General features: G+C 71.7%; 108 protein-coding genes, 1 tRNA gene and 2 riboswitches (1 of these 111 cut by a window edge). Of the genes, 49 read left to right on the top strand and 60 right to left on the bottom strand.

Annotated features, from left to right (window positions below; translation table 11 throughout):
• Positions 1–378 (bottom strand): DUF222 domain-containing protein (locus AWQ70_RS11305; RefSeq protein WP_157530007.1); only part of this gene is annotated, 378 nt, incomplete at its 3' end.
• Between the two features lie 303 nt (positions 379–681).
• On the opposite strand from AWQ70_RS11305, the gene AWQ70_RS38755 reads away from it, so the two are divergent.
• Entirely contained in the window at positions 682–1095 is a 414-nt protein-coding gene (locus AWQ70_RS38755) for a hypothetical protein (RefSeq protein ID WP_157530008.1), read from the top strand.
• Positions 1096–2178: 1083 nt separating this feature from the next.
• Here AWQ70_RS38755 and AWQ70_RS11315 read toward each other — a convergent pair.
• The 4 genes from AWQ70_RS11315 to AWQ70_RS11330 all read right to left on the bottom strand — a co-directional run bounded on the left by AWQ70_RS11315 (position 2179) and on the right by AWQ70_RS11330 (position 6852).
• Positions 2179–3405, bottom strand: coding sequence for an MFS transporter (locus AWQ70_RS11315; protein ID WP_067174044.1), 1227 nt, complete (start codon positions 3403–3405; stop codon positions 2179–2181).
• Positions 3406–3911: 506 nt separating this feature from the next.
• On the bottom strand, positions 3912–4850 hold the full coding sequence (locus tag AWQ70_RS11320) for a hypothetical protein (RefSeq protein WP_067174047.1): 939 nt from the start codon (positions 4848–4850) through the stop codon (positions 3912–3914).
• A 271-nt stretch (positions 4851–5121) separates the two neighbouring features.
• Entirely contained in the window at positions 5122–5946 is an 825-nt protein-coding gene (locus tag AWQ70_RS11325) for a hypothetical protein (protein WP_157530009.1), read from the bottom strand.
• A 198-nt stretch (positions 5947–6144) separates the two neighbouring features.
• Positions 6145–6852 carry a FadR/GntR family transcriptional regulator gene (locus AWQ70_RS11330; RefSeq protein WP_067174444.1) on the bottom strand — a complete coding sequence of 236 codons (708 nt, stop codon included), beginning with the start codon at positions 6850–6852 and terminating at the stop codon, positions 6145–6147.
• Between the two features lie 269 nt (positions 6853–7121).
• Here AWQ70_RS11330 and AWQ70_RS11335 point away from each other — a divergent pair, with 269 nt between their 5' ends.
• The 4 genes from AWQ70_RS11335 to AWQ70_RS11350 all read left to right on the top strand — a co-directional run bounded on the left by AWQ70_RS11335 (position 7122) and on the right by AWQ70_RS11350 (position 11551).
• Positions 7122–8525, top strand: a complete 1404-nt coding sequence (locus AWQ70_RS11335) for a glutamine synthetase family protein (RefSeq protein WP_067174050.1) — start codon at positions 7122–7124, stop codon at positions 8523–8525.
• Positions 8526–8569: 44 nt separating this feature from the next.
• Positions 8570–9907, top strand: a complete 1338-nt coding sequence (locus AWQ70_RS11340) for an aldehyde dehydrogenase family protein (protein ID WP_067174448.1) — start codon at positions 8570–8572, stop codon at positions 9905–9907.
• A 4-nt stretch (positions 9908–9911) separates the two neighbouring features.
• Positions 9912–10676, top strand: coding sequence for a 3-oxoacyl-ACP reductase (locus AWQ70_RS11345; RefSeq protein ID WP_067174054.1), 765 nt, complete (start codon positions 9912–9914; stop codon positions 10674–10676).
• Positions 10677–10849: 173 nt separating this feature from the next.
• On the top strand, positions 10850–11551 hold the full coding sequence (locus AWQ70_RS11350) for a gamma-glutamyl-gamma-aminobutyrate hydrolase family protein (protein ID WP_067174057.1): 702 nt from the start codon (positions 10850–10852) through the stop codon (positions 11549–11551).
• Between the two features lie 173 nt (positions 11552–11724).
• Here AWQ70_RS11350 and AWQ70_RS11355 read toward each other — a convergent pair whose 3' ends face one another.
• From AWQ70_RS11355 to AWQ70_RS11370, 4 genes are read right to left on the bottom strand one after another with little or no spacing between them, the layout of a single operon-like run.
• Entirely contained in the window at positions 11725–12483 is a 759-nt protein-coding gene (locus tag AWQ70_RS11355; protein WP_218004496.1) for an ABC transporter ATP-binding protein, read from the bottom strand.
• Positions 12480–14327: a branched-chain amino acid ABC transporter ATP-binding protein/permease gene (locus AWQ70_RS11360; protein ID WP_084516837.1), complete on the bottom strand. Its 1848-nt coding sequence runs from the start codon at positions 14325–14327 to the stop codon at positions 12480–12482. Before AWQ70_RS11360 ends, AWQ70_RS11355 begins: the two co-directional genes overlap by 4 nt.
• Positions 14328–14329: 2 nt before the next feature.
• The gene (locus AWQ70_RS11365; protein WP_067174060.1) at positions 14330–15187 is read right to left on the bottom strand and encodes a branched-chain amino acid ABC transporter permease; all 858 of its coding nucleotides are present in this window, start codon (positions 15185–15187) and stop codon (positions 14330–14332) included.
• 45 nt (positions 15188–15232) lie between these two features.
• Positions 15233–16456, bottom strand: a complete 1224-nt coding sequence (locus AWQ70_RS11370) for an ABC transporter substrate-binding protein (RefSeq protein ID WP_067174063.1) — start codon at positions 16454–16456, stop codon at positions 15233–15235.
• 259 nt (positions 16457–16715) lie between these two features.
• Here AWQ70_RS11370 and AWQ70_RS11375 point away from each other — a divergent pair, with 259 nt between their 5' ends.
• Together AWQ70_RS11375 and AWQ70_RS11380 are read left to right on the top strand one after the other, a co-directional pair.
• The gene (locus AWQ70_RS11375; RefSeq protein ID WP_067174066.1) at positions 16716–17528 is read left to right on the top strand and encodes an SDR family NAD(P)-dependent oxidoreductase; all 813 of its coding nucleotides are present in this window, start codon (positions 16716–16718) and stop codon (positions 17526–17528) included.
• A gap of 32 nt (positions 17529–17560) precedes the next feature.
• Entirely contained in the window at positions 17561–18304 is a 744-nt protein-coding gene (locus AWQ70_RS11380; protein ID WP_067174455.1) for an SDR family NAD(P)-dependent oxidoreductase, read from the top strand.
• 27 nt (positions 18305–18331) lie between these two features.
• Here AWQ70_RS11380 and AWQ70_RS11385 read toward each other — a convergent pair whose 3' ends face one another.
• Positions 18332–18922, bottom strand: a complete 591-nt coding sequence (locus AWQ70_RS11385; protein ID WP_218004497.1) for a TetR/AcrR family transcriptional regulator — start codon at positions 18920–18922, stop codon at positions 18332–18334.
• Positions 18923–18972: 50 nt separating this feature from the next.
• On the opposite strand from AWQ70_RS11385, the gene AWQ70_RS11390 reads away from it, so the two are divergent.
• The 4 genes from AWQ70_RS11390 (at position 18973) to AWQ70_RS11405 (ending at position 22756) form a co-directional block, all read left to right on the top strand.
• Positions 18973–19536 (top strand): GNAT family N-acetyltransferase, encoded by a 564-nt coding sequence (locus AWQ70_RS11390; RefSeq protein ID WP_067174074.1) that lies wholly within the window; start codon positions 18973–18975, stop codon positions 19534–19536.
• A 110-nt stretch (positions 19537–19646) separates the two neighbouring features.
• Positions 19647–19744, top strand: a riboswitch (glycine riboswitch).
• Positions 19745–19845, top strand: a riboswitch (glycine riboswitch).
• A gap of 30 nt (positions 19846–19875) precedes the next feature.
• Positions 19876–20961 (top strand): glycine cleavage system aminomethyltransferase GcvT, encoded by a 1086-nt coding sequence (gcvT, locus tag AWQ70_RS11395; RefSeq protein WP_067174077.1) that lies wholly within the window; start codon positions 19876–19878, stop codon positions 20959–20961.
• Positions 20958–21347 carry a glycine cleavage system protein GcvH gene (gcvH, locus tag AWQ70_RS11400; RefSeq protein WP_067174081.1) on the top strand — a complete coding sequence of 130 codons (390 nt, stop codon included), beginning with the start codon at positions 20958–20960 and terminating at the stop codon, positions 21345–21347. The genes gcvT and gcvH overlap by 4 nt, the downstream gene beginning before the upstream one ends.
• Positions 21348–21382: 35 nt before the next feature.
• Entirely contained in the window at positions 21383–22756 is a 1374-nt protein-coding gene (locus AWQ70_RS11405) for an L-serine ammonia-lyase (protein ID WP_067174084.1), read from the top strand.
• Here the strand turns inward: AWQ70_RS11405 and AWQ70_RS40475 are convergent.
• From AWQ70_RS40475 to AWQ70_RS11415, 3 genes are all read right to left on the bottom strand, one after another.
• The gene (locus tag AWQ70_RS40475; RefSeq protein WP_218004498.1) at positions 22743–23285 is read right to left on the bottom strand and encodes a mannitol dehydrogenase family protein; all 543 of its coding nucleotides are present in this window, start codon (positions 23283–23285) and stop codon (positions 22743–22745) included. The genes AWQ70_RS11405 and AWQ70_RS40475 overlap by 14 nt on opposite strands.
• Positions 23200–23904, bottom strand: a complete 705-nt coding sequence (locus tag AWQ70_RS40480; protein WP_218004499.1) for a mannitol dehydrogenase family protein — start codon at positions 23902–23904, stop codon at positions 23200–23202. Before AWQ70_RS40480 ends, AWQ70_RS40475 begins: the two co-directional genes overlap by 86 nt.
• Before the next feature lie 63 nt (positions 23905–23967).
• Positions 23968–24900: an enolase-like domain-containing protein gene (locus AWQ70_RS11415; RefSeq protein ID WP_281196894.1), complete on the bottom strand. Its 933-nt coding sequence runs from the start codon at positions 24898–24900 to the stop codon at positions 23968–23970.
• Between the two features lie 403 nt (positions 24901–25303).
• Between AWQ70_RS11415 and AWQ70_RS11420 the strand changes: the two genes are divergently transcribed.
• The 3 genes from AWQ70_RS11420 (at position 25304) to AWQ70_RS11430 (ending at position 28674) form a co-directional block, all read left to right on the top strand.
• Entirely contained in the window at positions 25304–26077 is a 774-nt protein-coding gene (locus AWQ70_RS11420; RefSeq protein WP_067174087.1) for a GntR family transcriptional regulator, read from the top strand.
• On the top strand, positions 26070–27029 hold the full coding sequence (locus AWQ70_RS11425; RefSeq protein WP_067174089.1) for a sugar kinase: 960 nt from the start codon (positions 26070–26072) through the stop codon (positions 27027–27029). Before AWQ70_RS11420 ends, AWQ70_RS11425 begins: the two co-directional genes overlap by 8 nt.
• A gap of 247 nt (positions 27030–27276) precedes the next feature.
• Positions 27277–28674 (top strand): hypothetical protein, encoded by a 1398-nt coding sequence (locus AWQ70_RS11430; protein ID WP_067174092.1) that lies wholly within the window; start codon positions 27277–27279, stop codon positions 28672–28674.
• On the opposite strand, the gene AWQ70_RS11435 is transcribed toward AWQ70_RS11430, so the two are convergent.
• The gene (locus AWQ70_RS11435; RefSeq protein ID WP_067174095.1) at positions 28603–29079 is read right to left on the bottom strand and encodes a hypothetical protein; all 477 of its coding nucleotides are present in this window, start codon (positions 29077–29079) and stop codon (positions 28603–28605) included. The two genes, AWQ70_RS11430 and AWQ70_RS11435, sit on opposite strands and share 72 nt — an antisense overlap.
• Before the next feature lie 2 nt (positions 29080–29081).
• A complete protein-coding gene (locus AWQ70_RS11440; protein ID WP_157530010.1) occupies positions 29082–29684 on the bottom strand; it encodes a DUF6286 domain-containing protein in 603 nt (200 codons plus the stop codon).
• Between the two features lie 185 nt (positions 29685–29869).
• Here AWQ70_RS11440 and AWQ70_RS11445 point away from each other — a divergent pair, with 185 nt between their 5' ends.
• A complete protein-coding gene (locus tag AWQ70_RS11445) occupies positions 29870–31039 on the top strand; it encodes an amino acid deaminase/aldolase (RefSeq protein ID WP_067174101.1) in 1170 nt (389 codons plus the stop codon).
• 109 nt (positions 31040–31148) lie between these two features.
• Here the strand turns inward: AWQ70_RS11445 and AWQ70_RS11450 are convergent, their stop codons facing one another.
• Positions 31149–31463: a DUF3618 domain-containing protein gene (locus AWQ70_RS11450; RefSeq protein ID WP_067174104.1), complete on the bottom strand. Its 315-nt coding sequence runs from the start codon at positions 31461–31463 to the stop codon at positions 31149–31151.
• Between the two features lie 168 nt (positions 31464–31631).
• Between AWQ70_RS11450 and bcp the strand changes: the two genes are divergently transcribed.
• From bcp to AWQ70_RS11485, 7 genes are all read left to right on the top strand, one after another.
• Positions 31632–32099 carry a thioredoxin-dependent thiol peroxidase gene (gene bcp, locus AWQ70_RS11455; RefSeq protein ID WP_084516843.1) on the top strand — a complete coding sequence of 156 codons (468 nt, stop codon included), beginning with the start codon at positions 31632–31634 and terminating at the stop codon, positions 32097–32099.
• A gap of 231 nt (positions 32100–32330) precedes the next feature.
• On the top strand, positions 32331–33692 hold the full coding sequence (locus AWQ70_RS11460) for an extracellular catalytic domain type 1 short-chain-length polyhydroxyalkanoate depolymerase (protein WP_084516907.1): 1362 nt from the start codon (positions 32331–32333) through the stop codon (positions 33690–33692).
• A gap of 348 nt (positions 33693–34040) precedes the next feature.
• Positions 34041–35243 (top strand): substrate-binding domain-containing protein, encoded by a 1203-nt coding sequence (locus AWQ70_RS11465; protein ID WP_067174110.1) that lies wholly within the window; start codon positions 34041–34043, stop codon positions 35241–35243.
• A gap of 8 nt (positions 35244–35251) precedes the next feature.
• The gene (locus AWQ70_RS11470) at positions 35252–36016 is read left to right on the top strand and encodes an ABC transporter ATP-binding protein (protein ID WP_067174460.1); all 765 of its coding nucleotides are present in this window, start codon (positions 35252–35254) and stop codon (positions 36014–36016) included.
• Positions 36013–36708: an ABC transporter ATP-binding protein gene (locus AWQ70_RS11475; protein WP_067174113.1), complete on the top strand. Its 696-nt coding sequence runs from the start codon at positions 36013–36015 to the stop codon at positions 36706–36708. Before AWQ70_RS11470 ends, AWQ70_RS11475 begins: the two co-directional genes overlap by 4 nt.
• Before the next feature lie 64 nt (positions 36709–36772).
• Positions 36773–37639, top strand: coding sequence for a branched-chain amino acid ABC transporter permease (locus AWQ70_RS11480; protein WP_067174116.1), 867 nt, complete (start codon positions 36773–36775; stop codon positions 37637–37639).
• Positions 37636–38730, top strand: a complete 1095-nt coding sequence (locus tag AWQ70_RS11485; RefSeq protein WP_084516847.1) for a branched-chain amino acid ABC transporter permease — start codon at positions 37636–37638, stop codon at positions 38728–38730. Before AWQ70_RS11480 ends, AWQ70_RS11485 begins: the two co-directional genes overlap by 4 nt.
• 129 nt (positions 38731–38859) lie before the next feature.
• On the opposite strand, the gene AWQ70_RS41115 is transcribed toward AWQ70_RS11485, so the two are convergent.
• On the bottom strand, positions 38860–39375 hold the full coding sequence (locus tag AWQ70_RS41115; protein ID WP_245646908.1) for a hypothetical protein: 516 nt from the start codon (positions 39373–39375) through the stop codon (positions 38860–38862).
• 37 nt (positions 39376–39412) lie between these two features.
• Between AWQ70_RS41115 and AWQ70_RS11490 the strand changes: the two genes are divergently transcribed.
• Both AWQ70_RS11490 and AWQ70_RS41965 read left to right on the top strand, forming a co-directional pair.
• Positions 39413–39485: transfer RNA gene (locus tag AWQ70_RS11490), tRNA-Leu, on the top strand.
• Positions 39486–39567: 82 nt separating this feature from the next.
• Entirely contained in the window at positions 39568–39690 is a 123-nt protein-coding gene (locus AWQ70_RS41965) for a hypothetical protein (RefSeq protein ID WP_281196895.1), read from the top strand.
• Between the two features lie 103 nt (positions 39691–39793).
• On the opposite strand, the gene AWQ70_RS11495 is transcribed toward AWQ70_RS41965, so the two are convergent.
• Entirely contained in the window at positions 39794–40246 is a 453-nt protein-coding gene (locus AWQ70_RS11495; RefSeq protein WP_067174118.1) for a MarR family winged helix-turn-helix transcriptional regulator, read from the bottom strand.
• Between the two features lie 62 nt (positions 40247–40308).
• On the opposite strand from AWQ70_RS11495, the gene AWQ70_RS11500 reads away from it, so the two are divergent.
• Positions 40309–41433 carry an FAD-dependent oxidoreductase gene (locus AWQ70_RS11500; protein ID WP_084516851.1) on the top strand — a complete coding sequence of 375 codons (1125 nt, stop codon included), beginning with the start codon at positions 40309–40311 and terminating at the stop codon, positions 41431–41433.
• A 63-nt stretch (positions 41434–41496) separates the two neighbouring features.
• Here AWQ70_RS11500 and AWQ70_RS41970 read toward each other — a convergent pair whose 3' ends face one another.
• Positions 41497–42291 carry a hypothetical protein gene (locus tag AWQ70_RS41970; RefSeq protein WP_067174122.1) on the bottom strand — a complete coding sequence of 265 codons (795 nt, stop codon included), beginning with the start codon at positions 42289–42291 and terminating at the stop codon, positions 41497–41499.
• Between the two features lie 169 nt (positions 42292–42460).
• On the opposite strand from AWQ70_RS41970, the gene AWQ70_RS11510 reads away from it, so the two are divergent.
• From AWQ70_RS11510 to AWQ70_RS11525, 4 genes are all read left to right on the top strand, one after another.
• Positions 42461–43636, top strand: a complete 1176-nt coding sequence (locus AWQ70_RS11510) for a sensor histidine kinase (protein WP_067174124.1) — start codon at positions 42461–42463, stop codon at positions 43634–43636.
• An 88-nt stretch (positions 43637–43724) separates the two neighbouring features.
• Positions 43725–44390: a response regulator gene (locus AWQ70_RS11515; protein WP_218004500.1), complete on the top strand. Its 666-nt coding sequence runs from the start codon at positions 43725–43727 to the stop codon at positions 44388–44390.
• A 116-nt stretch (positions 44391–44506) separates the two neighbouring features.
• Positions 44507–45250, top strand: coding sequence for an ABC transporter ATP-binding protein (locus AWQ70_RS11520; RefSeq protein ID WP_067174128.1), 744 nt, complete (start codon positions 44507–44509; stop codon positions 45248–45250).
• 3 nt (positions 45251–45253) lie between these two features.
• Positions 45254–47755, top strand: a complete 2502-nt coding sequence (locus AWQ70_RS11525) for an ABC transporter permease (protein WP_067174130.1) — start codon at positions 45254–45256, stop codon at positions 47753–47755.
• A gap of 66 nt (positions 47756–47821) precedes the next feature.
• On the opposite strand, the gene AWQ70_RS11530 is transcribed toward AWQ70_RS11525, so the two are convergent.
• The 7 genes from AWQ70_RS11530 to AWQ70_RS11560 all read right to left on the bottom strand — a co-directional run bounded on the left by AWQ70_RS11530 (position 47822) and on the right by AWQ70_RS11560 (position 53046).
• A complete protein-coding gene (locus AWQ70_RS11530) occupies positions 47822–48070 on the bottom strand; it encodes an SUKH-4 family immunity protein (protein WP_067174132.1) in 249 nt (82 codons plus the stop codon).
• On the bottom strand, positions 48067–48885 hold the full coding sequence (locus tag AWQ70_RS11535; protein ID WP_245646910.1) for a toxin glutamine deamidase domain-containing protein: 819 nt from the start codon (positions 48883–48885) through the stop codon (positions 48067–48069). Before AWQ70_RS11535 ends, AWQ70_RS11530 begins: the two co-directional genes overlap by 4 nt.
• A gap of 197 nt (positions 48886–49082) precedes the next feature.
• The gene (locus AWQ70_RS11540) at positions 49083–49694 is read right to left on the bottom strand and encodes an XTP/dITP diphosphatase (protein ID WP_067174134.1); all 612 of its coding nucleotides are present in this window, start codon (positions 49692–49694) and stop codon (positions 49083–49085) included.
• A 48-nt stretch (positions 49695–49742) separates the two neighbouring features.
• Entirely contained in the window at positions 49743–50459 is a 717-nt protein-coding gene (gene rph / locus AWQ70_RS11545) for a ribonuclease PH (RefSeq protein WP_067174471.1), read from the bottom strand.
• 5 nt (positions 50460–50464) lie between these two features.
• Positions 50465–51217 (bottom strand): MBL fold metallo-hydrolase, encoded by a 753-nt coding sequence (locus tag AWQ70_RS11550; protein ID WP_067174137.1) that lies wholly within the window; start codon positions 51215–51217, stop codon positions 50465–50467.
• Complete coding sequence (murI, locus tag AWQ70_RS11555; RefSeq protein WP_067174140.1) at positions 51214–52122, bottom strand: glutamate racemase; 909 nt, start codon at positions 52120–52122, stop codon at positions 51214–51216. Before murI ends, AWQ70_RS11550 begins: the two co-directional genes overlap by 4 nt.
• Before the next feature lie 129 nt (positions 52123–52251).
• Positions 52252–53046, bottom strand: coding sequence for a thioesterase family protein (locus AWQ70_RS11560; protein ID WP_067174142.1), 795 nt, complete (start codon positions 53044–53046; stop codon positions 52252–52254).
• Between the two features lie 153 nt (positions 53047–53199).
• Between AWQ70_RS11560 and AWQ70_RS11565 the strand changes: the two genes are divergently transcribed.
• The gene (locus AWQ70_RS11565; protein ID WP_067174145.1) at positions 53200–54804 is read left to right on the top strand and encodes a DUF3352 domain-containing protein; all 1605 of its coding nucleotides are present in this window, start codon (positions 53200–53202) and stop codon (positions 54802–54804) included.
• A 109-nt stretch (positions 54805–54913) separates the two neighbouring features.
• On the opposite strand, the gene AWQ70_RS11570 is transcribed toward AWQ70_RS11565, so the two are convergent.
• The 5 genes from AWQ70_RS11570 to clpS form a co-directional block, all read right to left on the bottom strand.
• On the bottom strand, positions 54914–55861 hold the full coding sequence (locus AWQ70_RS11570; protein WP_067174147.1) for a PLP-dependent cysteine synthase family protein: 948 nt from the start codon (positions 55859–55861) through the stop codon (positions 54914–54916).
• A gap of 18 nt (positions 55862–55879) precedes the next feature.
• Positions 55880–56158, bottom strand: coding sequence for a MoaD/ThiS family protein (locus tag AWQ70_RS11575; RefSeq protein ID WP_067174150.1), 279 nt, complete (start codon positions 56156–56158; stop codon positions 55880–55882).
• 234 nt (positions 56159–56392) lie between these two features.
• The gene (locus AWQ70_RS11580) at positions 56393–56809 is read right to left on the bottom strand and encodes a M67 family metallopeptidase (protein ID WP_067174153.1); all 417 of its coding nucleotides are present in this window, start codon (positions 56807–56809) and stop codon (positions 56393–56395) included.
• Between the two features lie 4 nt (positions 56810–56813).
• Positions 56814–57338 (bottom strand): DUF2017 domain-containing protein, encoded by a 525-nt coding sequence (locus AWQ70_RS11585; RefSeq protein WP_067174155.1) that lies wholly within the window; start codon positions 57336–57338, stop codon positions 56814–56816.
• A 58-nt stretch (positions 57339–57396) separates the two neighbouring features.
• Positions 57397–57666 (bottom strand): ATP-dependent Clp protease adapter ClpS, encoded by a 270-nt coding sequence (clpS, locus tag AWQ70_RS11590; protein WP_373282317.1) that lies wholly within the window; start codon positions 57664–57666, stop codon positions 57397–57399.
• Between the two features lie 56 nt (positions 57667–57722).
• On the opposite strand from clpS, the gene AWQ70_RS11595 reads away from it, so the two are divergent.
• The 3 genes from AWQ70_RS11595 to AWQ70_RS38760 all read left to right on the top strand — a co-directional run bounded on the left by AWQ70_RS11595 (position 57723) and on the right by AWQ70_RS38760 (position 60411).
• Positions 57723–59006, top strand: coding sequence for a nicotinate phosphoribosyltransferase (locus tag AWQ70_RS11595; RefSeq protein WP_373282315.1), 1284 nt, complete (start codon positions 57723–57725; stop codon positions 59004–59006).
• 63 nt (positions 59007–59069) lie between these two features.
• On the top strand, positions 59070–59642 hold the full coding sequence (locus AWQ70_RS11600) for an isochorismatase family protein (protein ID WP_067174164.1): 573 nt from the start codon (positions 59070–59072) through the stop codon (positions 59640–59642).
• A gap of 154 nt (positions 59643–59796) precedes the next feature.
• A complete protein-coding gene (locus AWQ70_RS38760; RefSeq protein WP_157530011.1) occupies positions 59797–60411 on the top strand; it encodes a hypothetical protein in 615 nt (204 codons plus the stop codon).
• Between the two features lie 54 nt (positions 60412–60465).
• Here the strand turns inward: AWQ70_RS38760 and AWQ70_RS11610 are convergent, their stop codons facing one another.
• Positions 60466–61806, bottom strand: a complete 1341-nt coding sequence (locus tag AWQ70_RS11610; protein WP_067174170.1) for an FAD-binding oxidoreductase — start codon at positions 61804–61806, stop codon at positions 60466–60468.
• A gap of 313 nt (positions 61807–62119) precedes the next feature.
• Here AWQ70_RS11610 and AWQ70_RS11615 point away from each other — a divergent pair, with 313 nt between their 5' ends.
• Complete coding sequence (locus tag AWQ70_RS11615; protein WP_245646925.1) at positions 62120–62923, top strand: RNA polymerase sigma-70 factor; 804 nt, start codon at positions 62120–62122, stop codon at positions 62921–62923.
• Positions 62924–63041: 118 nt separating this feature from the next.
• On the opposite strand, the gene AWQ70_RS11620 is transcribed toward AWQ70_RS11615, so the two are convergent.
• From AWQ70_RS11620 to AWQ70_RS11645, 5 genes are all read right to left on the bottom strand, one after another.
• Entirely contained in the window at positions 63042–64793 is a 1752-nt protein-coding gene (locus tag AWQ70_RS11620; RefSeq protein ID WP_245646911.1) for a DEAD/DEAH box helicase, read from the bottom strand.
• Between the two features lie 260 nt (positions 64794–65053).
• The gene (locus AWQ70_RS11625; RefSeq protein ID WP_157530013.1) at positions 65054–65869 is read right to left on the bottom strand and encodes a hypothetical protein; all 816 of its coding nucleotides are present in this window, start codon (positions 65867–65869) and stop codon (positions 65054–65056) included.
• Positions 65870–66213: 344 nt separating this feature from the next.
• Positions 66214–66960: a zinc metalloprotease gene (locus AWQ70_RS11635; protein WP_245646912.1), complete on the bottom strand. Its 747-nt coding sequence runs from the start codon at positions 66958–66960 to the stop codon at positions 66214–66216.
• A 348-nt stretch (positions 66961–67308) separates the two neighbouring features.
• Positions 67309–67560 (bottom strand): DUF3039 domain-containing protein, encoded by a 252-nt coding sequence (locus tag AWQ70_RS11640; protein ID WP_067174182.1) that lies wholly within the window; start codon positions 67558–67560, stop codon positions 67309–67311.
• Between the two features lie 79 nt (positions 67561–67639).
• Positions 67640–69205, bottom strand: a complete 1566-nt coding sequence (locus AWQ70_RS11645) for a DHA2 family efflux MFS transporter permease subunit (RefSeq protein WP_067174484.1) — start codon at positions 69203–69205, stop codon at positions 67640–67642.
• 123 nt (positions 69206–69328) lie between these two features.
• Here AWQ70_RS11645 and AWQ70_RS11650 point away from each other — a divergent pair, with 123 nt between their 5' ends.
• Together AWQ70_RS11650 and AWQ70_RS11655 are read left to right on the top strand one after the other, a co-directional pair.
• The gene (locus AWQ70_RS11650) at positions 69329–69937 is read left to right on the top strand and encodes a TetR family transcriptional regulator (RefSeq protein ID WP_067174488.1); all 609 of its coding nucleotides are present in this window, start codon (positions 69329–69331) and stop codon (positions 69935–69937) included.
• A gap of 446 nt (positions 69938–70383) precedes the next feature.
• Entirely contained in the window at positions 70384–71760 is a 1377-nt protein-coding gene (locus AWQ70_RS11655; protein WP_067174183.1) for a cellulase family glycosylhydrolase, read from the top strand.
• Between the two features lie 122 nt (positions 71761–71882).
• Here AWQ70_RS11655 and AWQ70_RS11660 read toward each other — a convergent pair whose 3' ends face one another.
• The 4 genes from AWQ70_RS11660 to icmA all read right to left on the bottom strand — a co-directional run bounded on the left by AWQ70_RS11660 (position 71883) and on the right by icmA (position 76934).
• On the bottom strand, positions 71883–72461 hold the full coding sequence (locus AWQ70_RS11660) for a YqgE/AlgH family protein (protein WP_067174493.1): 579 nt from the start codon (positions 72459–72461) through the stop codon (positions 71883–71885).
• A gap of 94 nt (positions 72462–72555) precedes the next feature.
• Positions 72556–73965, bottom strand: coding sequence for an NAD-dependent malic enzyme (locus AWQ70_RS11665; RefSeq protein ID WP_067174187.1), 1410 nt, complete (start codon positions 73963–73965; stop codon positions 72556–72558).
• A gap of 246 nt (positions 73966–74211) precedes the next feature.
• The gene (locus tag AWQ70_RS11670; protein WP_067174190.1) at positions 74212–75135 is read right to left on the bottom strand and encodes a tetratricopeptide repeat protein; all 924 of its coding nucleotides are present in this window, start codon (positions 75133–75135) and stop codon (positions 74212–74214) included.
• A gap of 125 nt (positions 75136–75260) precedes the next feature.
• Positions 75261–76934, bottom strand: a complete 1674-nt coding sequence (icmA, locus tag AWQ70_RS11675; RefSeq protein ID WP_067174192.1) for a coenzyme B12-dependent isobutyryl-CoA mutase large subunit — start codon at positions 76932–76934, stop codon at positions 75261–75263.
• Between the two features lie 190 nt (positions 76935–77124).
• On the opposite strand from icmA, the gene AWQ70_RS11680 reads away from it, so the two are divergent.
• On the top strand, positions 77125–78840 hold the full coding sequence (locus tag AWQ70_RS11680; RefSeq protein WP_245646914.1) for a S8 family serine peptidase: 1716 nt from the start codon (positions 77125–77127) through the stop codon (positions 78838–78840).
• A gap of 60 nt (positions 78841–78900) precedes the next feature.
• Here the strand turns inward: AWQ70_RS11680 and AWQ70_RS11685 are convergent, their stop codons facing one another.
• Entirely contained in the window at positions 78901–79407 is a 507-nt protein-coding gene (locus AWQ70_RS11685) for a MarR family winged helix-turn-helix transcriptional regulator (RefSeq protein ID WP_067174495.1), read from the bottom strand.
• A gap of 427 nt (positions 79408–79834) precedes the next feature.
• Between AWQ70_RS11685 and AWQ70_RS11690 the strand changes: the two genes are divergently transcribed.
• Both AWQ70_RS11690 and AWQ70_RS11695 read left to right on the top strand, forming a co-directional pair.
• Complete coding sequence (locus tag AWQ70_RS11690) at positions 79835–81253, top strand: hypothetical protein (RefSeq protein ID WP_157530014.1); 1419 nt, start codon at positions 79835–79837, stop codon at positions 81251–81253.
• Between the two features lie 63 nt (positions 81254–81316).
• A complete protein-coding gene (locus AWQ70_RS11695) occupies positions 81317–82006 on the top strand; it encodes a DUF4230 domain-containing protein (RefSeq protein WP_067174198.1) in 690 nt (229 codons plus the stop codon).
• Between the two features lie 10 nt (positions 82007–82016).
• Here the strand turns inward: AWQ70_RS11695 and meaB are convergent, their stop codons facing one another.
• Complete coding sequence (gene meaB, locus AWQ70_RS11700) at positions 82017–83003, bottom strand: methylmalonyl Co-A mutase-associated GTPase MeaB (protein ID WP_067174200.1); 987 nt, start codon at positions 83001–83003, stop codon at positions 82017–82019.
• Between the two features lie 89 nt (positions 83004–83092).
• Positions 83093–84286: an acetyl-CoA C-acetyltransferase gene (locus tag AWQ70_RS11705; RefSeq protein ID WP_067174202.1), complete on the bottom strand. Its 1194-nt coding sequence runs from the start codon at positions 84284–84286 to the stop codon at positions 83093–83095.
• A 160-nt stretch (positions 84287–84446) separates the two neighbouring features.
• Here AWQ70_RS11705 and mce point away from each other — a divergent pair, with 160 nt between their 5' ends.
• Complete coding sequence (mce, locus tag AWQ70_RS11710) at positions 84447–84869, top strand: methylmalonyl-CoA epimerase (RefSeq protein WP_067174205.1); 423 nt, start codon at positions 84447–84449, stop codon at positions 84867–84869.
• Between the two features lie 189 nt (positions 84870–85058).
• Positions 85059–86351, top strand: coding sequence for a DivIVA domain-containing protein (locus AWQ70_RS11715; RefSeq protein ID WP_067174207.1), 1293 nt, complete (start codon positions 85059–85061; stop codon positions 86349–86351).
• Between the two features lie 265 nt (positions 86352–86616).
• Here AWQ70_RS11715 and AWQ70_RS11720 read toward each other — a convergent pair whose 3' ends face one another.
• The 6 genes from AWQ70_RS11720 to AWQ70_RS11745 all read right to left on the bottom strand — a co-directional run bounded on the left by AWQ70_RS11720 (position 86617) and on the right by AWQ70_RS11745 (position 92609).
• Positions 86617–87579 (bottom strand): winged helix-turn-helix transcriptional regulator, encoded by a 963-nt coding sequence (locus AWQ70_RS11720; protein WP_084516864.1) that lies wholly within the window; start codon positions 87577–87579, stop codon positions 86617–86619.
• A gap of 461 nt (positions 87580–88040) precedes the next feature.
• Positions 88041–88811 (bottom strand): alpha/beta fold hydrolase, encoded by a 771-nt coding sequence (locus AWQ70_RS11725; RefSeq protein WP_067174209.1) that lies wholly within the window; start codon positions 88809–88811, stop codon positions 88041–88043.
• A 138-nt stretch (positions 88812–88949) separates the two neighbouring features.
• Entirely contained in the window at positions 88950–89711 is a 762-nt protein-coding gene (locus tag AWQ70_RS11730; RefSeq protein ID WP_067174211.1) for an SDR family NAD(P)-dependent oxidoreductase, read from the bottom strand.
• 108 nt (positions 89712–89819) lie between these two features.
• The gene (locus AWQ70_RS11735) at positions 89820–90530 is read right to left on the bottom strand and encodes an alpha/beta hydrolase (protein WP_067174213.1); all 711 of its coding nucleotides are present in this window, start codon (positions 90528–90530) and stop codon (positions 89820–89822) included.
• A gap of 106 nt (positions 90531–90636) precedes the next feature.
• Positions 90637–90987 carry an Rv1322 family protein gene (locus AWQ70_RS11740; RefSeq protein WP_218004501.1) on the bottom strand — a complete coding sequence of 117 codons (351 nt, stop codon included), beginning with the start codon at positions 90985–90987 and terminating at the stop codon, positions 90637–90639.
• 113 nt (positions 90988–91100) lie between these two features.
• The gene (locus AWQ70_RS11745) at positions 91101–92609 is read right to left on the bottom strand and encodes a 3-hydroxyacyl-CoA dehydrogenase family protein (RefSeq protein WP_067174215.1); all 1509 of its coding nucleotides are present in this window, start codon (positions 92607–92609) and stop codon (positions 91101–91103) included.
• Positions 92610–92677: 68 nt separating this feature from the next.
• Here AWQ70_RS11745 and nucS point away from each other — a divergent pair, with 68 nt between their 5' ends.
• The 6 genes from nucS (at position 92678) to AWQ70_RS11775 (ending at position 97835) form a co-directional block, all read left to right on the top strand.
• A complete protein-coding gene (gene nucS / locus AWQ70_RS11750; protein WP_067174218.1) occupies positions 92678–93340 on the top strand; it encodes an endonuclease NucS in 663 nt (220 codons plus the stop codon).
• 133 nt (positions 93341–93473) lie between these two features.
• Positions 93474–94307, top strand: a complete 834-nt coding sequence (locus tag AWQ70_RS11755; RefSeq protein ID WP_067174221.1) for an ABC transporter ATP-binding protein — start codon at positions 93474–93476, stop codon at positions 94305–94307.
• Positions 94300–95151: an ABC transporter permease gene (locus AWQ70_RS11760; RefSeq protein ID WP_245646915.1), complete on the top strand. Its 852-nt coding sequence runs from the start codon at positions 94300–94302 to the stop codon at positions 95149–95151. Before AWQ70_RS11755 ends, AWQ70_RS11760 begins: the two co-directional genes overlap by 8 nt.
• Positions 95148–96419, top strand: a complete 1272-nt coding sequence (locus AWQ70_RS11765) for an ATP-binding protein (protein ID WP_084516868.1) — start codon at positions 95148–95150, stop codon at positions 96417–96419. The genes AWQ70_RS11760 and AWQ70_RS11765 overlap by 4 nt, the downstream gene beginning before the upstream one ends.
• A 7-nt stretch (positions 96420–96426) precedes the next feature.
• Positions 96427–97044, top strand: a complete 618-nt coding sequence (locus AWQ70_RS11770; protein WP_067174223.1) for a response regulator — start codon at positions 96427–96429, stop codon at positions 97042–97044.
• Positions 97045–97229: 185 nt separating this feature from the next.
• Complete coding sequence (locus AWQ70_RS11775) at positions 97230–97835, top strand: TetR/AcrR family transcriptional regulator (protein WP_245646916.1); 606 nt, start codon at positions 97230–97232, stop codon at positions 97833–97835.
• 69 nt (positions 97836–97904) lie between these two features.
• Here AWQ70_RS11775 and AWQ70_RS11780 read toward each other — a convergent pair whose 3' ends face one another.
• From AWQ70_RS11780 to AWQ70_RS11795, 4 genes are read right to left on the bottom strand one after another with little or no spacing between them, the layout of a single operon-like run.
• The gene (locus tag AWQ70_RS11780) at positions 97905–98498 is read right to left on the bottom strand and encodes a response regulator transcription factor (protein WP_067174228.1); all 594 of its coding nucleotides are present in this window, start codon (positions 98496–98498) and stop codon (positions 97905–97907) included.
• A complete protein-coding gene (locus AWQ70_RS11785) occupies positions 98495–99679 on the bottom strand; it encodes a sensor histidine kinase (RefSeq protein WP_084516871.1) in 1185 nt (394 codons plus the stop codon). The genes AWQ70_RS11780 and AWQ70_RS11785 overlap by 4 nt, the downstream gene beginning before the upstream one ends.
• Before the next feature lie 10 nt (positions 99680–99689).
• On the bottom strand, positions 99690–100790 hold the full coding sequence (locus tag AWQ70_RS11790; protein ID WP_067174232.1) for an ABC transporter permease: 1101 nt from the start codon (positions 100788–100790) through the stop codon (positions 99690–99692).
• Positions 100787–101665, bottom strand: coding sequence for an ABC transporter ATP-binding protein (locus AWQ70_RS11795; protein ID WP_157530016.1), 879 nt, complete (start codon positions 101663–101665; stop codon positions 100787–100789). The genes AWQ70_RS11790 and AWQ70_RS11795 overlap by 4 nt, the downstream gene beginning before the upstream one ends.
• Before the next feature lie 204 nt (positions 101666–101869).
• Between AWQ70_RS11795 and AWQ70_RS11800 the strand changes: the two genes are divergently transcribed.
• Positions 101870–104782 (top strand): helix-turn-helix transcriptional regulator, encoded by a 2913-nt coding sequence (locus tag AWQ70_RS11800; RefSeq protein ID WP_067174236.1) that lies wholly within the window; start codon positions 101870–101872, stop codon positions 104780–104782.
• Between the two features lie 6 nt (positions 104783–104788).
• On the opposite strand, the gene AWQ70_RS11805 is transcribed toward AWQ70_RS11800, so the two are convergent.
• Complete coding sequence (locus AWQ70_RS11805; RefSeq protein WP_067174239.1) at positions 104789–108223, bottom strand: M28 family peptidase; 3435 nt, start codon at positions 108221–108223, stop codon at positions 104789–104791.
• Positions 108224–108582: 359 nt separating this feature from the next.
• Between AWQ70_RS11805 and AWQ70_RS11810 the strand changes: the two genes are divergently transcribed.
• Positions 108583–109176, top strand: a complete 594-nt coding sequence (locus tag AWQ70_RS11810) for a cob(I)yrinic acid a,c-diamide adenosyltransferase (RefSeq protein ID WP_067174242.1) — start codon at positions 108583–108585, stop codon at positions 109174–109176.
• 259 nt (positions 109177–109435) lie between these two features.
• Here AWQ70_RS11810 and AWQ70_RS11815 read toward each other — a convergent pair whose 3' ends face one another.
• The 5 genes from AWQ70_RS11815 to atpA form a co-directional block, all read right to left on the bottom strand.
• Entirely contained in the window at positions 109436–109834 is a 399-nt protein-coding gene (locus AWQ70_RS11815) for a DUF2550 domain-containing protein (RefSeq protein ID WP_067174244.1), read from the bottom strand.
• A 23-nt stretch (positions 109835–109857) separates the two neighbouring features.
• Positions 109858–110259 (bottom strand): F0F1 ATP synthase subunit epsilon, encoded by a 402-nt coding sequence (locus AWQ70_RS11820; protein ID WP_067174247.1) that lies wholly within the window; start codon positions 110257–110259, stop codon positions 109858–109860.
• 68 nt (positions 110260–110327) lie between these two features.
• Positions 110328–111755, bottom strand: a complete 1428-nt coding sequence (gene atpD / locus AWQ70_RS11825) for a F0F1 ATP synthase subunit beta (RefSeq protein WP_067174250.1) — start codon at positions 111753–111755, stop codon at positions 110328–110330.
• A 9-nt stretch (positions 111756–111764) separates the two neighbouring features.
• Positions 111765–112667, bottom strand: coding sequence for a F0F1 ATP synthase subunit gamma (locus AWQ70_RS11830; protein WP_067174253.1), 903 nt, complete (start codon positions 112665–112667; stop codon positions 111765–111767).
• Between the two features lie 3 nt (positions 112668–112670).
• Positions 112671–114073, bottom strand: partial view of a F0F1 ATP synthase subunit alpha gene (gene atpA / locus AWQ70_RS11835; protein ID WP_067174256.1) — the 3' portion only. Its footprint extends 247 nt past the window's final position; the window shows 1403 of its 1650 coding nt (coding positions 248–1650); the start codon falls outside the window, past its right edge — the gene reads right to left on this strand; the stop codon is at positions 112671–112673.

Here is a 114073-nt window from a genome sequence, read left to right on the forward strand (position 1 = left end):
GGTCTGACCGGCGCGTGCGACGTCCTCCACGGTCGAGGCGGGGGCGTCCACCAGGTTGAGGAGGATCGGCTCCGCCAGCGCGGTCTCGGCGTCGTCCAGATGACGGGCGGCGGAGGTGATCGCCGTCGCGTACCCGTAGGAGAGGCTGCCCTCGGCGAGCCGGGCGGCCACCTGCGGCAGACGCGACAACTGCCGCGACAGAGTGACGCGCTCCCCGGCCCGCGCGGAGCGGGTACCGGTCGCCGCCGCCAGCCATGACCCGATCGAACGCCGTCCGAACAGTTGGTGGCCTTTGCCGGCCTCGGCTATCCGCAGCCGCGCTGCCAGTGCTGCTTCGGCGAGATCGATCACCCGGGCCAGCGCGACGATCTCCGCCATCGCCACCTCAACATCGACCTCGGTCTCGGCCTCGCCCGGAGAGCCTCCCGACACAGCCCCCGGCGCGCCCCCTGACCCAGCAGCGGCTATCCCCTCGACGCAGGCGAGCAGGTCTCGGACGGCAGGCCCGGCCAACGCCGGGTCGGGCCAGTCACCCGCCCGGGCATCCACATCCCTACCGTCACCATCAGACGCAGCCTCCCGGCTCGCACCGGTCTGAGCGTCTCGGTCGCCGCCGGACTGAGCCACCCCGGGCTGAGTCTTCTGACCCTCACCCGCCTGACCCCGACCCCGATCCCGCCCGTGATCATCACGCCAGCCCTCAACACGGTCCCGCCGTCCGCCGCCGCAGCGCTCGCTGTCCTGCTGCCCATCAACCCGCTGCCCCCGGTCCCCGCCCCGTCGCCCGCCGTCCCACTGGCCACGGTCCCGGCCGCCGCGCCCGGCAGGGGCAACCGCCGATCGCTGGTCGGAGGCAGGGCGACGCCCCTGCCAGATGCCATCCCAGGCCGAAAGACCACCATCGTCATCTTGCGGACACCGGCGCTCGTCCCGGCGCTCGTCCCGGCCGTCGGTTCCCGCCCCCGCCCCCGTCCCCGGATCGGCCGTCCCGCCATCGAGCACTGCGGCACCGGCTCCCCGCTCTGGAGCACCGGACCCAACGGCATCCAGCCCCGAGAAACCGAGCGCGGCGGTAACGGGGCCCGTCGGTGCTGACGGCCACACTCCACGAGACGGCCCCCGGCCTTCTACAGGCTCAGCGACGCCCATCAGCCGCCGCGCCCAGGACAACGCATCATCCCGCTCGCCACCATCAGACCTGGCAGTGCCATCCGAGGCCGAATCGAACAAGGACCAACCCTGTGACGGCACACCGCCGCCCTGCCTACCGCTCTGCCTCCCATCCGGCCGGGCCACGGTGGATTGCATGGGCTCGAAACGGCCGACATCCGGAGAAGCAGTCTCAGCGGGAGTGCGGGCGGGCCGAGCCGGAACAGGCGTGCCGGCGCGGGCACGGATGCGGGCGCGATCGAGCAGTACAGCACCGTAGGAGTCACCAGCGAAGCGACCAGATCCAGTGAACGGCGCATGCCTCCAGGGGCCACGCCGTCGCGGGGACGCGGCGGGCACATCGGACGAACCAGTTGAAGACGCGCCCTCCAGTCGGTGTGACAGCAGCACGCCGCCCGAAATCATCATCCGGATGCGCCTCCTTCCCTGCTCCGACAACTCCACCCTGCGCAAATATATCGCTCACATGTTCTATTCACAACTCACAGTAGTCACTTGTGTACTGTTTGTTGCAATTGTGCTCGCAATTCCGTTCGGGGTCGGTTCACAAGCGGTGCGGCGACGGCAAACGGCAGCGCGGTAACGGGCAACGCTGGCGCGGTTCGAAACGCAGCATGGGCAAGCGGGGTATTGAGAAAGGACGTCACCGCCAACGCCGCGCCCGGTGCGGCGTTGGCGTAAACGTTCAGCAGGTTGCGTCCACGGAAGTGGTGTAAGAGTTTCCGCTGGTAGAGGCGTGGCGTCCTGGGAGCGCCGCCGCGGACACATCCGCCGACACCTTGGATGAAGCAGCGGGCACGCCCTGAAGCCCGGCACTATCAGCCGCAGTGCTCGGAGACTGCCTCCGGCACCCAATCGTCCTGAGGGGCGGCAGATCGGGCCCAATGTCCGGCGCCCCTCCCCTGCCAGGGCGTACGCGGTTATCTCAAGGGCCTGTTCCGCGGAGACTCTCTGAAAGACCGACTGCTGCCGGATGCCGACCTCGTGGCCGCACGGATTCCCAGCCGACTACGAGGCGGCCACCTTCAGGGGTGACTGGTCCGAGCGGTACGCGCGGAACGCGGGCACGGACAGGCCCACGACGAGGACGACGACAGCGCAGACCAGGCCGCCTCCCACCCAGGCGGGCACCAGGCCGAACGTCGCGGCCGTCGCTCCCGCGCGCATGTCGCCCAGCCTCGGGCCGCCGGCCACCACGACGTAGAAGACGCCCTGGAGGCGGCCGCGCATCTCGTCGGGCGCGTACGTCTGGAGGATCGTCTGCCGCCACACCGCCGAGACGAGGTCGGCGAAACCGCCCGCGGCGAGCAGCGCGACGGCCAGCCACAGTTGCTGGGCCAGCCCGGCGGCGGCCACCGTGACGCCCCACACCGCGATCACGAAGGTCAGGGCCACGCCCTGCCTGCGGACCCGGCCAACCCAGCCGGAGAACACGCCGCCGACGACCGCGCCGATCGCCACGCTCGCGGACAACCAGCCGAACGCCATCTCCGAGCCCTCGAACCGTACGGCGGTGAGCTCGGGATAGAGGGCGCGTGGCAGCGCGAAGGCCATGGCGATGATGTCCACGACGAACGACATCAGCACGATCGGGCTGCCCATGATGTAACGGAGCCCGTCGACCACCGCACGCACACCGGGCGCGGTGGACTCCCCGAGCGGTTCGAGCCGCGGCAGCCGTATGGCCGCGTAGAGGCTGGCACTGAACAGGAGCGCGTCGATGAGGTACGCCATGGCGTAACCGCCTCCGGCGAGCACGACGCCGCCGAGCAACGGTCCGAGCACCGAGGCGAGGCTGCCGAGCGTGTAGTTCAGCGTGTTGGCCGACGGCACCAGGTCGGCCGGGACCAGCCTCGGGATGATCGCGACCCGTGTGGGTGAAGCCACGGCGACCCCGGTCGCCTGGACGGCGACGGCCGCCATCAGCAGCCAGATGTTCGACAGGAGCATCGCATTGAGGAGCAGCGCCAGTGTCGCCCCCCACGTCACCAGCGAGCAGACGAGCACGAGCTTGCGGCGGTCCACGGCGTCGGCGATCGCGCCGCCCCACAGACCGAAGACGACCAGCGGCACCAGCGCGACCGGGCCGAGGAGTCCCACCCACAGCGACGACTTGGTGAGCGCGTAGACCTGGGCACTGACCGCCACCGCGGTGAGCTGGAAGCCGATGAGCGAGAGCCCCTGGCCGATCAGCAGACGGCGAAAGGACGCTGTCGCGAGTGGCCGGGTGTCCATCAGATGCCGACGTATGAACCCTTGGACGCCCACCTCTTGATCGCTCACGGACAATTACCATCCCACGCCGTGAAGATTTCCGGCGCTGGAGGGTGGCATTACGGACACCGTTCCGAGGCGCAAACCGCGCCTCTCCTTCAGGGCGCACACCGCCAGATCGGTCCACGCCGTACTTGGATCGACGAGCTGCCGCCCACCCGGCGGAACGGCTACTGGCGGCGCGGGACGACGTCATGAACGGGTGCCCCGAAGCCGTCCGAGCGTCCGATTCCGGGGAACGGGCGGGCCACGGCGCGATGGCCCCGCCGGGGAGCGGTCCCGGCGGGGCCTCGGGCTCTTCGGCGGCTACTCGAGCCGCGCCGGGCAGCCGAGCCGCTCCCCGATGCCGCCGAGTGTTCTCCGAAGAACGTGATGTAGTCGGCGTCCTCGGCGAACTGTTCGGCGTGCGCGCCGGCGTCCCCGGCGTTCCAGACGTCCACCATGCGGGGGACCGGGAGCCGGGCCTCTCAGTCCACGTCTGGGATGTCGAGCATGTCCTGGTCGAAGGTGTCCTCGTCGATGTCGCCGTCCTCGACCCGGCGCAGCCGGATGTCCTCGGCCCAGGCGTACGCGAACCGCCGTACGGCGTCGGCGCCGTCGTCGTCCAGTCCGCACGCCGCGAACGCCTCGTCGGCGAGCAGATCGACGGTCTCCAGCCGCCGGAGCAGGTCGTCCAGCCGCCAGTCGTCGGTGTGGAGGGCTCCCAGCCGCTCCATTTCACGGAAGGGGTGCAGCTCGGAGACCGCGACGAGGGCGGCGAAGTCCCCCGGCAGGCCCCTGTCGTGCAGCGCCCGCACCTGGAGCCCCACCGCGTCGTCGAGTCCGACCGCCGGGCACGGGTCGAGCATCGCGGGCCGGTCACGCAACGCCTCCCGCCTGAGCCCGACCTCGCACCTCTGGCCGCCGATCTCATCGGTGACCACCAGCCGCCCCATGCGCCCGTCGATCTCGGCCACCTCGGCGGCGAGACCGTGCCGCCCGAGCTCGGCGATCACCCCGTCGGCCACCTCCGCGAGCGGGGTCTCCCCGGCGGTCACGAAGTCGATGGCCGTGTCCGCGCCGACGCCCGCGCCCCTGCCCAGGTCAGTGCCCACGCCCGTGCCCACGCCTGTGCCCGGGTCCGTGCCCATGCCGGCGCGCCGATCGCCGCCGGGATCCGCGTGCCGGTCGGAGTCGAGGTCAGTGTCCGCGCCCGCGGCGGCGTCCACACCGGCGCCCGCTCCCGTTCCGGAGCACGTGCGCAGGCGCTGATCGGCGGCCACACCCTGGACGCCCTCGGGCGAGCCGGGTCGGCGCGCGAAACCGTGCGCGCTCAGCGCGTACGGGCCGGCCAGGAGCAGGCCGAAACGCGCGCGGGCGGCATGGAGGTCCTCGATCAGGCGGAGGTGAAACGGCGGCGGCTCCACTGTCCAACGCCCTCCTTGTCGGCGGTCATCGTGTTCACACTATTGCGGCGAGCCCTGCACCCGGCCGCACCGGCGTTCCTGCCGCTTACGGTCCCCCGCGTGCCCCGGCTCGGCCTCTTGCTCTCCCCCGCGTCTCCCGGCTCGGCCTCTTGCTCTCCCCCGCGTGTCCCGGCTCGAACCTTCCGGCCGCCGGTCTCCCCTGTCCCCCTGCCTCGGCCTTCCCCCCGGATATGCCGCGGCTCTTCCGGTCCGCTGACTCACGGCCCCGGCCTCAGCCCCGGCGGTCGGAGCGCCGGGACGCGGCCGGGAGATCGCGGCGGCGGGCCTGACGGTACGGCGTGGGCAGGTCGTGGCGGCCGGAGACGAACTCCTGGACGGCGATCTTCATCCGGATGGCCGGTCTCCGCCATCGCTCCTCCCGGTGTACGGCGCGGGCCATGCGCCTGGGCTTGGGCCGCCTGGCCCCTTCGCCGTAGAACCAGCGGGCCCACGGCGACCCGGGCCTGGCCAGCCGCACCGCGCCGACGTAGACGATCGGCGGGAGGAAGAGCCCGAGCAGGCCGCTCCAGATCTTGCCCTTGAGCAGTGTGATCACGGCGAAGAGGAGGTTGACGACGAGGAAGCCCGCCGCGAGCCACCTGCCCTCGGGGGTGTCGTCCGACCCGCCCCACCCCAGCGGGCGCAGCCCGAGCAGCAGCAGGCCCGTCGCGGCGACCGCCACGAAGACCGCGTCCACCGACGTGCGGCCCTCCTGCGACCAGTAGACGTCCCTGACGTGCAGGATCAGGGCGAACTCGTCCAGTACGAGGGCGGAGCCGACCCCGAAGACCGCCGCGGTGAAGGCGTACCACCCGGTGGAGATGCCCGAGACGATGAGGCCGGAGACGCCGCCGAGCAGCATGAGCACCACGCCGAAGACGACGTGGTGGATGTGCATCTCGCCGACGCTGACGTTCCCGAACCACCATCGCACCCGCGACCTGATCAGCCGCACATTGATCCGGGTGAACACGAACGCCACGATCAGCGCCACGAAGAAGCAGAACAGCGGCAGCCGGTGGGTCTCCACCACGCGCTCGTGAAACCAGTCAGCCATCTCGTAATGTCCCCAGGCGATGTTCCCGCTCCTTACGCAATCTTCGCCCCACCCGTCCCTGGGGCCGTCCCACAGCAGCGTCCTCCGGCAGTGTCGTCCGCGCAGCAGGACCCGCCGCTCCGTGAACGCTCCGGCCCCCCGGATTCCCAGCCGCCGCCCCTCGTGAGCGCCCGTACCCCGCGACGGCGCGGGCCCCGGTCAGGAGAGGAAACCGCGCAGCAGCGCCGCCGTACCCTCCAGGTGCTCGGCGACGGCCCGGCGCGCCGCCTCCGGGTCGCGGGCGAGGATCGCGTCCACGATGGCGGCGTGCTGGACGGAGGCGTGCTCGATGTTGGGCAGCAGCACCGGGATCGCGTTGAGCAGGTCGGTCACCCGCAACCGGGCGTCCGCGCAGGCGGCGGTGAGCAGCGACGAGCCGGTCAGCTCGGCGATCGACAGGTGGAACGCCGTGTCGAGCCGTCGATATTCGGAGGGGGCGGCCTCGTTCACGTCCGCCAGCCTGCGGGTGAGCGTCCCGCGCTGCGCAGGGGTCAGCTCGGCGCTCGCCAGGACCTCGGCGGCGCCGCATTCGACCGCCATCCGGAAGGTCAGCGCGTCCTCCAGGTCGCCCTGCCCCATCGCCTTGACCGCCCGGCGCAGGTCGCCGGTGCCGGGGCTCGGTGGCTCGTAGACGACGAACGCGCCGCCGTACCGGCCGCGCCGTACGTCGAGGAAGGAGGCGTCCTGCAACGCGCGGATCGCCTCCCGCAGGGTCACCCTGCTGATGCCGAGCTGGGCGGCGAGCTCGCGCTCCGGCGGCAGCTTCTCTCCGTGGGCGACGACTCCGAGCTTGATCGCCTGGAGCAGCCGCTCGACGGTCTCCTCGAAGGCGTTGCCCGACCTGACCGGGCGGAGCAGCGGGAGCATCGGGGGCGCGTCCACGGCGACTCCTTCCCTCGCACCTTTCCTTACGGCTTTCCCGCGGCTCGTCCCCGCGGCCCGTTCTCGTTCCCGCCCGCCGGGACGCGGTCTTCTCCGGTCTCCCGTCCGGCGCGCCGAGGGCGTCCCCCACGCGCCGCAAACGGGTACGCCGGGGCTCCTCCGGGGAACACCTCTGATCGTCCCCCGTCCCATCCTCACAGGGCGTTTCGGCCCGAGATTAGCCCACGACGATGGTTGACGCGGGGGCGGGCCGGATGCTTGCATCCATCCATTGGTCTGTTTCCAGACTTTTAACGCCCCGAGGAGGCGGTGTGCTGACCGTCGAGCAGCTTCGCGTGGACATCGAGGCGGGCCGGGTTGACACCGTCCTGCTGGGGATCACCGACATGCAGGGCCGGTTGCAGGGCAAGCGCCTGTCCGCCAGATATTTCCTCGACGAGGTGCTCGAACACGCCGCCGAGGGCTGCAACTACCTGCTCGCCGTGGACGTGGACATGAACACGGTGGACGGCTACGCCATGTCCTCCTGGGACCGGGGCTACGGCGACTTCGTGATGAGGCCCGACCTCGCGACCCTGCGGCGGGTGCCGTGGCAGGAGGGCACCGCCCTGCTCCTGGCCGACCTGGTCTGGGAGGACGGCTCCGACGTGGCGCCGTCCCCCCGGCAGGTCCTGCGCCAGCAGATCGACCGGCTCTCCGCGTACGGCTGGACCGCCTTCGTGGGCACCGAGCTGGAGTTCTGCGTCTACGACGACACGTACGAGGAGGCGTGGCGGCGCGGCTACCGCGACCTGTCCCCCGCCAACGTCTACAACGTGGACTACTCGCTGCTCGGCACGGCGCGCATCGAGCCGCTCCTGCGGAAGATCCGGCTCGGCATGGAGGGCGCCGGGCTGTACGTCGAGTCGGCGAAGGGCGAGTGCAACCTCGGCCAGCACGAGATCGCCTTCCGGTTCGCCGACGCGCTGACGACCTGCGACAACCACGTCTTCTACAAGAACGGCGCCAAGGAGATCGCCGCCCAGGAGGGCAGGTCGATCACCTTCATGGCCAAGCCGAACCAGCGCGAGGGGAACTCCTGCCACGTGCACATCTCGCTGCGCGACGCCGACGGGACGCCGGTGATGGCCGGGCGGGAGCCGTACGGGTTGTCGAAGGTGGGCGAGCACTTCATCGCGGGCCAGCTCGCCGCGCTGCGCGAGCTGACCCTCTTCTACGCGCCGAACATCAACTCCTACAAGCGGTTCGTCCCGGGCAGCTTCGCCCCGACGGCCGTGAAGTGGGGCGTCGACAACCGCACCTGCTCGCTGCGCCTGGTCGGGCACGGCCCCTCGCTCCGCATCGAGAACCGGGTGCCGGGCGGGGACGTCAACCCCTATCTCGCGGTGGCCGCGCTGATCGCCGCCGGGCTGCGCGGCATCGAGCACGAGCTGCCCCTCGACGAGCCGTACGGCGGCAACGCGTACACGTCGGGGGCCGAGTCGGTGCCGGGCACGCTGCGCGACGCGCTCGCGATGTGGGAGGGCTCGGCACTCGCCGAGGAGGCGTTCGGAAAGGACGTCGTGGACCACTACGCCAACAACGCCCGGGTCGAGATCGCCGCGTTCGACGCGGCGGTGACGGACTGGGAGCTCTTCCGGGGGTTCGAGAGACTGTGAAGATCATCAATCCGGCGACCGAGGCCGTACTCGCCGAGGTCGAGATGGCCGACGCGGCCGAGGTGGACCGCGCGGTGGAGCGTGCCAGGACCGCGTTCCGGTCCTGGCGGGCGACCGCGCCGGGCGACCGGGCCCGGCTGTTGCGGCGGTTCGCCCGGGTGGTGGACGAGCACGCCGACGAGCTGGCCCGGCTGGAGATCGCGAACGCCGGGCACACGATCGGCAACGCCCGCTGGGAGGCGGGGAACGTGCGCGACGTGCTCGACTTCTACGCGGGGGCGCCCGAGCGCCACCACGGCGCGCAGATCCCGGTCCCCGGCGGCGTGGACGTCACCTTCCACGAGCCGCTGGGCGTGGTGGGGGTGATCGTGCCGTGGAACTTCCCCATGGTGATCATGATGTGGGGTGTCGCTCCGGCGCTGGCCGCCGGGAACGCGGTGATCGTGAAACCCGCCGAGTGGACCCCGCTCACCGCGCTGCGCCTGGCCGAGCTGGCCCTGGAGGCCGGCCTGCCCGAGGGGGTGCTCCAGGTCCTCCCCGGGGCGGGCGAGGTCGCGGGCGCCCGGCTGGTCGAGCACCCGGACGTGCCCAAGATCGTGTTCACCGGCTCGACCGAGGTCGGCCGGCGGATCGCCGCCACCGCCGCCGCCCGGGTGAAGCGGGTGACGCTGGAGCTCGGCGGCAAGAGCGCCAACATCGTCTTCGCCGACGCCGACCTGGACCGGGCCGTCGCCTCCGCGCCGATGGCCGTCTTCGACAACTCCGGGCAGGACTGCTGCGCCCGCTCCCGGCTGCTCGTGCAGCGCGAGATCTACGACGACTTCCTGGAGCGGCTCGCGGCGGCCGTGCGCGAGGTCCGCGTCGGCGACCCGCTCGACCCCGCCACCCAGATGGGGCCGCTGGTCAGCGCCGAGCATCTCGCCCGGGTCGCGTCGTTCGCCGGTCCCGGGCTCACGCCGTACGCGCGGGGCGCCCGCCCGGAGGGGCCCGGCTTCTGGTTCGCGCCGACGGTCCTCGCCGCCCCGCCCGGGTTCGACCCCCTGTCCGGGGACGGCGATCCGGCGTTCCGGCGGGCCTACGAGGAGGAGATCTTCGGGCCGGTCGTGACGGTGGTCCCGTTCGACGGCGAGGAGCGCGCGGTGCGCCTGGCCAATGCCACGCCGTACGGGCTGAGCGGGTCGATCTGGACGTCCGACGTGGGCCGGGCGCTGCGCGTGGCCCGCGCGGTCGAGGCCGGGAACCTGTCGGTCAACTCGCATTCGAGCGTGCGCTACTGGACGCCGTTCGGCGGGTTCAAGCAGTCGGGCCTGGGCCGGGAGCTGGGCCCGGACGCCCTCGCCGCCTTCACCGAGACCAAGAACGTCTTCATCGCAACGGAGTAGACCTATGCAACGTTTGCAGGATCGTGTGGCCGTCATCACGGGGGCGGGCAGCGGCATCGGGCTCGCCACCGCCCGGCGGTTCGCGCAGGAGGGCGCGAAGGTGGTCGCGGTGGACCTCGACGAGGTGGCGGGCGCCAAGGCGGCCGACGAGGTCGGCGGCCTGTTCGTCCAGGCGGACGTCTCGGTCGAGGACGACGTCGTACGGATGTTCCGGACGGCGCACGACACCTTCGGCAGCGTGGACATCGCGTTCAACAACGCCGGCATCTCACCGCCGGAGGACGACTCGATCCTCACGACCGGCGTCGACGCGTGGCGCAGGGTGCAGGAGGTCAACCTGACCTCGGTGTACTACTGCTGCAAGCACGTGATCCCGTACATGCGGCGCCAGGGCAAGGGGTCGATCATCAACACGGCGTCGTTCGTGGCGGTGATGGGGTCGGCCACCTCGCAGATCTCGTACACGGCGTCCAAGGGCGGCGTTCTGGCGATGACGCGGGAGCTGGGCGTGCAGTTCGCCCGCGAGGGCATCCGGGTGAACGCCCTCTGCCCGGGGCCGGTGGACACCCCGCTGCTGCAGGAGTTGTTCGCCAAGGACCCCGAGCGGGCGCAGCGCCGTCTCGTGCACATCCCGATCGGCCGTTTCGCGCGGGCGGAGGAGATGGCGGCGGCGGTCGCGTTCCTCGCCTCCGACGACGCCTCGTTCATCACGGCGTCGGAGTTCCTGGTCGACGGCGGCATCTCCAGCGCGTACGTCACACCGCTGTAGCCGGGGAGCACCGCATCGCCAGGGAGCACTGCCTTGCCGCGTGGCGGGGTATTCCGGGGTGGCGGCGTCCGGGACCGCGCATCGTCCGTCGCCGGAACGCGGTGCGGTGAACATCGGAGCCCGCGCGTTCCGGCGGCGGGCGCATCGGGGGAGTCACGAGGAAAGGCGGCGGCATGGCCCGTCCGGTCATCGGGATCACGTGTTACGTCGAACCGGCGAAGTTCACCGTCTGGGAGATGACGGCGGCGCTGCTGCCGTACATGTACGTCGAGCGGGTGGCGGCGGCGGGCGGGCAGCCGGTCGTCCTGCCCCCGGCCGGGGACCCGTCCGCCCTGGCCGGGCGGCTCGACGGGCTGGTCCTCGCCGGGGGCGGCGACGTGGACCCGGCCCGGTACGGCTCCCCGCCCCACCACAAGACCGGCTACATCCGGAAATTTCGTGATGAGGCGGAGTTCCGGGTGCTGCGAGGCGCCCTCGACACCGGACTGCCGTTCCTCGGCGTCTGCCGCGGGATGCAGGTGCTGAACGTGGCCAGGGGCGGGACCCTCCACCAGCACCTTCCCGACGTCGTCGGCCACCTCGGCCACTCCCCCGCGCCCGGCGCCTTCGGCCGGCTCCCGGTGCGGCTCTCGCCCGCCCTGGCCAAGGTGTACGAGGCCGAGGAGGTGACGCCCGCGCACTACCACCACCAGGCCGTCGACCGGCTCGGCGACGGTCTGGCGGTCACCGCCGAGGCGGACGACGGCACGATCGAGGCGGTCGAGCTGGAGGGCCACCCCTTCGGCCACGCCGTGCAGTGGCATCCGGAGGCCGACGAGCACGCGCCCCTCTTCGACGCCCTGGTCCGGGCCGCCGCCCGCCACGCCGCGCACTAGGCACGCGCGCCCCACGGCACGCGGCGGCGAGAGCCGAACGCGGCGCACGGCGGCGATCCCGTCGCCCGCCGCGCGCCACGCGCCGCCCGCTCCCGGCAGCCGTTCTCGACAGCCGTTCTCGACAGCCGTTCTCGCCGGCCGTTCTCGCCGGCCGTTCTCGCCGGCCGTTCTCGTCAGCCGGAGGCCGCCTCGCGGCCGCCTCTGCCGAAGTACGCGTCCCGGAGGACGCCGAGGTCGTCCACCTCGTCCGCGCTCGCGGAGACGACCACCCGGCCCATGTCGATGACGGCCACCTGGTCGGCCACCCGCACCGACGCCTCGACCGCCTGCTCGACCAGCAGGATGCCGAGCCCGGTCTCCTTGAGCTGCCCGATCCGCTCCATGACCTCGGACACGATCGCCGGGGCGAGCCCGCCCGACGGCTCGTCCAGGAGCAGCAGCTTGGGCCGGGCCATCAGGGCCTGCCCGATCGCGAGCATCTGCTGCTGCCCGCCGGACATGCTGCCCGCGAGCAGCCCGCGCTTCTCCCCGAGCACCGGGAACAGCTCGTAGATCCGCTGGATCTCCTCGCGCAGCGCCGCCCTTCTCATCTTGAGCGTGTAGCCGCCCAGCAGCAGGTTCTGCTCGACCGTCTGCCGGTGGAAGACCCGCTTCCCCTCCTGGACGTACGCCATGCCGAGCCGCACGCGCTGGTGCGGCGCCAGGCGGGTGACGTCCCGGCCGTCGAGCTCCACGGTGCCGGCGACGGCCTTGTTGAGGCCGGAGACGGCCCGCAGCGTGGTCGTCTTGCCCGCGCCGTTGCGTCCGAGCAGGACGGTGAGCCGTCCCGGCCGCACGTCGAGGGAGACGTCCCACACGACCCGCAGGTCGCCGTAGCCGGTCCCCAGGTTCCGCACCCGGAGCAGCGGCGTCCCGTTCTCCTCGCTCATCATGCGCTCTCCCCAGTGCCCGTGATCTCCCCGCCGCCGGTGAGCTCGGCGACCTTCGCCCGCCCCTCGGCCGACTCGCCGTCGATGCCGAGGTACTCGCTGAGCACCCGGGGGTTCCTCTCGATGACCTCGGGCGGCCCGGTGGCGATCACCGAGCCGTGGGCCAGCACGACGATCTCGTCCGCGAGGTCGAGGACGAGGCGGAAGTTGTGCTCGACCAGGACGATCGTGCCGCCCGCCTCCCTGATCCGCCGGACGAGCCCGGCGAGCCGTTCGACCTCGTCCTCGTCCAGGCCGGACGCGACCTCGTCCAGGAGCAGCACCCCGGGACGCGCGGCCAGCGCCCGCGCCACCTCGAGAAGCCGCCGCATCCCGAGAGGGAGGGACGTGGCCTCCGCGTCGCGCAGGTCGGACATGCCGACGAGCGCGAGCGCCCGCTCGGCCTCGACCAGGTCGTCCGTACGGACCCGGCGGAAGCCGGGCAGCCGCAGGATCGCGGAGAACACCGAGGCGCGGTGGCCGCTGTACCGGCCGGACGAGACCGCTTCCAGCACCGTCACGCCCTCGGGGATGTTCGGCGTCTGGAAGGTGCGGGCGACCCCGGCCCTGGCCACCCGGTGCGGGGGAAGGCCCTGCAGCGCGGTGTCGCCGATCGTGATCGTGCCGGAGTCGGTCCGGTAGAAGCCGCACACCATGTTCAGCAGCGTGGTCTTGCCCGAGCCGTTGGGGCCGATCAGGGCGGTGACCTTCCCCGGGCGCGCCGCGAGCGAGACGCCCTTGAGCGCCTGGTTCCCGCCGAACGTCTTGGAGACGCCGTCGATCGCGAGCGTCGCGCCCGCGATGTCCGGCACGTCGGCGGAGACGTTCCGCGCCGCCGTCGTCACCCCGGCCGCCCGGTCGAGCCGGCTCACCAGGCGTCGGCACAGACCGGCCAGCCCGCCCTTCAGCAGCACGCCGCCGGCGATCAGGAAGACGCCGGTGAACACCAGCGCGTACTCCTGGAACTCGCTGGCCTGGTTCGGCCCGAACTGCATGATCGCCGCGCCGAGCAGCGCGCCGTACACGCTGGCGGAGCCGCCGAGGATCGAGGCCGCCAGCACGGTGACCGCGGTGACGAACCCGAAGGCCTCGGGCGAGACGTACAGGTCGAGGTTGACGAACAGCGCCCCGGCCAGGCCCGCCGGCACCGCCCCCACCGCGTACGCGAGGAGCTTCATGCGGAACACCGAGATGCCCATGGAGGAGGCGAGCACGGGGCTCTTCTTGAGCACCCGGAAGGCGACGCCGTGCCGGGAGACGATCAGGTTGCGCATGATCGCGAACCAGGCGAGCGTGACGCCCGCCACGACCCAGTAGTACGCGTCGCCGGCGAGGTCGGCGCCGAGGAGGGTGGGCGGCATGACGCCGCTCAGCCCGTTGCGCCCGCCCGTCCACTCGGCGAAGACCGCGAGGATGTCCGGGACGAGGAGCACGAGGAAGAACGACGTCATCGCCAGCGACCAGCCGCCCAGCCGCAGCCCGGGAATGCCGGAGACGAGCCCCACCACCAGCGCGACCGCGGCCGCGAGCACGAACTGCAGCAGGATGTCGGTGTGCCCGGCCTTGGACAGCAGCCCCGCCGTGTACGCGCCGGCGGCGTACATCGCGGCCTGCCCGAGCGCGAGCTCGCCCGCGTACCCGTGACTCAGGTTCAGGCCGCTCACGAGGAGGGCCAGGATGCACGCGAGCTGGATCTGCCTGCCGGTGGAGAAGTCCAGGCCCAGCACGGGCAGCAGCAGTACGACGACCCCGGCGCACAGCGGGACGATCCACGACGGGATCGAGCGCAGGCTTCGCCACAGCGTCACGGTCAGACCGTCCTCTCCTGGGTCCGCACGAACAGGCCGGACGGACGGGCCATCAGGATCACGACGAGCACCGCGAACACCGAGATGTTGGCGTACTCGCTGCCGAGGTAGCGCGCGGCGAGCGCCTCGACGAGGCCGACGATGACGCCGCCGACCAGGGTGCCCGGGATGGACCCGAACCCGCCGATGGCCACGACCACGAAGCCCTTGAGCGCGAGCGAGGCGCCGAGCGTGGCCACCGCGAACGTCTTCGGCCCCACGAACAGCCCGAGGAGCCCGGCCAGCGCGCCGGTGAAGGCGAACGCGCCGAAGGCGAGCCGCCGCACGTTCACGCCGCGCAACATCGCCGCCTCCCGGTCCTCGGCCATCCCGAGGAGCGCCAGGCCGAGGAGCGTACGCCGCGCGAGCAGGGACAGCGCCACCACGATGACGACCGTCAGCAGGATGAGCGCGATCTCCACCGGGTAGACCTGGCCGCCGAAAAGGCTCATCACGTCGTCGGAGCCGAAGAAGGGCACCGTCAGCGGTTGCGGCCCCCAGATGAGCTGCGTCACGCCGTCGAGGAGCATCGACGCGCCGAGCGTGGTGACCAGCACGGCCTCCGGCTCCTTGACGGGGCGGATGGCGACGCGCTCCTCGATGGCCGCCACCAGGAAGACCGCGGCGACCGCCATCAACGCCACCACGAAAACGGGCAGCCGGAGGGTGACCAGCCCTGTGTACGCGACGAACGTGCCGACCATCATCAACTGCGCCTGGGCGAAGTTGAACGTCTTCGACGAGATGAAGACGATGTTGTAGCCGATCGCGACGAGCGCGTACACCGCGCCGAGGGCCAGACCTCCCCAGATCAGTGTCATGGGAACCTCTTTTACGTATCTCGCCTTCGGTGAATTGCCGTCGGCCTACTTCTGGTACTGGCCGTTCTTGATGGTGGACGGCGCGATGAAGACGAACGCGTTCTCGTCCACGTTCGGCGAGTGCGACTGGGCGGTGAAGTTGTAGCGGGGCAGCATCGCCGTCACGGCCTTCTCGTGGACCGCCGGGTCCTCGAGCGCCTGGGCGAGCGCCTTCGCGTCGACCGCCCCGGCCTTCTGCGCCGCCGCGGCCACGAGCGGGAGCGCGTCGTAGTTGTAGGCCATGACGAGCGTCGCCGGGATCGCGTCGATCGCCGCCATCGTGTCCACCGCCTCCTTCACCCGCGTGTTCGCGGGGTCGTAGACGGTGCTGCCGTACGCCTCCATCACGAGGTTCTTGACCTGGTCGGTGCCGAGGACGCCGTTCGGCGGGGGCGAGGAGATCAGGCCGGTCGTGGCGACCGAGATGTCCGCGACGACCGGGACGTCCCACTGGAGCTTCTGGAGGCTCTTCAGCAGGTAGCCGACCGGGCTGCCGTAGGCGTTCATCATGAGCGCGTCGGGCTTCTTGGCCTGCAGCGACTGGAGCTGCGGCGTCATGTCCAGGGCGGCGACGTCGTACTCCTCGGTGCCGACCACACTGATCCCGGCGCCGGTCAGCGCCTTCTCGATCTCCTTGCCGAACGTCACGCCGAACGCGCTGCTGCCGTGGATGATGCCGACGGTCTTGTAGCCCTTCTCCTTGACGTGGGCGACGAAGCCCTTCGCGTAGTCGGCGGCCGACGGCGACAGGTCGAAGTTCAGCGGGAACGCCGACGGGTTGAACGAGTCCTCGGTGGGGCCGATGTTCATGGACAGGATGTTGTTCTGCTTCAGGATCGGCAGGGTGGCCGCGGCGACGGTCGAGGGGCCGGAGTTGAGCACCAGGTCGGGCTTGCCGTCCTTGGCGAGCGCCTCGCGCAGCTTGGTGACCGCGACCGTGGGCTTGCCCCCGTCGTCGACGACGGTGACCTCGACCTTCTTGCCGAGGACGCCGCCGTTCTTGTTGACGCTCTCGGCGCCGGCCTTCGCCGCGACGATGGAGGTCTTGGCGTTGTCGGCGAGGACGCCCTCGGCGCTCACGCCGCCCAGGACCAGGACGCGGTAGGAGGAACCTCCCTCCTCCCCGCCCGAGGAGCCGGACGAGCCGGACGATCCCGACGATCCGCATCCGGCGAGCGTCAGCGCCGTGCCCGCCACGACCGCCGCCACCAGGGAAAGACGACCCTTCATTCCACAGCCTCCGGAGAACCCAGAAAACGATCGACCGTGCTCAGAGGCGGGGTGCGGGCAGCCGTCCGCACGGCACCGCCGAGCCACGCGATCGATGATCATTCGATCAAACGTTTGTTAGACTAGTGGTCCCGAAGGCCGGTTGCCTATAGGCCGGTCGCATCCGGGCGGTGGGGCCGCCCGTTGACGGGCCGCCGGCGAGTCCCTAATGTGACCAAACGCTTGTTTGTATTCGTACGGTCGACGGGATGGCTCACGGGTGAGGGACTTCGAAGGCAGGCCGGGAGTGGCCCTGGTCACCGGCGGGTCGGGCGGCATCGGCGCCGCCGTCTGCCGCCACCTCGCGCGGCGCGGCTCGGCGGTCGCGTTCACGTACCGGTCGAACAAGGAGGCCGCGGACACGCTGGTCGCCGAGCTGTCGCGGCTCGCGCCCCCCGGCGGAAGCCCGGCGCCCGCCACTGCGGAGCCGGTGCCCGCCGTGACCGCCGAGCGCCTGGAGGTGACCGACGCCGACGCCGTCGGCGCGTACGTCGAGTCGCTCGTCTCGCGGTTCGGCGCGATCCACACCCTCGTCCACGCCGCGGGCCCGCACGTCCCGATGATCCATCTCTCCAAGATCAGCCCGGCGGTGCTCGCCGAGCAGCTCAACGCCGACGTCACCGGCTTCTTCACCGTCGTCCAGCGCGCGCTGCCCGCCCTGCGCGCCTCCCGCGGATCGGTCGTCGCCGTCACCACCGCCGCGACCCGCCGCTATCCCGTACGCGACGGTCTGTCGGCCGGGCCGAAGGGCGCGGTGGAGGCGCTGGCGCGCGGCCTGGCCGCCGAGGAGGGGCGCTTCGGCGTCAGGGTGAACTGCGTCGGCCCCGGCATGCTCACCGACGGCATGTCCGCCCGCCTCCAGGCCTCGGGCGACCTGGACCAGCGGGCGCTCGACGCCGCCATGGCCAACATCCCGCTCCGGAGCTTCGGCTCCGCGGACGACATCGCGGAGGCGGTCTGCTTCCTCGCCTCCGACCGGGCCCGGTTCATCACGGGTCAGAAGCTGGACGTCGACGGCGGCTACGGCGTATGACCCCTTCGCCCCGACAGGACACAGGAGTGACCATGCCGACGATCCATTTCGGGTTCACCGCCGGAGACGTCGTCCTCGTCACCGGAGCCGGCAGCGGCATCGGCCGGGCCACCGCCCTGCGCGCCGCCGAGCTCGGCCTGCGCGTCGCCGCCTGGGACCTCGACGGGGACGCCGCGGCCGCCACGGTCGCGCGCGTGGGCGAGGCCGGCGGCACGGCGCTCGCCGTGCGGGCCGACGTGTCGGCGGCGGCGGACATCGCGGCGGGCTTCGCCGAGACCCGGTCCCGGCTGGGCGCCGTCCGCTACCTGGTCAACAACGCCGGCCCCGCGTCGTCCGGCGAGTACGAGTTCGACGAGGCGGTGCGGATCTCACTGGGCAGCGTGCGCCGGATGACCGGCACCTGGCTCTCCGGCGGGGTCCCCGAGGGCGCCGCCCTGGTCAACGTCGCCTCGGTCGCCGGCAACATCGTCGGCACCGCCTCGGACTGGTACTGCGCGGTCAAGGCCGGGATCGCCGGATACACCCGCCATCTGGCGGCGTACCGCAGCCAGGAGGTACGCGCCAACGCCGTGGCCCCCGGGATGGTGGACACGCCGCGGCTGGCGGGCTTCGCCCAGAGCGACATCGGACAGCGCACGCTGCAGCGGATCCCGCTGGGCAGGATGGCCGAGCCCGACGACATCGCGTACGCCATCCTGTTCCTGCTCTCGCCCCTCGCCTCCTACGTCAACGGCACCGTCCTCCCCATCGACGGCGGCTGGACCGTCACCCAGTGACCGGGCCCGCCGTCGCGGCCTGAACGGTCACTCCCGGGCGGTCAGGCCGGCCAGGTAGTCGTCCAGGAGCTCGACCTGCCGCCGCGGCGGGAACGCCGCCGGGTCGAACAGGGCCTGGACCACCAGGCCGAGGATGAAGGCCTGGGCGCCGGCCGCGATGCGCGCGGGGTCGCCAGGGGGCAGTTCGCCGAGCTCCTGGGCCGCGGCCACCCGCTCGCTCAGCCTGTCGCGGCTTTGCGCGTACTTGCCGGCGTAGTCGGCGCTCAGGGCGGGGCCGGAGAGTGCGGCGTCCCAGGAGGAGACCCAGATCCGGTTGCTGTCGGCGGCGTCGGGGGTCAGCGGCAGGATGTCCAGCAGCGCGTCCCTGAGGGCGGCCAGACCTTCGCCCGTGTGGCGGCGGGGGCGGGAGACGGTGCGCTGTTCGAGCAGGTCGAGGGCGTACGCCACCAAGGCCTGTTTGGTGGGGAAGTAGTGCGTGAGCAGGCCGGTGGTCGCGCCGAGTTCGGCGGCGACGGCGCGCAGGGTCAGGCCGGCGAAGCCGCGTGTGGCCATGACCTGCCAGACCGCTTCGGAGACATCGCGTCGGCGGGCCTCGTGATCTCCCTTGGTGCGTGGCACACTGCCACGGTACATTGCCGTAACGCTTGTTATGTGAATGGGAGGCCCTCATGTTCTCGCTGCCGCTGCGCGACGGTGCTCACCTCGGCGGGCTGGAGGTCTGGCATGCCGAGGAGTTCGCCGACCATCTGGATCGGGCTCGCGAGCACATTCGTCCGTGGGTCGGGTCCGCGTTCGTCACCGACGACGTGGACGGGGCGCGGGCCACGCTCAAGCGGTATGCCGAACGCCAGGCCGGCGACGGTGCCCGCCTGTACGGCATCTGGCGGGATGGAGTGCTGGTCGGCGGTGTGATGTTCACCGATTTCGATGCCGCTCTCGGTGTGTGTGAGATCGGTTGCTGGCTGGAGCCGTCCGCCGAGGGCCATGGCCTGATCACACAGGCGTGCGGCGCGTTGCTGGACTGGGCGTTCACGTCCCGGGGGCTGCACCGGGCCGAGTGGCATTGCCGGGCCGACAACGACCGCAGCTCAGCGGTGGCCAAGAGGCTCGGCATGACGCTGGAGGGCGTGCGCCGCGAGGCATGGCCGTACCGGGGCGTGCGCTACGACAAGCAGATCTGGGCGGTCCTCGCTCCCGAATGGTCGGCCACGCGCGCCGCCTCGCCCCGGTAGGCGCCGGGCCCGAGAGCTCTTCGGACGCGGTTGAGCGGCCGTGCGGCGGATTGTCGCCGAGGACCGGTTTCACACGGCCGCGTCCGACCACTAGGCTGGCGGGGCACCGTTGAACCCGTGCGGGAGAGCGTCCTGACAGCCGGTCAGGTCCCCTGAAGGAGCAAGCCCTCCCCGCGAACCTCTCAAGGCAAAGGACCGCTCGGGCCAGGTGACCTCTGGAAAGCAGGCCGTGGACCGGCCTCGCCGAAGGTGAAAGTCCGGGTAAGGAAACGGACGAAGCTCTCAGGCACCGATGACAGAGGGGGAGGATGCTCTCATCCGTCTTCCTGAGGTGCGATCATGTCCCGATCTACCCCGTTGCGTGAGGTCCACGAAAGCCTCGGCGCCACGCTCACCGACTTCGCGGGATGGCAGATGCCCCTGCGGTACGGCAGCGAGTCGGCCGAGCACAACGCGGTGCGCACCGCGGCCGGGCTGTTCGACCTGTCCCACATGGGCGAGATCCATGTCACCGGCCCGCAGGCGGGAGAGGCGCTCGACTACGCCCTCGTCGGCCACCTGAGCGTCCTGGAGCCGGGCCGGGCCCGATACACCATGATCGTCACCGAGGACGGCGGCGTGTTGGACGACCTCATCGTCTACCGGCTCGCGCCGGAGGACTTCCTGGTCGTCGCCAACGCGTCCAACTACGCCAGGGTCGCGCAGGAGCTGGCCGAGCGGGCCAAGCCGTACGACGCCCGGGTCGAGGACCGGTCGGACGCGTACGCGCTGATCGCGATCCAGGGGCCGAACAGCACGGCGATCCTCGGCAGGCTGACCGACGCCGACCTGGACGGGCTCAAGTACTACGCGGGTCTCCCCGGCGAGGTCGCCGGGTTCGAGGTCCTGCTCGCGCGCACCGGCTACACGGGCGAGGACGGGTTCGAGCTGTTCGTCCGGCCCGAGGACGCGGTCCCGCTCTGGAACGCCCTGTCGGAGGCGGGCGCGGATCTCGGACTGCGGCCCTGCGGCCTGTCCGCGCGGGACACGCTCCGGCTGGAGGCGGGCATGCCGCTGTACGGCAACGAGCTGACCGCGGAGATGACGCCCTTCGACGCCGGGCTCGGCCGGATCGTGAAGTTCGACAAGCCGGGCGACTTCGTCGGGAAGGCCGCGCTGTCCGGGCGCCCGGCCCCCGACCGGCGCCTGGTCGGCCTGGTGGCGCGCGGCCGCCGGGTCCCCCGCCACGGATACCCGGTCACGCGTGAGGGCGAGGTCGTGGGCGAGGTGACCAGCGGCGCGCCCTCGCAGACCCTCGGCAAGCCCATCGCCATGGCGTACGTCTCGGCCGACGCCCTCGAAAAGGGAGGTCTGACCGTGGACATCCGTGGTAGCCAAGAACCCGTTGACGTCGTCGATCTGCCTTTCTACAGGAGGAGCAAGTGAGCAGCATTCCCGACGAGCTGAGCTACACCAAGGAGCACGAGTGGGTGGCCGGTCTGGACGACGGCCTCACCGTGACGGTGGGCGTGACCGCGTTCGCCGCGGAGCAGCTCGGCGATGTGGTCTTCGTGCAGGTGCCGGAGGTCGGCACCAACGTGGAGGCCGGTGACGCGGTCGGCGAGGTGGAGTCCACCAAGTCGGTGAGCGACATCTACGCCCCGGTCGGCGGCGAGATCGTGGAGACCAACCAGGCGGTGGTGGACGACCCCTCCCTGGTCAACTCCGACCCGTACGGCGAGGGCTGGTTGTTCCGCGTGCGCGTCGAGGGCGAGCCGGAGGACCTGCTCTCGGCCGCCGAGTACACCACCCTCACCTCGGGCGAGTCCTGACTTTTCCCGACATTCCCAGATAAGGGCATGGATCAGTGGCGATCAGTGTCTTCGATCTGTTCAAGGTGGGCATCGGGCCGTCCAGCTCGCACACGGGCGGCCCGATGGCGGCGGCGCACAAGTTCGCCCGCGGCCTTCACCACGACGGTCTGCTTGAGAAGACCTCGCGCGTCGAGGTCATCCTGTACGGCTCGCTCGGTCTGACCGGCAAGGGCCACGGCAGCGACAAGGCGGTCCTGCTCGGCCTCTCGGGCGAGAAGCCCGAGCTGGTCGACGTGGACACCGTCGACGAGCGGCTCGCCGCCATGCGGGAGACGGGCACGGTCACCCTGTACGGCCTGCGCGAGATCCCCTTCGTCGTCGGCGACGACCTCGTCTTCGAGCGGAAGATCTCCCTCCCCCACCATCCGAACGGGATGCGGTTCACCGCCTTCGCCGACTCCGGCGAGATCCTGCGCGAGAAGATCTACTACTCGGTCGGCGGCGGGTTCGTCGTGGACGAGAACGCCACCGGCGCCGACCGCATCAAACCGGACGACACGGTGCTCCCCCACCCGTTCACCACGGGGACGGAGCTGCTCGCCCGGTGCGCGGAGACGGGCCTGTCGATCTCCGCGCTCATGCTGGAGAACGAGCGCGCCTTCGGCCGCACCACCGCCGAGATCCGCGAGGGCCTGCTGCACCTGTGGTCGGTCATGGCCGAGTCGGTACGGCGGGGCAGCACCAAGGAGGGCGTGCTCCCCGGCGGGCTCAAGGTCAGGCGGCGGGCGAACCAACTCCTGCGCAGGTTGCAGACCGAGGCCGACCGCGACCCGCTGCGCGCGATGGACTGGGTGACCCAGTTCGCGCTCGCGGTCAACGAGGAGAACGCGGCGGGCGGCCGGATCGTCACCGCCCCGACGAACGGCGCGGCCGGCATCATCCCGGCCGTGCTCTCGTACTCCACCCGCTTCGTGGACGGAGTGGACGACGACGGCGTCGTGCGCTTCCTGCTCACCGCCGGGGCCATCGGGGTGCTCTTCAAGGAGAACGCCTCGATCTCCGGCGCCGAGGTGGGCTGTCAGGGCGAGGTGGGGTCGGCCTGCTCGATGGCGGCGGCCGGGCTCACCGAGGTCCTCGGCGGCACCCCCGAGCAGGTCGAGAACGCCGCCGAGATCGGCATCGAGCACAACCTCGGCCTGACCTGCGACCCGATCGGGGGCCTGGTCCAGATCCCGTGCATCGAGCGGAACGCGGTGGCGTCGATCAAGGCGATCGCCGCCGCCCGCATCGCACTGCGCGGCGACGGCCGCCACTTCGTGTCGCTCGACAAGGCCATCAAGACCATGCGCGACACCGGCAGGGACATGCTCGACAAGTACAAGGAGACCAGCCGGGGCGGCCTGGCCGTCAACGTCATCGAGTGCTGACCAGGCGCCCGGCCACGGCGGTGACCAGGGCCGTGTCGTCCGCGAGGTCGGAGGCGCCGAGGACGAGGAGGAGCTCCCGCACGGCCTCCGCGTCCCGCCGCCCAGGCCAGGCCGCCCGCAGGCGGTCCGCCGCCGGGTCGTCCGGCACGTCGTCGCGGGTGTGCCCGGCCCATGCCGCCAGCGTCGCCTCCAGCACCGGGGCGTCCCGGCCGGCGGCGCGCAGCTCGCGCAGCGCGGCCAGCCACCGCTCCGGCAGCTTCAGCGAGCCGTCCATGGCGATCTGCCGCAGCCGGTGCCGCATGGCGTGGTTGGCGAACCGCCGCACCAGCGTGTCGGTGTACCACCCGGGGTCCGGGCCGTCCGGGACGGTGGCCGCCACCTCCGCCGCGTACTCCCGGACGATCCGCTCGCCCCACGGCCGGTCCATGACGTCCGCGACGGTCTCACACCCGGCCGCCAGGCCCAGGTACGCGATGAGCGAGTGCGCCCCGTTGAGCAGCCGGAGCTTGGTGAGCTGGTAGGGCCGCACGTCGGGCACCAGCTCGGCGCCCGTGCTCTCCCAGCGCGGTCACCTCTCCGTTCCCGGCCATGTTGTCGCAGCACACGACGGAGATCGGCGCGCCCGAGCGCATCCGGTCCCGCAGCCCGGCGGCGAGCCGCCCGGCGACCGTGGCCGGCACGGGCGCCCCGGCCAGGTCGCGTACGACCAGCGGGTCGCGCAGGTCGAGCCCGCCGGTGGCCGGATCGCGCCGGTAGCCCTTCTCGGTCACGGTCAGGGTGACCACGGTGACGCCGGGGTCGGACAGCAGCGCGGTCAGCCGGTCCCCGTCGTCGGGGGCGTGCAGCACCTCGGCCACCGAGCCGACGACCCGGGTGACCGGGCCGTCCGGCTCCCGCAGCGTCACCGAGTACAGCCCGTCCTGCGGGCGCAGCGCGTCGGCGACGGCGCGGCCGCGCTGGGTGGTGCCCACGATGCCCCAGCCGCCGCCGTGCAGGGCCTCGGCCCGCTCGGTGTACACGGCCTGGTGCGCCCGGTGGAACGCCCCGATGCCGAGGTGGACGACGCGCGGCCGCAACGACGCGGGGTCCACGGCCGGCCGCAGCGGCTCGGGCACGAGGGGCAGGGTGGCGCGGGACAGCCTCTTCACCGCTTCTTCACGACCTCTCCGACCTCTTCACGACCTTCACGACCTTCACGACCTTCACGACCTTCACGACGCCGACGGCACCTCGCTCGTCGGGGACCGCGCGGCGCGGCTCACCAGTCGTGCACCGAGCCGTCGGCCCGGCGGTTGACCGGCAGGTACCTCGGCTCGTACGGGAAGCGCGCGGCGGCCTCCTCGTCCAGCTCCACGCCCAGGCCGGGCGCGTCGGACGGGTACAGCGCCCCCTCGCGCTGCTCGTACGACGGCCGGAAGACCTCGTGCGTGAGCGGCGAGTGTCCCATGTACTCCTGGATGCCGAAGTCGCCGCCCGAGCCGTCCCGCCTCGGTGGGGGTGAGCCGGTGGTGGACGTCGTGCAACAGGTGGAAGTCGAACCCGAACCGCTCCCGCACCGCGCCGAGACAGGCGGGCGCGAAGTCCAGGTACGCCTCGGTCGACCAGGTCTGCTCCTCGGGCAGAGTGGCGTTGGCGGGCTCGTAGAACTGACCGTGCCGCACGCCGTAGCTTCCCGGGGCGCCGGGGACGGCGGCCTGGGCCCGGACGGCCTGGTACCCCAGCTCCCTGAACCGGGCCACGTCGTCCAGCAGCTCGGCCACGTCACCGCCGCTGGCGTGGCCGTAGACCATGGCGCCCTCGCGGGCCTTGCCGCCGAGCAGGTCGTACACAGGCAGGCCGGCGACCTTGCCCTTGACGTCCCACAGGGCCGTGTCGACGGCGGCGATCGCGGTCATCGTCACCGGCCCGCGCCGCCAGTACGCGCCCTTGTAGAGGTACTGCCAGGTGTCCTCGATCCTGGCCGGGTCCCGGCCGATGAGCAGCGGCGCGACATGGTCGCGCAGGTAGCTCGCCACGGCCAGCTCCCGGCCGTTCAGGGTCGCGTCGCCCAGCCCGGTCACGCCGTCCGAGGTGGTGATCTTCAGTGTCACGAAGTTGCGCCCCGGCGAGGTGACGATGATCTTCGCGTCGGTGATGGTGGCCATGGCTCCCCCGTGTCTCCCCGTGTCTCTCCGCGTCTCTTCGTGTCTCTCCGCGTCTCTCCGCGTCTCTCCGCGTCTCTCCGCGTCTCTCCGCGTCTCTCCGCGTCTCTCCGCGTCTCTCCGCGTCTCTCCGCGTCTCTCCGCGATCTCGTCAGGCGTTCTCGGTCCGGGCGGCCTGCGCCCGGTCGGTCAGCCGCCCGAAGACCGGGATCATGACCAGCTCGGCGATGATCGCGAGTCCGCCGTGCTGCCCGCCCTGCTGCCCGAACTGTCGCTCATGGGCGGTCTCCTCGCATGGTTCAAACCGCGGTGACGAAGCGGTGCGGCGCCGTTCATGGCACCGTAATCGCGTCGGCTACCATACAAGTACTCCAGCCGCCTTTGTCCAGTGGTAGAAATGTGTCCCATGAGACCGAAGGAAGGGCTGCACGCGGCCCGGGCGCGCGGCGGGAACACCCGCCAGCTCGTGCACGAGCTGCTGCGCACGCGGATCATCGGCCTCCGGCTCGCGCCCGGCACGGCCCTGTCGGAGAACGACCTCGCCGCCGAGCTCGGCGTGAGCAGGACCCCCGTGCGCGAGAGCCTGATCCTGCTGGCCGACGAGGGCCTGGTCGACGTCTATCCCCAGATGGGCACGTTCGTCTCGCGGATCAGGTTCGCCGACATCGCCTCGGCGCAGTTCATCCGCGAGGCGCTGGAGACGGCCGCGCTGCGCGACGCCGTGGAGCGGGCGACCGAGCGCGACGTGGCCGACCTGCGCGCCCTGCTCGACGCCCAGCGCGACGCCGAACGGCGCGCCGACGCCGAGGCGTTCTTCCAGCTCGACGAGGAGTTCCACGCCCGGCTCATGGCGGCGAGCGGCCACGGCGACGCGTGGCCGGTGGTCAGCCAGGCCAAGGCGCAGCTCGACCGGGCCAGACGGCTGTCCCTGCCGCTCACCCAGCAGCTCCACCTGCTGATCGGCCAGCACCGCGAGGTGGTCGACCGGCTGGAGCGCCGCGACCTGGAGAGCGCGGACGAGGCGCTGCGCCGGCACCTGCGGCTGGTGCTGAGCGACGTGGAGAAGATCAGGGCCCGGCATCCCGAGCTGTTCAGCGAGGACGACGCCCCGGTCCGCCCGCGGCGTGAGCCCCGGGAAGGCCGGCAGACCGCCGGGAACGGAGGGGGTCTCCATGGCTGAGCGGCAGCGGAACGGCGTGGTCACGCTCGGGGAGACCATGGCCCTGCTCACCGCGGAGCGCACCGGCCCGCTGCGGCACGCGCCCTCGATGGCCGTCGGCATCGGCGGCGCGGAGAGCAACGTCGCCATCGCGCTGCGGCGGCTCGGCGTCCCCGCCACCTGGATCGGCCGTGTCGGCGCCGACGGTTTCGGCGACCTCGTGCTGCGCGAGCTGCGCGCCGAGGACCTCGACGTACGCGGCATCGTCGACGACGGCGCGCCGACCGGCCTGATGGTGAAGGAACGGCGCACCAACCGGTCGCTGAACGTCTGGTACTACCGCGCCGGCAGCGCGGGTTCGCGGCTGCGGCCCGCCGACGTGCCCGAGGAGGACGTCGCCGGGGCGGCGCTGCTGCACGTCACCGGCATCACCCCCGCGCTTTCCGACTCGGCGGCCGAGGCGGTGCGCCACGCGGTCGGGCTGGCCCGCCGCCACGGCGTGACCGTCTCGTTCGACGTCAACTACCGCGCGCGGCTCTGGGGAGGGGACCGGGCGGCCGAGCGGCTGTCGGACATCCTGCGCGGCTGCGACGTGCTCTTCGCCGGGGTCGAGGAGGCCGAGCTGTTCGTCCCCGCCGAGAACGACCCGCTGGACCTCGCGGCCGCCCTCGCCGACCTCGGCCCGTCCCAGGTGGTCGTCAAGCTGGGCGCCGAGGGGTGCGCGGCGCTCGTCGACGGCCGCCCGCTGGTCCGCCCGGCCGTACCCGTGGACGTGCTCGACCCGGTCGGCGCGGGGGACGCGTTCGTCGGCGGATACCTCGCCGAGCTGCTGGCCGGGGCGCCGCCCGAGACCCGGCTGGACACCGCCGTCACCGCCGGGGCGTTCGCCTGCACGGTCTCCGGCGACTGGGAGGGCCTGCCCACCCGCGCCGAGCTGGGGCTGCTCGCCCAGCGGGAGGACGTCGCCCGCTGACCGTGTTTATGGCGCTCGCTTCGCTCGCGCGGCTCGGGGCGCCCTCAGGCGATGTCTTCCCTCGTCACTCGGGACTCGTTCCTCAGTCCAGACACCGCCGCGCCCCTCGCGGGATGGCCGGCCGCCCTATTGATAGGTGATGCTCGCGCGGGCTCAGTCCAGGCGTCGTCGCGCCTCGCGATCAGATGATGCTTTATCCTGGCGGTTCCTGATTTGTCGGTCGGTTAGGGCAACCGCAGGGGGGAAGTTGGCCTCGTTCCTGCGGTCGCACCTGGCGTTCTTCGCCGTGCTCGTCCTCGGTGTGGCGTTGCGGGCGCTGGCCGTGCTCGGCTACCGCCCCGCCCTCTGGTTCTGGGCCGACTCCTTCGCCTACCTCAGCTCGGGTCTCGACCTGCGCCCGCTGGCGTCCCGCCCGTCGGGCTACTCGCTGTTCCTGTGGCTGCTCAGCCCGCTGCGCGACATCCAGGCCGTGGTGGTCGTCCAGCACCTGCTCGGGATCGGCATCGCCGTCCTCGTCTACGCCGTGCTGCGACGCCGTACGGCGCTCCGGGGATGGATCGCGGCGCTCGTCGCCGCTCCGGTGCTGCTGGACGTCCACCAGATCCAGCTCGAACACCTGATGATGGCCGACCTGCTGTTCACCTTCCTGGCCGTCGCCGGGGTGGCGATCCTGGTGTGGCGGCCGAAACCCTCGATCACGACCGCCTCCGCCGCGCTGTTCCTGCTGGGGCTCGCGACCGTCACCCGGACCATCGGGCTGCCGCTGATCGTCATCGCCGCCGTGTGGCTGCTGCTGTCCCGCGCGGGCCTGCGGGCGCTGCTCTCGGGGGTCGTCGCGGCGGCCGCCGTCCTCGGCGGCTACGCCGTGTGGTTCCACAGCGCCCACGGCTCGTACGGCATGGGCGGCAGCAGCACCTGGTTGTGGTCCCGGACCATGACCTTCGCCGACTGCGACCGGATGCGGCCGGCCCCGCGCCTCGCCCCGCTCTGCCCCACCGAGCCGAGGCTCGCCGCGCCCGCCTACATCTGGGACGCCGCCTCCCCGCTCCAGCGCGTCGGCGCGGGCCGGGAGGAGCTCGCCGGCGAGTTCGCGTCGCTGGCGATCCGCAGCCAGCCGCTCGACTTCCTGCTCACCGGGCTGAAGGACGCGCTCTGGGCGTTCGAGTGGGAGCGCCGGGTGTACCCCTCCCCCGGCCCGCAGAGCGCGTACGTCTTCCCCGGCACGGTGAAGCCGTTCACCGACAAGATCGCGTCGGCGGGACGCACCGCGCCCCAGCTCACCACCGCCTACCAGGGCTCCTCGGGCGAGACCCGGGTGGTCGAGCCGTGGGCGGGATGGCTGCGCGCCTACCAGGAGCAGGGCTATCTGCGCGGCCCGTTCCTCGCGGTGGTCCTGCTGATCGGGCTGGGCGGCCTGATCGTGCGGCGGTGGGCCGTCGTCCCGCCGCTGGCCGCCGCCGCGGCCCTGCTCTTCGCGCCGCCGATGATCGCGGCCTTCGACCACCGCTACGTCGTGCCGGTGGTGCCGCTCGCCTGCCTCGCCGCCGGGCTGGCGCTGGGCGCGCGGCGGGCGTCAGCGGCGGCGGATGTGCAGCCGGACAAGCGTCGGAAGGTCGCCGCGTCCGACCACTCCGCGCACGCGTGACACGGCCTCGGCGTTGAGCCGCCCGATCACCTCGGCCGGGTCCGCGTCCGGCATGAGGTCGATCCGGATCCGGAGCTTGCGGTCGCCGACCAGCCGCACGTACAGCCTGCCGATGCCCTGGACACCCTTGAGCGCGACGCCCAGCATGGCGATCCCCGAGCCGGTGCGCGTGCCGATGCGCCCCCAGCCGAGCGCGGCCAGCAGCCAGCGCGTCGCGACGACGCCGATCACCAGGGGAACGAGGACGCCGAACGGTCGCGCCCAGGCGTTCTCGGTGAAGAAGCTCAGGTCGAGGACGGGGTCCTCGGGCCGATCCCCGGCGGCGAGCAGCACGGCGGCGCCGCCCGCCAGCAGGGCGAGACCCACGACGAGGATGCCGATGCGGTTTCCCAGATACGCGCGCATCGTCAGCCCCTCGTCCTGCGCAGCCGTACGACGACGTCCTGGCGGCTCTGCACGCCGAGGCCGGCGAGCCGGTCCCCGACCGCGGTGCCGACGGCCCGGAGCAGCTCGCCCGTGCCGTGCGCCCGGGTGACGACCGTCACCTCGATCCGGCGTGGGTGGATGCGCACGCGGGCCGCCTCCACGCCCTCGACGCCGCGTGCCGCGCCCGCGAGCGTGCGGCGCAGGCCGCTGCGGGTGAGGCCGATCACGAGTTGCGGGTCGGTGGACTCGACGGCGACGAGCCGGGGCCGCCCGGGGGTCAGCGCGAGGGCGACCAGCAGCGCTCCGACGACGACCATCGCGCTCGCGACGCCGCGTACCAGCGGGTCGCCGAGCGTGATCGAGAGCAGGTGGCCCATCCGGGGGCCCGCGGGGGCGCCGAACAGGCCACCGATGATCACGGCGAGCACCGTCCACGCGGACGTGGCGACCGTGGCGGAGACCACGACGCCGGCGGGAGTGCGCCCGGGGCGCAGCGCGCGGACGGCGTTGCGCCGCAGCGTGCGCCGTTCGGTCCGCACCGACGCGGCCGGGGAGGCCGCGAGGATGTCCTCGACGATGCTCATCGGGCCGATCACCACTTCCCGTGTACAGGCATGCTCACGTGAATATGGGTACACCGCAAAAGATCGGCGGGGGTGGCGCACCACTCCATCGACTGGATCTTGAAGGTGCGGCGCCGCAAACTTTGCCCCGCGATTAATATGAACCCGACTCATATATTCTGGCCGAGCGGTATTAAGCTGCCGTTATGGACGATCGACAGCGCCTGGACCGGGCCACCGCACACCTGGAGGCGCCGTTCGCGGTGCTCGATCTCGACGCGCTGCGGCTGAACGCGGAGAGCATGGTCCGGCGGGCGGCCGGCAAGCCGATCCGGGTGGCCAGCAAGTCGATCCGCAGCCGCCCGATCCTCGAACGCATCCTCGCGATGGACGGCTTCGCCGGGATCATGGCGTTCACGCTCCCCGAGGCGCTCTGGCTGGTGTCGACAGGGATGCGCGACGTGCTCGTCGCCTATCCCACCGCCGACCGTCAGGCCATCCGCGCCCTGGGTTCCGACCCGGTCGCCGCCCGGGAGATCACGTTGATGGTCGACTCCCCCGAGCACCTGGACCTGCTGCAGAACCAGCCCCACGAGATCCGGATATGTCTGGACATCGATGCGGCGTTCGTCGCGTTCGCCGGCAAGCTCCGGGCCGGAGCACTGCGCTCCCCCCTGCGCGAGCCCGAGCAGGCCGCCGAGATCGCGGCCGAGATCGCCAAGCGTCCCGGCCTCCGACTCGCCGGGCTCATGTCGTACGAGGCGCAGATCGCCGGCGTCGGCGACAAGATCCCCGGCCTGTACGGCAGGGCGGTCCGCTGGATGCAGGCCCGCTCCCGCCGCGAGCTGATCGTCCGCAGAGGCCGCATCGTGCGGGCCGTACGGCAGGTCGCCGATCTGGAGTTCGTGAACGGCGGCGGCACCGGCAGCATCGAGAAGACCGTGCGCGAGAAGGCGATCACCGAGGTGGCGGCCGGGTCCGGCTTCTTCCACCCCAGGCTGTTCGACTTCTATCGCAACTTCGAGGGGCACCCGGCGGCGCTGTTCGCCCTTCCGGTGGTGCGCAAGCCCGCGCCCGGCGTCGCCACCGTGCTCGGTGGCGGCTATCACGCCTCCGGAGCCCCCGGCCCGACCCGGCTGCCCCAGCCGTACCTGCCGGCCGGGCTGCGCTACGACCACAACGAGGGCGCCGGCGAGGTGCAGACGCCGCTGCTCGGCGACGCCGCCTCCGACCTGCGCGTCGGCGACCGGGTGTGGTTCCGGCACGCCAAGGCGGGCGAGATGTGCGAGCGGTTCGCGAGCCTGCACCTGGTCGAGGGCGATCGTGTGGTCGAGGAGGTCCCCACTTATCGAGGCGAGGGCAAGACCTTCCTCTGACCTTCGCCGACCCCTGTCTTCCCCGGCTCCTGAGCGTCGCCGCCGGGTGTCTCGGCCCTCCCGCGTCCACCGCGTCCGGGCCGGGACGACCCGCTCCGCGCGGCGCCGGTCAGATCCGCTTGCGGCGGCGCATCAGGAGAACGGCGGCGCCGACGACGAGCGCCGCGCCTATGACCATCAAGGCGGGGCTGATGTCCCTGGGCGTGTACTCCTCCCAGACTCCGGCCTGCCCCTCCTCACCCGGCTTGGCGTGCCGGTGCTGGCCGCCCACCAGGCGCTCCGCGTTCGCCTTGACCTTCGCCACGCTCCGCTCGGCGACGCGCTTCGGGCTCACCCGGTCGGCTATGGCGTCGACGGTACGAGCCAGCTCAACCCGCGTACGCTCGATCTCCCGCTCAAGCGCATCGGGATCGGTGTCCGCCATGGTGACCCCCTCCTGTGCTACTCATGTCCGATCAGTCTGCCAGTTCGCGTGGCCGCGTCGCGCGGCGGCCGACCCCCGGTAGTTTGATAAGCGCCTACCCGCATCCTGGCGCGCCACCCGCGTGCCGCGCGATCCATGGGCTTTTCCGGCCAATTGCAGGAGGACTCGATGAGCAGGCTCGAACCCGGCGACGCCGCGCCGGACTTCACCCTTCGCGACGCCGACGGGAACGAGGTCTCCCTCGACTCGTTCCGCGGCAGGAGGGTGATCCTCTACTTCTACCCGGCCGCGATGACCCCCGGCTGCACCAAGCAGGCGTGCGACTTCCGCGACAACCTGAACTCCCTGACCGGCCACGGCTTCGCCGTCCTCGGCGTGTCCAAGGACACGCCGGCCAAGCTCCAGCGGTTCCGCGAGCACGACTCGCTGACCTTCCCGCTGCTGTCCGACGCCGGCCTCGACGTCCACAAGGCGTACGGCGCGTACGGCGAGAAGCAGAACTACGGCAAGACCATCATGGGGGTCATCCGGTCCACCTTCGTGATCGACGCCGACGGCAAGATCGAGAAGGCTCTCTACAACGTGAAGGCCACCGGCCACGTCGCCCGGCTCCTGAAGGAGCTCGGCGTCTCCTGACCCCGCCGGGGCATGGGGGCGGCGTCGGGGTGTTCCCGCGTCCGTCCCCGCTGACGGGCCGCGCGGCCCCTGTGGGGGCTGTGGGGGTGTAGCGGGGCCGGTGTGGCCGGCGCACACGTCGGGGGCCCATACCCTCGCGGCCCTCGAAGGAGGGACGCGCCACATATCACGAGGCCATGGCCGTATATACCGTCGCGGGCAGATGTCGGGCCCGTGAACGAGGAGCCGCTCGTGAACCCACTCGCCGACGGCGGAGCCCCGCCGTCCCGCCCCCCGAAACGCCCGCCCGTACGCGCCCGTCGCCCGGCCGCGACCGGGTCCCGATCCGGCGCGGCGGTCGTCGCCGCCCTCACCGCGCTCGCGCTGCTCGCCGTCCTGTTCCCTGGGGCGCGGCCGGCGCGGGCGGCCAGTCTGGAGAAGGTCACCGGGTTCGGGTCCAACCCCGGCGGCCTCACCATGTGGGTGTACCGCCCGGACGGGATGCCGCAGGGCGCTCCCGCCGTGGTGGCCCTGCACGGCTGCACGCAGACCGCGAACGACTACTTCGCCAACTCGGGCTGGCGGAAGTTCGCCGACCTCCACCGCTTCGCGCTGATCCTGCCGGAGCGGATCGACTCCACCGCCTTCCCCTCCAACTGCTTCCAGTGGTACCAGGAGGCCCACATCAGGCGGGGCCAGGGCGCGGCGCTGTCCATCGCGCAGATGGTCGGCCACGCCGTCGGCGCGTACGGCCTCGACCCCGCGCGGATCTCCGTCACCGGCCTGTCCGCGGGCGGGGCGATGGCGGCGGTCATGCTCGCCACCTATCCCGACCTGTTCCAGGCGGGTTCCGTCGTGGCCGGCCTGCCGTACCGGTGCTCTCCCCCCGCCTTGTCGAGCACCTGCATGAGCGGGCCCGTCAGCAAGACCCCCGCCCAGTGGGGCGACCTCGTCCGGGCCGCCCATCCCGGGTATGCCGGGCCGCGCCCGAGGGTCGCCGTCTGGCACGGGCAGGCCGACTACGTCGTCAACACGGCCAACGGCACCGAGCTGCGCGACCAGTTCACCGACGTGCTGGGGACCGGCCAGACGCCCACGTCCACGGAGAGCCTTCCCGCCGGCACCACCCTGGAGCGGTACGGCGGCGACGCGGTGCGGTTCTACAAGGTCGCCGGCATGGGACACGGCACCCCGGTGGATCCGGGCGGCGCGGCCGACCAGTGCGGCACGGCAGGGGCCTACTTCCTCGACACCATCTGCTCGGCGTACCACGACACCCGGTTCTTCGGCCTCGACGGCGCCGCCACCCCGAGCCCGTCGCCCAGCGCCACGCCGAGCCCGTCGCCCAGCGCGTCACCCAGCCCTTCACCGAGTCCATCGGCGAGTCCATCACCGAGCCCGTCGCCGACCGGGTCGCCGGATCCCACGCCCGGGACGGTCTGCGTGACCGCCAGCAACTACGCCCACACGACGGCGGGCCGGGCCCACCAGTCGGGCGGATACACCTACGCCAACGGATCCAACGACGCCATGGGCCTGTGGAACGTCTTCGTCACCCACACCCTCCGGCAGACGGGCCCGAACCACTGGGTGCTGGCCGACGGCCAGTGCTGACACCCTCGGTGCGGGCGCCCGCGCCCGCCTGACCGCTCTTCACACGGGTCGCCCACCACCGCCACGTGGCGTACCGACACATGCCGCCCGCACCACGTATGGGCGGGACACGCAGGCCCGCCGGATCGTGTGCCGGCGGGCCGGTCCGCCGGTACCGGGGGCCGCGGAGCGGATCGGGGACGTGCGGCGAGGCCGGGAGATGGCGGGACCTAACACCACATCCCCGCCGGTTGTGGGGACACGGCACATGGAACCGCCATCGCCCTTTGCCTAGCCTTGCCGCCAATCCGGCCAGGTCCTTCACCTGCGTCCCCCCGATCCCCCGATGCCTGCAGAAAAGAGTTGACCATGGGTCGAAAGAGTCACCCGGTCCGGTTGCCCGCGGTGCTGACCGCCGCGAGCGCCCTGCTCCTGGCCGCGGCGTGCGGCAGCCCCGGCACCGCCGGCTCGGGGACCGGAGGCGGCGCGGAACCCGTCAAGATCGGTCTCGTCTACTCCAAGTCCGGCCCGCTCGCCTCGTACGGCAAGCAGTACATCGAGGGCTTCCAGGCCGGGCTCGACTACGCCACGAACGGCAGCAAGAAGATCGGCGACCGGGCCGTCGAGGTCACCGAGGTGGACGACGCCGGAGACCCCGCGAAGGCGGTCTCGGCGGCGAAGGACCTGATCGGCAAGGGATACAAGATCCTCGCCGGCTCCACGTCCTCCGGCGTCGCGACCCAGGTCGCGCCCATCGCGGAGCAGAACAAGGTGCTCTTCGTCTCCGGCCCGGCCGCCACCGACGCGGTCACCGGCGCGGGCACGTACACCTTCAGGTCCGGCCGCCAGACCGCGCAGGACATCAACACCGCCGCCGCCTTCATCGGGGACGTCCAGGGCAAGAAGGTCGTCGTCTTCGCGCAGGACAGCGCGTTCGGCCAGGCCAACGTGGCCGGCGTGCAGGCCGTTCTCGGCGCCAAGGGCGCGAAGGTCGAGCCGCTGCTCGTCCCGGCGAGCGCGACGGACTTCACGCCGTTCGCCACCCAGGCCAAGGAGGCCAAGGCCGACCTGCTGTTCGTCGCGTGGGCGGGCACGACCGCGCAGGCCATGTGGACCGCGCTCGGCCAGCAGGGCGTCTTCGAGGCGACGACCGTCGTGACCGGCCTCGACATCAGCGCCACCTGGCCCGCGTACGGACCGGTCTCGGACAAGGTCAACTTCCTGTCGCACTACTTCGCCGGCGCGGCGGGCACCGACGTGGAGAAGGCGATGACGGAGCGCGTCACCAAGGCGGGCGGCGCCGTGGACCTGTTCACCGGCGACGGCTTCACCGCCGCCCAGATGATCGTCCACGCCGCCGAGCAGGGCGACGACGCGGACGCGATGGCCAAGAGCCTCGCCGGGTGGAGCTTCGAGGGCTACAAGGGCACGATGACCGTGCGGGCCGAGGACCACGCCCTCCTCCAGCCGATGTTCCAGGCCAAGCTGACCGGCGGCGCGACGCCCACCGCCGAACTCGTCAAGAAGCTCGACGCGGACGCCGCCGCGCCCGCTCCGGCCGCGCAGAAGTGACCGGCGACGTGACCGCCCCCGCCCGCCCGGTCCTGCGCGTACGCGGACTGAGCTGGGCGGTGGGCGGGGCCCGGATCGTCTCCGACGTCGGCTTCGAGGTGGCCGAGGGCGAGTTCGTCGCCGTCATCGGCCCCAACGGGGCGGGCAAGACCTCCCTGTTCAACCTGATCTCCGGGCTGACCAGGCCGACCTCGGGCACGATCGAACTGGACCGGCTCGACATCACCCACGCCCCGCCGGACCGGCGCGCCCGGCACGGCCTCGGCCGCACCTTCCAGTCCTCCAGCGTCTTCCCGGCCCTCACGGTCGCGGAGAACGTCCGGCTGGCCGCGGCCGCGCACCGCGGCGCCTGCCTGCGTATCTGGCGGCGGGCCGAGTCGGACCGGTCGGCGTGGCTCGCCACCGCCGAGGCCCTCGAACGTGTGGGGCTCGCGCACCGGGCCCGCGAGACCGCCGGGTCGCTGTCCCACGGCGACAAGCGCAAGCTGGAGATCGCCATCCTGCTGGCCACCGACCCGCGCATCATCCTGCTGGACGAGCCCATGGCCGGGGTCGGCGTCGCGGACGTGCCCGCGCTCACGGAGGTCATCCGGGCCGTGCACCGGGAGCAGGGCCGCACCGTGCTGATGGTGGAGCACCACATGGACGTCCTGCTCGGCCTCGCCGACCGGGTCGCCGTCATGCACCACGGCAGCCTGCTCGCGCTGGACGCGCCGGACGCGGTCATGGCCGACCCGGTCGTGCAGGAGGCCTACCTCGGGGAGGCGCTGTGACACCGCTGCTGGAGATCGCCGACCTGCACGTGCGGATCGGCAGCTCGCACATCCTGCAGGGCGTCGGCTTCGCCGTGCCGCCCACGGGGGTCACCGCCGTGCTCGGGCGCAACGGCGCGGGCAAGACCACCACGTTGAAGGCCGTGCTCGGCATCGTCCCCAAGACCGGGACCGTACGCCTGGACGGCGAGGACATCGCCGGCCTGCCCACCCACGCGATCGTGCGGCGCGGCCTCGGCTACGCGCCCGAGGACCGCGGCGTCTTCGCCGGACTGACCGTCACCGAGAACCTCCGGCTCGCCGAGCGCGGGCGCGGCCCGCACAGGTACGACCTGGTGTACGAGATGTTCCCCGAGCTGAGGCAGCGGGGCGCGCAGCGCGCGGGCACCCTGTCCGGAGGCCAGCAGCAGATGGTCGCGATCGGCCGCACGCTGCTCAACGACAACCGGATGCTCCTGGTGGACGAGCCCACCAAGGGGCTCGCGCCAAAGATCGTCACCGAGGTGGCCGACGTGCTCGAACGCGCCGCCCGCGAGGTGCCCATCCTTCTCGTGGAGCAGAACCTCGCGCTGGTGCGGCGGATCGCCGACCACGTCGTGGTCATCGAGCAGGGAGCCGTCGTCCACACCGGCGAGGCCGCCGGCCTGCTCTCCGACCCCGACCTCACCCGCGAGCTCCTGGGGGTGGCGTGACCTCCCCCTCGTCCTCACTCTTCTCACGGCCGCGGGCCGGCGATTCCACACTTGAGGAGATCCGATGAGCAACGTCGTGCTCCTCGCGCTCACCGGCCTCGGCCTGGGCGCGCTCTACTTCCTCATCGCCTCGGGGCTGTCCCTGATCTTCGGCCTGGCCGACGTGCTGAACTTCGCCCACGGCCTGTTCCTCGCCGTCGGCGCGTACGGCACCTGGTGGTCGTCGGCGCACCTGGGGTTCGGCTTCGTGCCCGCCGTCGTGTTCGGCGTCGTGGCCGGCACGGCGACCGCCGTACTGGTCGAGATGCTGCTGATCCGGCCGCTCTACCGCCGGACGATCGAGCAGGTGCTCGTCACCGTCGGCCTCAGCCTCGCCGGGGTGGCGCTGCTGCAGGCCGCGTTCGGCGCCGACCCGCTGACGTTCCCCCGGCCGGAGTGGGCCACCGGGACCACGCGCATCTTCGGCGCGATCGTGCCCAACGACCGGTTCCTGCTGATCGGCGCCGCCGTGGTGGTGCTGGCCGCGATCCAGGTGTTCCTGCGCCGGACCCGCTTCGGGCTGATCGTCCGGGCCGGGGTCGAGGACCGGACCATGGTCACCGCTCTGGGCATCAACGTGCGCACCGCCTTCACGCTGGTGTTCGCGATCGGCGGCGCGGCGGCGGCGCTGGCCGGAGCGCTCGCCGGGGTCTACTTCGGCAACGTCTCCCCCGGGCAGGGCACCTCCCTGCTCATCTTCGCCTTCATCGTCGTCGTCATCGGCGGCATGGGATCGGTCACCGGCTCGGCCGTCGCCGCCGTGCTGGTCGGCCTGGTCCAGCAGTTCACCAGCTTCTACGCCGCCGCCGGCGTCGGGGAGGCCTCGGTCGTGCTCCTGCTCGCCGTGGTCCTGCTGGCCCGGCCCGGCGGCCTGGCAGGGAGGGCAACGTGACCACGACAACCGACGCCTCCGGGACCGTGACCGCGGACGACGTCCGGCCGCGCCCCGCCTCGCCCCGCCGCCGATGGCTACGGCGCGGCCTGCCGGTGGCCGCCTTCGCCGTGCTCGCGATCCTGCCGTTCTCGACGGTGGACCTGCCCGCGCTGCTGCCCGGCCAGGTCAACAGCCCCGGGTCGTTGCAGTTGCTCGCGATCTGCCTGGTCTTCGCCGGGCTCGCGGCGACGTACGACCTGCTGTTCGGCCGTACGGGACTGCTGTCCTTCGGGCACGCGCTGTACGTGGCGCTGGGCAGCTACACGGTCAACGTGGCCGTGACGAAGCTCGGCCTCGCGCTCCCGGCCGCCCTGCTGCTCGCCGTACTCGTGGGCCTGGTGGTGCCGGCGCTGCTCGGCGCGGTGGCGCTGCGCGTGAACGGCATCGCGTTCGCGATGGTGACCCTCGCAACCGCGCAGCTCGGCTCCATCGTGGTGATGAGCGACCCGGGCCGGCTCACCGGCGGCGAGGAGGGGCTGCCGCTCTCGCCGGACGCGATCCCCGGCTTCCTCTCCGGCGTGGCCAACACCGCGAACCTGTACTGGCTCGCCCTCGGCTATCTGGTCGTCGTGCTGGCCGTGATCGCGTGGGTGGTGGAGTCGGAGCCCGGCCGCGTCTGGCAGGCGATCCGCGAGAACGAGCGCAGGATGTCCGTCCTCGGCCTCCCGCCGTACCGTTTCCGGCTGCTGGCCTTCGTGATCGCGTCCTTCCTGGCGACGCTCGGCGGGGTCGTCCACCTCTTCCTGGTGGGCGGGTCGAGCCCGCAGATCACCACGTCGAACTTCACCCTCGCCTTCCTGGTCATGGTGGTGCTCGGCGGCACCGGAAGCCGCTGGGGGGCCATGCTCGGCGGGGTGCTCTACACCTACCTCGACCACCGGCTCGCCGCGCTCGGCACCTCCGACGCGGTCGCGGGCCTGCCCGAGGTGCTGCGCGCGCCGCTGTCGGAGCCGCTTTTCGTGCTCGGCGTGCTGTTCATCGTGATGGTGTACTTCCTGCCGGGCGGCCTGGCCAGCCTCACCGCCCGCCTGCGCGGCCGGACGAAGTAGCCCGCGCCGTCGTCCCATTCCGCCGCGGGCCGCCTCGGCCGTCCGGCGCGGAACGGGACGACGGCGTCCGCGCGGAACGACGCGCGTGATCTTTTTTCCGCGCACCCTCACGACCCGGCCGAAACAGCTTCATATTGTCGACATTTCCGGATTTTCGACGCAGGTCGCCGCAGCGAAATCGTCGGTGCCGCTGAATAAGCTCAGGCCATGGCGAACCCGAAACACAAATACACCGCCGAGTTGCTCGCCGAGGCGGCCGCCAACTCCCTCAGCATCGCCGACGTGCTGCGCTACCTCAACGTCAAGTGGACCGGCGGATCCCATGCCCACATCAGCCGCCGCCTCAAACACTTCGGCATCGACATCTCGCACTTCCGGCGCATCGCGCCCAACAAGGGAAAGCAGTCGCCTCGACGGCGCTTTCCAGAAGAAGTCCTGGTGATGATGCCACCCGGGTCTCCCCGGCAGAAGCCCCCGACACTGCGCCGCGCCCTCCGCGAATCCGGTGTTCCTTACCGGTGCGCAGGCTGTAAGATGGGCGGGACTTGGCTGGGTCGGCCACTCACCCTGCATATCGACCACGTCAACGGGAATTGGCTCGACAACAGAATAGAAAATCTGCGTTTCCTCTGCCCGAACTGCCATTCACAGACAGATAATTTCGCGGGCAAAGGAAAAACGAGGGGCCGTAGTCCAACGGCAGAGACAGCGGCTTTAGGTGCCGTACAGCGTGGGTTCGAATCCCACCGGCCCCACTCGGAATTCGACGAAGAAAACGTCGTCCAAAGTTCACCACCGAAGCGCATCGACCTCTCCAAGGTCAATGTCAGCCTCACCGTGGACGACGCGCGCTTTCTGGAAAACTACGTCTCCGGTCAGCGCGCGCCATCACGATCGGCAGCGGTTCGGAAGGCGATCGCCCTGCTGCGCGCCGAAACCGCTCGGGACCAGGACCTCTGATCAGGGCCACGGCCATGCGAGATCGTGCCGAGTCACCACCGAGACACGGCGGCGGACACCGCCGGGTCGCCTGAATGCCGGTCCGGCGGGCCGCCAGGGCGGTTCAGGTGGCGCCTTCTCGCAACTCCTCGGTGGCCGATCGATAGGCCTCGCCGACGCGGGTCAGCAGACCCAGCAGCAACGGCACCTGTTCCGGCGCGTAGTGTGCGCTGATCGCGTCCAGGTGCCGCCTGGACGCGTCGCGGGCGGCCTCGTAGTCACCCATGCCGCCGGCGACCAGTTCCACGGTGACCGTGCGCCGATCGCGTTCGCCGCGCACCCGCCGCACGTAGCCCGCCTTCTCCAGCCTGTCGACCAACCGGGTCGTCGAGGCGGACGGGAGCCCGAGCTCCTCGGAGATCGCCCCCACGGCGAGCGGCCCGCGCATCTCCAGCAGGATGACGGCGGCGACGTCGACCGGTTGCAGGCCGAGCCGGTCGGCGACGACCTCGTTGTGCAGAAGGACCGCGATCAGGAACCCACGGAAGACGTCCTCTGCTGGGTGATTGTCGGCCACCTTCCCAATCTACTCCCATCCGATATATCTTCACATCGGAGATACTCCGATATGGAGGCACTATGGAGATACTTGTCATAGGCGCCGGGGTGGGCGGTCTGGCGGTCGCGAGGAGCCTGCTGGCCGCCGGTCACCGGGTGCGGGTTTTCGAGCGGGCGGCCGCCCGGCGGACGGGCGGCGCGGGGTTGACCATCTTCAGCAACGGCAACGCCGTGCTGAACGACCTCGGCGTCAGCCTGGACGGCATCGGCGGGCGCATCGACAGGATCGACGCGCTCACCTCCGACGGCCGGCTGCGCACCACCATGAACCTCGCGCACACGGCTGATCGTTTCGGCTTCGAGAACGCGTCGGTCTCCCGCCGTGAGCTGCTGGAACGCCTCGCGGACGGGCTGCCCGACGACCTCGTTCGCTACGGCATGGGCTGCCGGAGCGTGACCCAGGACCACGACCGGGTCACGGCGACCTTCGACGACGGGACGACGGCCACGGGAGACCTGCTCATCGGAGCCGACGGCCATCACTCGGTGGTACGGCGCCAGTTGTGGGGCGAGGACGCCGTGCGGCCGGCGTCCTTCGGCACGTGGCAGAGCCTCAGCCGGATCGACATCGATCTCACCCACACGCACCTCCACCTCATGATCACCGGACGCGAAGGGGCGTGCGGGCTCATACCTGCCGGGAACGGCCTGCTGCAGTGGTGGTTCGACGTGCGCTGGTCACCCGCCGACCCGCGGCCGGCCGCACCGCTGGCCGAGCTGAGGCGCCGGTTCGGGCACTGGGCGTCGCCCGTCCCCGAGGTGCTCGCCGCCGCGGACGAGGACGACCTCGGCTTCTTCGGACACCACTGGAACAAGGTCCGCCGGGTGTGGGGAGAGGGCCGCGTCACCCTGCTCGGCGACGCCGCGCACACCATGCCGCCCACCCTGGGGCAGGGCGCCAACCAGACCCTCGAGGACGTGTGGGCGCTCGGGCGCGAGCTCGCCAAGGGCGGCGATCCGGCGGCACGGCTGCGCGCCTACGAGAAGACCCGTTACCCGCAGGTGTCCCTGGTTTCCCGGCTGGCCAGGCGCAGTCCCGCCAACTGGCGCATCCCGCCGCTGATCGGGCGGCTGTTCCCCGAAACGTCCCAGACCACCATGCTCACCCGCTACAGCAACCGCCTTACCGCGGCGGCGGCCGGCTGACCCCTCCGCCCACTGCTCAGCGAGCGCGCCGGGGTCGACGGCCGGCGCCGAGCAGGCCGGGTTCTAGCGGGAGCCACCGGAGCGGGGCAGCTCGCACCGGAACCCGCCCTCGGTCGGCCGGCAGAGCTGCGACAACTGGTCCTGCAGGTCTTTCAGGCGCTGTCCCCCGCCGTAGGGCCGGTTCCACGGGCCGTCCTGGTAGCCGTTGTCCAGCGTCGCGCCGTACCCGCCGTCCCGGTTCCACAGGGCGGTGCCGACGCCGACGGTGCCACCGCCGATGACGGCCCCGATCAGCCCCGCGACGATGAGCTGGCCGCCTCGCCCCCGGGCGAACGCGCCGAATCTACTGGCGGCCGATCGTGCGCCGTTCCCGGGACGCGCCCCGGCTCCCCCGGCCGCGGTCCCCCACCCCGGAGCGGTCCAGCCGGTGCCGCCGGGGCCGTACGCGTGACCGCCGAGAGCCGGTCCGGCGTCGAAGGGAGGCTGGCCGTACATCCGCGTGGCCGCGGGGCCGTACGCGGGCCCGGAAGCCGCCTGGGCGGGGCCGAAGGCGGGTGCGGCGCCGAAGGCACCGGAAGCGGATCCGAGGGGACGGGCGCCGGGAAAACCGGCGGGGCCGGGAACGGGCCCAGGTCCGGCGGGGCCGGGAACGGGTCCGTACACGATGGGGCCGGCGCCTCCCGGCCGCGGCGTGCCGGGCGCTCCGCTCGGCGCGGTGAAGGGTTTGAGCGGGGGCATGGGGTCGACGGGCGCCGCCGCCGCGGGCGGTCCGGGCTCGTGGTGCTCCCCGGCTTCCCGGCCCTCTGGGTCGCGCGGCTCGTCCTCTTCGCCGCGCGACCCGGCGTCGCGATCCGCCATCACACAGATCTCCCTTTACTGGCCCCCCAAGGGCATCCCAAGTAAAGGATGCCCGACGAACCGTAAGAGTGGTGTAAACGAGGGCAAGTCGCACTGCGACCGGGGTCGTAGACAGGGATCCACCGGAGGGGGGAACCCCGCCTACCTGCGCATTACCTATCTTTGATGTGTGTTCGGCAGACTGCGCGCCTGGAAGCGACGCCACTCCCTCCTCGTTGACACGCTCGCGCTCACGCCGCTCGTGCTGCTGGGGCTGCTGTCCGTCCTGGCCGCCCGCTCCTACTCGGGCGGAAGCCTCGCCGGCGTGCCCGGCACCGGCCTGCTGCTCCTGATCTCCGCCATGGTCGTGGTGCCGCTGATCTGGCGGCGCAGATATCCCCTCGCGGCCTTCGCGATCGTGGCCCTGGTGAGCTTCGCCCAGTGGGCGGCGGGCATCCCGACCCTGCCGGTCAACCTGACGGTCCTCGTGGCGATGTACGGCGTGGCCGCGCGGCGCCCCCTGAAGTGGGCGATAGCGGCGGCCGTGGTCACCGAGTTCGGCATGTTCCTCTCGCTGGTCCGCGATGACACCCTCGATCCCCTGCCGGCGTCGTCCGTCTTCATCATGGCGATCTGGATCACCGGCATCTACGTCAACATGCGGCAGCGGTACGTCGAGAGCCTGGTGGAGCGCGCGGAGCGCGCGGAGCGCGAAAGGGACCAGCAGGCGCGGATCGCGGCCGCCGCCGAGCGCACCCGCATCGCGCGCGAGCTGCACGACGTGGTCGCGCACAACGTCAGCGTCATGGTCGTCCAGGCCGACGGCGCCGGATACGCCATCGACACCGACCCCGAGCAGGCCCGCCGCGCCGTACAGGCGGTGTCCTCGACCGGGCGGCAGGCGCTGGCGGAGATGCGGCGGCTGGTGGGGGTGCTGCGCGACGACCACACCGCGGGCGGGGAGTACGCTCCGCAGCCGGGCCTGGAGCAGCTCGCCGACCTGGTCGACCAGGTGCGCGCGTCGGGGCTGCCGGTGGAGTTCAGCGTGTCGGGCGATCGGCAGTCGGTGCCGGAGGGAGAGCAACTGGTGATCTACCGGATCATCCAGGAGGCACTGACGAACACGCTCAAGCACGGTGGGCCCGGTGTGCGCGCGTCGGTCCAGGTGCAGTTCGGCGCGCACGACGTCACGTTGTCCGTGTCCGACGACGGGCGGGGCGCCTCGGCGGCCCGCGCCGACGACGGGCACGGCCTGATCGGCATGCGGGAGCGGGTCGCGATGTACGGCGGCACCGTCCACGCGGCGCCGCGGCCGGGCGGCGGGTTTCGCGTGACCGCGCGCCTCCCGGTCGGCCAGACGGCATGACCGGGCATGAACCGGCGCCGGCCCTGACCGGCCCCCTGAACGCGACCGCCGGCCCCGACCGGCCCGCCCCCGGAGGAGACGAGGAACAGTGATACGCGTGATGCTGGTCGACGACCAGGTGCTGGTGCGGACGGGCTTCCGGATGGTGCTGGGGGCCCAGCCGGACATCGAGGTCGTCGGCGAGGCCGCGGACGGCGCGGCGGCGGTGGAGGCGCTGGGCTCGATCGAGGCCGACGTGGTGCTGATGGACGTGCGCATGCCCCGCATGGACGGCGTCGAGGCGACCCGCCGGATCTGCGCGGCGCCGACGGGCCCCCGGGTGCTCATCCTCACGACGTTCGACCTGGACGAGTACGCCTTCGCCGCGATAAAGGCGGGCGCGTCGGGCTTCCTGCTGAAGGACGTGCCGCCCGCCGACCTGCTGAGCGCCATCCGGTCGGTGCACGCCGGGGACTCGGTGGTCGCCCCGAGCACGACCCGGCGGCTGCTTGAGCGGTTCGCCGTCCACCTGCCGGAGGAGGGGAACGCGCCGCGTGACCTGGACGGGCTGACCGCCCGGGAGCGGGAGGTGCTCTTCCACGTGGCCCAGGGCCTGTCGAACACGGAGATCGCCGCCCGGTTGCACCTGGCCGAGGCGACGGTGAAGACCCACCTCGGCCGGGTCCTCGCCAAGCTGCGGCTCCGCGACCGTGCCCAGGCCGTCGTCTACGCGTACGAGACCGGGCTGGTCGTACCGAACGGTGGACCGCGGTAGCAACCGGATGTACTCCGAAAGTCGCACATCGGGCATCGCGCGTGCGCGGAGAGCGCAGGTCAGGTCCGTCCCGCAAGCCGAGAGAACCGGGAGATCACGCCCATAGCGTTGGTCCCATGACGATGACTACGGACGTCCGGCAGGCCCTGACGGCAAGGGGACTCACGAAGGTTTACGGCCAGGGCGACGCCGCGGTGCACGCTCTGCGCGGGGTGGAGGTCGGGTTCGCCACGGGGGCGTTCACCGCGATCATGGGCCCGTCGGGCTCGGGCAAGTCGACACTGATGCACTGCCTGGCCGGGCTCGACACGGTCTCCGCGGGTGAGATCCACGTCGGTGACGTGGAGATCACGAAGTTGAACGACAAGCAGCTCACGCTGCTGCGCCGGGAGCGCATCGGGTTCGTGTTCCAGGCGTTCAACCTGCTGCCGACGCTGACCGCTGAGCAGAACATCCGGCTCCCCTTGGAGATCGCGGGGCGACAGGCCGACCAGGTCCTGTTCGACCGGGTGATCGAGACGGTGGGGTTGCGCGAGCGGCTGGGGCACCGGCCGACCCAGCTCTCCGGCGGCCAGCAGCAGCGGGTCGCGGTGGCACGCGCGCTGATCAGCAAGCCGCAGGTGATCTTCGCGGACGAGCCGACGGGCAACCTGGACTCGCGCAGCGGCGCGGAGGTGTTGTCCTTCCTGCGCCGCTCGGTGCGCGAGCTGGGCCAGACGATCGTGATGGTGACCCACGACCCGGTCGCGGCGTCGTACGCCGACCGGGTGATCTTCCTGCGGGACGGGCTGCTGGTGACCGAGCTGCACCAGCCGACCGCCCAGACCGTCCTCGACACGCTGCTGAAGCTGGAGGCCTGAGCCGTGTTCAAGACGACTCTGGCCGGGCTGCTGGCGCACAAGCTGCGCCTGCTGCTCACGTCCCTCGCGATCACGCTGGGCGTCGGGTTCATCGCGGGCACGTTCGTGCTGACCGACACCATCGACGCGGGGTTCGCACAGAAGTTCACCGCGGACGCCCAGAAGATCTCCGTCGCGGTGCTCCCCAACGGGGACGACGCCGACCGGCGGCAGGAGCCGATCCTCACCACCGGCGACCTGGCCAAGGTACGCGGGGTGAAGGGCGTCGCCGACGCGCAGGGCATCGTGCAGGGCACCGCCCCACTCATCGGCAAGAACGGCAAGGTCGCGGGGAGCAGGGCGACGTCGGGGATCTCCATCCTCAAGGGCACGCTCAACCGCACGGCGATCACCGAGGGCGCGGCGCCCGCCGCCGCCACAGAGGCGGTGCTCGACAAGGACACCGCCAAGACGCGCCAGTTCACCGTGGGCGACACCATCACGGTGCTCGACTCCAAGCAGGTCAAGCACCAGTTCACCCTGGTCGGGCTGTTCGACGTCGGCGTCAACCAGCAATTGTCCTTCACGGGGGCGGTCGGCTTCACGACCGACACCGCGCTGCGGATGACGGGGGCGAAGGGCTTCCGGGAGATCGACGTCCGCGGGGGCGACGGCGTCTCCCCCGAGGACCTGCGCGCCTCGGTCGCCGCCGCGCTCGGCTCGGGCTACACGGTCAAGACGGGCACGCAGCTCGCCGACGACCTGGCGTCCGCGAACAACATGGACACCGAGTTCATCAGGATGGGTCTCCTGCTGTTCGGCCTGATCGCGATGCTCGTGGCGGCGCTGGTCATCTACAACACCTTCAACATCCTGGTGGCGCAGCGCGCCCGCGAGATGGCGCTGCTGCGCTGCATCGGCGCGACGAAGAAGCAGATCTTCGGCTCGATCCTGCTGGAGTCGGTCGTGGTCGGCGTGCTCTCCTCGGTGCTCGGCCTGCTCATCGGGCTCGGTCTCGGCGCGGCGGCACTGGCGGTGCTGGGTGCGGTGGACGCCCCCATTCCGACGGGGACCGGTGTCTCCCTCTCCAGCCGGACGATCGTCGTGGGCCTGCTCATCGGCATCATCGTGACGGTCGCGGCGGCCCTGCTGCCCGCCCGGGCGGCGACCCGGGTGGCGCCGATCGCGGCGCTGCGGAGCCAGGTCGAGGAGAGCACCTTCCGCGCCGGCGTGCTGCGGACCGTCTTCGGGGCGCTCTTCCTGCTGGCCGGTACGGGCGTCACAGTGCTGGGAGTGGCACAGGACCCCGGACAGGACGCCCTGCTGATCGTCATGGCGGGCGGCTGCGTCTTCTTCCTCGGCGTGCTGATCGTCGCGCCGATGATCGTCAAGCCGTTGGGCGCGTTCGTCGGGTGGCTGCCCAGGCGGCTCTTCGGAGTCCCGGGCAAGCTGGCGGTGGACAACTCGCGGCGCAACCCCAAGCGGGCGGCGACGACCACGGTCGCGCTCACCATCGGCGTGACCCTGATGTCGCTCATCTCCGTGATCACCACCACGACCCGTGCGACCGTCTCCGAGCAGCTCAACGAGCAGTTCCCGGTGGACTACATGATCGGCACGCAGCAGCGCGACTCGACGATCCCGCGCGCCGTGGCCGGGGAGCTGCGGTCCAGGCCCGAGTTCGGGTCCGTGATCACGGTCCGGGAGACCGAGGCCAGGATCAAGGGGCAGTCGGTGAACATCGGCGCCTTCACCGTCGATCCGCTGTTCAAGGTCACCCCGGTCAAGGGGTCGATGAAGGACTTCGGACCGGGCACCGCGGCGGTGACGAGCTGGACCGCCAAGGAGCTCGGCGTCACGGTCGGCGACACCGTGAAGGCGGCCGGCAGGGACTACCGCGTCGTCGCGCTTCTCTCCGACCAGTCCACGCCCGTGTACGGCGTGAACCTGACCGAGCGGGACTTCGACGCCGCTTTCCCGAGGGTCATGGACAAGCAGATCCTGATCAAGGTCAAGGACGGCGTGGCCGCCGACACGTCCCGCAGGATCGTCGAGGCGGTGACCGACCCGTACCCGACCGTGCTGGTGGAGAGCGCGCGTGAGACCCGGGGCGCGTTCGACGAGGCGCTGGACATGATCACTATGATCATCACCGGCCTGCTGGGGCTGGCGGTCCTCATCTCCCTGCTGGGCATCGCCAACACGCTGTCGCTGTCGGTCCACGAGCGGACCCGGGAGTCGGCGCTGCTGCGCGCGCTCGGCCTCACCCGGCCCCAGCTCCGCCGGATGCTCTCGATCGAGGCGCTCGTGCTCGGCCTCATCGGAGCGCTCGTGGGCGTCGCCCTCGGTGTCGGCTTCGGCTGGGCGGCGACGCAGACCATGGTGGACGACGTCATCTTCCGGGCGCCGGTCCTCCAGATCCTGGGCTTCGTCGCCCTCTCGGGCGTGGCCGGCGTGGTCGCCGCCCTCCTCCCCGCCCGGCGCGCGGCGAAGGCGTCCATCGTCGGCTCGCTCGCCAGCAGCTGATGGCCGCGCGGACACGCCTCCCGGGGACGACCCCCGGGAGGCGTTCCCGTATCGTCCGGAGGCCGCTCAGCGGGGGAACTGGTCGGCGACGGCCTGCGGGGCGAGCAGGGGGCGGACGGCGATCTCGCCGGTGTCCTTGTCGATGACGAGGCAGCCGCCCCCGACCGTCTCCGGCAGCGACCGCGGATCGTCCGGGTCGCCGCCCCGCACCCAGGCCACGTAAATGCGGCCGAAGGTGAAGATCTCCACTTTGGCGGACCGGCCGGCGAAGTACCCCTCCGCCAGCTCGCGCGCCCTCTGCGGCGAGACCTTCAAAGGCGCCGCCCCTCACGGTCGATGATCACCGAGAAGACGCCCGTCACGTCGGCGTACGGCGGCTCGACCGCCATGTGGCCCCGCTGGGCGTCGATCCAGAGGATCTCCCCGTGGCTGTTGACGGCGTTCCACGCGTGGCTGCCGCCGCTCGGCCAGCGGGTGATGAGGACGGCGGCGGCGCCGTGGCCTCCGGTGAGGAGCCGCCGGCCGATGACGGTGTACGCCCGGCGGCCGTGCCCCACGTACTCGAAGCGGTGCCCGATCCAGCGTTCGGCGCGGGACACCCCCTTCGCCTCGCCGGTCAGCACGGGCGTGCCGCTCGCGTCGTACTCGGGGATCCGGGGAGCCGCCACCAAGGGCTCGCCGTGCCAGGTGGACAACACGGAGAGCGCGCAGTCCACGGCGTTGGTGGACCGGAACGGGTCCTCCGACGGCCCCTCGGCGTTGATGAGCCGGATCCACGTGCCGCGCGGGTCGGGGAAACGTCCGCGCACGGCCTGGTCGAGGTCCCGCTGGGCCTGCGGGTCCGGCTCGGCGAGCCCGCCCGGCGTGCCGTACGGCCTGGCGAGGTCGAGGCGGGGCGGGCGCACGGGCCGGTCGAACCAGTCCCGTCCTCCGAGGGGCGCGACGGGCACCCGGACTCTCAGGGGATGCTCGTCGAGCGAGGGCGCCGGAATCTCGGCCGCCTTCTCGTAGTCCCGCCATCGGCGGCCGTCGGGCGTGACGACGGGGTTGTACACGCCGGTCGGCAACCGCCACCGGGACGTGCCGCGCGACTGCCGGCGGGACTGACGATGGGTGATCTCCTGAGACACGTGCCGCGGCTCCCCTCCACTCACGCGCGTATCAGGATGCCGATGCTAGAGGGGCACGGGCCCGAGGAGGTCCCATTCCGGCACACGCCCGGGCGGGTCGCACCGGTTCGCCGGTTAGATCCCGATCGACCGGGCAGGCGCCGTACGGAAGCGGCACGCGGCGGCCGGCGCGACGTGCGCGCCGGGCCGGCCCGGGGTCAGGCGGACGGGCCGAGCAGCGCGGGCAGGTCGGCGGCGAGCGCGCGGAAGGCCCGGCCGCGGTGGCTGATCGCGTCCTTCTCCTCGGGTGACAGCTCGGCGGTCGTCCGGGTCTCGCCCTCGGGCACGAAGATCGGGTCGTAGCCGAAGCCGCCGGTGCCGCGCGGCTCCCTCGTCAGGTGGCCGGAGATCACACCCTCGACGACGTGCTCCTGGCCGGACGGCAGCGCGATCGCGGCGGTGCAGGCGAACTGCGCCTGGCGGCGCCCGTCCGGCACGTCGGACACCTGGGCGAGCAGGAGGTCGAGGTTGGCCTTGTCGTCTCCGTGGGCGCCCGCCCACCGGGCCGAGAAGATGCCCGGCATGCCGTTCAGGGCGTCCACGCAGATGCCCGAGTCGTCCGCGACCGCGGGCAGGCCGGTGCGCGAGGCGACGGCGTGCGCCTTGAGCAGGGCGTTCTCCGCGAAGGTGAGGCCGGTCTCGGCGACGTCCGGGATCTCGGGGAAGGAGTCCATCCCCAGGAGCTCGATCTCCGCGCCGGACTCGGCGAGGATCCGGCGGAGCTCGGCGACCTTGCCGTTGTTCCGGGTGGCCAGGACGACCTTGTGCATTCTTTCTCCCTTGCTACCGGCCGCGTCGGGCCGGGCCGTACCGGCGGGTCAGGCGAGCGCCTCGGTCTGCAGGCGGGTGAGCTCGGCGCAACCGAGGGCGGCGAGGTCGAGCAGCCCGTCCAGCGCGGCGCGGTCGAAGGGCGCGCCCTCGGCGGTGCCCTGGACCTCCACGAAGTCGCCCTTGCCGGTCATCACCACGTTCATGTCGGTCTCGGCCTTGACGTCCTCGACGTAGCAGAGGTCGAGCATCGGCTCGGAGCCGACGACCCCGACCGAGACGGCGGCGACCGAGTCGACCAGCGGGTTGCCCGGGCACATCTTCTTGCCGCGCATCCACGCGATCGCGTCGGCCAGCGCGACGTACGCGCCCGTGATGGCGGCGGTGCGGGTGCCGCCGTCCGCCTGCAGCACGTCGCAGTCGAGCAGCACGGAGTTCTCCCCGAGCGCCTTGTAGTCCACGCAGGCGCGCAGCGAGCGGCCGATCAGACGGGAGATCTCGTGCGTCCGCCCGCCGATCTTGCCCCGGACGGACTCGCGATCGCTGCGGGTGTTGGTCGAGCGCGGCAACATGGCGTACTCGGCGGTGACCCAGCCGAGGCCGCTGCCCTTGCGCCAGCGGGGCACCCCCGCCTCCACCGTCGCGGCGCACAGCACCTTGGTGCCGCCGAACTCGACGAGCACGGAACCCTCGGCATGGGCGAGCCAGTTCCTGGTGATCGTCACGGGGCGAAGCTGATCGGGTCGACGTCCGTCTGCACGAGCCATGACGCTCACCCTAGGTCATATACCGCACCGCTTCGGGCCAACTCGGTCCGCCCGTGGAAGCCTCCGGCGGCCGCGTCGCCGAGCACCCGCTCCGGGTCGTACCACGGAACGAGATGGGTGAGCACGAGGGTCCGCGCCTCCGCCCTGGCCGCGTGCTCGGCCGCCTGCCGCCCGGTGAGGTGGATGTCGGGCCGTTCTCCCGGGCCTTCGACGAAGGACGCCTCGCACAGCAGCACGTCCGCCTCGCGGGCCAGCGTGACCAGCTCCGCCGACTCGCCGGTGTCCCCCGAGTACGCCACCGAGCGCCCGCCGTGCGAGACGCGGAAGCCGTACGTCTCGACGGGGTGGTTCATCGGCGCGGCGACCACCTCGAACGGGCCGATCCGCCGGGTGCCGGGCCGGAGCCGTAAGAAGTCGAAGGAGTTCTCCATGACGGGCTCGTCCGGCATCGCGTACGCGGCGTTGAGCCGGCGCGACGCGTCGGCGGGCGCGTACACCGGCACCTTGGGCAGCGGTCCGTCCGGGGAGTACGTCCGCACGACGTGGTACGCGCACATGTCGAGGCAGTGGTCGGCGTGCAGGTGGGACAGGCAGACGGCGTCCACGTCGTAGAGGCCGGAGTACCGTTGCAACGCGCCGAGCGCCCCGCTGCCGAAGTCGAGGAGCAGGCGGAACCCCTCCGCCTCCAAGAGGTAGCAGGAGGCGGGGCTGTCCGGCCCGGGGAAGCTGCCCGAGCAGCCGATGACCGTGAGCTTCACCGGGCCCTCCCCTCGGCCGAGCCGTTGCCGCCGGCCGCGACGGAAGCGCCCGGCCCGCTGGATCCGTCGCCGGACCCATCGCCGGACCCATCGCCGGAGCCGTCGCCCACCGGGGCCAGCTCCACCGCCTGGATCTCCGGCCCGAGGAAACGCCGTCCGAGCTGCTCGAACAGGGCGGTCTCGCCCGTCGCGCGGAAGACGTGCCGGGGCGGCTCCCCCGCCGCGCACGCGAGCCCCCGGTCGTGCAGGACGCGGAAGACGTCCTTGGCCGTCTCCTCGGCGCTGGACACGAGCGTGACGCCGTCCCCGGCGACGTACGAGACCGCGCCGGTGAGCAGGGGATAGTGGGTGCAGCCGAGGATCAGCGTGTCGCAGCCCGCGTGCTGGATCGGTTTCAGATAGCCGCGGATCACCTCGATGAGCTCGTCGCTCATCGTCTCGCCGCGCTCGACGAAGTCGACGAGGAGGGGCGCGGCCACCCCGGTCAGCTCGACGTCGGGAGCGGCGGCGAACGCGTCCTGGTAGGCCATCGACGCGATCGTGGCCCGGGTGCCGATCACCCCGACCCTGCCGTTCCTGGTGGCGCGCACGGCCCGCCGGGTGGCCGGCTGGATCACCTCGACCACGGGGACGTCGTACCGCTCGCGCGCGTCGCGCAGCACGGCGGCGCTGGCGCTGTTGCAGGCGATGACGAGCATCTTGACGTCGTGCTCGACCAGGTGGTCCATGACCTCCAGCGCGTACCTGCGGACCTCGGCGATCGCCTTCGGCCCGTACGGCTGGCGCGCGGTGTCCGCCACGTACACGATGGGCTCGTGCGGGAGCTGATCGATGATCGCGCGGGCGACCGTGAGACCCCCCACACCGCTGTCGAAGATCCCGATCGGCCTGCTGTTCTCCGGCATGAGTCCCAAGGTTAGGGGACCGGGGGCGATTCACTGAGGGTAAGAATGCTCACACCGCCGACGGGTTTCCCGACCGCTCCCCGGGGCCGCTCACCGTGCCCCGGGGCTCCCGTACTCCGGCCCGCGGGCTCAGCCGCGGCCGACGCGGGCGAGCTGGCGGGACTGGGCGACCAGGCGGCCGGCGGAGTCCCACACCTCGACCTCCTCGTCGAACCACCCGTCGCTGACCAGCCGGCCGCTGCCGAGCAGGGTCAGCCAGCCGGGCGCGGGCAGCGCGCGCAGGTACCAGGTCAGCTCGACGGTCGGCGCCCATCCCCTGCCTCCCGCGGAGAACACCACGGGCGGCAGCGCGTCCACGGCGAGCGCGATGACGTACGGGTCCGGGTCCTGCGGCTCGACCATCCGGAAGTACGCGCGCGACTCGGGCCGCCCGCTGGGGGCGCCGCGCAGCCACCCGATCGAGTCCGGGTCGAACCGCAGCTCGATCTGCGCGCCGAGCGTCATGTTCGACTCCGGCTTGGGCGTCGGGAGCCGTACGCAGTCGTCGAGGCCGGGCATGGCGGTCTGCGGGACACCCGACCAGTGGGGCGCCGCCTCCGGGTCCAGGGTCGCGGTGGTGACCTGCATGTCGATGAACCGCTCGCCGTCCCTCATGAGGGTCGCGCGCGTCATGGCGGCGGTGCGGCCCGTCTTGAGCCGTTCGAGCCGCACCGTGGCCGGTCCCGGCGGGATGGGCTTGAGGAACTGGGCGGAGGTCGAGACGGGGTGCGGGTGCTCGGACGCGTCGGTCACCGCGCGCAGCATCGCCGCCATCAGGTATCCGCCGTTCAGGGGTCCGCCGATCGCGTACCCGTCGTCCAGACAGACGTCGTAGGTCGTGTCGTCCACCTTGATCGCCTGGGTGGCCTCGTCGAACTTGGTCACCGCACCCCGCTTCCCGAATGTTGTTCTGGTAACGGTCAGTTTATCGGCTCCTCGGTAACCGTCATGTTTCGGGTCAAGTGAAGTGCAAGCGTTTCGCTAACTTCGCGGCTTACGTTGAGAATCACCTACTGTCACCCGACATGTGAGAGAGACATGCCTGCCGACATCCCGCCGTTCCCCCAAGGGCAGGATCCCGATCGGACGATCGCGTATCGGACGCCTCAGCCGCCTTCACAGCCGCAGCCCCACGACGACGGACGCACCCGGCAGTGGCCGTACCCGGAGGAGCTCGGGCCGCCCGCGCCGCCGGGCCCGCCCGCGACCGGGAAGCGGGGCGGCGGGCGCGGCTGGATCATCGCGCTGGTCGCGGCGGTGCTCGTGGGCGTCGTCGGCGGAGGCGGCGTGTGGGCCGCGAGCGTGCTCAGCGGCGGCGGGACGCAGCCCCACGAGGTGCTGCCCGGCAACGCCGCCGCGTACCTGCGGCTCGACCTCGACCCCGCGGCCAACCAGAAGCTGGCGCTGCTCGGCATCGCGCGCAAGTTCTCCGCCACCAAGGAGAGCTTCGCCGGGGACGACCCGCGCGCGGCCGTGTTCGAGACGCTGCGCGAGGAAGCCGACGACCTCGCCGAGGTCGACTACGCCAGGGACGTCGAGCCCTGGCTGGGCGACCGCATCGGCATCGCCGTGTTCCGCTCCCAGTCCGAGTACCCCCTCATCCCCCAGACGGCGATCGCCGTACAGGTGAAGGACGAGGCGGCGGCCCGCGCGGGCCTGGCGAAGCTGCTCGGCGACAGCGGCCCGCTGACGCCCCGCGGCATCGCGTTCCGCGACGGATACGCCATCCTCGGGCACACGCAGGCGGACGCCGACGGGTACGCCAAGGCCGCCCCGCTGTCGGAGAACGAGCGGTTCGCCGGGGACATGGACGCGCTGGGCGAGCCCGGGGTGCTGTCCTTCTGGGCGGACCTGAGCGCGACCACCCTGAACTCGGGCGACGCCGAGGACCGGGCCGCGACCGAGCTCGTACGCGACGCCCGGCTCGCCGGGGCCCTCAGGTTCGGCGACGACTACGCCGAGCTGACCGGGGTCGTCCGCGGCATGGACCTCAAGCAGGCCGAGACCGCGCCCGTCAAGCTGGGCGAGCTGCCCGCGAGCACCGCGGCCGCGTTCGGGGTCTCCGGCCTGGGCGACCTGCTCCGCGACCAGTGGGCGAAGCTCCAGAAGGCCGCCGAGGGCACCTCCGACGGCCGGGCGCTCACCCAGACGGGCGAGCGGTACGGCCTCACGTTGCCGGACGACCTGGTGACACTCTTCGGCGAGAGCGTCACCATGGCCGTGGACCGCGAGGGCCTGGACGGCGACCAGCCGAAGGGCGGCGTGGTGCTGCGGACCGACCCGGCCAAGGCGCGGGAGGTCCTGGCCAAGCTCGAGGGCTCCGCCGCCGAGGGCGGGGTGGCGCCCCAGCTCGTCAAGGTCGACGGGGACGGCATGCTGGTCGTGGCGACCTCGGAGGACTACGCGAAGACGCTGTCCGCTCCCGGCACGCTCGGCGACGACGAGACGTTCCAGCGGGCGGTGCCGGGCGCCGACGACGCCACCTTCGGCCTGTACGCCGACCTCGACCGGTTCGAGGATTTCTACCTCGGCGACCTGAAGGGCGAGGACCGGGCCGACCTCGAGGTGCTGCGGGCGGTCGGCCTCAGCGGCCGGCTCGCCGGCGAGAACGCGGGGTTCACGCTCCGCGTCCTGTTCGACTGACACCGTCCGGCGCGGGACCCGCTTGACCGGCCTCCCGGAAAACGCCGAGGGCCGGTTCCGATCTGTTCGGAACCGGCCCTCGTCACAACTACACGGTCCAGACGGACGGCTAGGCCCAGAGCTGGCCTTCGAGACGCTCCTCCGCCTGGTCGAGGGTGCCCTCGTAGGCGCCGGTGGAGAGGTACTTCCAGCCGCCGTCGGCGACGACGAACACGATGTCGGCCCGCTCCCCCTCCTGTACGGCCTTGCGGGCCATGCCGAGGGCGGCGTGCAGGGCGCACCCGGTGGAGATGCCGGCGAAGATGCCCTCGGTCGCGAGCAGTTCCCGCGTACGGCGCAGGGCGTCGGCCGACGTCACGGAGAACCGGGTGGTCAGCACCGAGGCGTCGTACAACTCGGGGACGAAGCCCTCGTCCACGTTGCGCAGGCCGTAGACGAGCTCGCCGTACCGCGGCTCGGCCGCGACGATCTTGACGTCGGGGACCTTCTCCCGCAGGTAGCGCCCGACACCCATGAGCGTGCCGGTCGTGCCCAGGCCCGCCACGAAGTGCGTGACCGTCGGCAGGTCCTCGTAGATCTCCGGCCCGGTCGACTCGTAGTGGGACCGCCAGTTGGCGTCGTTGCCGTACTGGTAGAGCATCACCCAGTCGGGATGCTCTGCGGCGAGCCCCTTGGCGACCCGGACCGCCTCGTTGGACCCGCCCGCCGCGGGCGAGGAGATGATCTCGGCGCCCCACATCCGCAACAACTGGCGGCGTTCCTCGGAGGTGTTCTCCGGCATGACGCAGATCAGCCGGTATCCCTTGAGCCGGGCGGACATCGCCAGCGAGATGCCGGTGTTGCCCGAGGTCGGTTCGAGGATGGTGCAGCCGGGCGTGAGCAGGCCGTCCTTCTCCGCCTGGGCGATCATCCACAGCGCGGGGCGGTCCTTGATCGACCCGGTCGGGTTGCGGTCCTCCAGCTTGGCCCAGACGCGCACGTCACCCGACGGGGACAGGCGCGGCAGGCCGACCAGAGGCGTGCGACCGACCGAGTCGATCAGAGAGTCGAAACGCATGGTGTGTACGGCTCTCGCCTAGCGGGCGCCGCCGGCGACGGCCGGCAGCACCGTGACCGTGTCGCCGTCGGCGACCGGCGTGCCCAGGCCGCCCAGGAACCGGACGTCCTCGTCGTTGAGGTACACGTTGACGAAGCGGCGCAGCCCGGAGTCGTCCACCAGGCGGTCACGCAGGCCCGGGTGGCGCGACTCAAGGTCGCCGATCAGCTCTTCCAGGGTGGCGCCGGTGGCGTCCACGGCCTTGGCGCCGTCGGTGTAGGTGCGGAGGATGGTCGGAATGCGGACCTCGATGGCCATCGCGGGTCAGTCTCCTTGATCAGTGGTCGTCATGGTGAACGGCCCACCTCATTGAAACGGAGGCGGGCAGGCGGCGATTCCGATGCGGAACGGAACTCAGCGACAGTCGTAGACGACGACAGAAGGGGTGTGCGCGAAGAGGAACTTCTGCACGGGAGATCCGGGGCAAACACGGCCCGGGAGGACAGCCGACGACAGCCCGGGGCGGACGTCATCGAAAGGCATGACGCCAGTCTAGCCGTACGACTCCACGATCTTGACTGGCTCCTCCGTTATGACGCCCTCCACGATCCGGTAGGAGCGGAACTCCACGTCGTCCTCGGAGGCGGTCGAGACGAGGACGTAGTGCGCGTTCGGCTCCGACGCGTACGACACGTCCGTGCGGGACGGGTACGCCTCCGTCGCGGTGTGGGAGTGGTAGATGACGACCGGCTCCTCGTCCCTGTCGTCCATCTCCCGCCACACGCGGAACTGCTCCATCGAGTCGAAACGGTAGAACGTCGGGGAACGCTCGGCGTTCTCCATCGGGACGAACCGCTCGGGCCGGTCGGAACCCGCCGGACCTGCGACGACGCCGCACGCCTCGTCCGGGTGGTCCGCCCGCGCGTGGGCCACGATCTTGTCCACCAGTTCCCGTGCGATGGTCAGCATGGCCTCACCATAGGGCACGGACGAGGGTGTCCTGGAGATAGGTCAGCCACTCGTAGATCGCGAGGGCGGGATAGCGCGGATCCTCCTCCGACATCTCCGCCATCTCGTCGTGGATCTGCTCCGTGACGCCCAGCCGGACGCCGAGCGCGAGCCGCACGTCGTTGAGCGCGCGCAACCACGCCTGCGCCTGCTCGGCGGTGAGCTCCACCACCCCCGGCTCGGCCGTCTCCAGCAGCGTCCGCGCGTCGGCCCGCTTGCCCTCGCGCAGCGTCGCCTCCGTGTAGCGCCGGAACTCTCCCGCCGCCTCGTCGTCCTCCGCGTACGCCGAGGGGAACAGCCGGGCGAGCACCGGGTCGGAGGGGACCTCGCCGGAGCCGATGCCGAGCGCCCGCTCCAGCGGGTCCTCGCCGGTCACCCCCGGCTCGACCAGACTGAGGATCTGGGCCACCAGGGACGTGAGGACGGACACCTCCCCGACGTCGAGCGTGATCGACACACCCTCGCCCGCGGCCGTGAAGCCGGTGCTCACACCTCACCCCGTTCTCCGAGCGGCGTACGGCCGCCGAGCCCCCACCGCAGGGTCGACATCAGCGGTCCTGCTGGACGGTGGCCCACAGGCCGTACGAGTGCAGGATCTGGACGTCGCGCTCCATCTCCTCGCGGCTGCCGCTGGCGACCACCGCCTTGCCCTTGTGGTGAACGTCCATCATCAGCTTCTCCGCCTTCTCCCGGGGATAGCCGAAGACCGTCTGGAAGACATATGTGACGTACGACATGAGATTGACCGGGTCGTTCCAGACAATCGTCAGCCACGGCAGATCGGGCCGCACGTCCATCTCCGGACGCTGGACCTCCATCGGAGCGGTAGCACCCACGTAACCATCCTGCACCACGCCCGCCGTAGTCTCGACACGTGCAGATGACCATGAGCAGCGCCTTGCTCACCGACCACTACGAACTGACCATGCTGCAGGCGGCCCTCGCCGGGGGAGCCGCGCACCGCCGGGCGGTCTTCGAGGTGTTCGCCCGCCGCCTCCCCGGAGGCCGGCGATACGGAGTGGTCGCGGGGACGGCCCGCGTCCTCGACGCGCTGGAGGACTTCCGGTTCGGCGAGGAGGAGCTGGAGTTCCTGCGCGCCGCCCGCGTCGTGGACGAGCCCACGCTGGAGTTCCTCGCCGGCTACCGGTTCACCGGCCAGGTGTACGGCTACCGCGAGGGCGAGTCCTACTTCCCCGGGTCACCGGTCCTGGTGGTCGAGGGCACGTTCGCCGAGGCGGTCCTCCTGGAGACCGTGATCCTTTCGATCCTCAACCACGACTGCGCGGTGGCCTCGGCCGCCTCCCGCATGGTCCAGGCGGCCGGCCGGCGCCCGATCATCGAGATGGGCTCACGCCGCACCCACGAGTCCGCCGCCGTCGCCGCCGCCCGCGCCGCCTACCTGTGCGGCTTCGGCTCCACCTCCAACCTGATGGCCGGGCACCTGTACGGCGTGCCCACCGCGGGCACCGCCGCGCACGCGTTCACGCTGCTGCACGACTCCGAGGAGGCCGCCTTCCGCGCCCAGCTCGACTCGCTCGGCCTCGGCACGACCCTCCTCGTCGACACGTACGACGTGGCGAAGGCGGTGCGCACGGCGGTCGAGCTGGCCGGCCCCGAGCTCGGCGCGGTGCGGATCGACTCCGGCGACCTGGCCGAGGTCGCCCTGGACGTGCGCCGGATCCTCGACGCCTTCGGCGCGAACCGGACGCGCATCGTCGTGACCGGCGACCTCGACGAGTTCGCCATCGCGGCGCTCGCCGCCGCCCCCGTCGACGGGTACGGCGTCGGCACCTCCGTGGTCACCGGGTCGGGCCACCCGACGGCGAACTTCGTCTACAAGCTGGTCGCCCGCGAGGACGCCGGCGGAGTGCTGCGGCCGGTCGCCAAGCAGTCCGTGGGCAAGCCGAGCAGGGGCGGCCGCAAGTGGGCCTACCGCGCGGTCGAGGACGGCACCGCCGTCGCCGAGATCGTCACGGGCGAGCCGGCGGAGGGCGCGCACCGGCCGCTGCTCGCCGAGCTGGTCAGGGACGGCGTGGTCGTGGGCCGCGAGCCGCTGGAGGACGCGCGGGCGCGGCACCGGGCCACGGTGGCGGAGCTGCCGACGATGGCGCACAGCCTCTCCCCCGGAGACGCCGCGATCCCTACTATCTTCAGTTGATCGCGGGGGACCGGCGCATGAGGACGACGTCGGTCCCTTCGCGGTCGTTTTACTCTGTTTCGCATGAAATCCGCGCTCATCATCGTGGACGTGCAGAACGACTTCTGCGAGGGCGGCAGCCTCGCGGTGGGGGGCGGCGCCGAGGTGGCCGCCGCGATCGGCCCGCACGCGCGGCGGCACGGCTACGACCATGTCGTGGCCACCCGCGACTACCACATCGACCCGGGGACGCACTTCGCCGAGCGGCCCGACTACGTGGGCACCTGGCCCGCACACTGTGTGGCGGGCACCGCGGGCGCCGCGTTCCACCCGGCGCTCGACGTCGCCCCCATCGAGGAGGTGTTCAGCAAGGGCGCCCACGCGGCGGCCTACAGCGGCTTCGAGGGCGTCGCGGAGGACGGCACCGGCCTCGCGGACTGGCTCCGCGACCGGGGCGTGGTGTCCTTGGACGTCGTCGGCATCGCCACCGACCACTGCGTACGGGCCACGGCGGTGGACGGCGCCCGCGAGGGCTTCGCCGTACAGGTGCTGCTCGACCTCACCGCCGGGGTGGCGGCGGCGACGACCGAGGCCGCGCTCGCCGAGCTGGCCGAGGCCGGCGTGCGGCTCACCGGAACGCCGACCGTGCGCGCCTGAGGCCCCCGGGTACGCGGGCTCTCCCCCGCTGCCTCAGGGCCTTTCGCCGCCGTGCCCAGGGGGCGGCGGCGGCGAGTGAATGTTCAATATGGCCCGCACGGTGCGCGAGAGATGTGTTACGTAGAGTGACAACTCCTCGCGATTGGCGGCGTCGATGTTCGCGTTCCTGCTCGGCCTGTCCTGGCTCGTCCTCACCCCCATCTGCATCTGGCGGCTCTTCGGCCGCGAGCAGTCCAGGCCGGCCCGCGTGTCCGGGGTGGTCACGCTGGCGATGCTGGAGGCGGCCACGCTGACGGTCGCCTGGGCGGAGCAGCCTCCGCACGACACGGACGGCCGGAGTGTGGCCGGAGCCTCCGCGCACGTCGCGGCGCACGCCCCCACCCCCTCCACCTCGACCCCGTCGGCCGCCCCGTCCCCCGCCTGCCCGACCCGCACCCCCGCACCCGAGTCCGTACAGCCGGCCCGCCGGAGCCGCGACGGCGTGCGTGGCCTGACCATCTACTGGACGGCGGCGCCCCAGCAGTGCCGAACCGCGACGGTGACGTTCCGCCGTACCGGCAGGAAGGTGCGGATCTGGCTGGACGAGGGCGCGGTGCACGGCGCCGACGTGCAGGGACGGGAGTCCCGGACGCTACCCGTCCGGGTCGCCGAGGGACGGGCGGCGCTCGATCTGACGCTCATGCCGCCGCTGCGTCCGGGGGCGCGGTACGTGGCGGTCGACGGCCGCACCGGCGACCGGATCCCGGAGAAGCGGCGGCCGAACAAGTGACCCCGCCCTCTTCGAACGCTCGTCGTCCGAACGGGCCGGGCCTGTCCCCACGGCCTACCTCGGCCGGATGTTGTGGTTGTGGGCGAACAGGTTGCCGGGGTCGTACTGGCGCTTCACCGCCGCGAGCCGCTCATAGGTCCGCGTGGGATAGATCGCGGCGACGTCCTCCTCGGTGGCGGAGGCGAGGAAGTTCGCGTAGGCGCCGCCGACGTGAGGTGCGAGCCTCGCCCAGATCGCGTCCAGAGCCGGACGAGCGGCCTCGACGACCGGCTCCGGACCCGCGACGGTGGTCACGAACATCAGCTCCGCCTGACGATGCGCGTAGGCGGTGGCGTCGCCGGGGACTCGGGACACCGCGCCGCCGACGCTGCGAACGGCGATGAACGGTGCCCCCTCCGACGCCGATGCCTCGACCAGGATCCGGAGGACGTCGGGCACCGATTCCCTGTCGGCGAACGCGCTCCGGGTCACGAGCCGGATGCCGGGCGGCGGGGTCAGGCCCTCCACGAGGGTGTCCGCGTAGGGCTTCAGCGCGACATCGTCGGCGATCACCGTGCCGAGCCGGCGGACCGGATCGACGGCCCGGGCCGCGAGCTCCGGATCATCGCCGTCGAAGGCGACCTGGATCTCGACCGGCGCTTCGGGTCCGCCGGCGAAGGGATTGGCGAAGCTCGCGATGGATGTGAGCTCTTCGGGGGCGGTGCGGAGGTGGTCCGCCCATCCCTGGAGCACGCCGGCCGCCTCCGACGCCGGGAAGGCGATCGTGCCGTGGAAGACGTCCGTCGTCGGGTGTGCCGCGAACTCGAAGGCGGTCACGATCCCGAAATTGCCGCCGCCTCCGCGAATCGCCCAGAACAGATCCGGGTTCTCGTCCGTGCCCGCACGCACGACCTCTCCGTCGGCGGTGACCACCTCGGCGGCGACCACGTTGTCCGACGCGAGGCCGTACTTCCTGACCTTCCAGCCGATGCCGCCGCTCAGGGTCAGCCCGCCGACGCCCACGCCCTTGGTGTCGCCCGAAGAGATCGCCAGGCCGTGCGGGGCCAGGGCGGCCGCGACCTGACCCCAGGTGGCGCCGCCGCCGATCCGCACGAGGTGACGTTCCTTGTCGGTGATCTCCACGCTCGCGAGCCCGCCGAGGTCGATCACGACGCCGCCGTCGTTGGTGCCGAAGCCAGCGAAGCCGTGGCCGCCGCCTCGTACGGACAGCGGAAGCGCCGCGCCGGCGGCGAACCTGACAGCCGCTCGCACGTCCTCGACGCTCTCGGGCCGCAGAACGCAGGCCGGGCTGCCCGAAGCCAGTACCGAGCGCCTGGCCGACTCGTACTCCGCTCCGCCCGGTTCGATGATGTCGCCGCCGAAGTCGCGGCGAAGGGTTTCAAGCGCTGAGCTCATGACGTGACGTTCCTTCCACACGGGAGTGTTGGCCGAACGAACACGAGATGCCGGCGACCCGACCCCTGTGACAGCACGGTCATGTGACGTGCGTCATGGATCGCGGATGTCACACGGCGGCCGGGACCGGCATCTTATGCGTGTGACAGGGTCGATAACGAGCAGGCGGGAGCCGGCCATGAACGAGCGCGGCGAGCCGACGACGGACACAGCCGAGCCGCTCGCCCGAAGCGACCGCACGGGCTCCGCCGCGGACCTGACCACCGAGGCGTTCGTCGCCCACCGCAACCTGCTGTTCACCGTCGCCTACGAGATGCTCGGCTCCGCCGCCGACGCCGAGGACGTCCTGCAGGAGACCTGGCTGCGGTGGGCGGGCGTCGATCTCGGCACGGTGCTGGACCGGCGCGCGTACCTGGTCAAGATCACCACCCGGCAGGCCCTCATGCGGCTGCGCACACTCGGCCGGCGCAAGGAGTCCTACGTCGGCCCCTGGTTGCCCGAGCCGCTGCTCACCGCGCCCGACGTGGCCGAGGACGTCGAGCTGGCCGACAGCGTCTCGACGGCGATGCTCCTGGTGCTGGAGACGCTCACGCCGACCGAGCGGGCGGTGTTCGTGCTGCGCGAGGTGTTCGATGTCGACTACGACGAGATCGCCGACGCGGTCGGCAAGAGCCAGGCCGCGGTCCGCCAGATCGCCCACCGGGCGCGGTCGAACGTCGCCGCGCGCCGACCGCGCGGCGTCGTCTCCCCGGCCCAGACCCGCGACGCGCTCGCGGCGTTCCGGCGGGCGGTCGAAACGGGCGAGCTGCAACGTCTGCTCGACATCCTCGCGCCGGACGTCGTCCTCCTGAGCGACGGCGGCGGAGTCAGGCAGGCCGCGCCGACTCCCGTCGTGGGAGCCGGCCGGGTGGCCGACGTGCTGCGCAGGATCGCCCCCGAGGCGACGCTGCGGCCGGCCCAGGTCAACGGCCACCCGGCACTGATCGTCCGGCTGGACGGCGACATCGACACCGTCATCACGGTGCGCATCGACGACGGCCTCATCACCGGGCTCTACGCCGTGCGCAATCCCGAGAAGCTGTCGTACATGGAGCGGGAGACCATTGTGAGCCGCTGAGCCCTGGGCTCCGCCGGCACGTCGGCACTGGGGCGGGCCGGCCGCCCGCCCCGCGGCGCCCACGGCGTCCCACCGCCTGCCTCCCGTACCCGGTCCCGCGAAAGGGGACGGCCCGGAGTCAGCGGCGCTGGGTGGCCCACTTTCTGATCATGGCGATGCGTTCCTTGATCTGCTCGGCCGACGCCTGAGCGATGGCGGGACCGCCGCACGAGCGGCGCAGCTCGGCGTGGATGACGCCGTGCGGCTGCCCGGTGCGGTGGTTCCACGCGCCGACCAGGCCGTTGAGCTCCTTGCGCAGCTCGTGGATCTGCTCGTGCGGGGCGAGGGCGGGCGCCGGCTCGTCGGTGCTCTTCCGCCGTTTGGAGGCCTGCTGGTCGGCCTGCCGCCGGCGCAGCAGGGACGCCACCTGGTGGGGCTCCAGCAGCCCGGGAAGGCCGATGAAGTCCTCCTCCTCCGGGGAGCCGGGCGCGGCGGAGGTGCCGAACTCGCCGCCGTCGAACAGCACCCGGTCGAAGGTCGCCGACGCCTCCAGCGTCTGGAACGGCAGCTCGTCCCCGAGCGCGTCCGGCTGCTTGCGCTCCTGCTGCACACGTTCGAGCAGGGAGTCGTCCAGCCCGTCCTCCGGCTGCGATCGGCCGAGGACGTGGTCGCGTTCCTCCTCCATCTCGGCGGCGAGCCCCATGAGGACCGGCACGGACGGCAGGAAGACGGACGCCATCTCCCCCCGCTTGCGGGCCCGGACGAAACGCCCGACCGCCTGCGCGAAGAACAGCGGCGTGGAGGTGCTGGTGGCGTAGACGCCGACGGCGAGCCTCGGGATGTCCACACCCTCGGACACCATGCGGACCGCGACCAGCCATCGCGCCTGCGACGCGGAGAAGTCCTTGATCTTCTGGGACGCCCCGGGATCGTCGGAGAGGACGACCGTCGCGCCCTCGCCGCTCACCGTCCTGATGTGCCGGGCGTACGCGCGGGCCGACTCGTGGTCGGAGGCGATGACGAGGCCCCCGGCGTCGGGGACGCCCCGGCGCACCTCGGTCAGCCGCCGGTCGGCCGCGTGGATGACCTGGCGGATCCAGTCGCCCTTCGGGTCGAGCGCGGCCCGCCACGCCTGGGAGAGCTGGTCCTTGGTGAGCGGGGTGCCGAGGGTGGCGGCGATCTCGTCGCCCGCCCGCGTCCGCCACTTCATCTCGCCCGAGTACGCCAGGAAGATCACCGGACGGACGACGCCGTCGGCCAGCGCCGGACCGTACCCGTAGGAGTAGTCGGAGGCGCTGCGCAGGGCCCCGTCGCCGTCTTCGACGTAGGTGACGAAAGGGATCGGGCTGTCATCCGAGCGGAACGGCGTGCCCGTCAGCGCCAGCCGCCTGGCGGCCGGCTCGAACGCCTCCCGGACGCCGTCGCCCCACGACTTCGCGTCGCCCGCGTGGTGGATCTCGTCGAAGATCACCAGCGTCTTGCGGGCCTCCGTGCGCGCCCGGTGCAACGCCGGGTGCATCGAGACCTGGGCGTACGTGATCGCCACGCCGGTGTAGTCGCGCGAGGTGGCGCCCTGGCTGTTCTTGAACTCGGGATCGATGGCGATGCCGACCCGGCTTGCCGCGTCCGCCCACTGCCGCTTGAGGTGCTCGGTGGGCGTCACGATGGTCACGGCCTTGACGACGCCCTTGGACAGCAGCTCGCTGGCGATCCGCAGCGCGTACGTGGTCTTGCCCGCGCCCGGGGTCGCGACGGTGAGGAAGTCCCTCGGCTCACGCTGGAAGTAAAGGTCGAACGCCTCCTGCTGCCACGCGCGCAACTTGGGCGCGGTGCCCCAGGCGGCTCGGTCGGGATAGGAAGGCGACAGATGCGATGCGGCGGATACGCTCAACGACGCCTCCCCCATCCCGTTGGGACAATGCTGTATCTATCGGTTCGCTCCCTCACAGTGACCTCAGAGTAGCCCGCCCGACCGACAAGACGTGCCGACCGCCCGAGATCCTGGCGGGGATCACCCCGCTGTGCTACGGCGGGCCGTACGCGCTGAGACATGTGTCACAACCGCCCCGCGCCCTCGGCGGCGGCCGGCAAGCCGGGTTTCCGCTCCCCCGGGTCGCCCGGGGGCGTACGACGCACCGGAAGGCGGAGATGTCAGCGGACGGCGGCCATCACGGCGTCGATGTCCGCGCGGGCGGCGGGTTCGTCCGGGTGGGCGAGCCCCAGGAGCACCGTGCTCGTGCCCTCGGCGTCGAGGAGCAGCGTCACGCGCAGGAAGGCCGGCCGGTTCACGGCGTCCCGGTACTCGGCGCGCAGCGCCCGCGTGTAGCCGCGGCGGGACCCGGCCCTCACCGCCCTGTCGTCCACGACATCGATCTTGTCGCCGCGCAGCAGCAGCCGCCCGTACATCTCGCTCAGGGAGACCACCGCCGGTCGCGGGTCCGCCGGGTCGGCGCGCTCGCCGCGCCGGGCCATCACGGTGGCCCGCCCGTCCTCCACGGCCACCGACGTGAAGCCCGTCACCGGCGCGACGAGGCCCTCCCGCCATCCGGGAGGGAGGTCGTACGCGACACGGGCGAGCGGGTCGACGACCGTGCCGGTGGGGGCCCGCTCCGTGCCGCCGCCGATGACCGTCACGACCAGCACGCCGACCACCAGGCCGGCCGCGGCCGAGACCACGGTGCCGACGAGGAGGCGCACCATCCACCGGGGCATCCGGCGCGGCGGCGACGCCGGGGTGCCGTACCGGTGGGCCGACGGCGGCAGGCTCTCGCCGGGATGACCGTCGGCGTCGGCATAAGGATGAACACCTCGGCGGAAGGGGTCGGCACGCCCGGAGAAGGCGGCATCGTGACCGGAGCCGCGCTCGGCGTCGTCACCGCGAAGCGCGTCGCCGCGTTTCCCGTCGACTCCGGCCGCGTCGTCCGGGTCGGACGGCGGCCATACTCGACGCGTCCATTCCTCGTCCACGACGCCTCCTGAACCACGGCACGAGCGCTGAGCGGTGGATTTCGCGGGTCGGCATCCCTCGGCGGGAAGTCAACAGGAGTTACTCACGGCTACGGCGGCCCGTCAACGGGAGTCCCGACATTCTTCGCCAGGCCAGGCCGCCCGAGTACAACGCCGACACGCCCTGGAGCTCCGCCTTGGCCCGGAGCGCCGCCGCCGCCCTGGCTCGAAGCGCCGCCGTGACTGAAGCGCCACCGCGCCCTGGAGCGCCGCCCTGGCCCGGAGCGCCGCCGTGGCTTGAAGCACCGCCCTGGCTCGGAGCGCCGCCGTGCCTTGAAGCGCCGCTGTTCCACACTGCCGGAGGCTCACGCCCCCGACCGGCGGTAGGTGTCCCACATCTCGTGCATCCGGGCGGCCTGACCGGCGGTGAACTCCGACATGCACCGGTCGTACCCGTAGTCCATGAAGTTGCGGACGGGGTCGTCGCCGGGCGCCGGGCACGAGTCCCTGCGCCCGGGACAGCCGGAGCTCGGCGACGCCTCGGGGGGCGTGTCGTCCACGAAGTCGCCCGGCGCCTCGCAGCCGTTCTCGAAGGTGTGCACCAGCCCGAACCAGTGGCCGATCTCGTGAACGGCGGTGAATCCTCGGTTGAAGTTGACCAGCGGCCCTCCGGGCATGCTGCGCCAGTCGATCACCACGCCGTCGAGCTGCGGCTCGTCCTTGTACCAGTACGGATATGTGGCATAGCCGAGGACCAACTGGCTGAGCTGGGCGAGATAGAGGTTCAGCGTCTCCGGGCCGCCCGTCCGAAGCTTGCGCTTCATCGGCTCCTCGTTCGCCACGGGATCGCGGAACCACTCCGAGTTGGCGGTGTGAGTGATGCCCTTGAGCTCGAAACGGAAGCCGGTGTCGGCGCCGCCGACCTTGCCGCCGTAGGCGGCGTTGAGGGCGGCCACCTGCTGCCGTACGGCCGCGTCGGGCGCACCGAGCGCGCCGTCTTTGATGACGTGCACCCACAGCGGCACGATGACGGTCTCGACGGCCTTCCGGCCGTGCCTGTCCCGCCCCGCCTCAACGCGCGACGCGAAGCGACGTCGCAGATCGGCGGACATCCGGCGGATCTGACCGGCACCCGGGGCGCGCGGCTCGGCCAGTCGCGCCGGCGGACGAGTGTGCGGCCCGGCCCGGCATTCGTCCCGAGCCCCGGCGGCTCCGGCGCGGCTCCCGGCTCGGACGCCGACGGCTCCGGTCCGGCTCTCGGCCCGGGTCCCGGCTGCGGCCCGGCTCTCAGCCCCAGCCTCGGTGGACCCGGCTCGGCTCTCGGCGGGAAACCCGCACACCGTGAACAGACATGCCAAAGAGACGGCGAGCACGCGCCGGGCCATTCGCTCCCCCGATACGACTGGTCAGACAGAGAGCTGACGCTAGCCGTACCGGGAGCGGTCATCCCGGATCGACACTCACTCGCCCGCGGGCTCTCCCTTGGGCAGCCCCTCGTAGATCTCCTTGCATTCGGGGCAGACCGGGTACTTCTTCGGATCCCGGCTGGGCACCCATACCTTGCCGCACAGAGCGCGGACCGGTGTGCCGGTCACCATGCTTTGGGTGATCTTGTTCTTGTCGGCGTAGTGCGAGAACCGCTCGTGGTCGCCGTCCCCGTGCGAGAGCCTCGGAGTGACATCGCTCTCGGGAAGAATCTTCGTACCGCTCACGAGTACCGATTTTACGCGCCGAAAGAAATCGCTCCGCCGATCCGCCCACAGCGGGGCGGACCGGCGGAGCGCACGGCGGTCAGCCCATGTGGACGGGAGCGCCTTCGGTCTTGCGACCCGCCTTCACGAAGAGGGCGAGCAGCGCGGCCAGGACGGCGACGCCCGTGCTGACGGTGAAGCCGAGGTGCAGGCCGTCCATGAAGGACAGGTGCGCGGCCTTGGTGATCACACTGCCCATCGGCTCGGGGAGCCCCGGAGGTGCCATGCCCACGGCGGCGAGCCCCTTGAGCCCCTCCATCTGCTCGGCGGGGATGGCCGCGGCGGCCTGACCGATGTGGCCGGGCAGCACCTCTCCCACCTTGGCGGACACGATGGCGCCCAGGATCGCGGTGCCCAGCGCGCCGCCGACCTGCATGGCGGACTGCTGCACGCCGCCCGCGACACCGCTGAGGTCCTCGGGAGCGTTGCCCACGATGATCTCCGTCGCCCCGACGAAGACCGGCGAGAGGCCGAACGCGAGCAGGACGAACGGGATCGCGCTGTCGATGAACGCCGCCTCCACGCTCAGTCGGGACATCAGGAACATCGCCAACGCGGTCACCAGCATGCCGCCCGCGATGGTGATCTTGGGGCCGAGCTTTCCGATGAGGACGCCGGCGAGCGGCGAAGCGACGATCATGCCCGCGCTCATCGGCAACATGCGGAGGCCGGAGTCCATCGGGGACAACCCGTGCACGCCCTGGAAGAAGAACGTGAGGAAGAACATCGCGCCGAACATCGAGAACGCGACCAGGATCATCAGGCCGGTGCCGATGGAGACCGAGGAGTTCCTGAAGAGGCTGAGCGGCAGCAGCGGCTCGCTCACCCGGGACTGCCAGAACAGGAAGATCCCGCCGATCACCACGGTGGCGGCGATGAACGCGATCGTCTTGCCGTCGCCCCAGCCCCAGTCGGGCGCCTTGATGATGGCCCACACCAGGGAGAACATCGTGCCGGAGAGCAGCACGACGCCCAGCCAGTCGATCCGCGACAACATCTGCGCGCGGCTCTCCTTCAGGACCCACACGCCGACCGCGAGAGCGACCGCGCCCACGGGGACGTTGATGAAGAAGACCGACTGCCAGCTCACGTTCTCGACGAGCAGGCCGCCGATGATGGGACCGCCCGCGCTGGACAGACCGATGATCGCCCCCCACGCGCCCATCGCCATGTTGAGCTTGTCACCCGGGAAGGCGGAGCGCAGCAGCGCCAGCGCGGCGGGCTGCAGCATCGCGCCGAACAGGCCCTGCAGCACACGGAGCGCGATCAGCGCGCCCACCGTGCCGCTGAGACCGATGGCGAGGGACGTCAACGCGAAGCCGGCCACTCCGATGAGGAAGATCCGCTTGTGGCCGAAGAGGTCGCCCAACTTTCCCGCGGTGATGAGGAACACCGCCAGCGCGAGCAGATAACCGCTGGTGACCCACTGGAGGTCGGCCAGGGACGCCTTCAGCTCCACCTGGATCACGGGGTTCGCGATCGCGACCACGGTGCCGTCGAGCATCACCATGATGACGCCCAGCGAAACCGCGAGCAGCGTCATCCACGGGTGGCCTTTGCCGCGCCCCGCGGGCGCGTCAGAGTGTACGGCTAACGCCTGAGCCATGATCGGATCCCCCATTCAGAGAAGACAACCGGAGTAACTTATGTCACCTCATGACAGATGACAAACTCTTTTTTCCGGCATACGGTGCCATCTGGCAGAGTATGAAGCGAGGGTTTCGTGAAGATGACAACCATTGGTCTACGGGAACGCAAGAAGCGAAAGACCCGGATCGCGCTGATCGACGCCGCCCTCGACCTGTTCCTAACACAGGGGTACGACATAACGACGGTCGACCAGGTCGCCGCCGCCGTGGACGTCTCGCCCCGGACCTTCTTCCGCTACTTCGCCTCGAAGGAGGAGGTCGCGCTCTCAACCTGCCGGGACGGTCAGGAGATCTTCCTGAGGGCGCTGTGTTCCAGGCCTGGGGAGGAGTCACCGTACCAGGCCGTGACCCAGGCGATGCGCGTCACACTGGCCGCTCTGCGCGAAGGAGACCCCGACGACGCACAGCGTCTCGCCAAGGTGCGACGGCTCATCGACGCGACCCCCTCGCTCGCCGCCGGGCTGATGTGCATGATCAACAAGGGCGACCGGCAGCTCACCGAGGAGGTCGCCCGCCGCCGCGGCACCGACACGGACGACCTGCGGACGCAGTTCGTGGTGTCGATCCTCAACACGCTCCTCCGGGTCTGCTTCGAACACGGCTCCCCCGATCTCGCCCCCCTGTCCGAGCGCATGGAGCGCATCCTCGCCATCGCCGAGGAGTGCCTGCGCCCCGGCTGGGACCGCTGAGCGACCGGCCCCGCGCCCGAGACACCACCCGCGGGGCCCGGTCGCCACCGCCGAGCGAACAGGCTGTCCCCCACCGCCGCGGACGGCGTCCACACATCACCGCCCACCCAGCACCGCCGTTCCACCCCCAGGAGCCGCCGTCCACGCGCCGCCGTCCCCTGACCTCCGCGCATGTTCCCCAGGGGGCCGGCCGGACGGCCGCACCACCGGCTCGTGGCCGCGGAAGCGGTCAACGACGCCGTGGTGATCGTCCACGCACGGCCTTCCGCCGGCCCGCCCGGCCTCCGCGCCGGATTCGATCAATGTACGGTTCATCCGGCGCGCGACCCGATCCCGCCGGTCAGCCCCCTCGCCCCGCCCTCCCGCCCCACTGTCGCCTGTACGGGGCGAGCGGCCACGCCTATCGTCCTGGGAGCGCTCCCATTCCACACGACCGAAGGTGGGTCATGAACACACGATTCGCCGCCGCGGCCATCGCGCTGGCCGCTCTCCTCGTCTCCCTGCTCTCCTTCACCTCGCCCGCGCAGGCCGCGGCGGGCCTCCGGGTGGGCGGCGGGAAGATCTACGAGGCCAACGGCAGCCAGTTCATCATGCGCGGGACCAGTCACGCCCACACGTGGTATCCCAGCCGGACCGGTTCCTTCGCCGGCATCAAGTCGCTCGGCGCGAACACCGTCCGGGTGGTCCTGAGCGGCGGCCGGTGGACGCCCAACAGCGCGAGCGACGTCTCCGGCGTCATCACCCTCTGCAGGCAGAACCGGCTGATCTGCGTCCTGGAGAACCACGACACCACCGGGTACGGCGAGCAGAGCGGCGCCTACACGCTCGACCAGGCCGTCGACTACTGGATCGGCCTCAAGAGCGTCCTGACCGGCCAGGAGAACCACGTCGTCATCAACATCGGAAACGAACCGTACGGCAACAACAACGCCTCCGCCTGGACCGCCGCGACGTCGAACGCCATCAGCCGGATGCGCGCGGCCGGCTTCCAGCACATGCTCATGGTCGACGCGCCGAACTGGGGTCAGGACTGGGGCTTCGTCATGCGGGACACCGCGGCGACCGTCTTCGCCGCCGACCCGCAGCGGAACACCGTCTTCTCGATCCACATGTACGGCGTCTTCGACACGGCGGCGGAGATCACCGCGTACCTGCAGGCGTTCCAGACGGCCGGGCTGCCCCTGGTGATCGGCGAGTTCGGCGACATGCACTCCGACGGCGACCCCGACGAGGACACCATCATGGCCCAGGCGCAGGCGCGCGGCATCGGCTACCTCGGCTGGTCGTGGAGCGGCAACGGCGGCGGTGTCGAGTATCTCGACCAGGTGACCGACTTCGACGCCACCCGGCTCACCTCGTGGGGGCGGCGCCTGTTCAACGGGGCGAACGGCATCGCGGCGACGGCCAAGGAGGCCACGATCTACGGCGGCTCCTCGCCCAGCCCCTCCCCTTCGGCGAGCCCGTCCACGTCCCCCAGCCCGTCGGCGTCCCCGAGCCCGTCGACCTCGCCGAGCGGCGGCCCGAAGTCGTGCTCCGCGACGTACACCGTGACCGGGCAGTGGCCGGGCGGCTTCCAGGCCGACGTCACGGTCACCGCGGGCGGCGCCACGATCAGCGGATGGACGGTGAAATGGACCTACGCCGACGGGCAGGCCGTGACGCAGTCCTGGAACGCGGCGATCACGACGAGCGGGTCGAGCGTCACCGCGACGAACGTGAGCTACAACGGCGGCCTGGGCGCGGGCGCCACCACCGCGTTCGGGTTCCTCGGGTCGTGGAACGGCGCCAACGGCGTGCCGTCCGTCACCTGCGCCGCCGCCTGAACCGGGAAACGACGCGACCGCCGGGCGCGCTCCCCGCGCGCCCGGCCCCTCCACACGACAACCCCGCGCGCCCGGCCGTTCCGTGCCCGACCGCCCACCGGGTGGGTTTCCACGGCGCTACGTCAGTTGAGCTCGGGATCGTCGGGATAGGTCGCCACGAACGACAACTCCCCCTGCTGGCGGCGCAGCACGGCGCGCCAGAGCGTCGCCGGGTCGGAGTGGAAGGTGTCGCCCGGCTCGGAGTCCACGACGTACCAGGCGCCCTCCGCGACCTCGTTGCGAAGCTGGCCGGCCGTCCAGCCCGCGTACCCGGCGAAGATGCGCATCTGCGAGATCTCTCCGGCGAGGATCTCGGGCGGCGCGTCGAGGTCGACGGTGCCCAGCCGGTACGCGGCCGACCGGGCCGACTGCAGCCTCCGCCAGCCGAGGGGCTCGCCGCCGCTCTGCACCGCGGCGAGCGCCAGCGCGCTGTCGGTCTGCACCGGGCCGCCCTCGAAGAGCACGGAGGGGCCGGTCACCAGCGGGTCCCAGGAAGGGAGCACCTGCGTCACCGAGATCTCGCTCGGGCGGTTGAGCACGACGCCGAGCGAGCCGCCGCCCTCGTCGTGCTCGAGGACGAGAACGACGCTGCGCCGGAAGTTGGGGTCCTCCAGCAGTGGCGTCGCGACGAGCAGCCGGCCGACGTAGATCCCTTCCGCCATACCCTCCATCATGAGGGAGAAGGCGGGAATCACGCACGCCGCCCCGGGCATCGACTTCGTCTTCCCGGCGGATCGTGCGCCCGCCGGGAGCCGGTCACGCCTCCGTGAAACCGCGGGCCCGACCGCCCGCCGACTCCCGTACGGCGGCCGCGACCGCGCCCGCGACGTCGGGGTGGAAGACGCTGGGGATGATGTAGTTCGGGCCGAGCTCCTCGTCGGTCACGACGGCGGCGAGGGCGCGCGCGGCGGCCAGCAGCATCTCCGGGGTGACCACGTTGGCCTGGGCGTCGAGCAGGCCGCGGAAGACGCCGGGGAAGGCCAGCACGTTGTTGATCTGGTTCGGGTAGTCGGACCGGCCGGTCGCCACGACGGCGGCGTGCTCCCTGGCATCGTCGGGCGAGACCTCCGGCTCGGGGTTGGCGAGCGCGAAGACCACGGAGCCCTCCGCCATGGAGGCGATGTCGTCGCCGTCGAGGATGCCCGGGGCGGACACGCCGATGAAGACGTCCGCGCCCTTGACCGCGCCGCGCAGGTCGCCGCTGTATCCCTCGGCGTTGGTGTGCTCGGCGATCCAGCGCAGCGACTCGTCCAGGTCGTCGCGCCCCTTGTGGACGGCGCCGAGGTAGTCGCAGACCACCACGTGGCGCACGCCGCCGGCGAGCAGCAGGCGCAGGACCGCCGTACCGGCCGCCCCCGCGCCGGCGAGCGTGACGCGGACGTCGGAGATCTCCTTGCCCACGACCTTGAGCGCGTTCGTCAGCGCGGCGAGCACGCAGATCGCGGTGCCGTGCTGGTCGTCGTGGAAGACCGGGATGTCCAGGAGCTCGCGCAGCCGCCGCTCCACCTCGAAGCAGCGCGGCGCGGAGATGTCCTCCAGGTTGATGCCGCCGAACCCGGGGGCGAGCACCTGGACCGTGCGCACGATCTCGTCGACGTCCTGCGTGTCGAGGCAGATCGGCCAGGCGTCGATGCCCGCGAACCGCTTGAACAGCGCCGCCTTGCCCTCCATCACGGGCAGCGCGGCGGCCGGGCCGATGTTGCCGAGGCCGAGGACGGCCGACCCGTCGGTGACCACGGCCACCGAGTTGCGCTTGATGGTGAGCCGGCGCGCGTCCTCGGGGTTGCGCGCGATGGCCATGCTGACCCGCGCCACACCCGGCGTGTACGCCATGGAGAGCTCGTCGCGGTTGCGCAGCGGGACCTTCGACTGCATCTCGATCTTGCCGCCGAGGTGCATGAGGAAGGTCCGGTCGGACACCTTGTGAATGGCGACGCCCTCGACCGTGCCGAGGGCGTCGACGAGGGCCTGCGCGTGGTCGGTGTCCCTCGCGGCACAGGTGACGTCGATGCGGAGCTTCTCGTGGCCCGCCGTGGTGACGTCGAGTGCGGTGATCACGCCGCCGGCGCTCTCCACCGCGTGGGTGAGAAGGCTGACGGCCTTGCCACCCGCCGGCACCTCAAGACGAACGGTGATCGAGTACGAGACGCTCGGCACGGTGGCCACGTGAATCCGCTCCTGTTGTCATGGCTGTCTGCGCATGCGTCTCCGGAGACCGTGACGCTGTTGTGACGGCGCCGGGGACGCACCAGTGTCCACACATTACAGCGCCCGCCGCGATGCATCCGCTCCCCGGGAAACGGGAGTGTGCCGGAACACCACGGCGGGCGACCGTGAAAGCACCGCCGTCGGAGCGGTCAGAGAGTGCGGTCAGAGCGGCCCTGCCGGAACGGCCCTGTCACAGGACGGCCGTCAGAACAGCGCGCTCGCCAGGCCGCGGCGTCCCTTGGCGACGGCGGGGTCGTCGGCGGGCAGCGTCTCGAACAGGCCGAGCAGGTGGAGCCTGGCCCGGTCCCGGTCGTCACCGGCGGTGCGCCGTACGACGCCGACGAGCCGGTCGAAGGCCGCGTCCACCTCGCCGGCCAGCATCTCCAGGTCGGCCGCCTGGGTCTGGACGCCGACGTCGCGGGGCTGCTCGGCCGCGCGGGCCAGCACGTCCGCCGGATCGAGATCCTGGGTGCGGCGGACCAGCCCGACGCCGGCGAGACCGATCTTGGCCTCCTGGTTGCCGGGCTCCCGGGCGAGGAGCCGCTCGAACGCCGCGGCGGCGGCGTCCAGGTCGCCCTTCTCGACGGCCTCGTCCGCGGCGGCCAGGTCCGGGTCGAGCGGCGGCTCCGCCGGCTCCTCGGCCCCGGGGGCCGGGGCGGCCAGCTCGACGCCGAGCTGCTCGAACACCTGGTTGAGCGCCTGGCGGAGCTGCGGCTCGGAGAGCGGGCCCTCGAACAGGGGCATGAGCTGCCCCTGGACGGCCAGGTAGACGGTCGGCACGGCGCGCATCCGCAGTGCCTGTGCCAGCTCGGGGTTGGCCTCGACGTCCGCTCGGGCGAGGATCCACGCGCCGCCCGCCTCCGCCGCGAGCTTCTCCAGGGTCTGGCTGAACTGCTGGACCTGCTCCGCGCGCGGCACGGTGGCCTCGACGATCACGGGAACGCTCAGCGAGCGCTCGACGACGTCGGCGGTGAAGGTCGCCGCGGTGACCTCGACGACGTTGGCCGCCGCCGCGTCCGGGTTACGCGCGGCGGCCTCCCGCCGCGCCTGCGCTTCCAGGGCCTGCTTGCGCGCGCCGAGGTCCACGGCGCCGTAGAGCGATCCAGGTCGGGTGAAGTCCGCTGCCATAAGTCCAATCCTGCCGTACGCGCGCCGCTGTTCCGTGCCAACCGTGCCCCCTTGTGGGGCCCGGCGGGTCCGCCCTGCGCGGAACGGCGCCGGCCGGGGCCGGAATTCGGGGGGCGGGAGTGCCGTCAGAAGCGCGCGGGTTCGGAGTAGGTGCCCCATTCCTCCCGGAGGGCGTCGCAGATCTCGCCCAGCGTGGCCTCGGCCCGTACGGCGTCGAGCATGGGGGCGATCATGTTCCGGTCCGACCGGGCGGCGGCGACGAGCGCCGCGAGGGCGCGGTCGACGGCCGCCCCGTCCCGTACTGCGCGGCGGCCGGCGAGGACGCGGCGCTGCTCCACCTCGACCTCGTGGCCGATGCGGAGGATCTCCAGCGGCTGCTCGACCGTGGACGTGTGGCAGTTCACGCCGACGATCTTCTTCTCGCCCTTCTCCAGCTTGCGCTGGTAGTCGAAGGCGGCCTCGGCGATCTCCGACATGAACCAGCCGTCCTCGATGCCGCGCAGGATGCCGGAGGTCATCGTGCCGTCGGCCCCCATGTCACGAATTTTCGTGAAAATCGTCTCGGCTTCGGCCTCCAGCCGGTCGGTGAGCGCCTCCACGTACCAGGAGCCGCCCAGCGGGTCGACGACGTTGACGACCTCGGTCTCCTCCATGATCACCTGCTGGGTGCGCAGCGCGATCTCGGCGGCCTTCTCGGAGGGCAGCGCGAGCACCTCGTCCAGCGCGTTCGTGTGCAGCGAGTTGGTGCCGCCGAGGACCGCGGCCAGCGCCTCGATCGCGGTGCGGACGATGTTGTTGTCCGGCTGCTGCGCGGTCAGCGAGACTCCGGCCGTCTGCGTGTGGAACCGCAGCCACCGGGCCTTCTCGGTGCGGGCGCCGTACACGTCGCGCATCCAGCGGGCCCAGATGCGGCGGGCGGCGCGGAACTTGGCGATCTCCTCGAAGAAGTCGATGTGCGCGTCGAAGAAGAACGACAGCCCCGGGGCGAAGACGTCGACGTCGAGCCCGCGCGACAGTCCCAGCTCGACGTAGCCGAAGCCGTCGGCGAGCGTGAAGGCCAGCTCCTGCGCGGCCGTGGCCCCGGCCTCCCTGATGTGGTAGCCGGACACCGACAGCGGCTTGTACGCCGGGATCTCGGCGGCGCAGTACTCCATGAGGTCGCCGATCAGGCGCAGGTGCGGCTCCGGCGGGAACAGCCACTCCTTCTGGGCGATGTACTCCTTGAAGATGTCGGTCTGGAGTGTGCCGTTGAGCCGCGCGGCGGGGACGCCCTGGCGCTCGGCGGCGACGACGTACATGCAGAAGACCGGCACCGCGGGGCCGCTGATCGTCATCGAGGTGGTCACCTCGCCCAGCGGGATGCCGTCGAAGAGCACGTCCATGTCGCTCGCCGAGTCGACGGCGACGCCGCAGTGGCCCACCTCGCCGAGGGCGCGCGGGTCGTCGGAGTCGCGTCCCATCAGCGTCGGCATGTCGAACGCCACGGAGAGGCCGCCCCCTCCGGCGCCGAGGATCATCTTGTACCGCTCGTTGGTCCGGCGCGCGTTGCCGAACCCGGCGAACTGCCGGATCGTCCAGGGACGCCCGCGGTAGCCGGTCGCGTACAGGCCGCGGGTGTAGGGGTACTCCCCCGGCCAGCCGATGCGCTCGAACCTCGGGTCCTCGCCCTCCGGCCCGTAGACCGGCGCCACCTCCAGCCCGGACAACGTCCGGTGCTCCCGGCGGGGGGCGCGCGCCGTCGCCGCGTCGTACCGCGCCTGCCAGCGGGCGCGTCCGGCCTCGATCTCGTCCGCGTTCATGGCCGCTCCTCGGAGTCCACTCCTCGGAAAAATACTAGGACGTCCTAGTAAGTCCCGCCAGAGCACCGTCTCAGCGGCAACTCTGGCGTCGAATGTCACACCTTGGCCGCAAAATGACACGGATCTATGACAGACGCCGTCAATACCGAAATATGAGACGCGCATGGTTGATGTCCACAGGGAGGTGGATGTGAAGCGCGTCATCGTCGTCGCCGCAGCCGCGGCACTCGCCGCGGCTACGCTGGCGTCCCCGGCTCAGGCGGTCCGCACCGCTGCAGAGCCGGCCGCGCAGACCGAGTACGTCGTCCTCTACAAGGAGGGCGCGAACCCGTCCGAGGCCCAGAAGGCGATCGAGGCCGCGGGCGGCTCGATCATCAAGCTCAACAGCGCCGTGGGACTCGCGACGGTCACCACGTCGAACAGCGGCTTCCTCGACGCGATCAAGGACGACGCCGCGATCGAGGGCGTCGCGCGCAACCGCGCGATCGGCGTCGTACCCAAGGAAGCCAAGGTGAGGGCCGACGTCGCGAAGGCGGTCGAGGCCGGAGCCGTCGAGAAGGAGGGACGCGCCGGCGCGTCCCCCGCCAAGCGGGGCGGCAAGCCTGCCGACGAGCCGCTGGGCGACCTGCAGTGGGACATGGACCAGATCCGCGCGGGCGAGGCGCACCGGTACGAGAGCGGCGACAAGCGGGTGCTCGTCGGCGTCCTCGACACCGGTGTGGACGGCTCCCACCCGGACATCGCACCGAACTTCAGCCGCTCGCTGAGCCGCAACTTCACGGTGGACATCCCGGCGGACGCCAACGGCGCCGAGGTGGACGGCCCGTGCGAGGTGGCCTCCTGCGTCGACCCCGCCGACGTGGACGAGAACGGCCACGGCACCCACGTCGCGTCGTCGATCGCCTCGCCGGTCAACAGGCTCGGCGTCTCCGGCGTGGCGCCCAAGGTCACCATCGTCAACATCCGGACCGGCCAGGACTCCGGCTACTTCTTCCTCCCGGCGACCGTCGACGGCCTCACCTACGCGGCGGACATCGGCGTCGACGTGGTCAACATGAGCTACTACGTGGACCCGTGGCTGTTCAACTGCGTGGACAACCCCGCCGACTCGCCGGAGAGCCGGCTGCAGCAGGCCACGATCATCAGGGCCACCCAGCGGGCGCTCGACTACGCGCACAGCCGCGGCGTCACCCTGGTGAGCGCCGCCGGCAACGAGGCGATGGACTACACCAAGACCAACACCGACACGGGCAGCCCCGACTTCGCGAGCGTGCCCGGCCAGGCGCCGTACACCCGGACGATCCCGCCGAGCTGCGTGTCGATGCCGAGCGAGGGCGACCACGTGATCACGGTGTCGTCCACCGGCGCGAGCAAGCGCAAGTCGTACTACTCCAACTACGGCGACGGCTTCATCGACGTCGCCTCCCCCGGCGGCGACGTGTACGACACGCCGGACAACACGCGGGACATCGCCAGGGCCACCCTCGCGGCGTACCCGAAGTCGCTCGCCGTCGCCAACGGCGAGATCGACGAGAACGGCGAGCCGACCGTCCCCTACGTCGTGAAGGACTGCAAGGGCTCCGTCTGCGGCTACTACCAGTACCTCCAGGGCACCTCGATGGCCTCGCCGCGCGTCGCGGGCGTCGCCGCCCTGATCGTCAGCCGGTACGGCAGGCCCGACCGCCGGCACCCCGGCGGGCTGACCCTGGACCCCGGCGTCGTGGAGCGGATCCTCAAGGGGACGGCCACGCCCACGCCGTGCCCGACCCCGGCGGCGTTCACCTACACGCGGCACCTGCCGTCCGGCTCGACCGTGACGGACACGCACACGTGTGAGGGCGGCGCCGGCGGCAACGGCTTCTACGGCAAGGGCATCGTCGACGCGCTGCGCGCCGTCCGCCAGTAGATCGCCATCCCCGGGACCGGGGCCCGCACGCCGGGCCCCGGTTCCGGACACGCATCGCCGTCAGTCGGCGAAGTCGCCCGCGGCCACGCGGAGAGTGCGCAGCAGGTCGAACATCGCGCCGAGATCCTCCTCGCCGTACATGGCCAGGCCGAAGTCGGCGGCCATCAGGTCGGCGGTGGCGAGCCGTACCACGTCGCGGCCCCGGTCGGTGATCTCGGCGAGCACGCCGCGCCCGTCGCGCGGGTTGCGCATCCGGCGCACCAGCCCGGCGCGCTCCAGCCGGTCGACCGTGTTGGTCACGCTCGTCGGGTGCACCATGAGCCGCTCACCGATCTTGGAGAGCGGCAGCGAACCCGCCTTGCTGAACGTGAGCAGCACCAGTGCCTCATAGCGCGCGAAGGTCAAATCGTACGGCTTGAGCAGCGCGTCCAGTTGCGCCAGGAGTATCTGGTGGGCTCTCATGATCGAAGTTACGGCGGCCATCGCGGAGGACGGCCCGAAGTTCGCTCGCCAGCTCTCGGCAGCCCTTTCAATGGGGTCGAACGGGAGGTTGAGCGGCTTCGAGATGAACACAGCGATACGGTAGCGCGACCTTAGTCCCGTTTGCGCTGCGTACGCTGTGTAACCAAATTGATTCCTTGACCCCAGAACTCGGGCGTCAAACATCACGCTCCGTTATGGTTGCCACGTCAAAAGGTGAGGCGGCGGCAAACCCGGAGGGCGACGCGAGCCGCGTCTGCTAGGGAGTGACTGACGAAAGCCGCCCGTCGCGAGCGCGAGTCGCCATCCGGACCGCGCGCGGCGGTGCATGATCCGTCGGACACGACCCGGTCGGCAGGCGCGACGGACGCCCTGCGGACGGCGCCACGGGGACCGGCACCGTCCGCGTCGTCGCCCCACCCGCACGGGGGGTTTTCGATGGGCAACAAGCAGGTGACGGCGCGGGAGCGGCGCCGCACACGGTCCTGGGCGTGGCCGGGGGCCGCGCCCGGCCGTGGATAGCCGCAGAGGCGTTTCACGCGAGGAACTCAAGCAGGGCGCGGTCGTTCTTCTGGCCGTGCTGCTCGTGCTCGGGCTCGTCAGTGCGTGGAGCGTCCTGATTCCGGGCGTCATGAACTGGGACAACATGGTGGTCGCGGTCATCGGATCGCTCCGGCTGACCGGTCCGGTCGCCGCGGCCTTCGCCGCCTGGGTGGCGGCGCGCAGGCGCCGCGCCGGCCGGCTCCGCGCCCTCACGACATGGCAGGCGCTGCGGCCGCCCCTCGCGATCCTCATGGTCGTCGTGGGCTCCTTCGCCGCCACCATGACCGTGCTCACCGTGCGCGCCCTGCTCACCGGCGAGGACAACGGCCCGCTTCCTGGCGGCGTCGCCCTCGGCGCCGCCGGACTCTCCCTCTACGTGGTCGCGGGCTGGGTCGTCGGCTGGCTGGCCCCGGTCGCCGTCGCGCCGCTGGTCGCCGGGTTCGGCACGTACGCGCTGTTCACGTGGGTCGCCGGCGGCGCGCCATGGGCGGACCGGCTCGCGCCCGCCGTGCGGGAGCCGTACGACGCCCTGCGGATGTTGCCCGCGGCGGCGCTCACCGACCAGGCGCTGTGGCTGGTCGGCATCACCGCCGCGATCCTGCTGGGCTGGGCGGCGTTCATCACGCGGCAGGCGCTCGCGCTGGCCGCCGCCATGGTCGCGCTGCTCGCCGCGGGCACGGGGGTCGCCCGGCTGCTGAGCGAGCCGCAGGAGGTCGCGGCGAGCGAGAACCTCGCCTACACCTGCCAGGAGTGGCCGATCGTCGTGTGCGTACACCCCGGGATGCGCGGCGGGCTCGGCGAGCTGGGCGGCACGTTCACCACGATCGCGGCGCGCCTGGCCGGCACCCCCGCGGCGTTCAACCGGGTCGAGCAGCGGTCGCGCTCCGAAACCGACAAGACCGGCAAGGGCGTCGTGCCCATCTATGTGGACGATCTCGACCCCGGGTACGCGGACCGGGCGGCGTCCGAGTTCGTCGAGGGGCTCGCCCGGCCGTGCCCCGGATCCCCGGCCGACGGATACCGCGCGATCGTGGTGGCCTGGCTGCGCGACGAGCCGCTGCCCTCGGGCCCGCTGCCGGAGCACCGGCGCGCCGCCACCTGGTTCGCCCACCTGACCGAGACGCAGCGCCGCGACTGGCTGCGGATGTTCTACACGGACTTCGCCACCTGCCGGCTGCAGAGCGGGTTCTTCGGCGGGGAGGTCATCGGTCGGAACGCCGGCGGGGGCGCCGGCGGGGAGGTCGGCAGGGAGGCGCCCGCCGCCCCGCGATACCCGGTGAATCCGCCGTTCGAGCACGAGACGCCCGCGCCGCCGGCCGTGCGGTCCCCGAGCGCGTCGGCCGGGCAGATCCCCGGCGAGACCGCCGGGCGGACTCCCGGCGTCCACTGAACCGGCGGATCACCATATGTCACGCGAAGGTGAGATCAAGCCGATCACGGGAAGATTCCTTCCGTGAACCGCCAGACTCGAGCCCCCCACGGGTCGCCGCCCGCAGACCCCCCGAGCCGGCGCTCCCGGCGCGCCTGGCGGTGGCTGGCCGGGCTTCTCTTCCTCGCGCTGATCCTCGTCGTCGGCGCGCGGCTCACCCTCTCCTGGCTCGACCCGTTCGGCGAGCGCACGGTGGACCGCAGCGGTCCCGTGCTGCTGCGGTCGATCCACAACCTGAGCCGTTTCGAGGCCGCCACCGGCAACTTCCAGGTGGTCGTGGACCTGGAGAAGGACGCGGCCTTCCTGCCGGACGCCATCAAGGGCACCAGGACCCTGTTCGTGGGCGCGGGGAACGTCGACGCCTACGTCGACTTCGGCTCGCTCGGCAAGGACGCGATCACCGTCTCCCCCGACCGCACGGCCGTCACCGTACGGCTCCCGCACGCCCAGTTGGAGAAGCCCAACCTGGACAACGCCCGGTCGTACGTGTTCGCGCAGCAGCGCGGCCTGCTCGACCGGGTGTCGGACTTCCTCTCGGCGTCCCCGCAGAACCAGCAGGAGCTGTACGTGCTGGCCGAGAAGAAGATCGCCGAAGCGGCGGCGTCCAGCGACCTGCGCGCGCGGGCCGACCAGAACACCCGGTCGATGCTGGAGGGGATGCTGACGACGCTCGGCTTCACCCAGGTCGTGGTCCAGTACTCGTCGGAGCCCTGAGCGCCGCGGGTCAGCCCAGCGTGGCGAGCAGCTCGTCGGCGGCGGTGTAGGGGTCGGTCTCGGCCGCCAGCAGGCGTTCCGCGAGGAAGTCGAGCCGCCGCTCGCGCCCCTCGGGGGCGAACCGCGCACGCAGCCGCGCCAGCGCGATGGTCTCGATCTCGTCCCGGGCGCGGGCCAGCCTGCGACGGCGCAGCTCGCCCGACTCGTCCAGGTACGCGGTGTGCTTGTCGAGCGCGGCGAGCAGGTCGTCGGCCCCCTCGCCCCGCGACGCGACCGTGGAGACGATCGGCGGCCGCCAGGGCCCTCTGAGCGGCGCGACCGTGTTCCGCAGCTCGCGGACCAGCGCCTGGGCGCCGTCGTGGTCGGCCTTGTTGACGACGAACACGTCCGCGACCTCGAGAATGCCGGCCTTGGCCGCCTGGATGCCGTCGCCCATGCGCGGCGCGAGCAGGACCACGGTGGTGTCGGCCAGCCGCGCCACGTCGACCTCGGCCTGGCCGACGCCGACGGTCTCGACCAGGATCACGTCGCACCCGGCCGCGTCCAGCACGCGGAGGGCCTGCGGGGTGGCCCAGGCGAGCCCGCCGAGGTGGCCACGGCTCGCCATGCTCCGGATGAAGACGTCGGGGTCGGTCGCGTGCTCCTGCATCCGCACCCGGTCGCCGAGCAGCGCGCCTCCGGTGAACGGGCTGGACGGGTCCACGGCCAGGACGCCCACCCGCCTGCCCCTCTTGCGGAACGCGCGTATGAGCATGCCGGTCGAGGTCGACTTGCCCACACCCGGGGAGCCGGTCAGCCCGATCACGCGCGCGCCGTACGGCCCGCGGCCGCCCCCGGACGCCCCCGGACCGGTCGCGGTGGCGAACGCCGCCATCGCCTCACGCAGCCGCTCGTCGCCGCCCGGCACCGCGGCCGCGTTCTCGACCAGGGTGATCAGCCGGGCGACGGCGCGCGGCCGGCCCCGCCTCGCGTCCGCCACGAGCGTCCCGACGTCCATGGCCACCTCCGCTTCGCTCGCCGCCCGCGGTCCAGCCTAGACACGCGATCTCCGGCCGTCCCGCGGCGCGTACGGCGTGGCCCGGCGGGTCAGCCGCGCGAGGGGACGCGGATGATCAGGGCGTCGCCCTGGCCGCCGCCGCCGCACAGACCGGCCGCGCCCACTCCGCCGCCGCGCCGCCTCAGCTCGTGGGCCAGGGTCAGCACGATGCGCGCGCCGGACGCGCCGATCGGGTGGCCGAGCGCGATGCCGCCGCCGTTGACGTTGACCTTGTCGAGCGGGACGCCGAGCTCCTTGACCGACTGGAGCACCACCTGGGCGAACGCCTCGTTGATCTCCACGAGGTCGAGGTCGCCGGCGGTCAGGCCGTCCTTGCCCAGCGCGTGCGCGATGGCGTTGGCGGGCTGGGACTGGAGCGAGTTGTCCGGACCCGCGACGTTCCCGTGGGCGCCGATCTCGGCCAGCCACTCCAGGCCGAGCTCCTCGGCCTTCGCCCGGGACATGACGACGACCGCGACGGCCCCGTCGGAGATCTGGGAGGCCGAAGCCGCGGTGATGGTGCCGTCCTTGGTGAAGGCGGGACGCAGCCCGGCGAGCGTCTCGGCCGTGGTGTCGCCGCGGATGCCCTCGTCGGCCGAGAACACGATGGGCTCGCCGCCCTTTCGGCCGGGGAGGGTCACCGGCACGATCTCGTCGTCGAAGACGCCCGTCTTGGTGGCCTTCGCCGCGAGCTGGTGGGAGCGGGCGGAGAACTCGTCCTGCTCCTCGCGGGTGATGCCGAACCGGGCGTTGTGCCGCTCGGTGGACTCTCCCATGGCGAGCTGGTCGAAGGCGTCGGTGAGCCCGTCGAAGGCCATGGAGTCGAGGACGCCGGCGGAGCCGTACTTGACGCCCTTGCGCAGGCCGGGCAGCAGGTGCGGCGCGTTGGTCATGGACTCCATGCCGCCGGCGACGACGATGTCGAACTCGCCGGCCCGGATGAGCTGGTCGGCCAGCGCGATGGCGTCGAGCCCGGAGAGGCACACCTTGTTGATGGTCAGCGACGGCACGCTCATGGGGACGCCCGCCTTGACGGCGGCCTGCCGGGACGGGAGCTGGCCCGCGCCCGCCTGGAGCACCTGCCCCATGATCACGTACTGCACGTCTGAGGGGGCGACGCCGGCGCGCTCCAGCGCGGCCTTGATGGCGATGCCGCCGAGGTCGACGGCGGACAGGCCGGCGAGGGAGCCGAGCAACCGCCCGATGGGCGTACGAGCTCCTGCGACGATCACAGAACCGGACATTGGAGGGGCCTCCATCACGGGATCGGGGCGACGATGTCACGATACCCAGGAGTGTCCGGGCGATCGCCATGGTGGTCGCCCACATGTTCCGGGCCCGGCGCTCGGGCCTGGAACACTGGCGGGAGCGCGTATGCGCGGACTGACGCGGACGGAGTGAGAAATGCTGCTCAGGATCGATCACGTGGGCATCGCCTGCCACAATCTCGAAGAGAAGATCGAATTCTACGAGTCGACGTTCGGGCTCACGGTCGTGAGCCGGGAGGTGAACGAGGAGCAGGGCGTCAGGGAGGCGATGCTGCACGTCGCCGAAGGCCCGAGCGGGGCGTCGTACGTGCAGCTTCTGGAGCCGCTCCACCCGGACACCGCCGTCGGGAAGTTCCTGGCGAAGCGCGGCGAGGGCGTGCACCACATTGGCTATGGAGTGGCGGACGTCACGAAGGCTCTGCAGGATATCGCCGCAAAGGGCATAAAACTGATCGACGAGCGTCCCAGGCACGGTTCAATGGGCGCGTCAATCGCGTTTCTCCACCCGAAAGACGTGGGAGGAGTCCTGACTGAGCTGGTCGAGACAGCGCGCGATTGACCCCTCTGAACGCAAGAAAGGTTCATACGTAACAAGTCGCGCATAAAGTCGGAGGGGGCCGCCAACGTGGCAGTACCGGAGTACGCTGGCGTATCACCGGACGTGGACCCGTGATGGACTCCCCGCCTCGGCTGTCCGAACCCCCCGTCCGGCCCGTGTAGCCGTCTCGACAACCCAGGATCGAGCCTCATGCAGTCCGACATCGACGCCCAACTCAACAATTTCTTTGAAGACGCCCCTTCTCGGGAATTCGACGTGGTGCTCCGCGGCTATGACCGGCACCAGGTCCACGACCACTTGAAGACGCTCGACACCGAACTGCGTCAGGCGCGTGAACAGCTGAGCGCGCTGCAGCGAGAGCTTTCCGACTCCCAGCGTCAGTTGCAGGAGCAGGAGCGTCCGACCTATTCGGGGCTCGGCGCCCGCATTGAGCAGTTGCTTCGTCTTGCGGAGGAGCAGGCCACCGAGCTCGTCCAGGCCGCCAGGTCCGAGGCCAACGAGATCAAGGCGCAGGCCAAGGTCGACGCCGCCGACATGCGGGCCGCCGCCGAGAACGAGGCCGCCGAGAAGCGCGCCCTCGCCACCCGCGAGGCCGAGGACATGCGCAGCACGGCCGAGCGGGACGCCGAAGAGATCCGCTCGACCGCCAAGCGGGAGGCCGACGAGCTGACCTCGACCACCGAGCGCGAGGTCGCGAAGGTCCGCGCGACCGCCGACCACGAGGTGGCGGAGAAGCGGGCGGACGCCGAGCGGGAGATCGCCAAGCTGCGCACCACCACCGAGCGCGAGGTGGCCCAGCTCCGGGCCTCCACCAAGCGCGAGCGTGACGAGGTGCTCACCACCGCCAAGCGCCAGGCGGACGAGATGCGCGCCCAGGCGCAGCGCGTGCTTGAGGAGTCCGAGGCCAAGCGGGCGCAGGACGAGGCGGAGTTCGAGATCCAGCTCGCGTCCCGCCGCGAGGAGGCCGAGCGGCAGGAGGCCGAGCGCCACGCCACCGCCCAGGCCAACACGCAGAAGCTCGTCGCCGAGGCGGAGCAGCGCGCCGCCACGGCCGAGCAGCGGGCCAGCAAGGCGACCCAGCAGGCCGAGCAGACGCGGCGCGAGGCCGACACCCACGCCAAGCAGTTGCTCGCCAACGCCAGGAAGAACGCCGACCAGCTCGTGGCCGAGGCCAAGGCCAGCGCCGAGTCGATCGTGACCGACGCCAAGAACGAGGCCGAGCGCACCCGCACCGCGATGCAGCGCCAGGTCGACGAGCTGACCCGTCAGCGTGACAGCATCACCAGTCACCTCGCCCAGCTCCGCCAGCTTCTCGGCGGCGCCCCGCTGCCCGGCATGGACCCCGAGCCCGCGCCCGTCGCGGCCTCCCCGGCCAAGCCCGCGCTGTCCGCCGCGCCGAGCGTCGAGAAGCCGGTCTCGGTCTCCAAGCCGGTCGAGACCAACAGCAAGGCCGACGACGACGCCGAGTGGTGGCAGGAGTAACGGCCGGCGCTTTCGGGGAACGGGCGACGGCTAGGACGACACACTGAACGGGCCCGGCGGATCATCTCCGCCGGGCCCTGTTTATTGGCGCTCGCTTCGCTCGCGCGGGCTCGGGGCGCCTTCAGGCGATGTCTTCCCTCGTCACTCGGAGTCGCTCGTCCCTCGCTCCCCACTCGCTTCTCAGTCCAGACACCGCCGCACCCCTCGCGGGATGGGTTGGCCACCGTAGTGATCGATGGCGCTCGCGCGGGCTCGGGGCGGCTTCTCAGATCCAGCCGCGCCGGGCGGCCTGCACCCCGGCCTGGAAGCGGCCGGTGGCGCCCAGTCGGCCGAGCAGCGAGGCGATGCGGCGGCGCAGCGTCCGCTCGGAGATGCCGAGATGCCGCAGTATCGCCTCGTCCTTCATCCCCACCGCGAGCAGCTCGAGGATCTGCCGGTCCACCGCGTCCAGAGCCGGTACGGACGGCGTCCCCGCCAAGGGGGCGGCCTCGCGCCACAGCGTCTCGAACAGGGCGACGAGAGCGTCCGTGAGCGCGCTGTGCCGTACGACGACGGAGGTGAAGTGGGCGCCCTCCTCGTTACCGGTCAGCGGCAGCAGGGCGGTCGTGCCGTCGACCAGAACCAGCTTGATCGGCAGGTTGGCGTGCACCCGCGACTGCTCGCCCAGGCTCATCATCTGCCGGATCTCGTCGAGCTTGGCGGGCAGGTCGAGCACGGCGGAGGAGTAGATCGCCCGGCAGCGCACCCCGCGCGCCAGAGCCGACTCCTCGGCGCTGATCGACGTCCCGGAGGCGGCGTACGGCGGGGCGTCCAGCGCGAGCACCTCCTTGGACGCGCCGGCCAGCAGCTCCCCGACACGCCTGCCCGCGGCGGCCGAGCCCTCGACGACCTCGATCACCCGTTCCGGGTCGGCGCGCAGCAGCCCCTCCTGGAAGTCGGCCGCCAGCTCGTCGGCCTCCAGGCTCAGCCGGTCGAGCTCGGCCCTGCGGCGGCGGATCGCCCCGCCGAGGCCGATCCTGGGGTCGGCCGCCCGCAGGCCGCGCGCGCCGGCCGATTCCAGCAGGCCGAGCTCCATGAGCCGGTCCACCGACGCGCGGACGGCGTCGGGCGACGCCTCAAGCCGCCGCGCGCACTCCTCCACCGAGCAGCGGGGGTCGCGGAGCAGCAGACGATAGATCCGTTCTTCGAGGACGTCCAGGCCGATGGCGTCCCACACGAGTACCTCCATGGCATGTTCCGGTCAATGGCCGGATAAGGCCACATTTTTGTACCACAATCGAGGTGTCGCACCGCATAGGTGACGACATGGAGCGGACATGGAGCTCGGCTCCGTGCGCTCCGGAGGGAGGAAAGCAGAGGGAGGGGACGCAGGCCTGGACGGTGACCCCGTCTGCCGCGTCCGCCCCTCGCTCAACGGCGTCCCCCGCTTCCGGACTCGCCGCCGTCGGGCGCCCCCGCTCAACGACCTTGGGTCCCGCCTCCCCCTCGACCGGATTGCGGGCCGACCGAAACGTTCTCGCGGCTCCAGCGCTTCTCCCGGCCAGGCTGACTCCCACGTCGGCCTCCGCTCTCCCCGCCCGGCGTCGCGGCGATCCGCGGCCTCCTCCGGCAGGGCCGAGACGCCTGGAACGGAGGCGACGGCACGCCCGCGGAGCGTGCTTCACACCAGGCCCTTCGCCATGCCCGGGTTCAGGTCAGGGAACGGACGAAGTCGGCGACGGCCCGGTTGAACGCCTCGGGATGCTCCATCGCGGACAGATGCCCCGCCTCGCCGATGACGACGAGCCGCCCGTCGGGAACGGCCGCGGCCATCGCCTCCGCCTCGGAGGGCGGGGACAGCTCGTCCTCGTCCCCCACGATGACCAGTGCGGGCACCTTCAGGGCGCGGAGCGTGTCGAAGGAGTCGGGGCGGGCCGCCATGGCGCGCTGCGCCCACGCTACGGCCGGGGGCGGCGCGGCGAGGACGAGTCCGCGGACCCGGCCCGCCACCATGGGCCTGCGCCGCCTGGTCGTCACACCGAGCTGCGGCGGCAGGACCTCGTCCACGAGGATCCCCGAGCCGTCGCGGAGGACGGCCTCCGCGATCCGCTCGCGGTTCGACCTCGCGGGCGGCGGATCGGCCGCCGCCTTCGTGTCGGCGAGGAGCACGCCGAGCAGCCGGTCCGCGTGGCGACGGCAGAAGGCCATCGTGACGTAGCCGCCCATCGACTGACCGCCGACCACGGCGCGCTCGATCCCCTCGCCGTCGAGGAGCCGCGCCACGTCGTCGGCCATGACGTCGAGCGACGGAGCGTCGTCCCCCAGGGGCGTGCCGCCGAAGCCGCGCAGGTCCGGAGTGATCACCTTGCAGGCCGGCGCGAGTCCCTCACGCTGCGCCTGCCACATGGACGAGGAGAGCGGGAAGGCGTGGAGCAGGACCACGGGTGTCCCTGATCCGGCCGATCGTGAGTAGAGCCGCATCTGGTCAACGTAACGCGCGATCCCGCGCGCCGCCTGCCCACCCGTCCGGCCCGGAGTTCGGACGCGGCGACGGGTGGGGCATCCGGGTGCGGGGGCCGCGTGGACCCACGGAGGACACTCGCCGGGGAGCGGAGGCGGTCAGGACATGGCCGTCTGGCCGCCGTCGACGAAGAGCACCTGGCCCGTCATGTACGCGGACGCCGGGCTGGCGAGGAAGAGCGCGGGCTGGGCCATCTCCTCGGCGGTCCCCCACCGCCCCATCGGGACCCCGCTGATGGTGGCCTTGCTCGCGTTCTCGTCCTCCCAGAGGTTGCGGTTGAGGTCGGTCGCCGTCCACCCCGGGCACAGCGCGTTCACCCGTACGCCCCGGGAGGCCCATTCGACCGCGAGGGTCTTGGTCAGCGCGACCAGTCCGGCCTTCGCCGCCGCGTACGGGGCGAGGAACGGCGCGCCCTTGGCCGCGACGGAGGCGACGTTGATGACGGACCCGCCGCCACGCTCGAGCAGGTGGGGGGCCAGCGCGTGCAGGACGGCCATCGCCGAGTCCAGGTTGAGCCGCATGAGCTTGTCCCAGCCGGGCAGCCGCAGGTCCTTGAACTCGACGAGGAAGCTCGACCCCCCGGCGTTGTTGACGACGACGTCCACATGGCCGAGCGCGTCGATCGCGGCCTGGACGGCGGCCGCCACGGCGTCGCGATCGGTCACGTCGCACGGGATGACGTGGGCCGCGCGTCCGCGGTCCTCGACCTCCTTGGCCACCTGGGCCAGGCTCTCCGCGGAGCGGGAGACGAGGGCGACGTCCGCGCCCGCCTCGGCGAACGTCAGGGCGATCGCCCTGCCGATGCCGCGGGACGCCCCGGTGACGAGCGCCTTCTTGCCCGAGAGATCGAACGCCTGCACGGTGCCTCCCTGGAACAGAACATAGCTCTACTGTTCCTGATTTATACCGCTTCGACGTCGGGGGTCGCATCCCCACCCGGGATGCTTCGGCGCCCGGAGGGGCAGCCGTCAGACCTGGGTGGGGAGCGGTCCGGCCGCCGGGTTGACCCGCTTCACGATCTCGTCCAGCACGATCCGCACGTACGGCTCGCCGACCCACAGGTGCTTGGCGCCGTCGACCCCCACCACCTCGGCCTGCGGCACGCGGGCGAACCGCTTGCGCGCCTCCTCGGGCCGGAGGTAGTCGTCGTGCTCCGGCACCAGCGCGACCAGCGGCCGGCCGAACTCCGCCCACGCGTCCAGGTCGGCGTCCGACGCCCGGCGGAGCGGCGGTGAGAGCAGGATCGCCCCCTCGACGAGCGGGTCGCGGCCCCACTTCAGCGCCAGCTCCGTCCCGAAGGACCAGCCGACCAGCCACGGACGGGGCAGCTCGTGGAACTCGGCGTACTCCAGAGCCGCCGCCACGTCCAGCCGCTCGTCCTCGCCGTCGCCGAAGGCTCCCTCCGACGTCCCGCGATCGGACGTGGTGCCGCGGGTGTTGAACCGCAGCACCGCGAGGTCGGCCAGCGCGGGAAGGCGGTACGACGCCTTGCGCAGCACGTGGCTGTCCATCATGCCGCCATGGGTCGGCAGCGGGTGCAGGCAGATCAGCGTGGCCGCGGGCGGCCGGCCCTCGGGCGACGCGACCTCGCCGACCAGCGTCAGCCCGTCGGTCGTGTGCAGTTCGATGTCCTCGCGCCGCGCGGGCAGCACCGTCGACGCCCGGATCTCCGCCACCATCCCCAAACCTCCTGCATTGTGAAAGGCCCGCTCCATGAAACCGCCCGACCCGCTTCGAGCGCCGCCGGGGTCGCCCTCGGCGGGCACCGCGCCGACGGGATCCGGCTCAGTAGCGGGTGCGGCCCGGGCCGCGGTTGACCCGGTTGCGCCAGCAGGCGGTGTGCCAGTGGCGCCGCTCGTTCTCGCCGCCGCTCCAGTTCGGCCAGGAGACGAGGTGGGCGAGCCCGACCCTGATCTCCTGGTCGCAGCCGGGGCAACGATAGACCTTGTCCGCGGCGCCGCCCACGATGCGCCGCACCTGCCATTCGCCGTCGGGCCACTCCTCGACCTGCCCGATGCCGAACCGCCCGGCGAAGCCCAGCCCCTCGTCGTCGGCCCCGTCGCCCCCTGGGCCGTACGCGGGGCGTCGCGAGCGGCGCGAGGAGCCGTCCGACCGGCGTGCGCGGCGCGGGCTCACCGGGCCTCCTCGGGGCTCCGTGCCGGCCGCTCGGCACGCGTACGGGCGGGGCGGGACGTCATGACAGGGGACGAGTACGGCGCGACGGGGGTCATGTCAGACAGAACGAGCGGTCAGCCGGCGTATTCCCGGATGCTCGGCACGCCCGCCGTGACGAGCTGGTCGAGCAGCGGCACGGGGGCGAACGACGGCTCGCGATACTCCGCGTAGAGGGCGCGCAGCCCGTCCCTGACCGTCTCCAGGCCGATGGCGTCGAGCATCTCCAGCGGGCCCGCCGGATATCCGCAGCCGAGCCGCATCCCCGTGTCGATGTCGGCCGCGGAGGCGTAGCCCGACTCCAGCATGCGGACCGCGTCGTTCAGATACGCGTACAGCAGGGCGTTGACGACGAACTCCGCCCGGTCCCCGCACATCACCGGCGTACGCCCGAGGATCCGCACCAGGTCGTGTACGGCCGTCGCGGTCTCCTCGGAGGTCAGCACGGTGGAGGCGACCTCGGCCACGTCGGCGCCGACGAGGTGCAGCCCGACCAGCCGATCGGGGTGCGACAGCCGTACGGCGAGCTCGACGACGGGGCGGTCGGACAACGCGAGGATCACGTCCGCGTCGCCGACCGGGGCCAGGTCGGAGCTCTCGGCGACGACGGGCTTGAACCCGGCGGCGTCGATGGCGGCGACGAGCTCGGCGGCGTCGGGCCCGGTGCCGACGATCCCGATGGTGGACGCGGAGGCCGCCTGGCGGGTCTCGGCGGCGGCGTGGGCGGCCTCACCGTAGGAGTAGAAGCCGCGGCCGGTCTTGCGGCCGAGCAGCCCCGCGGTGACCAGTTCGCGCAGCACGGGCGCGGGGGCGTGCCGCCGGTCGCGGGTCTCGCGGAACAACACCTCGCACACCTCGTAGGAGGTGTCCAGGCCGATCAGGTCGAGCAGCGTGAACGGCCCCATCGGCAGCCCGATGCCCAGCTTCATGGCGGCGTCGATGTCGTCGCGGCCGGCCAGGCCCGACTCCAGGAGGGTGCAGGCGTGGTTGAGATAGCCGAGCAGCAGCCGGTTGACCACGAACCCGGCGCGGTCGCCGGCCGTGATCGGGCTCTTGCCCAGGCGCCGGGCGAGCGCGGCGATGTCGTCGGCGAGACCCGGCTCGGTGACCACGGTGTGGACGACCTCGACCAGCTTCATCACCGGGGCGGGGTTGAAGAAGTGCATGCCGATGACCCGCCCCGGCCGGGAGGTGCTGGCGGCGATCGCGGTGACCGACAACGACGAGGTGTTGGTGGCGAGCACCGCCGACGGCTTGCAGATGCGGTCGAGGTCGGCGAAGAGGCCGCGCTTGAACTCCATGATCTCCGGGATCGCCTCGATCACCAGGTCGGCGTCGGCCAGGTCCTCGCGCGAGGTGGTGAGGGTGACCCGGCCGAGGATCTCACGCTGCGCGTCCTCGGTGAGCTTGCCCTTCGCCACGGCCTTGCCGGTCGAGCGCTCCAGGTGGCCCCGGCCGCGTTCCAGAGCCGCGTCGTCGGCCTCGACCCCGATCACGCTCAGGCCGGCACGGGCGAAGACCTCGGCGATCCCCGCGCCCATCGTGCCCAGCCCCACAACACCGACCGTCTCAAACGTCTGCGCCATGGGGTCAGTCTCGCAGAGGGGCCCGATCCGGCAGAGGGCAGGCGGCCCGACCGGTAGGGTTGGCCGCTATGCGGCTGGTCATCGCGCGGTGCAGCGTGGATTACGTGGGGAGGCTGACGGCCCATCTGCCCATGGCGCCCCGCCTCATCTTGGTCAAGGCGGACGGCAGCGTCTCCATCCACGCGGACGACCGGGCGTTCAAACCGCTCAACTGGATGAACCCCCCGTGCAAGCTGCGCGAGGAGGACGGCACCTGGACGGTCACGCACGGCAAGACCGGCGAGAAGCTCATCCTCACCATCGACGAGGTGCTGCACGACTCCAGCCACGAGCTGGGCGTCGACCCCGGGCTCCAGAAGGACGGCGTCGAGGCGCACCTGCAGGAGCTGCTCGCCGAGCACATCACCACGCTGGGCGACGGCTGGACGCTGGTCCGCCGCGAGTACATGACGGCCATCGGCCCGGTGGACATCCTCTGCCGCGACCACACGGGCGGCACGGTCGCCGTGGAGATCAAGCGCCGCGGTGAGATCGACGGCGTCGAGCAGCTCACCCGCTATCTGGAGCTGCTCAACCGCGACCCGCTGCTCGCCCCGGTGAAGGGCGTCTTCGCCGCGCAGGAGATCAAGCCCCAGGCCCGGGTGCTGGCCACCGACCGGGGCATCGACTGCGTCACGCTGGACTACGACGCGCTGCGCGGCATCGAGCCGGAGAACCCCACCCTCTTCTAACCGGCCCCCTGGCGTCGAGGCTCGGATCACCGGGCCGTACGCGACGGAATCCCGCGTGTCCACCGAACGGTGGACATCGGGATTCATTCGGTCAGAGGTGGGCAAGCGCCCAGCCGAAGTAGATCCTTGTGGCATGACAAATGCGATCGAGGTACGCGGGCTGACCAAACGGTACGGCGACGTGCAGGCGGTCAGCGGCATCGACCTCGACATCAGCCAGGGTGAGGTCTTCGCCATCCTCGGCCCCAACGGGGCGGGCAAGTCGACGACCGTCGAGATCCTCGAGGGGTACCGCAAACGGGACTCCGGCGAGGTCGCCGTGCTCGGCGTCGATCCCGCCCGGCCGACCCGGGAATGGCGGTCGCGCATCGGCATCGTCCTGCAGAGCGCGAACGACGCCGCCGAGCTGAGCGTGCGCGAGACGGTGCGCCACTTCGCGGGCTACTACCCGAACCCCAGGGACCCGGACGAGGTGATCGCCGCCGTCGGGCTCACGGAGAGCGCGAACAAGCGGGTCCGCCAGCTCTCCGGCGGGCAGCGGCGGCGGGTGGACGTCGCCCTCGGCGTCCTGGGCGACCCGGAGCTGATCTTCCTGGACGAGCCCACGACGGGGTTCGACCCCGAGGCGCGCCGGCAGTTCTGGGAGCTGATCGAAGGGCTGGCGCACAACGGCAGCACGATCGTGCTGACCACCCACTATCTGGACGAGGCCGAGGCGCTCGCCGACCGGGTCGCGGTGATCGCGGGCGGCCGGATCGTCGCGGAGGGCGAGCCCGCCACGCTCGGCGGCCGGGCCACCGCGAAGGCCGTCGTGACCTGGCAGGACGGCTCGGTCGAGACCGACACCCCGACCGAGACGGTCCTGGAGCTGAGCCGCCGCTACGAGGGAGAGGTCCCCGGCCTCGCCGTCGCCCGCCCCACGCTCGAAGACATCTATCTGAAGCTGATCGAGGCCCCCCGTGACTGACACCGCCACCGGCACCGCCCCCCGCCGTACGGCCGCCACGCGCGCGATGCCCTCCGCCCTGAAGCTGGGCCTGTCCCGCGGAGCGGTGGAGACGAAGATGTTCTTCCGCGAGAAGGACGCCGTCGTGTTCACCTTCGCCTTCCCGATCGTCCTGCTCATGTTGTTCGGGTCGATCTTCGCCGGCGACCTGGAGGGGACCGGGGTCACCGTCTCGCAGCTCTACACCGCCGGACTGATCGGGGCCGGCGTGATGGGCGCCGGCTTCCAGAACCTCGGCATCGGCATCGCGGGCGACCGCGACGACGGCACGCTCAAGCGGCTGGCCGGGACGCCGATGCCGCGCAGTGCCTACTTCATCGGCAAGATCATCAACGTGCTGGTCATCGCGTTCCTCGAAGTGGCGATCCTGCTCGCCATCGGGGTCGTGATGTACGACCTGGACCTGCCTTCCGAGGTGTCGAGCTGGGTCACGTTCGCCTGGGTGTTCGTGCTCGGCGTCACCGCCGCGGCGCTGCTGGGCACCGCGGCGAGCAGCCTGCCCCGCTCGGCCAAGAGCGCCGCCGCGGTCATCAGCATGCCGTTCGTGGTGCTGCAGTTCATCTCGGGGGTCTTCATCCCGTTCACCCAGATGCCCGAGTGGCTGATCAACATCGCCTCGGTGTTCCCGCTGAAGTGGATGTGCCAGGGGTTCCGCGCGGTGTTCCTCGGCGACGGCGGCGCCGCGCTGGAGCTGACGAAGTCGTACGAGCTGGGCCGGGTGGCCCTGGTCCTCGCCGCCTGGGTGATCGGGGGTCTGGTGCTGTGCCTGACGACCTTCCGCTGGAAGGGCCGCCGCGACGGATGAGCGCCGACCCCGTCGTGGCCCGGCGCCGGCTCGCCGCGCGCGGGAGCGGGCGGCCCAACGGCGAGGAGGGCCGCCACGCCTGGCAGGCGCTCCACGGCTGGGAGGCGCTGTACGGCGTGGCCCTGGCGGTCACGGTCGTGTTCCTGTTCTCCGACGACGACCTCACCGCGACCGCCAGGGGCGTCACGCTCGCGCTGCTCGGCGCATGCGTGGCCGGCTACCTCCTCATCGGCCGCCCCGCGATCAGGGAGGGCGACGAGAACGGCCGCCGTGCCCTGCTCTACCTGGGCCTGGCGATCGCATCCTTCGTGCCGGCCACGATCATCGCGCCCTCGTCGGCCATCGCGCTGTTCGCGCTGTGCCCGCAGGCGTTCATGCTCCTGCGCGACCGGTACGCCGTCGCGGTGGTCCTGGCCCTGAACGTCGCCCCCGTGGCGAGGCTCCTCACCGCCTCCGACGCGCACGGAAAGCTGGGCTTCGCCGGGACGATCCTGATCGGCCTGGTCTTCGCGGCGGTCTTCGGGCCGTGGATCAGCCGGATCATCACGCAGAGCGCGGAACGCGCGCGGCTCATCGAGGAGCTGTCCGCCAGCCGCGCCGAGATCGCCCGGCTGTCCGCCGAGCGCGGCGCGCTGGCGGAGCGAGAGCGGCTGGCCCGGGAGATCCACGACACCCTCGCGCAGGGGTTCACCAGCATCATCATGCTCGTCCAGGCCGCCGAGGCGCAGCCGGGGATGGCGGCCGGGTCACGCCATCTGGCGCTCGCCGCACAGACCGCCCGGGAGAACCTGGCGGAGGCGCGGGCCCTCGTCGCGGCGCTCGCCCCGGCACCGCTGGACGGCTCCACCCTGGACGAGGCGCTGCGACGGCTCACCGCGAGGCTGGGCGAGGAGCTGGGCGTCCAGGCGTCGTTCGCGGTCGGGGGCGTCTCGCGGGTGCTGCCCGCGAACACCGAGGTGGTGCTGGTGCGGGCGACGCAGGAGGCCCTGGCCAACGTCCGCAAGCACGCGGGCGCGTCGGCCGTCCGGGTCCGCCTCGCGTACGGGGCGGACGACGTGACGCTGGTCGTCCAGGACGACGGCCGCGGACTCGGCCACGACCCGGGCGCGGGGTACGGCCTGCGCTCCATGCGAAGCCGCGTGGAGCAGGAGGGCGGCGCGCTGACCGTGGCCACGACGTCGGCGACCGGCGCCTCGGCCGGAGCCGGAACGACCCTGACCGTGACCCTGCCCGTGCCGCCGGAAGCCGGCGCCCGAGATGGAGAGTGATCTTCCTGTGGTTCGCCTGATGATCGTGGACGACCATCCCGTCGTACGCGAGGGGCTGCGCGGCATGTTGGAGTCCGCCCCCGGCATCGACGTGGTCGGGGAGGCCGGGTCGGGTGACGAGGCCGTCGCGCGCGCCCGCGAGCTGCGGCCGGACGTCATCCTGATGGACCTGCGGATGCCGACGGGCGACGGGGTGAGCGCCACCACGCGGATCCTGGCGGACCGCCCCGAGAGCCGCGTGATCGTCCTGACCACGTACGAGACCGACCAGGACATCGTGCGCGCGGTGGAGGCGGGGGCGGCCGGCTACCTGCTCAAGGACATCTCCCGCGCCGACCTGCTCGCCGCCGTCGCGTCCGCGGTGCGGGGAGAGACGGTGCTGGCCCCGTCGGTCGCCACGAAACTCGTCACCCGGATGCGCGCACCCGTCGCGGAGTCGCTGTCCAGGCGCGAGGCGGAGGTGCTCTCGCTCGTCGCCCGGGGGCTGACGAACGCGGAGATCGGGGTCGAGCTGTTCATCAGCGAGGCCACGGTGAAGACCCACCTGCTCCGCGTCTTCGCGAAACTCGGCGTCTCCGACCGCACCGCGGCGGTCACCACCGCGCTCGGCCGCGGTCTCATCTGACGCTTACCCGCACCCCCGAAAGCCGCAAATCAAGATCGAACAGAGGGCCGACTTGACCGCCTTGTCAAGGAAATAGCCTTTCTTTCGGGTGCCCGAAAGCGCTAATTTATAGATACTTTCGCATAAAGGATCTTGCGTCCATAATGGTGGCTCCTGGGGGGCCATTGACGGCGCGAGGTGAAGTAGTGGTGGGACGGGAATACCGGGGGATGTCGGCCGAGCAACGGCTGGCCGACCGAAGAGAGCGGTTGATCACGGCCGCGTACACGCTGTTCGCCAATCCGGGCTTCCACGGCACGACGATCGAGCGGCTGTGCGCGACCGCCCGCATCTCCAACCGGGCGTTCTACGAGTGTTTCTCCGGCCGCGAGGACCTCATGCGCGCCGTCTACGAGCGGTGCGTGGACGAGACGCTCGCGTCCGTGTCGGCGGCCATCGAGCAGGCGCCGCCGACGCTGGACGACCGCATCGTCGCCGGCATCGGGGAGTACGTCCGGTTCGTGACCAGGGACGTGCGGCGCGCCCGCGTGATGCACGTGGAGGTCCGGCGCGCGGGGGACGTCCTCGGCAGCGCGCGGCAGCGCTCCGTGCTGGAGTTCAGCAAGGTGATAGAGCGCGCCGTCGACGACGTACGGCACCTGCCCCCGCTGGAGCCCCACCTGCTCGCGCTCGGGCTGATCGGAGCCATCACCGAGCTGCTCATCGAATGGGTCCTGTCCGACCCCTCGCCGCCCGTGGACCGGCTCGTCGCCACGGCGACCCACATCTTCCGCAGCTCGTTCGAGCTCTGACGCCGGGAGCGCCGCGCCGGCCGCCCGCCGTGACGGCCACCGGGAGCGCCGGGCTCCAGGGGCGAGGCGTCAGATCCACCCCATGTCCTGGGCGGCGCGGATCGCGGTGATGCGGTTCCCCGCCCCCAGCTTGCTGATGGCGTTGGACAGGTAGTTCCGGACGGTCCCCTCGGTGAGGTGCAGCGAGGCGGCGATCTGCGCGACCGACGCGCCCTTGGCCGCCAGGGCGAGGGCGTCGCGTTCCCGCTCGGTCAGGGGGTTGTCCCCCGCGGTCATGGCGGCGGCCGCCATCTCCGGATCGAGGTAGCGGCCCCCCGCGTGCACCTTGCGTATGGCGCGGGCCAGCTCCTCGGCCGACGCGTCCTTGGGCACGAACCCGCGGACCCCGGCCGCGAGCGCCCGCCGCAGGTATCCGGGCCGCCCGAAGCTGGTCAGGATCAGCATCGCCCGGCCGGGCATGCTCTCCGCCACGGACAACCCGTCCATGCCCGGCATCTCGACGTCCAGCACGAGCACGTCCGGCTCGTGCTCGCGTACGGCCGGGGCCACCAGGTCGCCCCTGCCGACCTGGGCGACGACCTCGATGTCGGCCTCCAGGCCGAGCAACATGGCGATCGCCTGCCGGATGAGCCGCTCGTCGTCGGCGAGCAGGACGCGGATCACGTTCCGGCCTCCGCGGAAAGCGGGGCGACCGCCCGCAGGACGAACTCCCCCGCACCGGTCGGCCGGGCGTCCAGCGTGCCGCCGACCGCCGCCAGGCGCTCGCCCAGCCCGGCCAGGCCGCTCCCGACGTCCTCGACGGCCCGCCGCGCGACGCCGTCGTTGCGCACCTCCAGCACCGCCTCCTCCTCCGAATGGCGCACGGTGATGTCGCATCGCGACGCCGAGCTGTGCCGGAGCACGTTCGTCGCCGCCTCGCGGATCACCCACGCGAACACCGGCGCCACCCCTTCCGGCACCTCCCGGTACGGCAGGTGGAGGCGGCAGCTCACGCCCGCCGCCTCCAGCACGCCGCGCACGGTCGCCAGCTCGGCGCCCAGGTCGAGCCGCCGATAGCCGCGCACCGTCTCGCGCAGTTCCCGCAACGCCGTACGGGCCAGGCCGCGGACCTCGGCCATCTCGTCCTTCGCCGCGTCCGCGTCGGCCGCGGACAGCCGTACGGCGAGCTCGCTCTTGACCGCGATGGCGGAGAGCTGGTGGCCGACCATGTCGTGCAGGTCGCGGGCGAAGCGCAGCCGCTCCTCGGCGACGGCCAGCCGCGCCTGGGCCTCACGCCCGGCGTGCGCCTCCTCGGCGAGCCGCCAGATCCACACCCAGAGCCGGTTGGTCCAGGGGAAGAGCGCGCACATCATCACGTAGTAGAAGCCCACGCCCACGGCCGCGCCGACGGTGCTCGGCACCTCCGAGAAGAAGGCGGGGTCGCTGCCGGCCAGCGTGGCGAAGACGGCCGGCGGGGTCACCACCACGGCCGTCCCGGCGCCGAGCAGCACCGCGGACTTCCGCGACACCCCGATCGCCGCGATCGACAACCAGGCCAGCGGCACGAACCCCCACCCCGTCATCTGGGCGCCGCCGGTCACCATGACGGCCAGCGCCAGGGCGCCCGACACCGCCCTCTCTCGCCGGGAGATGCCGTGGGAGAGGACCGCGCCCGTCATCCGGATGAAGAAGACGCTGAACACCACCAGCCCGGCGACGGCGAGCAGGGCGCGCTGCCACGCGAGGATCCCCAGGCCGAGCGCCCCCGCGCTGGTCAGGACGGCCAGGAACCAGGTAAGGATCAGTGTCCCGATCAGCACCCACCGGACGCCCCTGCGCGCGCCTCTCAGCCCGTCAGCCACCATTTACTCCACTTTATCGGCCTTTGACGACATCGAGGAGGCGGATCCGCGCGCCGGTCCGCAGCACCGCGCGCTCGTAGATCCGGGCGGCCAGCAGCGTGACGCCCACGACGGCCATGACCATCACGACGCCGGAGACCGCCACCTGCCAGAAGGGGGTCTCGGCCGCGGCCGCCCGCACCGGCATGACCATCGACGAGAACGGCGGGACGAACGACGCGATCGTGGCCACGGTCCCCGTGGGAGAGCTGACCGAGTAGAACGCCACGCCGTACGTCACCATCATGGTCATGGTCATCGGGGTCAGCACGTTGCCGACCTCCTCCTGCCGCGAGACGAGCGACCCCAGCGCAGCGGCGAAGGCCGCGAAGAAGAGGTAGCCGAGCACGAACCACACGAGCACGCCGACCACGATCCCGGCCATCCCCGGCGGGAAGTCGACCGCCAGCCCGGACGCCGTCGCGCCCACCAGTCCGGCGGCGACCACCGCGACCAGGTTGATCAGACCGACCAAGCCGAGCCCGACGATCTTGCCTCCGAGGAGCTGCCAGGGGCGCAGCGAGGTGAGCAGGATCTCGACGATGCGGCTGCTCTTCTCCTCGACCACGCCCATCGCGACCATCATCGGCGTACCGATGACCAGCATGAACAGGATGATCACCAGGACGACCGCGATGCCGGAACGGGTCTTCTGGTAGCGCGTGTCCGCGCCGACGGACTCCATCGCGAGCGGCGTGATCGTGACCCCGGCCGAGCCGATCTGGGCCTCGCGGTGGGCGCTCTGCAGCAGCAGGCCGAGCTCGTCGTCGATCGCGCCGTCGGTCAGCACCCTGGTGCCGCCGACGAGCGCGGCGTCCACGTCGCCGTCGAGCACGGCCTTCCTGGCCGCGCCCTCGTCCGCGTAGTCCTTCCACTCGACCTCGGTGTCGCCCCAGATCGGCAGCCGCTCGGAGGCCACCGCACCCACCCGGTACGAGTCCGGGCCGCCCATGACCTTGGGCGCGAACGAGACCGCCCCGACCAGCAGCACCATGATGACGAGGCCGACGATGAACCCCTTCGAACGCACCTGGGTCCGGACCTCGCGCCCGGCCACCTGCAACAGTCCGTTCACGCCACTGCCTCCTTGAAGATCTCGGTGAGCGTCGGCCGCTCCACCCCGAAGTGCTCGACCCGCCCCGCGCGCATCGCGGCACGCAGTACGCGCTGGTCGTCCTCGTCATCGGTGACCAGCACCTGACGGTCGCCCTCGACGGTCAGCTCGCCGGCCAGGCCCTCCGCCCACCCCGGCTCGGCGCCGGCGACGATCACCCGCAGCTTCCGCCCCTCGGCGGTCCGCAACTCGTCCACGGTGCCGCTCGCGACCATCCGCCCGGCGGAGATGATGCCGACCGAGTCGCACAGCCGCTCCACCAGGTCGAGCTGGTGACTGGAGAAGATCACCGGCACGCCGCCCCTGGCCCGCTCGCGCAGCGCCTCCGCCAGGGCGTCCACCGCGAGCGGGTCGAGCCCGGAGAACGGCTCGTCCAGGATGAGGACGTCCGGATCGTGGACCAGGGCCACGGCGAGCTGCACCCGCTGCTGGTTGCCCAGGGAGAGCGACTCGACCGCGTCCTTCGTACGCTCGGTCAGCCCGAGCCGCTCGACCAGCTCGCCGGTCGCCTTCCCCGCCGCCTCCGCCGAAAGGCCGTGCAGCCGCCCGAAGTACTCGATCTGCTCGGCGACCTTCATCTTCTGGTACAGGCCGCGTTCCTCGGGCATGTAGCCGAACCGCCGCCGCTCCGCGAAGCCGAGCGGGCCCCCCTTCCAGCGGACCTCACCCGAGTCGGCCTGGAGGACGCCCATCACGATCCGCATCGTGGTCGTCTTCCCCGCGCCGTTCGCCCCGACGAACCCGAACATCTCGCCCGGCCGTACGGCGAAGCTCACCCGGTCCAGGGCGACCTTGCCCGTCCCGAACGTCTTGCGCAGTTCCTGAGTCTCCAACATGCGACCGATCATTTCGCGGCCGGCCGCCTTCCAGAAGACGTCGATATCAGCCCTTCCGGATGACATCTGTCATATCGCCGGGCGGCAGGGCGACCCGCCACATGCCGGGCTTCCGGGGACACACGACGGTTGACCATGCTTGATCGATATTGGATAACTGAGTTCCGACAGGGGGAGTAGACCCGCACTGTAATGGAGCCGCCCATGACCGGCCCTGCCTCCCCGGCCCAGGTGGGCCGCGACGCGCAGTTACGGACCCTCCTCCGGGTGGCCGGCAGCCCACCCGCGGTGATCCTGGTCCAGGGTGAGGCGGGCATCGGCAAGACCCGCCTGGTCCACACGGCGATCGATCGGCTGCGAGCCGACCGCCGCACCGTGCTGCTCGGCCACTGCCACCAACTCAGGGAGCCGTTCCCGTACGGTCCGGTGTTCGACGCGCTGCGCCACGCCGCCGCCGCGCTGCCCGCCGGCGACCGGCTCAACCCGGTGACGGGGGCTCTGCGCGGTTACCTGCCGGAGCTCACCGGCCACCTGCCGCCCGTCCCCGCGCCGCCGCCGCTCGACGACGTGCACGCCGAGCGGCACCGGCTGTTCCGCGCGGTGCACGCGCTGCTCGCCGCCGCCGCGCCCGCGGTGCTCGTCGTCGAGGACCTGCACTGGGCCGACGACGGCACGCGCGACCTGCTGCGCTTCCTCACCGACCAGCCACCCGAGGGGCTGGCGCTGGTGGTGACGTTCCGCAGGGAGGACCTGCCCGTGCCCGGCCTGCCGTTCGGCCACGCCTACCGCCGCCGGCCCGGCGTGCGCAGCGAGGTGATCTCACTGGGCCCGCTCGACGTCGAGGCCGTGCGCAGCCTGACCAGCGCACTGCTCGGGGGCGCCCAGGTGCCGAAGGACTTCGCCGCCAGGCTGCACGAGCGCACGGCCGGAGTGCCGTTCGTGATCGAGGAGGTGGTGCGCTCGTTGCTCGACGACGAGGGCCGGTTACCCGGCGGCGAGGAGGCGCCCGAGATGCTCGACCGCATCCCCGTGCCGCTGCTGCTGCGCGAGGCGATGACCGAGCGGCTCGCCGGGTTCTCCCCCGCCGCCCTGCGCGCCGTCCGCGCGGCGGCCGTGCTCCGGACGCCCGCCGACGAACCGCTGCTCACCGCCGTGTCCGGAGTGGAGGGACCGGACGCGGACGCCCACGAGAGCGGCCTGTCGGAGGCGCTGAGGGCGGGCGTCCTGATCGAAGGCCCCGACGGCCAGTACGGCTTCAGGCACGCGCTCGCCCAGCAGGCCGCCTACGACGCCATCCCCGGGCCGGACCGGGGGCCCATCCACCGGCGGGCGATGGCCGCGCTCGCCGCGCTCGACCCGCCGCCGCTGGTCCAGCTCGCCTACCACGCCAGGCGGGCGGGCGACCTGGACGCCTGGCAGCGCCACGGTGAGGCGGCCGCCGGCCACGCCGCCGCCGTCGGGGACGCGCCGCTCGCGGTCGAGGTGCTCGAAGGGATGCTGGCCGACCCGAAGCTGCCGCGCGACGCCCGCGGTCCGCTCGCGCTGCGGCTGAGCAGGGTCGCCGTGATCGGCCTGTCGTACCGGCGTGTCGTGCGGCTGCTGCGGCACCTGCTGTCGGACGACTTCCTGTCCCGCCACGTCCGCGGTGAGGTGCGGCTCAACCTGGGCGTGCTGCTGGCGAACCAGGCGGGCGCCAACGCGGCGGGACGGCAGGAGATCCTCGCCTCGCTGCCCGACCTGCGCGACCGGCCCAATCTGGCCGCCCGCGGCCTGGCCCTGCTGGGGCTGCCCGCGTTCGGCGGCGAGCCGCTGGCCGACCACGAGGCGTGGATGGACGAGGCGGAGAGGCTGCTCGCGTCCGTCGAGGACCAGGACCCCGAGCTGGCGGCCGCCGTCCGGGCCAACAAGGTCAGCATGGCCATGCTGGTGGGCTCGCCCGACGCGTTCACGCTGGCCTCCGCGTTGCCGGAGAGCCATCCGTCGGCGGCGGTCCGCAGGCAGGCGGCGCGGGCGTACTCGAACCTGTGCGACGCGGCGATGGCACTCGGTCACTATCGCGCGGCCGAGAAGTTCGCGGCCGACAGCAGGAGGATCTCCGACGAGAGCGGCGCGCTCTACACGATGTACATGCTGGATATGTCGGCGATCAGGTTCGACTGGCTCACCGGACGGTGGAGGGGGCTGCGGGAGCGCGCGGCCGTGGCGGTGGAGGTAGCGGTGGAGGCGCCGCTGCTCGCCGTGGAGGCGCGGCTGGTGCTGGGTATGCTCGCGCTGGCCAGGGGCGAGTGGCAGGAGGCCGGAGAGCAGCTCGAAGCGACGGGCCTGCGCGACCGGGGCGGGGAGTTCATGCCCGCGACCATGCCGGCGTCCGCCGGCCTGATCCAGCTGCATCTGACCCGCGACGCGCTGGACACCGCGCTGTACGAGACCGAATGGGCGCTGAGCCGGCTGCGGCGCAAGGGCGTGTGGGTGTGGGGTGACCAGGTGGTCCCACCGGCGGTGGCGGCGCTGCTCAGGGCCGGGCGCGGGGACGAGGCGGCCGCCCTGGTGGCGGAGTACGCGGCGGGCATCGACGGCAGGACGGCGCCGGCCGCGCACGCGGCGCTCCGCCTGGCCCGCGGGCTGCTGGCCGAGCACGAGGGCGGGCGCGAGGAGGCGGCGGAACACTACGCGCGGGCGAGGGCGGCCTACGAGGGGATGCCCCGCCCGCACACGGCCGCGCGGGCCGCGGAGGCGGAGGCGGGCGCCCGGCTCGGCCTCGGCGAGCGCGAGGAGGCCGCCGGGCTCGTCACCGGCGCGGCCGAGCGGTACGAGGCGCTCGGCGCCACCCGCGACGCGGCGCGCTGCCGTCGCCTGCTTCGGGAGATCGGCGCGGCCGGACCCGCGCGCAGGACCAGGAAGGCGGGCGACGGCGTCCTTTCCCCCCGGGAGGCGGAGGTGGCCAGGCTGGTGGCCCTGGGCCGCACCAACAGGGAGATCGCCGAGGTGCTGTTCCTGTCCCGCCGCACGGTGGACACCCACGTCGCCCGGGTGCTGCGCAAGCTCGGCGTACGCACCCGCAACGACGTGCGCGGGCCCCGGCCGGACGACCGGCCGGGGCCCGCGACCGACTACTAGCCGGCGTCAGAGGGTGATGCTCCAGGAGTCCAGGGTGCCCTGGTAACCGAGGTAGACGTCCTCGATGTCGAGCACCCACGTGCCGGACGCGTTCTGGTTCACCGGGACCGAGAAGGTCCTGGTGCCGTACGGGGTGCAGGTGGTGCCGCCGTAGGCGTCCACGACGTACCAGGTGCCGTTGGGCCCGCGGAGCCAGATGTCCAGGTCCTCGGCACAGGCGTGGCTGATGGTGAGGGAGAGCTTGACCGGCGACACCGCCGCGCCCGACGCCGTCGAGGTGATCGTGCTCTGCGCGTTCGACCAGTCCCGGATGGCGACGCGGGTGTTGTTGGTGAACGTCCTGCCGCCCGTGGTGCCCTGAACGGTCAGCGCGTACGTGGTGGTGCGGGTTCCGGTCTCACCGGTGCCCGTCACCGTCACCGTGTACGAGCCGGCCGGCGTGGTGGCCGAGGTCGAGATCGTCAGGGTGGACGAACCGCCCGAGGTCACCGACTGCGGGGAGAACGAGGCCGTTGCTCCCGTCGGAAGGCCGCTCGCGGAGAGGTTCACCGTCTGCGCGGTGCCCGCCGTGGTGGTCGTGCCGATCGTGGAGGTGGCCTGCGCGCCCGCGTTCACCGTGCCGGCCGCCGGGTTCGCGGAGACCGAGAAGTCGCGCGTCGGCGGCGTGGTGGTGCCGACCGACTGCTTCCAGACCGCGTACATGGCCGCGTCGGCCGCCCGGTCGAGGACGGTGTCGTTGATGTTGCTGGTGGTGTCGCACGAGGAGTGATAGCAGGAGTCGTACGCCCGGTTCGCCGTGCCGCCCCACTTGGCCGCCTGCGCCGTCGTCTTGGTGTCGCTCGCGCCGGCCGCCACGCCGGAGCTGGCGATGCCCGCGTTGCTGAAGGAGGCGTCGTCGGAGCGGTTGGCGCCCTCGGTGTTCTCCTCGGGCTGGAGGCTCAGCTTGTCGTAGAACTCCTTCAGGTACTGCGCGCCGGTGGTGGTGATGTTGTTGATGAAGTAGCCGCCGTTGGGCGAGCCCACCATGTCGTAGTTGTAGTAGACCTTGATCTTCGACCGCTCCGTGGAACTGAGCGAGTTGACGTAGAACGCGGAGCCGTTCAGGCCCTGCTCCTCGTCGGTCCACCAGCCGAACCGCACATGCTTGGCCAGATCGGGGTTCTTGCTCGCCAGGGTGAGCGCGACCTCCAGCAGGGCGGCCGAGCCCGAGCCGTTGTCGTTGATGCCGGGTCCGGCGGAGACGCTGTCGAGGTGGGCGCCGGACATGATGACCTGGTTCTCGTCACCGCCCGGCCAGTCGGCGATCAGGTTCGGGCCCGCGCCGCTGGTGCAGCGCGAGGTGCAGCTCTGCCTGGTCACGGTGTAGCCGGCGGCCTTCAGCTTGTCCTCGACGTACTGCACCGACTGCAGGTAGCCGTTGCCGGTGGACCTGCGGTTGCCGCCGTTGCTCGTGGCGATGGTCTGGAACTGCGTCAGATGGCTCTTGACGTTGGTGAGGCTGACGTCCGGCGGCTCACTGCCGCCCGGCCCCTGCCCCACCTGCAGGCCGTACGTGGTGCTGTGCGAGGTCGAGCCGGTCCCCGTCACCGTGATCTGGTACGACCCCTGCGCGGTGGAGGAGCCGACGGACAGCGTCAGCGTCGAGGAGCCGCCCGACGTCACCGACGACGGGTTGAAGGACGCCGTGACGCCGCTGGGCAGGCCGGACGCGGAGAGGGTGACCGTCTGGGCGGAGCCCGAGGTGGTCTGCGTGTTCACCGTGACCGTCGCCTGCCCGCCGGGCTGCGCGCTGCCCGACGTCGGGGTGAGCGTGAGCGAGAAGTCGCCGGTGGCGGTGCCGCAGGCGGGCTCGTTCGACGCCGCGGCCACGCTGACCGCGCTCCACGCCGCCTTGGTGGTGGTGCACTCGGGGCTGTTCGCGCCGAACAGCTCGATGGCCGCCGCCACGGACGCGGCGCGGACGTTGGTGTAGCGCCAGGTGGACGTCTTGCGGTTCAGCGCGCCCATGAAGATCTTGCCGGCGTTCTGGATGCCGACGCCGGTCACCGACGAGGGCCCGCCGGAGCAGATCGGGCTGGACGGCTTGCCGCCGCCGGGGTTGCTGCCCTCGGCGAGCAGGTAGAACCAGTGGTTCAGCGGCCCGGCCGCCGAGTGGACCTCGGTGTTCGGGATCGAGGACGAGTAGCAGTTCGGGTCGCTGAGCGCGCCCGGGTTGTACATGTTGCGGATCGGGCCGTCGCCGACGAGGTCGACCTCCTCGCCGACCAGGTAGTCCGGCGGGTCGTTCGGGTTGTTCGCGTAGTGCTCGGTCAGCACGCCGAAGATGTCGCCGGTGGCCTCGTTGAGCCCGCCGTTCTCGTTGCCGGAGCCCGCGCCGCCCGACGTGGTCTGGAAGATCGCGTGGCCGAACTCGTGCGCGACGACGTCGATGGGGGTCGCCTGCCGGGCGTTGTCCTGACTGTGGCCGAAGTTGGTGTAGCTGCCGTTCCAGTACGCGTTGACGTCGTTGAGCCCGACGCGGGCCGGGAAGCCCCTGCCGCTGCCGTTGATGCCGTTGCGGCCGAGCCAGTCGCGCAGCATGTCCCACTCGCGCTGCACGCTGTAGAGGGCGTCCACGCAGGCCGTCTCCAGGTTGGTGCCCGAGCCGTTGCCCCACGCGTCGTCGGTGCCGGTGTAGGCCGAACCGGTCTGGCCGCCGCACTGGATGCCGGGCCTGCTCGTGTCGGTCATCGAGTACGAGGTGCCCGAACCGCTCGTGCCGATGGTGACCTGACCGTAGTAGTAGCCGTTGCCCGTGCCCTCGCGGACCAGGTCGTAGGAGTCGGCGACCTCGCCGGTGCGGGCGTCCACGAAGACGTGCTGGACGCTGGGCCTGCCGTCGGCCAGTCCGGAGACGGTCGCCTCCCACGCGAGCCGCGGCTTGTCGCCCCACGCCAGCACGACCAGGCGCGGCTCGGCCGAGTCGTCCACGCGGGACAGCCTGGACTTCGCCGCCTCGACGGCCCGGGTGGCGCTGATCTCGGGCTTGGTCGGCACGGCGGCCTTGATCGGTCCCGTCGCCGCCACGGTGTCGCGGACGTGCCCCGCGGCATCGGTCACGACGACCGCGTCGCCGCCGACCATCGGCAGTCCCTTGTACGTGCGCTCATAGGCGACGAAGTACATGTCGCCCGCGCTCGGTGTCACCGCCGTGCGGCGGTACGCCTCGTCGGGTCCCCTGCCGAGGTCGTCGAGCCCGTTGGCGACGGCCTTGTCCGCCACCGCCGCGGCGAGCGACGCCGGGTCCGCGGCGGCGACCACCGCCGGGTCCGCGGTGATTCGTTCGGGGGCCCTGTACCGGTCCTTCCCGGGTCCGGGAGGGGCGGCGCCGGCGGGTGAGGCCAGCAGAGCCATCGACGCGGCGGTCGCCACGCCGACGGCGGCCGCGAGTAAGCGTTTCACGCTGTCGTGCTCCTTTCGGCGGCTTCCCCGGGCCCGGCCACCGGTGAGCCCGCGCCGGACGGCGCGGGCCGGGGGCACGCGGTGACGAGACGGGGAATCGGGGGGTGAAAGAACATGACGACGAGGTGAGCGAACGGTTTCGCACCTCGTTGCCGCCAGACGCTAAGCGCCGTGCCGCCGCGTGGAAATCCGTATGGGCATCGGTAAGCGATACCGATAATTCGCCGGCCCTGGTCACGGTGATCGAACCATGACGGGGCGCGTGCGGTCCGAACGTGAGACCGCGGGCAGGGGGGAGCCCCCCGAGAGCGAGGATCGCGCCTCCGGACGGCCGGGGGCGCACCGTTACGCTGGCCGGTATGACGCGTGCTGACAACGACAAACCGGTCGTCCTGTCCAAGATCTACACGAAGACCGGTGACGACGGGACCACCACTCTCGGCGACATGAGTCGTACGACCAAGACCGATCCCCGGCTGGCCGCCTACGCCGACGTGGAGGAGGCCAACGCCGCGCTCGGCGTCGCGCTCGCCACCAAAGAGCTGCCCGGGGACATCCCGGCCGTCCTCCGCCGCGTGCAGAACGAGCTCTTCGACCTCGGCGCCGACCTGTGCGCTCCTGTCAAGGAGAACCCGGAATATCCTCCGCTGCGGGTGGAGGAGTCCTACATCACCTGGCTGGAGGAGCAGTGTGACCGGTTCAACGCCGACCTGAAGCCGCTGCGCAGCTTCATCCTGCCCGGCGGCACACCGGGCGTCGCCTTCCTGCACCTCGCCCGTACGACCGTCCGCCGGGCCGAGCGGTCCGCCTGGGCCGCGCTCGAGGCCCACGACGACGTGAACCCGCTCGCCGCGAAGTACCTCAACCGGTTGTCGGACCTGCTGTTCATCCTGTGCCGCGTCGCCGCCGCCGGCCAGGAGATCCTCTGGGTCCCCGGCGCCTCACGCCACTGAAGGCGCCCCGAGAGCCCGCGCGAGCACCATCAACGATTACGGCGCCCGGCCATCACGCGAGGGGCGCGGCGGTGTCTGGCCTGAGGAACGAGTGGGGAGCGAGGGACGAGCGACCCCGCGAGGGGTGAGCGACTCCGCGAGGGGCGCGGCGGTGTCTGGACTGAGGAACGAGCGGGCGAGGAACGAGTCCCGAGTGACGAGGGAAGACACCGACTGAAGGCGCCCCCGAGCCCGCGCGAGCGAAGCGAGCGCAAATAAGCTACGCAGCGTCGAGGTAGGCGCTGGGTGGGGCGGATTCGAGCCAGGCGAGGAAGCCGGTCAGGGCGTCCTCGCTCATGGCGAGGACGAACGGGCCGCGCTCCGCGGAGAACTCGACGGCCCAGTAGCCTTCCGGTCCCTCGCCGCTGCCGAGCCTTCTCCTCCGGGAAACCGTGAGGCCGCGCCTCGCGATTGCGTGGCGCGGCCTCAGGCGGAGTCCGAAGAACGGGATCCAGTGGAGCTCTCCCCCGGCGTAGCGGGCTACTCCGGCTTTCCAGCCCTGGTTTCCCGTGCGTACCCGGCAGACGACAGTGCCCCGGCTGAAAGCCAGGGCGACACCGCGTACGACGAGGAGGGCAGCGACAAGGGATACGCCTGCGAGAACGTCCAGCGCCGTCATCGCCGCCCTCCTTCACACAAGAATCAAACCTCTTCCCCGGCCGCACGCAGCCGGGCTCTGGCACGCTTGGCCGCGAGCCGGATGTCCGCGTCCTCCTGGCCGGCCTCGATCGAGGACTGCGCCCTCTGGAGGGCGTCCCTCGCGGCCGCGACGTCGACCTCGGAGCCGAGCTCGGCCGCCTCGGCCAGGATCGACACATCGTTGCTCGCGACCGAGATGAACCCGCCGTGAACAGCGGCGACGAGGTCGCTCTCGCCACCGCGCTTGACGCGAAGCACACCGCCCTCGACGAGGACGCCGAGCACAGGAGCGTGTCCCGGCATAATACCGATCTCGCCGTCCACGGTCTTCGCAATCACCATGTCGGCCTCGCCCGACCAGATCTCACGTTCCGGCGACACGACGCCAACGCGAAGCTTTGCCACTTCTGGCTCCCTTTCGATAGACGCCTGTACGGCTCACGCGGAGCCGCACAGGCGTCGGAGGCGTCGTCTTAGCGCTCGAGTTCCTTCGCCTTGGCGATGGCCTGTTCGATGCCGCCGACCATGAAGAACGCCTGCTCGGGGAGGTGGTCGTACTCACCGGCGCAGAGGCCCTTGAAGGAGGCGATGGTCTCGTCCAGCGGCACGAACTCGCCCGGCTGGCCGGTGAACGCCTCGGCGGCGTACATCGGGTGGGAGAGGAACCGCTCGATGCGGCGGGCCCGGTTGACCGTGACCCGGTCCTCTTCGGAGAGCTCGTCGATGCCCAGGATGGCGATGATGTCCTGCAGCTCCTTGTACTTCTGCAGGATCCGCTTGGTCTCCTGGGCCACCGCGTAGTGCTCGTCGCCGACGACCTGCGGGTCGAGGATCCGCGAGGAGGAGTCGAGCGGGTCCACCGCGGGGTAGATGCCCTTCTCCGAGATCGGACGGGAGAGCACCGTCTGGGCGTCGAGGTGCGCGAACGCGTTGTGCGGCGCCGGGTCGGTGATGTCGTCGGCGGGCACGTAGATCGCCTGCATGGAGGTGATCGAGTGACCGCGGGTCGAGGTGATGCGCTCCTGGAGGACACCCATCTCGTCGGCCAGGGTCGGCTGGTAACCCACCGCGGACGGCATACGGCCGAGCAGGGTGGACACCTCGGAACCGGCCTGGGTGAACCGGAAGATGTTGTCGATGAAGAGGAGCACGTCCTGCTTCTGGACGTCGCGGAAGTACTCCGCCATCGTCAGAGCGGACAGGGCGACCCGCAGACGGGTGCCCGGGGGCTCGTCCATCTGGCCGAAGACGAGCGCGGTGTCCTTGAGGACGCCGGCCTCGTCCATCTCCAGCCAGAGGTCGTTGCCCTCGCGGGTGCGCTCGCCGACGCCCGCGAACACCGAGGTGCCCGAGAACTTCAGCGCGACGCGGCGGATCATCTCCTGGATCAGAACGGTCTTGCCGACGCCCGCGCCGCCGAACAGACCGATCTTTCCACCCTTCACGTACGGCGTGAGCAGGTCGATGACCTTGATGCCGGTGGGCAGCATCTCGGTGCGCGACTCGAGCTGGTCGAACGCCGGGGACGGACGGTGGATGCCCCACTTCTCGGTGACCTGGAGCGACGCGGTCGGCACGTCCAGGGACTCGCCGAGGGCGTTCCAGACGTGGCCCTTGACGACGTCGCCGACGGGCACCGAGATCGGCGCGCCGGAGTCGGTCACCGCGGCGCCGCGGACGAGGCCGTCGGTGGGCTGCATGGAAATCGCCCGGACCAGGTTGTCACCCAGGTGCTGGGCGACCTCCATGGTCAGGGTCTTGGTCTCGCCACCCATGGTGACGTCGACGTTCAGCGCGTTGTAGATGTCCGGCATCGCCTCGACGGGGAACTCCACGTCGACGACGGGACCCTTGACGCTCGCCACGCGACCAACGGTGGCCACGGCGGTCTCAACAGTCATTGTGGTTACTCACTCTTTCCCCGCTGCGGCGTCAGCGAGCGCGTTGGCGCCACCGACGATCTCGCTGATTTCCTGGGTGATCTCAGCCTGCCGAGCCTGGTTCATCTGCATGGTGAACACGCGGATGAGCTCGTTGGCGTTGTCGGTCGCCGACTTCATGGCCCGGCGTCGCGACGCCTCCTCCGACGCCGCGGACTGGAGCAGCGCGCTGAAGATGCGCGACTCGACGTACCGCGGGAGCAGCGAGTCGAGCACCTCGGCGGCGTTCGGCTCGAACTCGAAGTACGGCGGGATCGTGTCGTCGGACTCGGCCTCCGACTCGACGACCTCCAGCGGCAGGATGCGCCTGACCACGACGTTCTGCGTGAGCATCGAGACGAACTCGGTGGAGACGATGTGGATCTCGTCGATCCCGTTCTCCTCCTTGAACGACTCGATCAGCGTGTCGGCGATGGTCTTGGCGTCGGCGTACGACGGCCGGCGCGAGAAGCCCTCCCAGCGACCGCCCATCTCGCGGCCGCGGAAGGTGTGCCACGTGACACCCTTGCGGCCGACGACGAACGGAACGGCCTGGATGCCGCGCTCCTCCAGGAGGCCCCGCAGGGCCTCCGCCTCACGGAGGACGTTGGCGTTGAAGCCGCCGCAGAACCCGCTGTCGCTGGTGAGGATCAGCACGCCCGCGCTGGTCGGCTTCTCCTTCTCGACGGTCAGCGGGTGGTCGACGCTCGCCGTGTTGCTGACGACGCCGGACACCGCCCGCGTGATCTCCTGCTCGTACGGCACCGCCGCCTGCATGCGCTGCTGCGCCTTGACGATGCGCGACGAGGCGATGAGCTCCTGCGCGCGGGTGATCTTCGCGGTGGACTTGACCGACGTGATCCGCCGCCGCAGCAATCTCAGCTGGGCACCCATGGGTTACTTCTTCTCGGACTTGCGGACGTGCTTGACGATCTTCTCCTGGCCGACCTCGCCGGCCTCGAGCGCCTCGACCGGCACGTCCCTGACCAGCAGTTCGCCGGACGAGGTCGTGAAGCCCTTCTTGAACTCGGTGATCGCGTCCTTGAGGCCCGTGATCGCGTCGTCCGAGAGCTCCTTGGTCTCGCGGATGCCGTCGAACACGCCCTTGTGCTGGCTGCCGAGGTAGTCGAGGAACTCGCTCTCGAAGCGGCGGATGTCCTCGACCGGGACGTCGTCCAGCTCACCGGTGGTACCGGCCCAGATGGAGACGACCTCCTGCTCGACCGGGTAAGGGCTGTACTGCGGCTGCTTGAGCAGCTCGACCAGGCGCTGGCCACGCTCGAGCTGGGCCTTGGAGGCGGCGTCGAGGTCGGAGGCGAACGCGGCGAACGCCTCCAGGTCGCGGTACTGGGAGAGCGCCAGACGGAGCGTGCCGGCGACCTTGCGCATGGCCTTGGTCTGCGCGGAGCCACCGACTCGGGAGACCGACACACCGACGTTGATGGCGGGGCGCACACCGGCGTTGAACAGGTCGGTCTCGAGGAAGACCTGGCCGTCGGTGATCGAGATGACGTTGGTCGGGATGAACGCCGACACGTCGTTGCCCTTGGTCTCGATGATCGGCAGGCCGGTCATCGAGCCGGCGCCCATGTCGTCGGAGAGCTTGGCGCAGCGCTCCAGCAGACGCGAGTGCAGGTAGAAGACGTCACCCGGGTACGCCTCGCGGCCCGGCGGGCGGCGCAGCAGCAGCGAGACGGCGCGGTAGGCGTCGGCCTGCTTGGTCAGGTCGTCGAAGATGATCAGGACGTGCTTGCCCTGGTACATCCAGTGCTGACCGATGGCGGAGCCGGTGTACGGAGCGATGTACTTGAAGCCCGCGGGGTCGGACGCCGGAGCGGCGACGATGGTGGTGTACTCCATCGCGCCCGCCTCCTCGAGGCGGCCCTTCACCTGGGCGATGGTGGAGCCCTTCTGGCCGACGGCGACGTAGACGCACCGAACCTGACGGCTCGGGTCACCGGAGAGCCAGTTCTCCTTCTGGTTGATGATCGTGTCGACGGCGATCGCGGTCTTGCCGGTGCCACGGTCACCGATGATCAGCTGGCGCTGGCCGCGGCCGATCGCGGTCATGGCGTCGATCGCCTTGATGCCGGTGGCGAGGGGCTCCTTGACCGGCTGGCGCTGCACGACCGAGGGGGCCTGCAGCTCCAGGGCGCGCAGGCCCTCGGCCTCGATCGTGCCCTTGCCGTCCAGCGGGTTGCCCAGCGGGTCGACCACGCGGCCGAGGTAGTTGTCGCCGACGGGAACGGAGAGGACCTCGCCGGTGCGGCGGACCTGCTGCCCTTCCTCGATCTTGCTGA

The organism is Microtetraspora niveoalba (assembly GCF_001570405.1).
GTDB classification, from domain to species: Bacteria; Actinomycetota; Actinomycetes; order Streptosporangiales; family Streptosporangiaceae; genus Microtetraspora; species Microtetraspora niveoalba.

Excerpts from the sequence above, each read along its gene's own strand:
- AWQ70_RS11330 (WP_067174444.1), bottom strand. The coding sequence starts at position 6,852 with ATGCTCCCGCTGCTCCGCCCGGTCAGGTCGGGCAACGCCTTCGAGGAG.
- AWQ70_RS11345 (WP_067174054.1), top strand. The coding sequence starts at position 9,912 with ATGCAACGTTTGCAGGATCGTGTGGCCGTCATCACGGGGGCGGGCAGC.
- AWQ70_RS11660 (WP_067174493.1), bottom strand. The coding sequence starts at position 72,461 with ATGGCGGAAGGGATCTACGTCGGCCGGCTGCTCGTCGCGACGCCACTG.
- AWQ70_RS11440 (WP_157530010.1), bottom strand. The coding sequence starts at position 29,684 with ATGAGCATCGTCGAGGACATCCTCGCGGCCTCCCCGGCCGCGTCGGTG.
- AWQ70_RS11795 (WP_157530016.1), bottom strand. The coding sequence starts at position 101,665 with ATGTTGGAGACTCAGGAACTGCGCAAGACGTTCGGGACGGGCAAGGTC.
- AWQ70_RS11450 (WP_067174104.1), bottom strand. The coding sequence starts at position 31,463 with ATGGCGGACACCGATCCCGATGCGCTTGAGCGGGAGATCGAGCGTACG.
- AWQ70_RS11565 (WP_067174145.1), top strand. The coding sequence starts at position 53,200 with ATGCCTGCCGACATCCCGCCGTTCCCCCAAGGGCAGGATCCCGATCGG.
- AWQ70_RS11800 (WP_067174236.1), top strand. The coding sequence starts at position 101,870 with ATGACCGGCCCTGCCTCCCCGGCCCAGGTGGGCCGCGACGCGCAGTTA.
- AWQ70_RS11745 (WP_067174215.1), bottom strand. The coding sequence starts at position 92,609 with ATGGCGCAGACGTTTGAGACGGTCGGTGTTGTGGGGCTGGGCACGATG.
- AWQ70_RS11520 (WP_067174128.1), top strand. The coding sequence starts at position 44,507 with ATGACGATGACTACGGACGTCCGGCAGGCCCTGACGGCAAGGGGACTC.
- AWQ70_RS11380 (WP_067174455.1), top strand. The coding sequence starts at position 17,561 with ATGCCGACGATCCATTTCGGGTTCACCGCCGGAGACGTCGTCCTCGTC.
- AWQ70_RS11340 (WP_067174448.1), top strand. The coding sequence starts at position 8,570 with ATGGCCGACGCGGCCGAGGTGGACCGCGCGGTGGAGCGTGCCAGGACC.
- gcvT (WP_067174077.1), top strand. The coding sequence starts at position 19,876 with ATGTCCCGATCTACCCCGTTGCGTGAGGTCCACGAAAGCCTCGGCGCC.
- meaB (WP_067174200.1), bottom strand. The coding sequence starts at position 83,003 with ATGGACGTCGGGACGCTCGTGGCGGACGCGAGGCGGGGCCGGCCGCGC.
- AWQ70_RS11785 (WP_084516871.1), bottom strand. The coding sequence starts at position 99,679 with ATGGTGGCTGACGGGCTGAGAGGCGCGCGCAGGGGCGTCCGGTGGGTG.
- AWQ70_RS11725 (WP_067174209.1), bottom strand. The coding sequence starts at position 88,811 with ATGCGGCTCTACTCACGATCGGCCGGATCAGGGACACCCGTGGTCCTG.
- AWQ70_RS11645 (WP_067174484.1), bottom strand. The coding sequence starts at position 69,205 with ATGGCTCAGGCGTTAGCCGTACACTCTGACGCGCCCGCGGGGCGCGGC.
- AWQ70_RS11815 (WP_067174244.1), bottom strand. The coding sequence starts at position 109,834 with ATGACGGCGCTGGACGTTCTCGCAGGCGTATCCCTTGTCGCTGCCCTC.
- atpD (WP_067174250.1), bottom strand. The coding sequence starts at position 111,755 with ATGACTGTTGAGACCGCCGTGGCCACCGTTGGTCGCGTGGCGAGCGTC.
- AWQ70_RS11655 (WP_067174183.1), top strand. The coding sequence starts at position 70,384 with ATGAACACACGATTCGCCGCCGCGGCCATCGCGCTGGCCGCTCTCCTC.
- AWQ70_RS11390 (WP_067174074.1), top strand. The coding sequence starts at position 18,973 with ATGTTCTCGCTGCCGCTGCGCGACGGTGCTCACCTCGGCGGGCTGGAG.
- AWQ70_RS11735 (WP_067174213.1), bottom strand. The coding sequence starts at position 90,530 with ATGGTGGCGGAGATCCGGGCGTCGACGGTGCTGCCCGCGCGGCGCGAG.
- mce (WP_067174205.1), top strand. The coding sequence starts at position 84,447 with ATGCTGCTCAGGATCGATCACGTGGGCATCGCCTGCCACAATCTCGAA.
- nucS (WP_067174218.1), top strand. The coding sequence starts at position 92,678 with ATGCGGCTGGTCATCGCGCGGTGCAGCGTGGATTACGTGGGGAGGCTG.
- AWQ70_RS11600 (WP_067174164.1), top strand. The coding sequence starts at position 59,070 with ATGAAATCCGCGCTCATCATCGTGGACGTGCAGAACGACTTCTGCGAG.
- AWQ70_RS11445 (WP_067174101.1), top strand. The coding sequence starts at position 29,870 with ATGGACGATCGACAGCGCCTGGACCGGGCCACCGCACACCTGGAGGCG.
- AWQ70_RS11720 (WP_084516864.1), bottom strand. The coding sequence starts at position 87,579 with ATGGAGGTACTCGTGTGGGACGCCATCGGCCTGGACGTCCTCGAAGAA.
- AWQ70_RS11425 (WP_067174089.1), top strand. The coding sequence starts at position 26,070 with ATGGCTGAGCGGCAGCGGAACGGCGTGGTCACGCTCGGGGAGACCATG.
- rph (WP_067174471.1), bottom strand. The coding sequence starts at position 50,459 with ATGGCTCGTGCAGACGGACGTCGACCCGATCAGCTTCGCCCCGTGACG.
- AWQ70_RS11650 (WP_067174488.1), top strand. The coding sequence starts at position 69,329 with ATGACAACCATTGGTCTACGGGAACGCAAGAAGCGAAAGACCCGGATC.
- AWQ70_RS11465 (WP_067174110.1), top strand. The coding sequence starts at position 34,041 with ATGGGTCGAAAGAGTCACCCGGTCCGGTTGCCCGCGGTGCTGACCGCC.
- AWQ70_RS38760 (WP_157530011.1), top strand. The coding sequence starts at position 59,797 with ATGTTCGCGTTCCTGCTCGGCCTGTCCTGGCTCGTCCTCACCCCCATC.
- AWQ70_RS11355 (WP_218004496.1), bottom strand. The coding sequence starts at position 12,483 with ATGATGAGCGAGGAGAACGGGACGCCGCTGCTCCGGGTGCGGAACCTG.
- AWQ70_RS11435 (WP_067174095.1), bottom strand. The coding sequence starts at position 29,079 with ATGCGCGCGTATCTGGGAAACCGCATCGGCATCCTCGTCGTGGGTCTC.
- AWQ70_RS11500 (WP_084516851.1), top strand. The coding sequence starts at position 40,309 with ATGGAGATACTTGTCATAGGCGCCGGGGTGGGCGGTCTGGCGGTCGCG.
- AWQ70_RS11570 (WP_067174147.1), bottom strand. The coding sequence starts at position 55,861 with ATGCGTTTCGACTCTCTGATCGACTCGGTCGGTCGCACGCCTCTGGTC.
- AWQ70_RS11635 (WP_245646912.1), bottom strand. The coding sequence starts at position 66,960 with ATGTCCGCCGATCTGCGACGTCGCTTCGCGTCGCGCGTTGAGGCGGGG.
- AWQ70_RS11610 (WP_067174170.1), bottom strand. The coding sequence starts at position 61,806 with ATGAGCTCAGCGCTTGAAACCCTTCGCCGCGACTTCGGCGGCGACATC.
- clpS (WP_373282317.1), bottom strand. The coding sequence starts at position 57,666 with ATGGAGGTCCAGCGTCCGGAGATGGACGTGCGGCCCGATCTGCCGTGG.
- AWQ70_RS11420 (WP_067174087.1), top strand. The coding sequence starts at position 25,304 with ATGAGACCGAAGGAAGGGCTGCACGCGGCCCGGGCGCGCGGCGGGAAC.
- AWQ70_RS11365 (WP_067174060.1), bottom strand. The coding sequence starts at position 15,187 with ATGACACTGATCTGGGGAGGTCTGGCCCTCGGCGCGGTGTACGCGCTC.
- AWQ70_RS11575 (WP_067174150.1), bottom strand. The coding sequence starts at position 56,158 with ATGGCCATCGAGGTCCGCATTCCGACCATCCTCCGCACCTACACCGAC.
- AWQ70_RS11580 (WP_067174153.1), bottom strand. The coding sequence starts at position 56,809 with ATGCTGACCATCGCACGGGAACTGGTGGACAAGATCGTGGCCCACGCG.
- AWQ70_RS11415 (WP_281196894.1), bottom strand. The coding sequence starts at position 24,900 with ATGGCCACCATCACCGACGCGAAGATCATCGTCACCTCGCCGGGGCGC.
- AWQ70_RS11670 (WP_067174190.1), bottom strand. The coding sequence starts at position 75,135 with ATGGCAGCGGACTTCACCCGACCTGGATCGCTCTACGGCGCCGTGGAC.
- AWQ70_RS11370 (WP_067174063.1), bottom strand. The coding sequence starts at position 16,456 with ATGAAGGGTCGTCTTTCCCTGGTGGCGGCGGTCGTGGCGGGCACGGCG.
- AWQ70_RS41115 (WP_245646908.1), bottom strand. The coding sequence starts at position 39,375 with ATGGCAGTTCGGGCAGAGGAAACGCAGATTTTCTATTCTGTTGTCGAG.
- bcp (WP_084516843.1), top strand. The coding sequence starts at position 31,632 with ATGAGCAGGCTCGAACCCGGCGACGCCGCGCCGGACTTCACCCTTCGC.
- AWQ70_RS11315 (WP_067174044.1), bottom strand. The coding sequence starts at position 3,405 with ATGGACACCCGGCCACTCGCGACAGCGTCCTTTCGCCGTCTGCTGATC.
- AWQ70_RS11350 (WP_067174057.1), top strand. The coding sequence starts at position 10,850 with ATGGCCCGTCCGGTCATCGGGATCACGTGTTACGTCGAACCGGCGAAG.
- AWQ70_RS41970 (WP_067174122.1), bottom strand. The coding sequence starts at position 42,291 with ATGGCGGATCGCGACGCCGGGTCGCGCGGCGAAGAGGACGAGCCGCGC.
- AWQ70_RS11480 (WP_067174116.1), top strand. The coding sequence starts at position 36,773 with ATGAGCAACGTCGTGCTCCTCGCGCTCACCGGCCTCGGCCTGGGCGCG.
- AWQ70_RS11755 (WP_067174221.1), top strand. The coding sequence starts at position 93,474 with ATGACAAATGCGATCGAGGTACGCGGGCTGACCAAACGGTACGGCGAC.
- AWQ70_RS11335 (WP_067174050.1), top strand. The coding sequence starts at position 7,122 with ATGCTTGCATCCATCCATTGGTCTGTTTCCAGACTTTTAACGCCCCGA.
- AWQ70_RS11765 (WP_084516868.1), top strand. The coding sequence starts at position 95,148 with ATGAGCGCCGACCCCGTCGTGGCCCGGCGCCGGCTCGCCGCGCGCGGG.
- AWQ70_RS11540 (WP_067174134.1), bottom strand. The coding sequence starts at position 49,694 with ATGCACAAGGTCGTCCTGGCCACCCGGAACAACGGCAAGGTCGCCGAG.
- AWQ70_RS11715 (WP_067174207.1), top strand. The coding sequence starts at position 85,059 with ATGCAGTCCGACATCGACGCCCAACTCAACAATTTCTTTGAAGACGCC.
- AWQ70_RS11325 (WP_157530009.1), bottom strand. The coding sequence starts at position 5,946 with ATGGCTGACTGGTTTCACGAGCGCGTGGTGGAGACCCACCGGCTGCCG.
- murI (WP_067174140.1), bottom strand. The coding sequence starts at position 52,122 with ATGCCGGAGAACAGCAGGCCGATCGGGATCTTCGACAGCGGTGTGGGG.
- AWQ70_RS11705 (WP_067174202.1), bottom strand. The coding sequence starts at position 84,286 with ATGTCCGGTTCTGTGATCGTCGCAGGAGCTCGTACGCCCATCGGGCGG.
- AWQ70_RS11615 (WP_245646925.1), top strand. The coding sequence starts at position 62,120 with ATGCTCGGCTCCGCCGCCGACGCCGAGGACGTCCTGCAGGAGACCTGG.
- AWQ70_RS11810 (WP_067174242.1), top strand. The coding sequence starts at position 108,583 with ATGACGCGTGCTGACAACGACAAACCGGTCGTCCTGTCCAAGATCTAC.
- icmA (WP_067174192.1), bottom strand. The coding sequence starts at position 76,934 with ATGAACGCGGACGAGATCGAGGCCGGACGCGCCCGCTGGCAGGCGCGG.
- AWQ70_RS11830 (WP_067174253.1), bottom strand. The coding sequence starts at position 112,667 with ATGGGTGCCCAGCTGAGATTGCTGCGGCGGCGGATCACGTCGGTCAAG.